Raw genomic sequence first — 113,877 nt, forward strand, 5'->3', positions numbered from 1 at the left:
CGGTACGAATAATGGCATCTGCGACAACGCTGCCCAGGCATCGCCTGCCAGTTCACGCAGATGCTGAAAACCTTGTCCACTGCTGACCACCAGCCCGTTCAAGCGTTCCGCCTGCACTATCCCAGGCAACGCAAAAGCCGGGTATTGCGGCAGAAAGCGACGGTACAACGGGAGGTAATCGACGCTAGCCCCCCGCTCGCGCAAACGATCGGCCAGCCACTCGCGGCCCTCTTCGCCGCGCATGATCAACACTTTGGGGTCGTAAACCGCCGCGAGGGTTTCTTGCAGTTGGGGCAAGTCGAGCAGCGCTTCGCTGTCGTCGCCGCGCTCGGGGAAAAACACTCGCAGGTTGTAGTCATCGAGAATCTGCGCAGTGGCGGCGCCGACGGCAAACCAATGCTGCATCGGCGGCTGCGGCCAGACCTCGTCTACCCATTCCAGACCCAATCGTGCCGCCGGTTTGCTGACGACGATCACGGCACAGTAAGTCGCAAGGTTGTAGACGATGGCGCGCCGTTCTTCGGTCATCGGCAACGGCTCGATTTCCAGCAACGGCAGGCTGGCACTGAACACCCCCGATTCGGCGAGCGTGCGGGCAAGGGCCTGCGACTCATCCGCAGGGCGGGTCAGCAGAAGCCGCCATCCCTTCACGCTTCGTCTGCCTCGCCATAAACCGCTTTCAGGATCTTCGCCGCGCCCTGTTCCAACAGTGCCTCGGCCACCTGAACACCCAACGCCTGAGCGTCGGATTGCGGAGCACGCCCTTCGGCGTGCAATAACAGGCTGCCTGCCGGATCACCGACCAGTCCGCGCAGCCATAGCTGCTCATCCTCGAGCACGGCATAGCAGGCAATCGGTACCTGGCACCCACCGTTCAAATGCTTGTTCAATGCACGTTCGGCAGTGACACGCACCGCAGTCTCCGCGTGATGCAGAGGAGCCAGCAACGCGTGCAGGTCAATGTCCATGCTGCGGCATTCGATGCCGACCGCACCCTGCCCGCCCGCCGGCAGGCTGTGATCGATGCTGATCGCAGACGTAATACGATCTTCGAAACCCAGCCGGATCAGGCCCGCCGCGGCCAGGATGATGGCGTCGTATTCGCCGGCATCGAGCTTGGCCAACCGGGTGTTCACGTTGCCGCGCAAGAAATGGATGGTCAAATCAGGACGGCGCGCCAGCAGTTGGGCCTGACGGCGCAAGCTGGACGTGCCGACGATGCTGCCGGCAGGCAAGTCGTCGAGGCTGGCGTAGGTGTTGGAGACGAATGCATCGCGGGGGTCTTCACGCTCGCAGATACAGAACAGCCCCAGGCCTTGGGGGAAGTCCATGGGCACGTCCTTCATGGAGTGCACGGCGATGTCCGCTTCATTCTCCAGCAACGCAGTTTCCAGCTCTTTGACGAATAATCCCTTGCCACCGATTTTCGAAAGTGGCGAGTCGAGCAGTTTGTCGCCGCGGCTGACCATGGGCACCAGCGTCACGATCAGGCCAGGATGAGCCTGCTCCAGACGAGCCTTGACGTATTCGGCTTGCCACAGCGCCAAAGCGCTTTTGCGGGTAGCGATGCGGATTTCGCGAGGAGACATGGAACGGTCCGTACTGAATGAATGCGCCAGATGATAACAGTTCGGCCCCGTGGGGCCGATGGCTGTCTACGACGCTTCGTGATCTCGGATCGTCCGTGCACTGCCATGGGGTGGCGTGTCGCGCGCTCCGACTGTGGGACTCCCCCGTAGGAGCGCGCTTGCCGGCGATGGCGGCGTGCCTGTGACAAAATTGCTGACTGACACGATGCGTTCGCGGGCAGGCCCGCTCCCGCTGCACTCAGATCCTCACCATCGCTGCCGCCGACAAGCCGCGCTGCTACGGGAGCAGCGCCAAGCCTGTCAGAGCTGCTGCATCATCTTGCGAACGCCCGCCACATGGCGGCGGCTGACGATCAGCGCATCTCCGTTCAGGCCTTTGAGAAACAGTTGGAAGTGGCCCAATGGCGTGCGCTGCAGGCGTTCGATGCGATCACGGGCCACCAGGGCGTTGCGATGAATACGCACGAACCGATCGCCGAATTCGTCTTCCAATGCCTTCAACGGCTCATCGAGCAGCACCTCGCCGTCCTCATGACGCAACGTCACATACTTGTGGTCGGCGATGAAATAGATCACATGGTCCAACGGAATGAGCTCGATGCCCTTACGCGTACGGGCGCTGATGTGGGTGCGCGGGCCGCTGCCGCTCTCGGCAGCCGGACGCGTCATTGCCGCCAGTTGCACCCGATTGGGCCGCTCGGCCTTTTTCAGCGCCTCGAGCAGGTTTTCCGGACGCACTGGCTTGACCAGATAACCCACCGCGCTGACCTGAAAAGCCTCCAGGGCGAACTCGTCATGGGCGGTGCAGAACACCACCGCAGGCGGCGTGTCGCGCTCACACAATTTGGCTGCGACTTGCAGCCCGTCCAGCCCGGGCATGCGGATGTCGAGCAACACCACGTCGGGCTTCAAACTATCGATCAGCGTCAAGGCTTCTTCGCCATTGGTGGCGCTGGGTTCAAGGACCCGGTAGCCCTCCAGGTCGCCGACCAGACGGCTCAGGCGATCGCGGGCTAGGGGTTCGTCATCAACGATCAGGACATTCATATTGCACTGGCTTCCTGCGTGAGTCTCGCACAAGGATAGCGTAGACAGGTGAAGTGACGACCGTCACGGCGTTCCACGCTCAGACTCGCATGGGGCCCAAAAAGTGCCGTGATTCGAGCGCCGATGTTTGCCAAGGCCTGTTGAGTGCCGCTTGAAGTCTGCCGTCGGGCGACTTCGTCATAGGGATTACTGACGCGCAATATGAATACTCCCCGTTCGTAGTCCGCCTCGACTCTGACCACACCGCCTTCGACACGGGGCGCGATGCCATAAATCAACGCGTTCTCAAGTAATGGCTGCAAGGTTAGCTGGGGAATCGGCAAGTCGTCGGGAATTGCGCTGACGTCCCAGTCCAACTGTAGACGCTCGCCAAGTCGATATTGCTCAATCGATAGATATCGTTTAGCCAATTCCAGTTCTTCGCGCCACGTCGTGAGGCCGCCGGGCTTGCCCAGGCTGGCGCGAAACAGGTCCGAGAGGTCCAGCACCGCCTGCTCGGCCTTGGCCGGATCACTGTTGACCAGGCTCGCAATGCTGTTGAGGGTGTTGAACAGAAAGTGCGGCCGGATGCGCGCTTGCAACGATTCGATCCGGGCACGCAGTTCTGCCTGTTGCTGTTTGCGCCACTGACTCTGCAGGTAAAAGTAGCGCAACATCAGCGCCGACATGATCAGCGCGATCAACGAATAGCGCACATAGCGTTCAACTGGGGCATCAAGAGATGTGGCGCCTGCCGGTTGGCAGTAGTCGGTCACGGCCGTGCACATCAGCGTCATGGTCATCACCAGCAGGCAGCCAGCGGCGCCGGCAACACCCGGCCTGAGCCTTGCGAGCCAAGGGCGCAGACCGCAGAGCAAGCCTGCCGAGAGCAAGACGATCCACTGTACGAACAGCGATATGAGTGCCAGACGCACCCAGTCGAACTGCGGGTACATCGGTTCAATCAGCACCAGCACGAGGACCAACAGCTCGGCGAGCACGACCAACACCAGCAGCGCTTGGGGCAGGCACAGTTCCGGAAGGAAGAATTCTTTACCGGGTGAAGCGCTCCGGCCCGGTGGATTGCGCTCGTTCTCCATACATTCACTCTCTGCGTACCACTGCGCGCGAGGATGCTGCCAAGCCTAAAAAACCGGCAATCCTGTTATCATCGCCCGCGCCTTTCAAAATCGGCCTCTCTCCATCCGTACAGTCAACAGTAAAGCAGCGAGCGAATCCATGAGCACCGACAAGACCAACCAGTCCTGGGGCGGCCGCTTCAGTGAACCCGTCGACGCCTTCGTCGCACGCTTCACCGCGTCCGTCACGTTCGATCAGCGTCTCTATCGCCACGACATCATGGGCTCGATCGCCCACGCCACGATGCTGGCCAAGGTGGGCGTTCTGACCGATACCGAGCGCGACACCATCATCGACGGCCTGAAGACCATTCAGGGCGAGATCGAAGCGGGCTCGTTCGACTGGCGCGTGGACTTGGAAGACGTGCACATGAACATCGAAGCGCGCCTGACCGACCGCATCGGTATCACCGGCAAAAAACTGCACACCGGCCGCAGCCGCAACGATCAGGTCGCCACCGACATCCGCTTGTGGCTGCGTGACGAGATCGACCTGATCCTCGCTGAGATCACGCGCTTGCAGGAGGGTCTGCTGGGCCTGGCCGAGCGTGAAGCCGACACCATCATGCCTGGCTTCACGCACTTGCAGACCGCGCAACCGGTAACGTTCGGGCATCACATGCTGGCCTGGTTCGAAATGCTCAGCCGTGACCACGAGCGCCTGGTCGATTGCCGCAAACGCACTAACCGCATGCCGCTGGGCAGCGCTGCGCTGGCGGGCACCACCTACCCGATAGACCGCGAATTGACCTGTCAACTGCTGGGCTTCGAAGCCGTCGGCGGCAACTCGCTGGACAGTGTGTCCGACCGCGATTTCGCCATCGAATTCTGCTCGGCCGCCAGCGTCGCGATGATGCACCTGTCGCGCTTCTCCGAAGAACTGGTCCTGTGGACGAGCGCTCAATTCCAGTTCATCGACCTGCCGGACCGCTTCTGCACCGGCAGCTCGATCATGCCGCAAAAGAAAAACCCCGATGTGCCCGAGCTGGTACGTGGCAAAAGCGGCCGAGTGTTCGGCGCGCTGATGGGCCTGTTGACCTTGATGAAAGGCCAGCCTCTGGCCTACAACAAGGACAATCAGGAGGACAAGGAGCCGCTGTTCGACGCCGCCGACACCTTGCGCGATTCGCTGCGTGCCTTTGCCGACATGATCCCCGCCATCAAGCCAAAGCACACGATCATGCGTGAAGCGGCGCTGCGTGGATTCTCGACCGCCACTGACCTGGCCGATTATCTGGTTCGCCGCGGCCTGCCCTTCCGAGACTGCCACGAGATCGTCGGCCACGCCGTGAAATACGGCGTCGAAACCGGCAAGGACCTTGCCGAGATGACACTCGACGAACTTCGGCAATTCAGCGACCAGATCGAGCAGGACGTGTTTGCGGTGCTGACACTGGAGGGCTCGGTCAACGCTCGGAACCACATTGGCGGTACCGCTCCGGCACAAGTGAAGGCCGCTGTAGCGCGCGGCAAGCAATTGCTCGCCAGCCGCTGAGCGATCGATACGGGGGCCATTCCATCTGAATGGCCCTGATTAAGCTTCAGCACACAGAGAACTGCCATGAGCGATCAAATCGACAACGATGACGAAGCATTTGCCGAGTCGACCCTGATTCAAGCCATTGAGAACCAGATCGAAAGCGGCAACCCACCCGCAGCCAAGGCCACGTTCAACAAACTGACCCTGGTGGGGTACGAGCGTGACGATATCCTCAACATGATGGCCCATGTGTTGGCCGTGGAAATCGACGGCATCCTGGAGGACGATCGCCCCTTCAACACCGAATGGTACGAGCAGGCCCTGCGCGCGCTGCCGGAATTGCCGCCAGGCGTCGCACTGGATGACGAGCAGTAACGCGGTCCATCCGCCTAAAATTCCGCGCGCCAAGGACCATCTGACGACTGGCCAGAGACTTCCTGCAAAACCTCCAGACGCTTACTACACTCCACTTGCCCCGACTGCCAGTCGTTCCACGGGGCGGTCACGCCTGCGATTCCTTCGCCGCGTCTTCCATTACAAAAAGTCTGGAGCACCTATGTCGTTTACCCCTGAATTGGTTGCCGAACTGGAAATCCTGTCGCTGTATAACCTGCGTAATACCCAGGAGGGTCTCAAGGTCCACCATGACGCGACGCCTACCGCGGTGGCCGCTGCCAAGCGGCTGTTCGATAAAGGCCTGACGACCCAGGTCGACGGCGGATACCTCACCAGCCTTGGCCTGGACGCTGCCGAGCATGCCCAATCGCTGCTGATCATTCTGTCCACTCAGCAAGAAGCGGCCTGAGCCCGCTCCATCGCGAAATCTTTATGGACCCCTCGAAATAAAGGTTTCGCGAACCCTACTTTTATAAGATGCTGCGCCGATAGAATTTTGGCGCCAGAAAAAGAAACAGCCGCCTGCAATCGCTGAACCATTCTTGCCTGCGCCTTGCCCGTTACCCAGCAGTGCCGCCACCCGGCTTGAGTCGCGATGATTCGCAGTTTCGAAATCCGCCCCGATCTGGATGAGGGCATAGACCGCAAGGTCCTCAGCCAGCTGCGCAACCGTTTTCTCACCCTCAACGCAGGGCGGCTCTCTCGCGCCATCGAAGGCCTGTCCACACGCCAGCAGTCAGTGTTGGCACTGCTGCCGCTGTTTTTTCATGTCAATCATCCGTTGCTGCCCGGCTACGTATCGGGTGCCACGCCTGCTGGCGTCTCGCACTACGAACCCGATCCCTCGACGCTGGCCGAAGCCCAGCGGCTCACACGGTCGTTTTCCTATAAGCCACGCCGCGGTAATCCACCTCAGCCGATCCACGGCATTTTCTTGATGGGCAGTCTTGGCACGCTGGCTCAGGCCGATCAAAGCGATATGGATGTGTGGATCTGCCATGACAGCCTTCTGTCGGCGGATGAGGTCGCGGAGTTGCGTAGAAAATGTCAGGCATTGGAGGCGTGGGCCGCAACCATGGGGGCCGAAGCGCATTTTTTCCTGATCGACCCCGAACGTTTCGTGCAAGGCGAACGCGATGCGCAACTCAGCGGCGAAGATTGCGGAACCACTCAACACTATCTGCTGCTTGACGAGTTTTATCGCACGGCCATCTGGCTGGCGGGTCGGACACCGATCTGGTGGCTGGTGCCCGTCTACGAAGAGTCCCGCTACGCCGAATACACCCACACGCTGCTCTCCAAGCGTTTCATCCGCGAAGACGAAGTGCTCGACCTGGGTAACCTGTCTCACATTCCGCCCGGAGAATTCCTCGGTGCCGGACTCTGGCAACTGTTCAAAGGGATCGAGTCGCCTTACAAATCGGTGCTCAAGCTGCTGCTGACCGAGGCTTATGCCAGCGAGCATCCGCACGTGCAGTGCCTGAGCTTGCGGATGAAGCAAGAGGTATTCGCCAGTCGAGTGGACCTCGACGAGCTCGACCCTTACATGATGGTTTATCGCCGAATCGAGGAGTATCTGCGGGCCCGTGGCGAACCCGAGCGATTGGAGCTGGTGCGCCGGTGCCTGTACCTCAAAGTGAACAAGAAGCTGACGGGCTCGCTTCGTCAGCGCGCCCCTGGCTGGCAGCGTCTGTTGCTGGAGCGGCTGGCCCAGGAGTGGAAGTGGGACGAGCGTCAATTGGCCCTGCTCGACAGCCGCAGTCAGTGGAAAGTCCGACAGGTTGCCAGTGAACGGCGTGCACTGGTGAGCGAACTCAACTTCAGCTACCGCTTCCTGACGCAGTTCGCACGGACTCAGAACACCGTCAATTCGATCAACAAGCGCGACCTCAATCTGCTGGGGCGTCGCCTCTATGCCGCGTTCGAACGCAAGGCGGGCAAGGTCGAGTTCGTCAACCCGGGCATCGCGCCGGACCTGGCCGAAGACACGCTCACGCTGGTGCAATCACCCAACAAGCGCGAACCGGGCAAATACCAATGGGGTCTGTACAACGGCAACCTGAGTGTCCACGAGTGGGAGTCCTTCGCCCCCATCAAGCGCAGCCGTGAACTCCTGGAATTGCTGACGTGGTGCCATCGGAACAACGTGATCGACATCAGTACGCGCCTTGCCCTGCATCCCGGCAACAGCGACCTGACCGAATTCGAACTGTTCAATCTGCAGGGCGCACTGCAACAAATTCTGCCCATGCCACTGGGTCGGGTGTCCGATGAAGCACTGCTGCGCCCCAGCGTGCCCCGCCAGATGCTGCTGTTGGTCAATGTCGGCGTCGATCCGCTCAAGCATCACAAGGACCTGAACATCCTGATGACCACCGAGCGTACCGACTCGTTGAGCTACGCAGGGGTGAGGGAAAATCTGGTGCTGACGTTCGACCAAATCACGCTCAACAGTTGGAACGAGTTGCTGGTCAATCGCTTCGACGGGCCGCATGCGTTGTTCGACTGCCTGACCGAGTTGCTGAACAGCCTGCCTGACGCCTCTCCCCCGCCCGCCATCCACGTCCGTTGCTTCTGCCATAACCGCGCGCCGGCCATCGCGCAACGGGTCGAGGAACTGGTAAATACCGCCAAGTTGCTGTTGAGCCGACGGCTGAATCATCGCTACCTGATCCAGGTCCAGCATCGTTACCACGTTCTGGAAATGACGCCCGGCCAAGTGGGGCACGTCGCGTTGGACGATCTGGCCGAACTGTATGACTACTTGGCCGAGGAGCTACCGGCCTACAGCCCGATACATCTGGACCCTCAGGCGCTGGATGACAGTGACTTATCGTTGGTGATTCCCCACGGCCAGCCTGAATGCATTCAAGTGTTTTATCGAATCAGCGAGCCCAATGCCGACCTCTACGTACTGGACGAGCATAACGCGCTCTGGCATCAGCGGCTGCCGTACCATGACGAGCCGAGCTTGCTCACGCCGTTGCAGCGTTTCCTGCAATCATTGATGTACCGACGGGGTGCCCTGTTGCCGCTGGATAACCCCCTCGACCCTTCCGCGCTGGAAACCCTGTATTACCGAATCACGCCGGACGGCGCGGGTCGAGCGCGACGGATCGAGCAACGGCTCGGACCGGTCACACCTACCGACAAGCCCTTCTACGACGTGCAAGCCATCGTCGAAGAAGCGGCCCCAGGGCAAGTCAGCGTTACGCTGTATTGCGACGGAAGAGAGTTTTCGGAGCTTGAATACGGTGAACAGCTTTACAGCGTCGTCGCGCGGCAGATCCTCGACCAGCGCCGCGAACCCCAGCGCTATCGGTGCTACATCACTGACCTGGATCTGTCGGGGTTGCTGGCGGACACACGCGGCGAAACCATCTTGTTCCTGCGCTATAAGGCCGAGCTGGAAAAGTCGCTGAATGCGGCCATGGACGAGGCTTGACGGCGCAACTCACGGGCTGCGGCCAAGCTCCAAAAGATTCGCCAATCGCACAACCTCAGGATTGCACTCGGCGCTGATCGGCCTGATGCACGATTTCGCGACGCCGCTCATCCGTTGCCGCCCGCCACTCGCGGATGTCTTCGACATGGCGGAAACAGCCGGTGCAAATTCGCTGCTCATCCAACCTGCAGACACTGATACAGGGTGACGGCACCGCCGGGCTGACGTTGCTGAACAGAGGTTTCGGCGGCCGCGCCGACGTCGTGCTCGCCGTCACGATCAGTTGCCGTCGATTGCATCGAAATCCAGTTCGACGCCGGCCTGCGCCTGCGCCAGACGCGTCAGCATTTCACCCAGCAATTCTTCGGTCTTGTCGCAAACCCAGCGCTTTTCCTCTTCGTCGTAATCGAAGTGGAAACCACCGGCGACTGCTGCAAGCCAAAGCTGGCGCAACGGCTCCTGACGGCTGAAGATGAATTGAGTACCGTTTTCGAATTTCACGGTCAGAACACCGGCCGAACTCTCGAGGTCCAGATCCAGGTCACTCTCGTCGAAGATGTCCTCAAGTTTTTCTTGCGTGGCATCGACCAGATCGTGAAAGCGGGCTTCGGTCAAACTCATTGCGGGAACCTCGAAAGTGTCTACGAATGGCGCAGCGACGCAAGATACGGTCGCTTCCGGTCAATTGCAAAGCTTACCCGCCCATTAGCACGTAGCCGCGCCAAAAAACGCCCGTCGAGCCCTTCCCTGCCGCACGATCCGTCAAACCCCCGCCGGACGGGAGCCGTAGCGCATAGGCAATCTGTCGGGTGGTCGGTATACTCGGGCGCAATTAATGCTTATACAAAGGATTTCGCCATGAAGCGCCTGATTTCCTCCCTGGCCGCGCTCCTCGCCGTTGCGTGCCTGGTCTCTGCCTGCGGTCAGAAAGGCCCGCTGTATCTGCCCGACGGCGAAACGTCCAGTGCACCTGGCGCCGAAAATTCTTCGCACTCGCACAAGCACCAGACCTCGACTTACTAGGGATTGACCATGGACGCCTTCAACTACCGCGGCGGTGAGCTGTTCGCGGAGGGAGTTGCATTGTCTGCCATCGCCGAGCGTTTCGGCACGCCGACCTATGTTTATTCCCGAGCCCATATCGAAGCCCAGTACCGCGCCTACGCCGACGCGCTGGATGGCATGCCGCATCTGGTGTGTTTCGCTGTCAAGGCCAACTCGAACCTGGGCGTGCTCAACGTCCTGGCCCGTCTGGGCGCCGGTTTCGATATCGTGTCCCGAGGCGAACTGGAGCGCGTTCTGGCCGCGGGCGGTCAAGCCGACCGCATCGTATTTTCCGGTGTCGGCAAGACCCGTGACGACATGCGTCGCGCCCTTGAAGTCGGCGTGCATTGCTTCAACGTAGAGTCCACCGACGAGCTGGAGCGCCTGCAAGTCGTGGCCGCCGAAATGGGCGTGCGCGCGCCGGTGTCCCTGCGGGTGAACCCGGACGTGGATGCCGGCACTCACCCTTACATTTCCACCGGTCTGAAAGAAAACAAGTTCGGCATCGCGATCGCCGACGCCGAAGACGTATACGTGCGCGCCTCACAACTGCCCAACCTGGAAGTCATCGGCGTCGACTGCCACATCGGCTCGCAACTGACCACACTGGCGCCATTCGTCGACGCTCTGGATCGGCTGCTGGACCTCATCGATCGCCTCGGCGATTGCGGCATTCATCTGCGTCACCTGGACCTGGGTGGCGGTCTTGGGGTGCGCTACCGCGATGAAGAACCTCCTCTGGCCGGCGACTACATCAAAGCCGTGCGCGAGCGCCTCGAAGGTCGGGACCTGGCGCTGATGTTCGAACCCGGTCGTTTCATCGTCGCCAACGCGGGCGTACTGCTGACTCGGGTCGAGTACCTCAAGCACACCGAGCACAAGGATTTCGCCATCGTCGACGCCGCGATGAACGACCTGATCCGTCCCGCGTTGTATCAAGCCTGGATGGACGTCAAGGCCGTCAAACCTCGCGACGGCGTAGCACGCACCTACGACGTCGTCGGCCCGATTTGTGAGACCGGTGACTTCCTGGCCAAGGAGCGCGACCTGGCGCTGGCCGAGGGGGATCTGCTGACCGTCCACTCGGCGGGTGCCTATGGCTTTGTCATGAGTTCGAACTACAACACCCGTGGCCGCAGCGCCGAAGTGTTGGTCGACGGCGACCAGGCATTCGAAGTACGCCGTCGCGAAACCCTCACCGAGCTGTTCGCTGGCGAAAGCCTGTTGCCGGAGTAATCCCATGCTGCTGCGTTTTACCAAGATGCACGGCCTGGGCAATGACTTCATGGTGCTGGACCTCGTGAGCCAGCACGCGCACATCCTGCCCAAGCACGCCAAACAGTGGGGCGATCGGCACACCGGCATTGGTTTCGATCAACTGTTGCTGGTCGAAGCGCCCAGCAACCCGGACGTGGACTTTCGCTATCGGATCTTCAATTCGGACGGTTCGGAGGTCGAGCAGTGCGGCAACGGCGCGCGCTGTTTTGCCCGCTTCGTGCTGGACAAGCGGCTGACCGCCAAGAAACAGATCCGCGTCGAAACCAAAGGCGGCATCATCGAGCTGGACATCCGCAGCGACGGCCAGATCAGTGTCGACATGGGCGCGCCACGCCTGGCCCCTGCTGACATCCCTTTCGATGCGCCTCAGCAGGCGCTCAGCTACACGCTTGAGGTGGAGGGCGAACCTGTCGAGCTGGCCGCCGTTTCAATGGGTAATCCCCATGCGGTCCTGCGGGTGTACGACATCAACAACGCACCGGTTCACAGCCTGGGCCCGAAGATTGAACACCATCCGCGCTTCCCGGCCCGAGTGAACGTGGGTTTCCTGCACGTCGTCGATCGCCAGCGCGCGCAGTTGCGGGTGTGGGAGCGGGGTGCGGGAGAAACCCAGGCCTGCGGTACCGGCGCGTGCGCCGCCGCCGTGGCGGCCATCAGTCAAGGCTGGATGGACTCGCCATTGCTGATCGACCTGCCGGGCGGACGCCTGTCCATCGAATGGGCAGGGCCGGGCCACCCGGTAGTGATGACCGGCCCGGCCGTCAGGGTCTACGAAGGCCAAGTTCGTTTATGAGTGAGAGCATGCAATGACCGACAAGCCTCAGACTTCAACCGACACGCCCGGTGAATCGTTCACCGACCAGACAGTGCCTGCCCTTGAAGCCGAGGCTGTCGCGGCTTGGCTGCACAAACATCCGGATTTCTTCGCTGAGCACGATGAGTTGCTCACGACAATGCGCATTCCTCACCAACGCGGCGACACCGTTTCGCTGGTCGAGCGCCAGTTGAAACTGCTGCGTGAGCGCAATATCGAGATGCGCCATCGCCTCTCCCAACTGATGGATGTTGCACGCGACAACGACCGTCTGTTCGAGAAAACCCGTCGCCTGATTCTGGCGCTGATGGATGCCACCAGCCTGGAAGAGATTGTCATGGCCGTCGAAGACAGCCTGCGTCAGGAGTTCCAGGTGCCATTCGTGAGCCTGATTCTGTTCAGCGACAACCCCATGGTCGTGGGCCGCTGGGTCAGCAGCGCAGACGCGCAGAAAGCCATCGGCGGTCTGCTCTCAGGCGGCAAGACCGTCTGCGGAGCCTTGCGGGAGCACGAACTGGAGTTTCTGTTTGGCGCCGATCAGAGCAAGGAAGTGGGCTCCACCGCGATCGTTGCGCTGAATCACCAAGGCCTGCACGGCGTACTGGCCATTGGCAGCCGTGACCCGCAGCATTACAAAAGCTCGGTGGGTACCTTGTTCCTCAGCTACATCGCTGACGTGCTTAGCCGCCTGCTGCCGCGTTTCACCAACGCTTTGCGCTCGGTGCGCTAGCCATGGAACGGCAACTGGACGCCTACTGCACTCACCTTCGCAGTGAGCGTCAAGTGTCGAGCCATACGCTTGAAGCCTATCGTCGCGACCTGAGCAAAGTGCTGAGTTTCTGCGAGAAACAGCACATCGCCGATTGGACAGCACTGGACGCTGCGGCGATGCGCGCGCTGGTGGCGCGGCTGCACCAACAGGGCCAATCCTCACGCAGCATTGCAAGGCTGCTTTCCGCCGTCCGCGGGTTCTATCACCACCTGAACCGCGAAGGCCTGTGCAACCACGATCCTGCGAACGGGCTTTCTCCGCCCAAAGGCGAGCGTCGGCTGCCAAAAACCCTTGATGCCGATCGTACGCTGCAGTTGCTGGAGGGCGGCGTCGAAGACGAGTTTCTCGCGCGTCGTGACCATGCGATTCTTGAACTGTTTTATTCGTCCGGCTTGCGCTTGTCCGAGCTGACCGGCCTGAATTGCGAGCAACTGGATCTGGCCGACGGTCTGGTTCAAGTGCTGGGCAAAGGCAGCAAGACACGCGTGCTCCCTGTGGGTAGAAAAGCCCGAGAAGCGTTGGCAGCCTGGCTGAAACAACGGGCGCTGGCCAACCCTCGCGACGACGCCGTGTTCATCAGCCAGCAGGGGCGCCGTCTCGGACCGCGCTCGATTCAACTTCGGGTCAAGGCAGCGGGTGAGCGCGAATTGGGGCAGAACCTGCACCCCCACATGTTACGGCACTCGTTCGCCAGCCATTTGCTGGAATCGTCCCAAGACCTGCGCGGCGTTCAGGAGTTGCTTGGCCACGCCGATATCACCACGACCCAGATCTACACACACCTGGACTTTCAGCATCTGGCGACCGTGTACGACAGCGCCCACCCGCGGGCCAAACGCAAGGATCCTTCCGAATGAGCGTCAAGCTGATTACCTTCGATCTGGACGACACCCTATGGGAAACGGCGCCCGCCATCGTCAGCGCGGAAGCCATGTTGCGCGACTGGCTGGGTGAGAATGCCCCGAAACTGGGTGCGGTTCCGGTAGAGCATTTGTGGGAAATCCGCTCGCGGCTGGTGGAGGCCGATCCCAGCTTCAAGCATCGGATCAGCGCATTGCGTCGCCGTGTGCTGTTCCACGCGCTGGAGGACGCCGGTTACAGCGCCACCGAGGCGCAGGATCTGGCCGAACAGAGTTTCGAAGTGTTTCTCAAAGGCCGCCACCAGTTGGATATCTTCCCGGAAGTGGTGCCCACGCTGGAAATCCTCACCAAGTCTTACACCTTGGGGGTCGTGACCAACGGCAACGCCGATGTACGTCGACTGGGCTTGGCAGACTATTTCGCCTTTGCGCTGTGCGCGGAAGATCTGGGCATCGGCAAGCCCGATCCAGCGCCTTTCCTCGAAGCCCTCAAGCGAGGCAAGGCAGACGCTGCCCATGCCGTCCACGTGGGGGATCACCCGGGCGATGACATCGCAGGCGCACAGCAGGCCGGATTGCGCGCGATCTGGTACAACCCCGGCGGCAAGGCGTGGGAGGCAGATAAATTGCCGGATGCCGAGATCCGCAGCCTGACGCAGTTGCCAGAGGTGTTGGCGCGGTGGGGGTGAGGGTGTTTGGCGATAAATCGCTAAATTGATGCCCGAAGGGCATAGGTGTTGCGATCTAAAGCCAAAAAAAAGCCCGCAGCGACAGCGGGCTTTTTCTCGGCGGCGCCAGACGTCCTCAGATAGGACGGCTGCCGTACTTGTTGTCAGGCTTTTTGGGAGGGTCGGCAACCACATTGGCTTCGACCTCCTGAATCTTGCCACCGCGGGCAAGGAACTCTTCCATCGCGCGGGCCAGAGCATCGCGCTCTTTGTTCTTGGCTTCCACGCTGGGCAGCTCATCGACCGAGACCGCAGCCTTGGCTTTACCTTTGGCAGGGGCCGCCGGAGCGTCGGGACTGTCTTCTATCTCCGCGCCGTCGTCTTCAGGAGCAGCCGCAAGCTCCTCACCCTCGTCCTCACCTTCCAGATCATCGTCAAGACTCTCGTTATCGATGTCGTCGTCGCTCATGTTCTACCTCATGACTTGCGAAAGCAGATTAGTTATAGCCCAGTTGCGCTTAATTTCTAAGACAGCCGGAAAAAATTCAACTACCGCCGACAATCAGCGGTCGTGCCCCTCTCCCTGAAGGGTGGCGAGGACTTTACGCGCATCGCCTTTATCGCGATGCTCTCCTAAATAGACACCTTGCCAGGTTCCCATCGCCAGTCGCCCGTCCGTAATCGGAATGAGCAACTGGCAGCCCAGTAAACTGGCTTTGAAGTGCGCTGGCAGGTCGTCCGGGCCTTCGTCATCGTGCTCGTAATCGCCGCGTCCTTGTGGGATCAGGCGATTGAAAAAACGTTCGAAGTCGCGTCGCACTGCCGGGTCGGCATTTTCGTTGATGGTCAACGAAGCCGAGGTATGCTGCAGCCACAGATGCAACAAACCGACTCGGCAGTCGCGCAGCTGTGGAAGTTGCGCAACGATTTCATCCGTCACCAGATGGAATCCTCGAGGCCGTGCCCGCAGGGTGATTCTGGTCTGTTGCCACATACGGTTCTCCGCCCTTCGGCGCGCATTCTAACGCGCTGAAAAAAAAAGCAAAGCGCGTAATGAGTGGCGTTTTCTGCAAGCCTGAAACCCGCCCGCGCAAGCTGTCTTGATCGCTCGCACGCCGACTTTCGAACCTGCATTGAACCGGATCGAGATTGCAAATTGGCGTCATCGGCCGAGCGTCCTGCCTATCGACAAACGCCAGACAAAAAAATGCCCGGAAACCCGGGCATTTTTTCGCAACCGCAGTGATTACAAGTTGTAGCCACGCTCGTTGTGTTGCGCAAGGTCCAGGCCAACCGCTTCTTCTTCCTCGGTGACACGCAGACCCATGACAGCGTCCAGCACCTTGAGAATGATGAAGGTCACGATCGCGGTGTAGATGATCGTGAAGCCCACGCCTTTGCACTGAATCCAGACCTGAGCCGCGATGTCGGTCACGGTGCCGAAGCCGCCCAGCGAAGGTGCAGCGAAAACACCGGTCAGGATTGCGCCGAGGATACCGCCGATGCCGTGAACGCCGAAGGCATCCAGCGAGTCGTCGTAGCCCAGTTTGCGTTTCAGACTAGTGGCGCAGAAGAAGCAGACCACGCCGGCCGCAAGACCGATGATCAAGCCGCCCATCGGGCCGACAGTACCGGCCGCAGGGGTGATGGCTACCAGACCGGCAACCACGCCCGAAGCGATGCCCAGCGCGCTTGGCTTACCGTGGGTCAGCCACTCGGCGAACATCCAGCCCAGCGCCGCAGCAGCAGTGGCGATCTGAGTGACCAGCATTGCCATACCGGCAGTGCCGTTGGCCGCAGCGGCGGAACCGGCGTTGAAGCCGAACCAGCCCACCCACAGCATCGCGGCGCCGACCAGGGTGTAACCCAGATTGTGCGGAGCCATTGGGGTGGTCGGGAAGCCTTTACGCTTGCCCAGTACCAGGCACGCCACCAGGCCAGCCACACCAGCGTTGATGTGAACAACGGTGCCGCCTGCGAAATCGAGGACGCCCCAGTCCCACAGCAGACCACCCACGCCACTCCAGACCATGTGCGCGATTGGCGCGTAGACCAGAGTGAACCAGATCGCCATGAAAATCAGCATCGCGGAGAACTTCATGCGTTCCGCGAAAGCACCGACGATCAGGGCGGGGGTGATGATGGCGAATGTCATCTGGAAGGTAACGAATACGGCTTCCGGGAACAGCGCCGCTGCACCCGTGATGCTGGAAGGCGTGATGCCTGCCAGGAACGCCTTCGACAGACCGCCGACGAAGGAGTTGAAATTAACGACGTTGGCTTCCATACCGGTGGTGTCGAACGCCATGCTGTAGCCGTAGATGCACCACAGAATGCTGATCAGGCCAGTGATGGCGAAACATTGCATCATCACCGACAGCACGTTTTTCGAACGAACCATGCCACCGTAGAACAGCGCCAGGCCGGGAACGGTCATGAACAGCACGAGAGCGGTAGAGGTCAGCATCCAGGCAGTATCGCCTGAGTTCAGTACGGGGGCTGCCACTTCGTCTGCCGCCATGGCCAGGCCAGGGGTTACGAGGGACAACAGGGCTCCTAGCCCTGCGATTTGACGCAGAGTCATATTGTTTACTCCTGGGGCGTTGGGTTTGGCGGCTTAGATTGCGTCGGTATCGGTTTCGCCGGTACGGATGCGAATAGCCTGTTCCAGATTGACCACGAAGATCTTCCCGTCACCGATCTTGCCGGTGTTGGCCGCTTTGGTTATCGCTTCGATAACGCGGTCCAGATCCTTGTCGTCAATTGCAACATCGATCTTCACCTTGGGAAGGAAGTCGACTACATATTCCGCACCGCGATACAGCTCGGTGTGGCCTTTCTGACGTCCGAAGCCTTTGACTTCAGTAACCGTGATGCCCTGCACGCCGATTTCAGACAACGACTCGCGTACGTCGTCGAGCTTGAACGGCTTAATGATGGCAGTGACTAGCTTCATGAAACTTTCTCCCGAATTGGTGGACTTGCCCCAGGAAAACAAACCCGACTCAAGTCTAAGCGCAGTGTCTGGCTTTGTAACGCGTCGATGGCCCGAACAGACCTGACCAACTCCAGAAAACCGCTTCTGACGAAACACTTCCCCGCTCCGCCTGCCGCACTGCATTCGTCACAGCGACTGCATCAGTGCATGGGTCATAAGCCACTAAGCAGAAACCTTGCCATATCGGCAAGTGCCTCGAATTCCGCTGCTTTCGGCGGCGAAGGAGGAGGTCAGATCGCCATCACTCAGGGCACTCGCACAACAACAGTGCGTGCGTGCACGGCGTCATGCGCGAAAACCGTGCAACACGAGCCCGATCAAAAGAGGTTGTGCACCCCGTGTTACACTGCGGCCCACCTGATTCAGGAAGACCATCATGCTCGCACCCAAAGCTTTTCTGGACGCCCTGAGCGGCCACGCCTCCCGCCTTTTGGACGGCGAGACCCCACTCCCGCGCAACGAATTCGAAACTCAGTTCAGGGCCCTCCTGCAAAGCGGCTTCAGCAAGCTGGATCTGGTCAGCCGGGAAGAATTCGACAGCCAGATGGTCGTCCTGGCCCGCACCCGTGCCCGCCTTGAAGCACTGGAAGCGAAAATGGCAGAGCTTGAGGCGCAGTTGGCGGGGCCCGCGAAGGATTGAATCGATTGCGTGTAGTTGCCCCATGCAGGAGCAAAACTGCTCATGAATGGGGCCATTGCACGTGATCATTCCGCGGCGACACACCTCGTAGAACTTGTCCCGTCCTCCCCTGCTACCCCATGACTATCCTTGAGCACGCCGCAGGACGCGGTGCCGCTATCAAGGATCTTCATGTCCCTCGCCATCGTTCTCAGCCGCGCTCAAGTGGGCGTCGAAGCCCCCGCCGTCACCGTGGAAACCCATCTGGCCAACGGGCTGCCGAGCCTGACGTTAGTCGGCTTGCCGGAAGGTGCGGTGAAGGAGAGTAAAGATCGGGTACGTAGTGCGATTCTTAACTGTCGGCTCGAATTTCCGGCGCGGCGCATCACGCTGAATCTCGCGCCTGCGGACCTGCCCAAAGACGGCGGACGATTTGACCTGGCAATTGCGCTGGGCTTGCTCGCCGCCAGTGCGCAGATTCCCATGCAGGCACTGGATAATGTGGAGTGCTTGGGCGAGTTGGCATTGTCAGGGTCAATACGGCCCGTGCAGGGCGTTTTACCTGCGGCTCTGGCCGCTCGGGATGCCGGACATACATTGATCGTCCCTGCTGTGAATGCCGAGGAAGCCTGCCTGGCGTCAGGTTTGAAAGTGATCGCGGTCAGTCATCTGCTGGAGTTGGTGTCGCATCTCAACGGCCATACGACGATTGAGCCTTACGCATCCAACGGGCTGATCCTACAGACTCGGCCTTACCCCGATTTAAGCGAGGTACAGGGCCAGACCGCCGCCAAACGTGCGCTGCTGGTGGCCGCAGCCGGAGCCCATAACCTGCTTTTTAGTGGACCGCCGGGCACCGGAAAGACGCTATTGGCCAGCCGTCTGCCAGGTCTTCTACCGCCGCTGGATGAGCGGGAGGCGCTGGAGGTGGCGGCCATTCAGTCGGTCGCCAGCCATGCGCCGCTGACCAGTTGGCCGCAGCGCCCTTTCAGACAACCCCATCACTCCGCGTCGGGCCCCGCATTGGTCGGCGGCGGCAGTCGACCGCAGCCTGGTGAAATCACGTTGGCGCATCACGGCGTTCTGTTTTTAGATGAGCTTCCGGAGTTTGACCGGCGTGTTCTGGAGGTCTTGAGGGAGCCGCTGGAGTCCGGGTATATCGTGATTTCCAGGGCCCGCGACAGGGTACGCTTTCCCGCACGGTTCCAGTTGGTGGCCGCCATGAATCCCTGCCCATGCGGCTACCACGGCGAGCCAACCGGACGCTGCCGATGCTCGACCGACCAGATCCAGCGCTATCGCAACAAACTGTCCGGTCCGCTGCTGGACCGTATTGATCTGCACCTGACCGTCGCCCGGGAAACGACCTCACTGGCGGCACCTACGCATACTGGCGAAACCAGCGCGGATGCTGCGCTTGTGGTCTCCGAGGCCAGAGAACGCCAGCAAAGACGACAAGGTTGCGCCAATGCCTTTCTCGACTTGCCCGCCCTGCGCCAACATTGCGTGTTGCTGCCTGAAGATGAAGCCTGGCTCGAAACGGCGTGTGAGCGTTTGAACCTGTCGTTGCGCGCAGCCCATCGTTTGCTGAAGGTGGCGCGCACGCTGGCGGATCTGGAGCGGGAGCCCGCGATATCGAGAGCGCACATTGCCGAAGCGTTGCAGTACCGGCCGTCCTCGGGGTGATGCGCTCACGCATCTGGCCGCAGCCTGCAGGAGCAGCGTGCTACGCCATTCGCAGAATCAAAAGCGGACTCCTGCCGACACGTCGAGCCCGCGTCACCTGAACCGATCCACTTCCTTGCGCAGGTCCGCCGCCAGCGCGTTCAGTTCCTGCGCCGTCACGGCCAGGTTCGAGACCACTTCCCGTTGTTCGCTGTTGGCCAATGCAATGCTTTGCAGGTTGGCACTGAGCAGCGTCGCAGTATTGCTTTGCTCCTGGGTCGCGGTGGTGATCGAGGCGAACTGGTCGCCTGCCGAGCGGCTTTGCTCGTCAATCTGGGCCAACGCCGCAGCAACTTTGGCGTTACGTGACAAACCCTCCTGCATCAGCGCATTGCCGTGTTCCATGGTGCTGATCGCGTTACTGGTTTCCTGCTGGATGCTGGCGATCATGCCCGAAATTTCATCGGTGGCCTGACGGGTGCGCGACGCCAGGTTACGCACTTCGTCGGCCACCACAGCAAAACCTCGACCCTGCTCGCCTGCGCGCGCCGCCTCGATGGCAGCGTTGAGTGCCAGAAGGTTGGTCTGTTCGGCGATGGACGTAATGACGCTGACAATGCCGCCAATTTCCTGGGAGCGTTGGCCCAGCGTGTTGATCACCGCCGCGGTACTGCCCAAGGAACCGGCGATCTGCTCCAGCGAAGCTGAAGCCTCCTCCATGGAGGTGCGTCCGATACGAGTCTGCTGAGCGTTACCCTGGGCCAGCCGCTCGGTACTGCCCATGTTGTCGGCGATCGTCAGTGCCGTGGCGCTGAACTCTTCGACCGCCCCCGCCATGCTGGTGATTTCCCCGGACTGTTGCTCCATGCCCTCATAAGCCCCACCGGAGAGCCCGGACAACGCTTGCGCACGCCCACTGACCTCCTGGGCCGCGGTGCGAATGTGCGACACCATGAGCTCCAACGCCTGCCCCATTTTGTTGAAGCTGCCGGCCAACTGACCGATTTCGTCATGACTCGTAATGTGCAGACGCACGCTCAAATCGCCGGCGCCCAACGCCTCGGCCTGGTTGACGAGCGCTGACAGAGGCTGCAACTTGCTACGCAGCAGCCAGATTGCCGAGCCCACTGCAATCAGCATCGCCAGCAGGCTGCCAATGGCCAGCTGCATGCCCACTTTCCAGGTCACTGCGCTGATTTCATCTTTCGGCATGATGGCCAGGATCGACCAAGGTCCACCGGTGAACGGCTCGGCCACCGCATAAAAATCCTCCCCTGCGTCCTGCCAGAAACGTCCTACATTGGGCGTCTTGACGAAATCGGCCAGGGTTTTGCGCGCCTGATCCAAATCCTTTACGCCAGCAGGGGGGACCAGCCAATTGTTTTGCTCATCCAGCACGGCGAGAGAACCGGTGTCGCCAATACGAAAGCTCTTGAGGTTTTCGAACTGCGCCTTTTGCGCGTCGGTGTAATCGAAGCCCACGAACAACACCGCAATGACCTTGCCGCTGCTGTCGCGTACCGGGGAGTATTGAGTCATGTACAAGCGATCGAACAGCAAGGCGCGCCCCACATAGCCTTGCCCGGCCAGCAGTTTGTCGTAGGCGGGGTGTTTGTGGTCAAGCGCGGTGCCGATGGCGCGCGAGCCGTCCTGCTTGCTCAGCGAGGTGCTGATGCGGATGAAATCCTCCCCGCTGCGCACGAAAACGGTCGCCACGCCCGCGGTCATCTTTTTGAAGTCGTCGACCTCAGTGAAGTCGTTGTTCAACACAGTGCCGTGCAGCAATAACGCCGGTGTTTGCACGCCCGCTACAGCGATGGACTGATCAGCCTGGATCGTCAGGCCATTGAACCGCTTTTCGAACAGGCCACTCAGGCGTTGGGTGCTGTCGCGCAGCGTACTGTGGAAGGTGTTGAGCTGGTCGGCCAGTAATCGCGCCTCGCTGCCCATGTGCTCCTCGCGAATGGTCAGGTTGGCCGAATCGAGCGAACGCAGGGCGAAAAGCGTACTGCCGCTGATAACGATAGCCAGGATGACGGCCAGGGCAATCCCGAGTTGCGATGCAATGCGGGCACGGGGCTTGGGCATGAAAACTCCTTGCCGAACGACCGGACCATCCTGATCGCGGGCAAACCATTCGGACTGTTTCTAATAGAGGGGATCGATGAGTCGATAGATGCGAACCGACCCTGTACTTAGGAATCGGCTGACAGCCGGAATACTTGAGTCTGACGCCGGGTTTTAGGCTTGGCAGCAGGTGCGTCTGCGAACGGGCTTTGTGCCTATTCAAGGATCGTCACCTGCGGCAATTCCATCGCCTGCACTTCGCTTTTGAGAAAGTCGCTCAATCTGCGCAGCCGCTCGCCTCCGGGTCGGGTCTTGGGCCAGACCAGGTAATAGTTTTCCCCGCTGAACACCGCCGTGCGCCACGGCAGGCTCAAGCGGCCCTGAAGGACGTCTTCGGCAACCATCAGCAAATCACCCATGGAAACCCCATAGCCCCGCGCCGCGGCGATCATGCCCAGCTCGAGCGTATCGAACACCTGACCGCCCTTGAGCGACACCTGATCCGACAACCCCATGCGCTCCAGCCAACTGCGCCAGTCCCGGCGATCAGGTGTGGGATGCAGCAGCTCGGTGCTGGCCAACCGTGCCACATCCCAGGGCCCATCATCGAGCAAATTGGGCGAGCCGACGGGAATGAGTAACTCCGGAAACAGGTAGGTCGCTTCCCAATCAGGAGGAAAGTGACCTCGGCTGAGCAGGACAGCGCAGTCGAACGGCTCCTGGGTGAAATCCACATGGTCGATGTCCATCCAGGCGCTGGTCAGTTGGACCTCGTTTCCCACCTGCAAATGACGAAACCGACTCAGCCGCGCCAACAGCCACCGCATGGTCAGCGTCGATGGCGCTTTCATGCGTAGGATGCCCTCTTCTGCCATCAACGCGCTGCAGGCTCGCTCCAGCGCTGAAAAGCCTTCGCGTACACCCGGCAGCAGTTCGCGCGCCGCCTCGGTCAATTGAAGGTTGCGTCCCTGGCGGCGAAACAGTCGGCAGGCGAAATGCTGTTCCAGTGTATGGATATGGCGACTCACCGCACTTTGAGTGATGGACAGCTCCTCTGCCGCGCGGGTGAACGAGCTGTGCCGTGCGGCGGCTTCGAATGCGCGCAGCGCATACAGCGGCGGGAGACTACGAGGCATGAGGCGCTTCCTGTTTGAGTGGTGGCGACGCAAGAAGCGCTAATGTAAAACAGTCAGGATGAGTTTTACTCATGCCAGTGATCGTATTTATCCCTTTGTGCAATGCGTGCCGAATCACCACAATGGGCTGCTCATCCCTGCCTCTCCCTTCGAGCGCCCGACCATGCAACAGCACGCCTTCAAAGAACTTTGGATCATCCTGCGGCTGGCTGGGCCGCTGATCGCTTCCCAGATGGCACACATGCTGATGGTCTTCACCGACACGGTGATGATGGGCAAACTCGGCCCGGAATCCCTCGCCGGCGGCGGGCTGGGCGCCGCCAGCTACAACTTTGTGTCTTTCTTCTGCGTCGGTGTAATGGCGGCGGTTGGCACGCTGGTGGCCATTCGCAAGGGTGCCAATGATGACGCAGGCGCCACCCGCCTGACTCAGGCGGGGCTATGGCTGGCGTGGGGCATGGCGCTGATCGCCGCGCTCGTTTTGTGGAACCTTGCACCGATTTTGGCGCACTTCGGCCAAGACGAAGCCAACGTGCTCATGGCCAGCCAATTTCTGACCACCTTGCCGCTGGCGCTGCCGGGACTGCTGAGTTTCATGGCATTGCGCGGCTTCACCAGCGCCCTTGGCCGGGCCACTCCCGTCATGGTCATCAGCCTGGCGGGCGTGGTGGCCAACTTCGGTCTGAACTACGCCTTCATCCATGGCCTGTTCGGCCTGCCGCACTGGGGCCTAATGGGCATCGGCCTGGTCACCGCGATTGTCACCAACGGCATGGCGCTGACTCTGTGGCTGCACATTCGTTATCACCGTGCGTATTCGGCGTATCCGATTCACAAAGACCTGATGAGCCTTTCGCGCACCTGTCTCAAGGAACTCTGGCGGCTGGGCCTGCCCATCGGCGGGACTTACGCGGTCGAAGTCGGCCTGTTCACCTTCGCAGCGTTCTGCATGGGCGCGATGGGCAGCACGCAAATGGCGGCGCACCAGATCGCCCTGCAATCGGTGTCGATGGCCTTCATGATTCCCGTCGGGATTTCCTACGCCGTGACCATGCGCATCGGCCTGCATTACGGCGCCGGTAACTTGCTGCTGGCGCGCACGGCGGGACGCATGGGTATCGCGTTCGGCGGCCTGCTGATGCTGACGTTCGGCATTCTGTTCTGGGTGGCGCCGCATGCGGTCATCGGGCTGTTCGTTGACCTGCGAGATCCCACCTACCAAGGCGTCGTCGAGCTGGCGGTGAAGTTGCTGGCGATAGCGGCCTGGTTCGAAATCCTCGATGGCACGCAAACCATTGCGATGGGAGCGATTCGCGGCTTCAAGGACGCCAAGACCACCTTTCTCATTGGTCTGATCAGCTATTGGCTGGTCGGTGCGCCGTTGGCGTGGGGGTTCGGTTTCCTCGGGCACTACGGTGCAGAAGGCGTCTGGTGGGGGCTGGCGCTGGGGCTGTTGTGCTCGGCGGTGGCGTTGACCCTGGCATTCGAGCGCAAGACGACCAAGCTGTTGCGCAAAGAGGCGACGGGTGTCGTTGTGATGGGCTGACGCCGAATATGTGTAGGACCCAGCTTACCCGCGATCGCGTTGTGTCATTCAAGGTATGTGCGACTGACCGAACGCAATCGCGGGCAAGCGCGCTCCTACGAGAGAGGTGTGGTCATATCTCGGCCATCTCCCTGAAAAGAGGCGACTGGCGTTGCTGTGATGGGCTAACGCCGAATATGCGTAGGAGCGCGCTTGCCCGCGACAGCGTTGTGTCAGGCAACATATTTGTCGTAGATACACCGCAATCGCGGGCACGCGCGCTCCTACGAGAGCGGTAGGTTCATATCCGCTGCACCACCCGGCCATCTCCCTGATCGGACATCAGGTGATCGATCAGTTCCGGCAGCGCCAGCGGATGACTGATCAGATACCCCTGTGCCTGGTCGCAATCGAAGCTGCGCAGCAACGCCAGTTGTGCTGGCGTTTCGACGCCTTCGGCCACGACTTCCAGACTGAGGTTGTGCGCCAGGTTGATCATGGCGTGCACCAGCTTGCGGTTTTCTTCACGTTGTTCCATTTCGCCGACAAAGCTTTTGTCGATTTTGAGCAGTGTGATCGGCAAGCTGTTCAGGTGCACGAACGACGAGAACCCGGTACCGAAGTCGTCCAGCGAGAAGCGCACACCCAAGCGCCCCAGGGCGTCCATGGTCTGTTTGACCAAGTCACTGCGCCGCATGACCGCAGTCTCGGTGAGTTCGAATTCCAGCCACTGCGCATCGATGCCACGGTCCACGATCAGCCGGCTCAGGGTTGGCAGCAACTGGTTGTCTTGAAACTGCCGAAAGGACAGGTTGATTGCCATGTGCAGCGGCGGCAGGCCCTTTTGACGCAGGGTTTGCATGTCGCGCAATGCGCGGGAAATGACCCAATAGCCCAACGGTACGATCAAGCCGCTCTGCTCTGCCAGCGGAACGAATTCGCTGGGCGGCAGCAACCCACGCTCGGTATGCCGCCAGCGCACCAAGGCCTCCAACCCGAGAATCTTGCCTGAGTTCAGACACAGGCGCGGCTGGTAATGCAGTTCCAGCTCATCACGACGCAGGGCCCGCCGTAGCTCGCTTTCCAGATCGGCCAGACTGCGGGCATTGCGGTTGATGCGTTCATTGAAGACATGGAAGGTGCAGCCTTGGGTGCTTTTAGCCTGCTGCATGGCGATGTGCGCATGCCACATCAAGGGGTCGGCGCCGGCGTCGGCGCGGGCATGGGCGATGCCCAGGCTGCAACCGATCAACAAGCTCTCACCGTCGATCCAGTAAGGCTCGGATAGCGCCTCGGTGATGCGCTCGGCCATCCATTCGGCCCGCTGGGGCGCGCGCCGCGTGTCGATCAGCAAGGCGAACTCGTCGCTGCCCAGTCGGGCCAGTTGGTCGCACGCCTCAAGCTGACCCTTGAGCCGCGCAACCACCTGCAGGATGAGTCGGTCCCCAGCCTGGTGGCCCAGGGCATCATTGGCGCGCCGGAAGTTGTCCAGGTCCAGATGCCCCAGCGCCAGTCCGCGCCCGTCGAACTCGGCCAGGCGTGCTGCCAGCAACGTCTGGAAACCCTGCCGGTTGGCGATGCCGGTCAGCGGATCTTGCTCGGCCAGGCGCTGTAACGTGGTTTCCAGCAGCCCGCGCTCGCGCACATGGCGCAAGCAACGCCGCAGGCTCTGGGGTGTCAGCGCGTCACGCACCAGCCAGTCGGCGACGCCGATCGGGTCGGCATCAGGCTCGACATCGAACAGCAACACGGTCGGCCAGTTGCATTGGCTTGCTAGGGGTTGCAAGTGCGGGGGTGTAAAGAGAATGAACGTGTGGGCAGGATCGACAGCATCACCCACCGCCTCCCAGCCCGGCGCACAGTCGAGATGCACGGCGCCTCCCAGCAGTGCCAGAGACTCGCGCAATAACGTCGGCCATTCCGGCGTATCCGCCAGCAGCAGCAAACGCAAGGGTTCGACAGGCGTAGACAAGCTAGCTCCCTACACAAACAAAAGGCTTCGGCGCCCACTCGATCGAATGGCGTCAAACGCGGTGATCATCGCGTGATGCGCAAATGTAACAAAACGGGGAAATATAGATAGCGTGACGCATCACAGTGTCGGACGGTCGCTGCACAATCCTCGGACCCTGTTAAAATGCCTGCCCATTTTTCTGGCTATCTCCTTTTTTCCCCATGTCCCGACTCAATCCCCGGCAACAAGAAGCCGTGAACTACGTCGGCGGCCCTCTTTTGGTGCTCGCCGGCGCGGGTTCCGGCAAGACCAGCGTGATCACCCGCAAGATTGCCCACCTCATTCAGAACTGCGGCATCCGTGCGCAGTACATTGTCGCCATGACCTTCACCAACAAGGCGGCGCGGGAAATGAAGGAACGGGTCGGCACTCTGCTGCGCAGCGGCGAAGGGCGTGGCCTGACGGTCTCTACGTTCCACAACCTGGGCTTGAACATCATCCGTAAGGAGCACGTCCGCCTGGGGTACAAGCCGGGGTTCTCGATTTTCGACGAGACAGACGTCAAAGCGCTGATGACCGACATCATGCAGAAGGAATACTCGGGAGACGACGGCGTCGACGAGATCAAGAACATGATCGGCGCCTGGAAGAATGACCTGATTCTGCCGTCCGAAGCGCTGGCCAACGCACGCAACCCCAAGGAGCAGACGGCCGCAATCGTCTACACCCATTATCAGCGCACGCTGAAAGCGTATAACGCGGTGGACTTCGACGACTTGATCCTGCTGCCGGTGAAGCTGTTCGAGGAACACAAGGACATTCTCGAAAAATGGCAGAACAAGGTGCGTTACCTCCTGGTAGACGAATACCAGGACACCAACGCCAGCCAGTACCTGCTGGTGAAAATGCTCATCGGTACGCGCTGCCAGTTCACCGTGGTGGGCGACGATGACCAGTCGATCTACGCCTGGCGCGGCGCGCGGCCAGAGAACCTGATGCTGCTCAAGGAAGATTACCCATCGCTGAAGGTGGTGATGCTCGAGCAGAACTATCGCTCGACCAGCCGCATCCTGCGCTGCGCCAACGTGCTGATCGCCAACAACCCCCATGCCTTCGAAAAGCAGCTGTGGAGTGAAATGGGGCACGGCGACGAAATCCGCGTGATCCGCTGCAAGAACGAAGACGCCGAAGCCGAGCGCGTGGCAGTGGAAATTCTCAGCCTGCACCTGCGCACCGACCGCCCCTACAGTGACTTCGCCATCCTGTACCGCGGCAACTACCAGGCCAAACTGATCGAGCTGAAGCTTCAGCACCATCAGATCCCGTATCGGCTGTCGGGCGGAAGCAGTTTCTTCGGTCGCCAGGAGGTGAAAGACCTCATGGCCTATTTCCGGCTGCTGGTAAACCCGGACGATGACAACGCCTTTCTGCGCGTGATCAACGTGCCGCGTCGGGAAATCGGCTCGACCACGTTGGAAAAGCTAGGCAACTATGCCACGGAGCGCGGCGTCTCGATGTACGCCGCGACCGACGAACTCGGGCTGGGCGAACATCTGGACAGCCGCTTCACCGATCGCCTCAAGCGCTTCAAACACTGGATGGACGGTGTGCGTCAGCAGTGCGCGCTCAATGAGCCGATCGCCGCCCTGCGCAGCATGGTCATGGACATCGACTACGAGAACTGGATTCGTCAGAACAGCTCGAGCGACAAAGCCGCCGACTACCGAATGGGCAACGTGTGGTTCTTGATCGAAGCGTTGAAAAACACGCTGGAGAAGGACGAAGAAGGGGGCATGACCATCGAGGAGGCCATCGGCAAGCTTGTCTTGCGGGACATGCTCGAACGTCAGCAGGAAGAGGAAGACGGCGCCGAAGGCGTGCAGATGATGACCTTGCACGCCTCCAAGGGCCTTGAATTTCCCTACGTCTTCATCATGGGCATGGAAGAAGAGATCCTTCCGCATCGTTCCAGCATCGAAGCCGATACCATCGAGGAAGAACGGCGCCTGGCCTACGTGGGCATTACCCGCGCCCGTCAGACATTGGCGTTTACCTTTGCAGCCAAGCGCAAGCAGTACGGCGAGGTCATCGACTGCTTGCCGAGCCGCTTCCTCGACGAGCTGCCGCCGGACGACCTGGCCTGGGAAGGCAACGACGACACACCGACCGAAGTGAAGGCCGTTCGCGGCAATACGGCATTGGCGGATATCCGCGCCATGCTGAAAAGATAAACCGACATTTCGCGCACTGGCGCACCGAGGAACACCCACGTGGAAGCACTGCACAAGAAAATTCGCGAGGAAGGCATCGTACTTTCCGACCAGGTATTGAAGGTCGACGCGTTTCTCAACCATCAGATCGATCCGGTTCTGATGCAGCAGATCGGAGACGAGTTCGCCACGCTGTTCGCCCACTCGGGTATCACCAAGATCGTCACCATCGAGGCCTCTGGCATCGCACCTGCCGTCATGACCGGTCTGAAACTGGGCATTCCCGTGATTTTCGCGCGCAAGCACCAGTCGCTGACACTGACGGAGAACCTGTTTTCGGCAAACGTTTTCTCGTTCACCAAGCAGACCGAAAGCACGATCGCCATCTCCACACGCCACCTGACCAGCAGCGACCGTGTGCTGATCATCGATGACTTCCTGGCCAACGGTAAGGCCTCCCAGGCGCTGATCTCGATCATCAAGCAGGCCGGTGCCACCGTGGCAGGCCTGGGGATCGTGATCGAGAAGTCATTTCAGGGCGGCCGCGCGGAACTGGACGCGCAAGGCTATCGTGTAGAGTCGTTGGCACGGGTCAAATCGCTGACCGGTGGCGTAGTTACATTCGTCTGACCCATCGACGCACGCTGTAGGAGCGTGGCTTGTCCCGCGATCGGCGACGAAGTCGTCGTAAAATCAAGCGCCGCGATAACCAGGTATACCGCGGAGGCAGGATTTGCTGCCGCTTCGCGCCAGATCGTCCGATTGCCGCCCAGAGACAAGCCAAGCTCCCACAGAGAATGGAGACATCTTATGATCATTGGCGAAAAACTGAGCATCGAAGCCTTCTTCGACTCGCAGACATCGACCATCAGTTATTTGGTCGTAGACCGCTCGACCGCAAAGGCCGCCCTCATCGACAGCGTGCTGGACTACGATCCCAAATCCGGCCGCACCAGGACCGAGTCCGCCGACAAGCTGATCGCCCGAGTCCGCGAGCGGAATGTGTCCGTGGAATGGATTCTGGAAACCCACGTCCATGCCGATCATATCTCCGCCGCGGCGTACCTCAAGGAGCAACTCGGCGGCACGGTCGCCATCGGCAGCCACATCACTCGGGTGCAAAAGGTGTTTGGCACGCTGTTCAATGCCAAAGCCGAGTTCGCGCGCGACGGCAGCCAGTTCGACCGGCTGCTGGACGATGATGCGCACTTCCGGATCGGTTCCCTGAACGCCCGGGCGATGCACACGCCCGGCCACACCCCGGCCTGCATGACGTATCTGATCGAAGGGGGCGACGAGACGGTGGCCTTCGTCGGCGACACCCTGTTCATGCCCGATTATGGAACGGCGCGCTGCGACTTTCCTGGCGCCGATGCGCGTGTGCTCTACCGTTCGATTGGTCGGATTCTCAGCCTGCCGCCGCAAACTCGCCTGTTCATGTGCCATGACTACCTGCCCAATGGTCGGGAGCTGATGTACATGACGACCGTCGCCGAACAGCGCGCCAACAACATCCATATCCGCGAAGGCATCGATGAGGACGCCTTCGTCGAGATGCGTGAAAAGCGCGATGCGACATTGGACATGCCGGTGTTGATCCTGCCGTCGGTGCAGATCAACATGCGCGGCGGGCAGATGCCGGAGCCGGAGGACAACGGTGTGAGCTATCTGAAGGTGCCGATCAACGCCCTATGACAGAACACGAACTGATCGGAGCCGGCCTCGGTACGATCATGGGTGCCGTACTTGCCCTGACAGGCGCAGGCGGCGGGATTCTCGCGGTGCCGCTGCTGATTTTTGGGCTGGGACTTTCGATGGTCGAAGCCGCGCCGGTGGGTCTGCTGGCGGTGGGCCTGGCTGCGGCCGTGGGCGCATTGCTGGGCTTGCGGCAGGGCATCGTGCGTTACCGAGCCGCGCTGTTCATCGCCAGCATCGGCATCTGTTTCACGCCACTGGGCTTGTGGCTGGCGCATCAACTGCCCAATACACCGCTGGCAGTGGGTTTTTCGCTGATGTTGGTCTACGCCTGCACCCGCATCTACCGCAAGGCCGCGCACGAACTGCATCACGGCAAGCCGCCAGCGCGGGCTGACTTTTTGCCGTGCGTGCTCAATCCTTTGGAAGGTCGGCTGCGCTGGACCCTGCCCTGTGCCCGCTCGCTCGCCATTACCGGTGTGCTATCAGGGTTGTTGTCGGGCTTGCTGGGAGTGGGTGGAGGTTTCGTGATCATCCCGGCCCTGACCCGTTACACCGATCTGGACATGAAAAGCATCGTCGCGACGTCACTGGCCGTGATTGCGCTGGTGTCCATGGGCAGCGTCATCAGCGCCAGTGTGAGCGGGCTGATGCACTGGGCTGTGGGCGTGCCGTTTGCGGCAGGTGCGGTGGTGGGGTTGATTGCAGGACGGCAGGTGGCGCGGTTTCTCGCCGGGCCAAGGTTGCAGCAGCTGTTCGCGATGACCGGGTTTGTGGCGGCAGGGCTGTTGATCGTCAAAACCCTGTCCTGACACGAATGCCTTTCCTTGCAGCAGCGCCTTGGTCAAGTGGTCGCGTGCAATCCCGCCAACAACAAGCGCTGATACAACTCCTCGCGCAACCCTTGCGGCTCGCTCAACCCCATACGCTTGAGGTGTTCCGGGAACGCGCCAGGCTCCGGCGCTTCCAGTGTCGCCTTGCCCAAGTCGAGGAGTTCACTGAGCTTGAATTTGCTCTTCAGCCAGTTCAGCGCACGTAGCAGGTCACGCTCTTCGGCAATGAAATCACTGCCTAACGGATACTCCACGAACAGCGATGGAAACTCATCACGGATCACCTTGAGCCGCTCAGGGGTGTTCTGGCTGAACAACGGGTCGAGACGAAAGCTCTTGGGCAATTTGCCCGCTTTCTGCGCCTGGTCGATCAACCCCTGCTGAAAGCGTGAATCGGTGATATTCAGCAGCGCCTCAATCACGCCTGCATCCGTCTTGCCTCGCAAGTCGGCAATGCCGTATTCGGTAATGACAATGTCGCGCAAATGCCGGGGAATCGTCGCATGACCGTATTCCCATACAATGTTCGAACTGACCTCCCCGCCCGACTCACGCCAACTGCGCAAGATCAGAATCGAACGCGCGCCCTCCAGCGCATGGCCTTGCGCGACGAAGTTGTACTGCCCACCCACACCACTGACCACCCGGCCGTCTTCAAGCTGATCCGACACCGCGGCGCCGAGCAACGTGACCGTAAATGCACTGTTGATGAACCGCGCGTCCCGCCGTTGCAGGCGTTTCAACGTTTCATCGCCATACAACTCGTTGATGTAGCTGATCGCCGTCATGTCGATCTGGGCTTTTTGCTCGGAAGAAAGCTCCCGAAGCCGCTCGTAAAAGCTGCGCGGCCCCAGAAAGAACCCGCCATGAATCGAAACGCCATCGCCATGCAGCGACTCGTCCAAGGCTCCGGCATTGGCCAACGTCTGCCGCTCGACGTCAGGGTAAACCTTACGCCGGATAATCCCGGCGTCGAGCAGCACCAACAGACCGTTGACCAGCATTTCGCTGCACCCATACAGGCCTTGCGCAAAAGGCGAGACCCCGCCCTCGCGTTCGATCAGGGGTTTCCAGGTAGAAATCCCGTCCAGCTCAGAAAGGCACGCGCGGTAGCTCTCATTGTTAGCCTGGCGAGCGAGCAATGCGGCGGTCAGCGCATCGCCCATCGAACCGATACCGATCTGCAACGTGCCGCCGTCGCGCACCAACGTACTGGCATACAAGCCGATAAAGTGATCTTGGGTACCCACCGGCATATTGGGTGTCGAGAACAGCGTGCTGCGCTCTTCGAAATCGATCAGCAGGTCGAAGGTGTCGACGCTCACCTCGGCATCGCCCGGCATATAAGGGAGATCGTCATGCACATGACCCAACACCAGGACCGGCTCACCTGCGGCCCTACGCTTTTCCAGCATGGGCAGCAAATCGAGGGTGATATCGGGGTTGCAGCACAGGCTCAAATGATCCGGGCGTTGCGCATCATGGGCCACCAGTTGCGCGATCAGGTTCACGCCATTGGCGTTGATGTCCCGCGCCGCATGGCTGTAGTTACTGCTCACATAGTCCTGTTGCGCCGGTGCGCTGCCCAGTAGGCTGCCGGGCTGCATGAAGAACTGCTCTACATGCACGTGCGGCGGGAGGATGCCTTTGTGCAGGTCAGTGAGGAAGTCGAGCTCGGGGTAGTCGCCAAAAACGCGCTCCAGAAACGGCTCAAGAAAGCGGCCCTGCAAACCATCGCCCGCGTTCGGTCGGCCCAGGCACAGCGCGGTGTAGATCGTCAGTTGTCGGTCAGGCAGGGATTTGATCCGGTTGTACAGCGCATTGGCAAAGCGATTGGGCTTGCCCAGCCCCAACGGCATGCCCATGCGAATGTGCGCAGGCAGTTCGGCCAGTACATGATCGACGGCTTGCTCGATCGAGCAGGAATGCGGCATCCGGCCTCTCCTGGATTGTTATTCGATGGAGGTTGGACCGGGGATGGAGAGGAATTGCTGCACGGCTTTTGATTCTGCCCGTAGGCCACTATGGCGTGCAGATTAGTCCCGCCGAGTAGCGAAAGCCCCGAAAGCATCAGTGATTTTCTGAACATGGCGCCTCGCTTCTGGTCATGGACCCTGAGGCGTTACAGCCCGGACATTTTCTTGATCGCGCCCTTCAAATCGTCGTCCGAACAGTCGGCGCAGGTGCCTTTGGGGGGCATGGAATTGATGCCGGTGATGGCTTTGGCCAGCAGGCCATCAAGGCCGCCCTGTTCCTTGGCGCGTTTGCTCCAATCGGCGCTGTCACCGATCTTGGGCGCCCCAAGCAGGCCCGCACCATGGCAGGCATTGCAGTGCTTACCAATGACATCGTCCGGCGATTTGGCCCCACCCGTGCTGCCCGCTGTCGCGGCGACGTCCATACCTGGGCATTCCTTACCCTGAATACAGACTTGGCCGACCGGTTCGAGTCGCTTGGCGAGATCATCCCTAGAGGAGGCCTGTGCAGCGAATACCCACCAGGCAAGCAGTGCGATGACAGCCAGGATCTTATTATTGAGGTTCACGCTTTCACCCTCACGGTGGCTATGACGCTACCGCGGTCTTGGTCAGCCGCAGGTTGCGAAAGTATAGCGGGTGCCCCGTAGGGTGTCGGTCGTTCAAGGAGCGGGGTTGACCTGGCCCACCCGCAGAATGCGGGCGGGGCGGCTCAGAAGTTTGCAGGCGTGGCGGCGCTGATCAGCCGTGCAGGTGCGTCGAACGGATTGCGGAAGCGATGGGGCCGCGTGCTTTCGAAATAGTAGCTGTCGCCGGCTTCGAGCACGTAGGTGTCGATCCCCACCACCAGTTCGAGCCGGCCTTCGACCAGAATCCCGGTCTCCTCACCTTCATGAACCAACATTTCTTCACCCGTGTCGGCGCCGGGTGGATAGACCTCGGTCAGAAAGGCAATGGCACGGCCCGGATGGGATTTGCCCACCAGTTTCATGGTGACAGCGCCGTCCGAAATATCGATCAGTTCGCTGGCTTTGTAGACGACCTGCGTCGGATTTTCGGGTTCGAGCTCTTCGGAAAAGAACTCCACCATGGACATCGGAATGCCACCCAGCACCTTGCGCAACGAGCTGATCGACGGGCTCACGCTGTTTTTCTCGATCATGGAAATGGTGCTGTTGGTCACGCCCGCTCGTTTGGCGAGTTCACGTTGAGACAGACCTTTTAATTTGCGAATGGATTGCAGTCGCTCACCGACGTCCAATGCGGGGGTCCTCCTGATAGTCAAGCACGGTCACGTGGCCGCCATCATGGCAACAGCGTTCAGTATTTACAACACTTGAGCAGATCGGGAATCGACCAGAAGACTGGCGGCCGCGAACAGCCGCGCACTACGCGTTGACATGCAGCGGTCAGGCCTCGGAATAGAGCCTTGGCACCCGCTTCAGGTTGCAGAATATCTGATAAGGGATGGTGCCCGCGCTCGCCGCGACATCGCTGGCAAGCACCTGCTTACCCCACAATTCGACACGGCTGCCTACGCCTGCCGTCGGTACGTCGGTCAGGTCGACGCACAGCATGTCCATCGAGACCCGACCCAGCAACTGACTGCGCTGGCCCTCAACCGCGACCGGCGTGCCGGTAGGCGCCTGGCGGGGATAACCGTCCGCGTACCCCATCGCCACGACGCCGATGCGCATGGCGCGATCGGTCACGAATGCCCCGCCGTAGCCCACCGGCTCGCCTGCGGGCAGCTCGCGCACGCAGATGACACGAGACTCCAGGGTCATGACTGGCTGCAGACGGTCCGCTACCGATTGCGCTTGGTCGAAGGGCGTAGCGCCGTACAGCATGATCCCGGGGCGCACCCAATCGCTCGGTACGGTTGGCCAGCCCATCACCCCCGGCGAATTGCGCAGACTGACCTGGGCCGCCAACCCTTCCCGAGCCGACTGGAAAATCGCCACTTGTTCGTCGGTGCGCCCGCTGCCCAGCTCATCGGCACGGGCGAAGTGAGTCATCAGTACGACGCTGGCAACCTTGCCCGTGGCCAGCAGCCGGTGGTAAGCCGATTGATACTCGTCGGGGTGCACGCCGACTCTGTGCATGCCTGAATCCATCTTCAACCAGATGTTCAGTGGCTTGCCGACAGGAGCGTGCTCGATGGCCTCCACTTGCCACATCGAGTGTACGACGCACCAGAACTCATGCTCGACGATCAGCGCCAGCTCGTCGGCCTCGAAAAAACCCTCCAACAACAGGATGGGCGCACGAATGCCGGCTTGGCGCAGCTCCAGCGCTTCCTCGATACACGCGACGGCAAAACCATCGGCCTCGCTTTGCAGCGCCTGAGCGACGCGCACCGCACCATGTCCGTACGCATCGGCCTTGATCACGGCAAGAGCCTTGGCACCAGCGGTTTCGCGGGCCAACTGATAGTTGTGGCGTAACGCCTGGAGGTCGATAAGGGCGCGGGCTGGACGCATGGTGGGGCTTCTAGTCTGAGAGTTTTTGAACGGTAGGAGCGCGCTTGCCCGCGATGCGTCCTGTCAGTCAACGCCGATACGGCAGGCATGACGTCATCGCGGGCAAGCGCGCTCCTACAGGTAAGGCGTTAAGGCAGTGCAGCGATCACCGAGATCTCGATCAGCACGTTCGGGGCAGCCATCTTCGCCTCAACGGTTGCACGCGCAGGTGCAACGCCCTTTGGCAGCCAGGTATCCCACACGCTGTTCATCGCGGCGAAATGCGCGTCGATGTCCTTCAGATAAATCGTCACCGATAACAACCGGGTAGTGTCGGTCCCGGCCAGGTCAAGCAGACGCTCGATATTGCCGAGCGTCTCACGGATCTGCTGTTCGATTCCCGCATTCAGATCGTTAGCCACTTGCCCGGCGAGGTACAGGGTGCCGTTGTGGGCGACGATCTGGCTCATGCGCTCATTGGTGAGCTGGCGTTGTACTGACATGTCGGGCGATCTCCTTGGAGCTTCCGTAGCGGGAAATATCGAGGCCTTCGGCACTGATCTGCGGCTTTCTGCGGGCGATCAGATCAGCGAGCAAACGACCGGAGCCGCACGCCATGGTCCAGCCCAGCGTGCCGTGGCCGGTGTTCAGAAAAAGGTTGCGATAGGGCGTGGCGCCGACGATAGGCGTGCCATCCGGGGTGGTCGGACGCAAGCCGGTCCAGAAACTGGCCTCGCTCAGATCGCCGCCCTGAGGATAGAGGTCGTTGACGATCATCTCCAGCGTTTCCCGCCGACGCGGATTCAACGAGAGATCGAAACCCGCGATTTCTGCCATACCGCCGACCCGGATGCGGTTGTCGAAACGGGTGATGGCAACTTTGTAAGTTTCGTCAAGGATGGTGGAAGTCGGCGCCATGTCAGGGCGGGTGATCGGCACCGTCAACGAATAACCCTTGAGCGGATAAACCGGGGCTTTGATGCCCAGCGGCTTGAGCAGTTGTGGCGAGTAGCTGCCCAGCGCCAAGACGTAGCGATCGGCGGTTTCCAATTGACCGTTGACCCGCACGCCATTGATTCGATCGCCCGCGAAATCGATCGACTCGATGGACTGGCCGAAACGGAATTCAACGCCTAACTTCACACACATCTCGGCGAGACGCGTCGTGAACAGTTGGCAATCGCCGGTCTGATCGTTAGGCAAGCGCAGCGCGCCACTGAGGATATGGCTAACGCTCGCCAGCGCCGGTTCGACACGCGCGATGCCCTCACGGTCGAGCACCTCGTAGGGCACACCGGCCTGCTCTAGCACGGCGATGTCTTTGGCGGCGTTATCCAATTGTTCCTGGGTTCGGAACAGCTGGGTGGTACCCAGAGTGCGGCCCTCGTAGGCGATGCCGGTCTCGGCACGCAGTTCGTCAAGGCAGTCACGGCTGTATTCGGACAGCCTGACCATGCGCTCTTTGTTCACTGCGTAACGACTCTGCGTGCAGTTACGCAGCATTTGCGCCATCCACAGGTACTGGTTCACATCACCAGTGGCCTTGATGGCCAGTGGCGCATGGCGCTGCAGCAACCATTTGATGGCCTTGAGCGGCACGCCCGGCGCCGCCCAAGGCGATGCATAGCCCGGCGAGACTTGCCCGGCGTTGGCGAAACTGGTCTCCATGGCAGCGGCAGGTTGACGGTCGACGACCGTCACCTCGAAACCCGCCCGGGCCAGGTAGTAAGCACTGGTAACACCGATTACGCCACTTCCAAGGACCAGCACGCGCATGTGAATTCCCTCATCGCGGATATCCGCTGACGTTTTGAAGTTTCGAGCCAAGATGTGCGCAGTATAAGCAGCGGCTGGCAGTGCTTTTCACTATATAAACGCCTATATTCGGCGTTAATTCTGGACATCCGACGGTTTAGCAGAGAGAGGCTTGGCCATGCGCACTCAACACCAGTCAAAACGTGAGCTGGACAAGATCGACCGCAACATTCTGCGCATCCTTCAGAACGACGGAAGGATTTCGTTCACCGAGCTGGGCGAACGTGTCGGCCTGTCAACGACGCCGTGTACGGAGCGGGTCCGTCGCCTTGAACGCGAAGGCATCATCATGGGCTACAGCGCTCGCCTCAACCCGCAAAACCTCAAGGCCAGCCTGTTGGTTTTCGTCGAGATCAGCTTGGACTACAAATCCGGGGACACCTTCGAAGAGTTCCGCCGCGCCGTTCTTAAATTACCCCACGTGCTGGAGTGCCACTTGGTGTCGGGAGATTTCGACTATCTGGTGAAGGCCCGGATTTCCGAAATGGCCTCCTACCGCAAGCTATTGGGCGACATCTTGCTCAAGCTGCCCCACGTGCGGGAATCCAAGAGCTATATCGTGATGGAAGAAGTGAAGGAGAGTCTGAGTCTGCCGATCCCGGAATGATGGAAGCCATTGGGCTCGTCAGACCAATACCTGACGCGTGGAGGCGATGAACGCATGCACCTGCTTTTCCACGCGAGGATGGATCAGGACCTCAGGACGGCGACCATTGGGGCATGGCAGCGTGGGCGTGGTACCGAACAGGCGGCAGATCAGCGGACGCTCATCGTAAACGGTGCAGCCGTCAGGCCCCAGGTGCACGCAATTCAAGGCGTTCAGCGCGGCCTCCTGCTCGGCCGGGCTTTTGCGCGGCAACCGCGCCATCTCCTCGGAGGACGTGGTTACTGGCCCACAGCAGTCATGGCAACCCGGTATACAAGCAAACGATGGAATCTGTCGCCGCAGGTCGCGAATCCTCTGGCTATTGCAGCTCATTACGGCAGTTTTCCCTGTGAAAGGCATGATTGTGCCTTAACGAGGGAATGGCTGACAGCGTTCTGGACGCGTGCGCGTCCAGCGCAAGGGCTCAGAGAGCCAGCACCTGGTACGCCTTGCCGCCTTCAAATCACCTCGTTACCCTCCTAAGCACTTTCCGACAGCCAGCCGAGATTCCGTATGACCGTCTCTCCCCATGCCGCTTCTTATTACGCGGCCAGTAGCCACGAACAGCCGGACTACCCAACGCTCAAAGGCGAAGTCTCGGTAGACGTCTGCGTGGTCGGCGGCGGTTTTACCGGGCTCAACACCGCCATTGAACTGGCCGAGCGCGGCCTCAGCGTCGCACTGCTAGAGGCGCACCGCGTTGGCTGGGGCGCGAGCGGGCGCAACGGCGGGCAGTTGATTCGGGGCGTCGGCCACCATGTCGAACGGTTTCGCCGCGACATCGGCGACGAAGGCGTACGTCAGCTCAAGCTCATGGGTCTGGAAGCCGTGGACATCGTGCGTGAGCGCATCGAGAAGTATCAGATCGCGTGTGATCTGACCTGGGGCTACTGCGATCTGGCCAACAAACCCAAGGAATTCGAAGGATTCGCTGAGGATGTGGAAGAACTGCGCGGCCTGGGCTACACGCGCGAGTTGCGATTGGTCCCAGCCAACGAGATGCAGACGGTGATTGACTCCGGTCGCTACGCTGGCGGCCTGCTGGACATGGGATCCGGGCATCTGCACCCACTGAATCTGGCGTTGGGCGAAGCCCGCGTTGCGCAGTCGTTGGGCGTGCAGGTCTATGAGCGTTCTGCCGTGACCCGCCTGGAATACGGCACTGAGGTGAAAGTCCATACGACGCAGGGGGTGGTCCGCGCGAGCTCTCTGGTCCTGGGTTGCAATGCCTACCTCAACGGGCTGGACACTACCCTCAGCGGCAAAGTCTTGCCCGCAGGCAGCTATATCATTGCCACCGAACCGCTGAGCGAAGCGCTTGCCCAGCAATTGCTGCCGCTCAACACCGCCATGTGCGACCAGCGTGTCGCCGTGGATTATTTCCGGTTATCGGCGGATCGTCGCCTGTTGTTTGGCGGCGCCTGCCACTATTCGGGTCGCGACCCTCAGGACATCGGCGCTTACATGCAGCCGAAGATGCTCAAAGTGTTTGCACAACTCAAGGATGTAAAAATCGATTTTCAGTGGGGCGGCATGATCGGCATCGGCGCCAATCGCCTGCCGCAGATCGGGCGTCTCAAGGATCACCCCAATGTGTTTTACGCGCAGGCCTATTCAGGTCACGGCCTGAATGCCACGCATTTGGCGGGCAAATTGCTGGGCCAAGCCATAAGCGGCCAACACAGCGGCGGCTTCGAGCTGTTCGCGCAAATTCCGCACATCACCTTCCCTGGCGGCAAGCATTTGCGCTCGCCCTTGCTGGCGTTGGGGATGTTATGGCATCGAATGAAAGAGTTGGTTTGATCAATGAATCGCTGTGGCAGCACAGTTGGGCTGCCACAGCGAGACGTCGCGCGACATGACACCAGGGAAACTTACGCGCCGCGCGCATCATTCCCTCCAAAACGGCTTGAGCCCTTCATGACGAGCCTGCTCGTAAGTCAGACCGATGTCCCGCAGTTGCTCCTCAGTGAGCGCAAGCAATGCGCGGCGAGTGCTTTGCCGTTGCCGGAAAAGCCCCAACAAGCTCAGCCCTTCAAGCCCGCGGCTGCGGACAGTGGTTTTTTGACCATCCAGCAATTCCCTACCATACAGCGATAAACGAACGTCACTTATCCCAGCCATTTCCAGACACCTCATCATGGGTTTCAAGTGATTCCATGATGCGTCTGTATGGAAAACCAATACAGATTCAAATAATTCTTATTTTTTGCATACAGATCATCCTCAGCGGATCCTGAATGCTGTATTTTCCCGTCATCTGTATCGGTCCGCCGATGCGCCACGATGCGAGAGTACGCCATGACCCTCTACGTTAACCTTGCCGAATTAATCGGCACCCGCATTGAAAACGGCTTCTACCGGCCCGGCGATCGGTTGCCTTCGGTCAGAGCCTTGAGCGTCGAGCATGGCGTCAGCCTTAGCACGGTCCAGCAGGCCTATCGGTTGCTCGAAGACAATGGCCTGGCGTCACCGCGCCCCAAATCAGGTTATTTCGTGCCCGCCCACCGCAGAGCGCCTGCGTTGCCTGCAATCGGCCGCCCCGCACAAAGGCCCGTCGATATTTCCCAATGGGAGCTAGTGCTGGAACTGGCCAGGGCCACACCTAGCCCAGACGTGGTGCAACTCGCCCGCGGGATGCCGGATGTGACCAGCCCCACCCTTCGGCCCTTGACTCAGGCGCTGGGCAAGATCAGCCGCCGCCAGGACATGCCGGGTCTGCATTACGACAACATCCATGGCACCCAATGCCTGCGCGAGCAGGTAGCGCGCCTGCTTCTGGATTCGGGCACGCGGGTGGCACCTGACGACTTGATGATTACCACCGGCGCGCAGGAGGCGCTGGCCGTGAGTATCCGCTCGATCTGCCAGCCCGGAGATATCGTCGCCGTCGACTCCCCCAGCTTCCATGGCGCGATGCAGGCGCTCAAAGGGCTGGGCATGAAGGCCCTGGAAATCCCCACCGATCCGCTGACAGGTATCAGCCTGGATGCACTGGAGCTGGCGCTGGAGCAGTGGCCGATCAAGGCCATACAACTGACTCCCAACTGCAACAATCCGCTGGGCTACAACATGCCCGAAGACCGTAAACGGGCGCTGTTGACCCTTGCCCAGCGCTTTGACGTCGCGATCATCGAAGACGATGTGTATGGCGACTTGTCCTACACCTACCCACGCCCTCGCACAATTAAATCCTTCGACGAAGACGGGCGCGTTTTGCTGTGCAGTTCCTTCTCAAAAACACTGGCCCCCGGACTGCGAGTGGGGTGGATCGCGCCGGGGCGGTACCTTGACCGCGCGCTGCACATGAAATACATCAGCACCGGATCGACGGCGACCCAACCGCAGTTGGCCATTGCCGAATTTCTTCAGGCCGGGCATTACGAGCCGCATCTGCGCCGCATGCGCACTCAATACCAGCGCAGCCGCGACCTGATGACCGATTGGGTGATGCGGTATTTCCCGGAGGGTACCCGCGCCAGCCGCCCGCAAGGCGGCTTCATGCTATGGGTCGAGTTTGACGAAGACTTTGACTCGTTGCGCCTGAACAGAGCTTTGCAGGGCCAGGGCGTACAGATCGCGGTGGGTAGCATTTTTTCGGCCTCGGGCAAGTATCGAAACTGCCTGAGGATGAATTTTGCCGCCAAGCCTACACCGCAAATCGAAGCTGCCGTCAAAAAGGTGGGCGAAACTGCCGCGCGGCTCATGGCTGAATCCTGATGGGTCAGGGTTAACCTTTTGCTGAACGTGCGGTCATACCGCCATGACGTAACTTCTGGATGACAGCGTTGACGAACCACTGGGCAGTCTCTTTTCTTCTGACCTTGGCCTTTGGCATCAGCGGCTGCGCGACCAAGCCTGCGCAACAGGACGGGCCGAGCCAGGCGATTCCAGCCTCGGTCTCACCCTTCGGGCGCTCGATCCTGGCAGAAGCAGCACCCCATGGCGGCCGCTCCGGCTTTCGCCTGCTGCCTAACAGCACCGATGCGTTCACGGCTCGCGCCGAACTGATTCGAAATGCCAAGACCAGCCTCGACCTGCAGTACTACATCGTTCATGACGGCCTGAGCACGCGCGCGCTGATCGACGAACTGCTCAAGGCCGCGGACCGCGGGGTGCGCGTTCGCATCTTGCTGGACGACACCACCAGCGACGGGCTGGATGAAGTCATCGCTACCCTGGCCGCCCACCCCAATATCCAGATCAGGTTGTTCAATCCGCTCAACCTCGGACGCAGCACCGGCGCGACGCGCTCGCTGGGGCGCCTGTTCAACCTGTCCCAGCAACATCGGCGCATGCACAACAAACTATGGTTGGCCGACAGTGCGGTGGCCATCGTGGGCGGGCGCAATCTGGGCGACGAGTACTTCGACGCCGAGCCAAATCTCAATTTCACCGACATCGACATGCTCGGCGTAGGGCCCGTTGCCGAGCAACTGAGCCATAGCTTCGATCAGTACTGGAACAGTACCTTGAGCAAGTCGGTTGACGATTTCGTCTACTGGCCACCAGACATGAAAGACCTGACGGAGGCGCGTAAGCGCTTGGCCGCCTCGCTGGACCAGGCTCATGTGGAGAAAAAAGCCCTTTATGAGCGGCTGATGGCCTACAAGACTCAACCGCGCCTGAAGACCTGGCTCAACGAGCTGATCTGGGCCTATAACCAGGCATTGTGGGATGCGCCGACCAAGGTGTTGTCCCGAGGCGAGCCCGATCCCCATCTGCTGCTGACCACGCAGTTGAGTCCCGACCTGCTGAGCGTGCATCAGGAATTGATGATGATCTCGGCCTACTTTGTGCCCGGACAGGAGGGCCTGACCTATCTCACCGGCCTGGCAGACAAGGGGGTGTCCGTCAATCTGCTGACCAATTCCCTGGAAGCCACGGACGTTCCTGCCGTGCACGGGGGTTACGCGCCCTATCGCAAGGCTCTGCTCGCTCACGGGGTCAAATTGTTCGAGCTGCGCCGCCAGCCTGGAGACCCCAGCAACTCGCGGGGAAGCGGCCCCAGTTTTCTACGCACCAAAACCTTCAAGGGCGGCTCTGAATCGAGTCTGCACAGCAAGGCCATGATTTTTGACCGGCAGAAAATTTTCGTGGGCTCGTTCAACTTCGACCCCCGCTCGGTGCTCTGGAACACCGAGGTGGGCGTGCTGGTCGACAGCCCGGAGCTCACGGAACACCTGCGTGAACTCGCCCTTCAGGGTATGGCCCCGGCCGTCAGCTACCAGGCCGAGCTGGAAAACGGCCAGGTGGTCTGGGTCACCGAGGACAACGGCAAGATTCACACGCTGTACAAAGAGCCGGGAGATTGGTGGCGCCGCCTGAACGCGTGGTTCAGCAGCGCCGTCGGCCTGGAAAGAATGCTCTAGGCCGCAACCGGCTGCGGACCGAAAGCACGCGCACGGCGCGCCAGGATGACCAGCCCGAACGCACCTGCCGCCATGAGTAGCGGCAACGCCTGGCCGCTGATCCACTGCCCCCCTGCTCCAGCCGCCAGCGGCCCGAGCAAGCAGCCCACACCCCACAGTTGCGCGACGTGGGCATTGGCCCGCACCAACGCATCGTCACGGTACCGCTCGCCGATCAAGATCAACGACAGGGTGAACAGTCCGCCTGCGCTGGCACCGAACAACACCCAGAGCGGCCACACCGCGACCGTGTGAACGAATAATGGAATCGCCAGGCTCGCCAGCATCAACACCGCGGCGCAGCCTAAAAACAGCCCACGACGGGAGATTCTGTCCGCCAATGCCCCGATGGGCAGTTGCAGTAAGGCGTCGCCGACGACTACCGTGCTGACCATCATCAGGGCCACTTCCGGGGTAAAGCCTTGCTGCAGGCAATAGACCGGAAGCAGCGTCAAAATCATCGCCTCAAAGCCTGCGAACAATGCAATCGCCCAGGCAATGGCCGGTAGCTGCTGACAGAAGCCCGCGAGGTCCCGGAAGCTGACGTGACCTGACTCGGCACTTGGCGCGCCAGTGCGACCCAACAGCAGCAGTGGCGAAGTGGCCAGCAACGCTGCGCCGACCCAGAAGCCATAATCGTGCTCGGTGCCCAGCGCGCCCAGCAAAAGCGGCCCACCCAGCTGGCTCAGGGCATAAGTACTGCCGTAGAGCGCCACCAATTTGCCCCGTAAACGCTCGATCACCAATTGGTTGATCCAGCTTTCGCCCAGAATGAACACCATGGTCAGGATCACTCCGAGCATCAGGCGCAGCACCAGCCAGATCCAGTAATGGGGTAGCAAGGCGAGCAACCCAACCGAGAGCGACCCGCCCCACAGGCAAAGGCGCATGACGTTGGCGGTGCCAAGCGTCGAAGCCAGACGACTGGCCAGGCTGGCGCCGAGTAGCACGCCAATCGCCGGCATGGCCGCCATTACACCAATGGCGAAAGCGCCATAGCCCCAAGCTTCCAGACGCAACGACACCAGCGGCATGCTGACGCCAAGCGCCAGGCCGACGCTCAGTACGGACGACAGCACTGCGAAATAAGTCCCCCACCGCATTACCACGCTCCTGTGGCTCAAGAAATCAAAAACAAAACAGCCAGGCTGTTGGGACAAGCCTGGCTGCTCGACGCTCCATTCGATCTCCCCGAAAAGATCACAACCGAGCCCAGGCCGGCGAGATGCGCCTACCTGGACAGGACACATGCTTCGGGGTCATTCGCGTTCAGAAAAAAAGCGAAAGGGGTGAGACGACTGCCCCACCTCGCTCACTTCACAACTTGATCCAAGTCGCCTTCAGCTCGGTGTATTTGTCGAACGCATGCAGCGACTTGTCGCGGGCGTTGCCCGATTGCTTGAAGCCTCCGAAGGGCGCCGTCATGTCGCCGCCATCGTACTGATTGACCCAGACACTGCCCGCACGCAATGCACGCGCAGTGAGGTGGGCCTTGGACAGGTCGGACGTCCAGACCGCTGCTGCCAGACCGTAGGGTGTGTCGTTGGCGATCTGCACGGCTTCCTCGGCCGTATCGAAGGTCAGGACCGACAGAACGGGCCCGAAGATCTCCTCTTGAGCGATCTTCATCGCGTTGGTCACACCATCGAAGATGGTCGGTTCGACATAGGTGCCGCCCGTTTCCTGCAGAATACGGTTGCCGCCCACTACAAGCTTGGCACCATCGGTATGCCCGGCCTCGATGTACGACAGCACGGTGTTCATCTGCTGGGTGTCCACCAAAGCGCCGACGGTGGTTGCCGGGTCGAGCGGATGTCCGGGTTTCCAGGCTTTCAATGCCTCGATCACCATCGGCAGGAACGTGTCCTTGATGGAGCGCTCCACCAGCAGTCGCGAGCCTGCGGTGCAAACCTCACCCTGGTTGAACGCAATGGCGCTGGCGGCAGATTCAGCGGCCGCCTGCAGATCCGGCGCGTCGGCGAAGACGATGTTCGGGCTTTTACCGCCTGCCTCGAGCCAGATGCGTTTCATGTTCGATTCGCCTGCGTAAATCAGCAATTGTTTGGCGATCTTGGTCGAGCCGGTGAACACGGCGGTGTCCACGTCCATGTGCAGAGCGAGCGCCTTGCCGACGGTATGACCGTAGCCCGGCAGCACATTGAGCACGCCAGCGGGAATACCTGCCTCCACGGCCAACTGCGCGACGCGGATCGCGGTCAGTGGCGACTTTTCCGACGGCTTGAGGATGACCGAGTTGCCGCTGGACAATGCAGGGCCGAGTTTCCAGCACGCCATCAGCAGCGGGAAATTCCACGGTACGATGGCCGCCACTACGCCGACCGGCTCGCGGGTCACGAGACCCAGCTGGTCATGGGGCGTGGCCGCCACTTCGTCATAAAGCTTGTCGATGGCCTCGCCACTCCAACTCAACGCATTGGCCGAGCCCGGAATGTCGATGCCATAGGAGTCGCTGATCGGCTTGCCCATGTCGAGGGTTTCGAGCAGGGCCAGTTCTTCGACGTGTTCTTTGATCAGGGCAGCAAAACGCAGCATCGCGGCCTTGCGTTTGGCCGGCGCCAGGCGCGACCAGACCCCGGAAGTGAATGTTGCGCGAGCACTCTCGACCGCGCGCTGGGCGTCGGCGGCATCACAACTGGCGACTTTGGCGAGGAATCGGCCATCGACGGGGCTGATGCAATCGAACGTGGCACCCGATGCAGCTTGGGTGTATTCGCCATTGATGAAGGCGCGGCCTTCGATCTTCAACGCCTGGGCTCGTTGTTCCCAGTCAGCATGAGTCAGAGTGGTCATCGAATGTCCTCCTATGAAATTTGCACGCCCTGACGCTCATCAACCGCGCAACAGGACACCGCCTGACAGGCCGACGGTCAGCCAAAGGCATCCGTCACCCTAAACCAGCACCGAAGGAATTTCCAATATATTGGACAAAAATACGAGAAACGAGGTGTTATCGTGCATTTTATTCAACAGAGGCGTGTGAAGCAGGCCAATGGGAGCAATGACTCCCTCCTGCCCTCTAACGTCGTCCAGGCAGCAAGACTCAGGAGCTAACAACATGACTGTCGAAAGCATCGTCGATTTCAGCGAAGCCACCACTGGGGCGGAACGCTTCAAACCCGCCGCGGAAAAGGTCCTCAAGGGAGACCCGGAACAAACGATCTATAACCACTACAACAGCCCGTGCGGGCAAATGAGTGCTGGCGTTTGGGAAGGTGAGGTCGGGCAATGGAAGGTTAACTATACCGAGCACGAATACTGCGAGATTGTGCAGGGCGTGTCAGTGATCCGGGACGAGGACGGCCATGCAAAAACACTGCGGGCAGGCGACCGCTTCGTGATCCCCGCTGGATTCATGGGCACTTGGGAAGTCTTGGAGACATGCCGCAAGATTTACGTGGTGTTCGAACAGAAACCCTGATTCCCTTCGTCCGAGCTCTCAGGATGTAGCCAAAAACCACGCCCACAAAAAAGCCCGCATCGCTGCGGGCTCTTTTGCAAAAGAGAAAACCAATTACTTGATTTTGCCTTCTTTGTAGATCACGTGCTTACGAACAACCGGATCGTATTTCTTGATCTCGATTTTGTCCGGGGTAGTGCGCTTGTTCTTGTCAGTGGTGTAGAAGTGACCAGTGCCAGCGCTCGAAATCAAACGGATCAGTTCACGCATGATGCTCTCCTTAAACCTTTGCGCCGTCGCGGCGAATTTCGGCCAGAACGACATCAATGCCGCGCTTGTCGATGATGCGCATGCCTTTGGCAGATACGCGCAGACGTACGAAGCGTTTCTCGCTCTCAACCCAGAAGCGGTGATGCTGCAGGTTTGGCAGGAAACGACGACGGGTTTTGTTGTTTGCGTGGGAAATGTTATTCCCGGTTACCGGACCCTTACCGGTAACTTGACAGACTCTCGACATGCCTCAGCCCTCTAAAACCACATGCCCAACCCGGCATGGGTTGGCCGCTTAATCTCTCAGTCATTTGGCGCCAGGCGCCGCGTTTCTTCAGGGGTCTTACCGGCCACACCGACGGTGAAGGCAGCGGGCCCCTAGAAAAGAGCGCTGCTTTATACCAGAAAGGCTTGGGGGCAACAACACAAACGACGAATTACCTGAAAGAAAATCAGGCCATTTCCCTGCGCAGGGCCGCCGCCCAAGGGGATGAGCGGCACTCTACCATTCGTCGCGTTAAATAGAGCGCCTGGCTCGGATGCAAGGTCCATGGGGCTGGTGGCCGTGGCGGCTTGCAAAGGAGGGTCGACAGCCCCTAGGGTAGACCTCTTGCCAGACTGCACCGGCAGATGGGCCATTCTAGAAAGGAAAATCGCCATGCGCCTAGCCGCTTTACCCCTTTTGTTCGCCTCTCTGTCCCTGCCGCTGATGGCTCAGGCCGCAACGAGCCTGAGCGTCTGCACGGAAGCCAGCCCCGAGGGCTTCGACGTAGTGCAATACAACTCGCTGACCACCACCAATGCATCGGCCGATGTGTTGATGAACCGCCTGGTGGACTACGACGCACAGACCGGCAAGCTCGTCCCTAGCCTGGCGGAAAGCTGGAGCGTCTGGCCCGACGGCTTGACCTACGACTTCAAACTGCGCACCGGGGTGAAATTCCATCACACCGACTACTTTACCCCGACCCGCGACTTCAACTCGGCGGACGTGGTGTTCAGCTTCCAGCGCATGCTAGACCCGGCCAATCCGTGGAACAAAGTCGCCGTGCAGGGCTTCCCCCACGCCCAGTCGATGCAATGGCCCTCGCTGATCAAGAAAATCGAGGCGCCGGATGCCAATACCGTACGCATCACGCTGGATCATCCGGACGCAACCTTCCTCGCGACGCTGAGCATGGGCTTTGCCTCCATCTATTCGGCCGAGTACACGGCGCAGTTGCTGAAGGCAGGCACCCCTGAAAAGCTCAACGCCGAACCCATTGGCACCGGCCCCTTCATCTTCAAGCGTTTCCAGAAGGATTCCGTGGTGCGCTACGTCGCCAACCCTGACTATTTCGCCGGCAAGCCGAGCGTCGACACGCTGATCTATGCGATCACGCCCGATGCCAATGTGCGCTTGCAGCGGATCAAGCAGAACGAGTGTCAGATCGCGCTTTCTCCCAAACCGCTGGACGTGACCGAGGCGGGCAAGGATTCCAACCTGAAAGTCGAAAAGACCGACGCTTTCATGACCGCATTCCTGGCCATCAACAGCCAGCATCCACCGCTCGACAAGCCGGAAGTGCGTCAGGCGATCAACCTTGCCTTCGACAAGGACACCTACCTCAAAGCCGTATTCGAGGGCTCGGCACGCGCGGCCAATGGCCCGTACCCACCCAACACCTGGGGCTACGCCAGCGACTTGCCGGGCTACAAGCATGATGTCGCCAAAGCGAAGCAGCTTCTGGCCAAAGCCGGATTGAAGGACGGCTTCAAGACCACGCTGTGGACGCGTCCTTCCGGCAGCCTGCTGAACCCAAATCCGAGCGCGGGCGCGCAACTGCTGCAAAATGATCTGGCGGCCATCGGCATCAAGGCAGAGATCAAGGTGATTGAATGGGGTGAACTGATTCGTCGCGCTAAAACAGGGGAGCATGACCTGCTTTTCATGGGTTGGGCAGGCGATAACGGCGACCCGGACAATTTCCTGACACCGCAATTCTCCTGCGCTGCGGTCAAGTCCGGGACCAACTTCGCGCGGTATTGCGATGAAGGCCTGGACAAGCTGATCAGCCAAGGCAAGGCCGTGACCGATCAAGCCCAGCGCGCCAAGCTCTACCATCAGGCTCAAGCACAGATTCAACAACAAGCGCTGTGGCTGCCATTGGCTCATCCCACTGCCTTTGCACTGACCCGCAAGGACGTTGTGGGATACAGCGTCAGCCCATTCGGACGGCAGGAATTTTCGAAGGTGATGGTGAAGTAAAGGCGCCCGACCCGGACCGGCAGCGCTGTGGCGACGAATGCGTTCGCTGCCACAGCCATGCCACCCGCGAGCCCCTTACATGACGCCGTGCTCCACCATCGACAATGGATCGCCGTCGCCCACGATCAGGTGGTCCAGCACCCTGACATCGACCATGGCCAGCGCCTCCTTCAAAACCCGGGTCAGCTCGATGTCGGCATCGCTCGGGTCGGTCATGCCGGACGGATGGTTATGGCAAAGAATGACGCCGGCTGCGTTGTGGGCCAGCGCTCGCTTGACCACTTGCCGGGGGTGGACGTGTGCCACGTTGATCGAGCCGTGAAACAGCGACTCGAACGCCAGCACGCGGTTTTTACTGTCCAGAAACAGGCACCCGAACACCTCGTGGGGCTCGTGCCGAAGCAGCGCTTTGAGATAACTGCGCACTTGGGTGGGACTTTTCAGCGCCGAACCGCGCTTCAAACCCTCTCCCAAATGTCGTCGGGCCATTTCCATGACCGCCTGCAACTGCGCGTATTTGGCGGGGCCCAGCCCAAGTTCGTTACTGAACGTGGCGAGGTTGGCTTCCAGCAACGCACGCAGGCTGCCGAATTGACTTAACAAGTGCCGCGCCAGGTCCACTGCGCTTTTTCCGGACACGCCCGTGCGCAGAAAAATGGCAAGGAGTTCGGCATCCGAAAGACTCGCGGCACCTCGCTCCAGCAGCTTCTCCCGGGGCCGTTCCGCCGCGGGCCAATCGCGAATACTCATAGCACCTCCCTGTCAGTGGACGCCGCTGTCTCCGGGCGGTCGCTGTGCTATCTTAGCCATCTTTTTTACGCGTCGATTGGGCCCTGACCGGCCATAAGGTTGCCGCGTGTAACTCGACCTGAAGGCAGGCCTATGCAACGGCTGTATCGGAAACGCATCGTTCTCGGCGTAGGCGGCGGCATCGCGGCCTATAAAAGCGCCGAGCTGGTCCGCCGCTTGCGCGATCATGGAGCTGAAGTCCGCGTTGTGATGACCAAGGGCGGCGCCGAATTCATCACGCCCCTGACCATGCAAGCGCTGTCCGGGCATCCGGTCCACCTGGATCTGCTAGACCCCGCCGCCGAAGCAGCCATGGGCCATATCGAACTGGCCAAATGGGCGGACATGGTGCTCATCGCACCGGCAACTGCTGACTTGATCGCACGTCTGGCCCAAGGCATCGCCAATGATCTGCTGACCACAGTGGTGCTGGCCACCGACGCCATCGTCGCGGTCGCCCCAGCGATGAACCAGGCTATGTGGCGCGACCCATCGGTGCAAGCCAACCTGCAGGTGCTCGAATCCCGGGACTTTCGCCTGTTCGGGCCGGCCAGTGGCAGTCAGGCCTGTGGCGACGTGGGGTATGGCCGAATGCTGGAGCCCAACGACCTCGCCCAGTCCGCCGCCGACTGTTTCCAGCGTCTGAGCCTGACCGGCAAACACGTACTGATCACCGCCGGGCCGACTCAGGAAAACATCGACCCGGTGCGCTACATCACCAACCACAGCTCCGGCAAAATGGGCTTTGCCCTCGCTGAAGCCGCCGCAGAAGCCGGGGCCCGCGTCACGTTGGTGACAGGGCCGGTCAATCTGCAGACGCCAGACCGCGTGTCGCGCATCGATGTGGTCAGTGCGCGGGACATGCTTGCGGCCTGCGAAGCCGCCATGCCATGCGATCTGTTCATTGCTTCGGCAGCGGTCGCAGACTACCGCCCTGAAGTCATTGCCCCCCAAAAACTCAAGAAAGATCCTACGACCGGCGACGGCCTGCTGCTGCAAATGGTCCGTAACCCGGACATTCTTGCCACCATCGCCCAACGGGATGACCGCCCATTCAGTGTTGGTTTCGCCGCCGAGACCGAACATCTGCTCGACTACGCAGCGCGCAAGCTCAAGGACAAAAACCTTGATCTGATCGTCGCCAACGACGTCGCCAATCCCAGCATTGGCTTCAACAGCGAGGAAAACGCCTGCAGCGTAATCGACCGAGCGTTGAAGGAAACGCTCTTCGCCCAGACCAGCAAGGCCAAGATTGCCCGCCAGCTGGTGACTTTTATCGCCGAACGTTTGAACCAGGTTTAATCACGTATGCACGCTCTACAAGCCAAGATCCTCGACCCTCGCCTTGGCAGCGAATTCCCGCTTCCGGCTTACGCCACCACCGGCTCCGCCGGCCTGGACCTGCGCGCCATGCTCGAAGAGGACACCGTGCTGGAACCCGGCCAGACCCTCCTGATCCCCACGGGTCTGTCGATATACATTGCAGACCCCAGCCTCGCTGCGCTGATTCTGCCGCGTTCCGGGCTGGGCCATAAACACGGCATCGTCCTGGGTAATCTGGTGGGGCTGATCGATTCCGACTACCAAGGGCCTCTCATGGTCTCCTGCTGGAACCGTGGTCAGAGCGCGTTCAAGATTTCCGTCGGCGAGCGCTTGGCTCAACTGGTGCTCGTGCCCATCGTTCAGGCGCATTTCGAAGTGGTCGAGGCGTTTGACGAAAGCCAGCGCGGCGCGGGCGGCTTCGGCCATTCGGGCAGCCGCTGAGCCCACCAAGCGTCGATCCGGCGGGCCTTTCGTCGAATCTCCGAACCGGCATGGCAGGATGCTATAAACATACAACGCCCCAGGAAGTAACAGCAGGGAGAGTCAGGTTTGAAAGGCATCAAGCGCACAGCCAAGGCGAGCTCTCGCCCGGAAACGACTGACGCAACGATCAAGGACGCCCCTCTGAGCCTGGCAAGTCCCGGGCTGATTCCTTCACTCATTGGCTGGGTGGCCGCCGGTGTTCTGGTCTGGCTTGGCCTGCTCGGGCAACCCGAGGAAAAAGACCAATTGGCCCAGGCCTGGGGCACCGCCCAGGCAGGGGCGATTGGAAAGGCGCTGCGGCAGATCAACGCGGGAACCCAGGCTGCTGCGCTGGACCCGTCCCTCTCGCAAGCGTTGCAGAGCAACGATCCGGCTGCCATAGACACCGCCCAGGGGTCACTGAAATACCGCGACAGCGTCGTCGGTGCGCGGTTGAGCCCTTTGGGCTTAAACACGCCCGACACGTCCGCCTTGCCGATCAGCTTCGCCACGCTCGACATGCTCGCCAGCGCTGCCAAAGGTGAGGTTCCGCCGCCGGAAGCCCGGAAAGTGGGCGACAGTTGGCTGATCTACAGTGTCGCGCCAGTGCGTGCCACGGCGGATGGGCCGATTTCCGGGACCTTGCTGCTGGCTTACAAGCTGCAAAGGCTGACCAACGCGTTGCCGGACGCTCCAGCCGAAGTCGGCCAGATCGTGCTCAGTCAGCAGTTCGGCGATGCAACGGCGCAAAGCTTTCTTACACGAGGGCAGGCTGAAGGGGGGCGTGCGGTCGACTTCACCACCGGCTACCCCAACTGGAAGCTGACATTCACCCCCGGCCCTGCGCTGCAATCCTCCCCTCCCTCATTGATGCTTGCGCTGGCCGCCCTCGTGGCGCTTGGCAGCCTGCTCTTGGGGTTGTATCTGAACGAGAGTACGTTCAAACGGCGCGTCAAGGCCGATGCCAGACAACTGGAACAGCTGCTGCAAGAACTCTCCAGCGGAAAGGCCGTCAAACCCTTCGGCCTGAGCATGCCCGCCTTGAACGGCCTGGCTCAGAGCCTTGCAAGGCTCTCGCTGCGCCCTGCACCTGCGGCGCCTGCTTCGCCCTCCAGCCATGGCGCGGCAACTCCGAACCTAGATGCAACAGGCAGCTCGATGGACTTTTCATCAGTCGATGCCCCTGAAACGGAGCTGACGGACCCGCTGTTTCAGGACACCGACATTCTCGACATCGACCTGCTCGATGAGCCAAAGGATTTCCAGACGTCGGAGCAACCACCCGCAATGAGCAGTACAGTTTCCTATGCCCCCGAGTTTCCTGACTCGATTTTCCGCGCCTATGACATACGCGGCATCGTCGGCGAAACCCTGACAGGCGAAACGGCCTATTGGATCGGCCGGGCAGTCGGCGCCCAGAGCCTGGCGCAGGGCGAGCCGAACGTCTGCGTGGGGCGTGACGGGCGTCTTTCAGGGCCGGAACTGATCGCGCAATTGGTCAAAGGCTTGTACGACAGCGGCTGCAATGTCAGCGATGTCGGCCTCGTTCCTACTCCGGCTCTCTATTACGCCGCCAGCGTCCTTCAAGGCTGTACGGGCGTGATGCTGACCGGCAGTCACAACCCGAAGGATTACAACGGGTTCAAGATCGTCATCGCGGGCGACACCCTCGCGAACGAGCAGATCCAAGCGCTGCACGACCGCATCAAGCGCAACCACCTGCCTGCGGGGAAGGGCAGCGTCAGCAAGGTCGACATCCTCGATCTCTACTCGGGGCAGATCACCAACGACGTGGTCTTGGCGCGCCGCCTCAAGGTGGTGGTCGATTGCGGCAACGGCGCTGCGGGCGTGATCGCTCCGCAATTGCTGTCGGCGCTGAATTGCGAAGTGATCCCGCTATTCTGCGAGGTGGACGGTCATTTTCCGAATCACCATCCGGACCCGGGAAAACTGGAAAACCTTCAGGACTTGATCGCCAAGGTCAAGGAAACCGGCGCCGATGTAGGTTTGGCCTTCGACGGCGATGGTGATCGGGTAGGTGTCGTGACCAACGCGGGGAGCGTCGTATACCCCGATCGGCTGTTGATGCTGTTCGCGCGTGATGTGGTCAAGCGCAACCCGGGCGCCGATATCATCTTCGACGTGAAATGCACGCGCCGTCTGGTCCCGCTGATCCAAGCGTACGGCGGCCGTCCGGTGATGTGGAAAACCGGCCATTCGCTGATCAAGAAAAAGATGAAAGAGAGTGGCGCACTTCTGGCGGGTGAGATGAGCGGCCACATCTTCTTCAAAGAGCGCTGGTTCGGGTTCGACGACGGCATTTACAGCGCAGCACGGCTGCTGGAAATCCTCAGCCAGGAAACGCTCAGCGCCGAAGAACTGTTCCAGACGTTTCCGAATGACTTTTCGACGCCGGAGATCAACATCACGGTTACCGAGACGAGCAAGTTCAGCATCATGGAGGCGCTGGAGCGTGACGCGCAATGGGGCAATGCCAGCTTGACCAGCATTGATGGCGTGCGTGTCGATTATCCAAAAGGCTGGGGCCTGGTCCGCGCTTCCAATACCACGCCGGTGCTGGTATTACGGTTCGAAGCCGAGACCGAGGACGAGCTGCAGCGGATCAAGGACGTGTTCCATACCCAGTTGAAAACCGTAGCACCGGATCTAGAACTACCTTTTTGATCAACTTTTTGAGTGGAGCCCAAATGACCCTCGAACGCGATGCCGCATCCAACGCCGCCAAAGTCCTTTCCGAAGCCTTGCCCTACATTCGACGGTTCGTCGGCAAGACGCTGGTGATCAAGTACGGCGGCAATGCTATGGAAAGCGAAGAGCTGAAAACCGGCTTCGCGCGCGACATCGTGCTGATGAAAGCCGTGGGTATCAACCCGGTCGTGGTCCATGGCGGCGGTCCGCAGATCGGCGACCTGCTCAAGCGCCTGTCCATCGAAAGCCACTTCATCGATGGCATGCGCGTCACCGATGCACAGACCATGGACGTGGTTGAAATGGTTCTGGGCGGCCAAGTCAACAAAGACATCGTCAACTTGATCAACCGCCATGGCGGGAACGCCATCGGCCTGACCGGCAAAGACGCCCACCTGATCCGTGCCAAAAAGATGAACGTCACCCGCCAGACGCCGGAGATGACCAAACCGGAAATCATCGACATCGGCCATGTCGGCGAAGTCGTGGGTATCAACACCGAGCTGCTGAACATGCTGGTCAAAGGGGATTTCATCCCGGTCATCGCCCCGATTGGCGTAGGTGCCGACGGCGAGTCCTACAACATCAATGCCGATCTGGTCGCTGGCAAAGTGGCAGAAGCGCTCAAGGCCGAGAAGCTGATGCTGCTGACCAATATCGCCGGCCTGATGGACAAGGAAGGAAAGGTACTGACCGGCCTCACCACCGAACAGGTCAACGGCCTGATTGCCGATGGCACCATTTATGGCGGCATGCTGCCGAAGATCCGTTGCGCATTGGAAGCCGTGCAAGGCGGTGTGACCACCTCGCACATCATCGACGGTCGCGTGCCCAACGCCGTGTTGCTGGAGATCTTCACCGACACCGGCGTCGGCACGCTGATCAGCAACCGCAAGCGTCACTGACCGAGCCGATTCACCTTGTAGCGGTGCCGTCCAGCCGCACCGCTACAAGCCCGCCCGGTGGATCACTGCGCCAGCAACTGCTGCAATCGCGCCCGGTCCTGGGTGAAGTCAGCGTCCGCCTGCTGCCGGTTGGCCTGATAACGAAGGATATCCACCTTCAGATTCTGCTGTTGATCCCGCAAATCGTTCATCTGATCGAGAAGACCCTGCTGCACCGGGTGACCTGCCCGCTCCTGATCGGCGGCCTGCTTTTGCAGGGAAGCCTGCTGATTCGCAAGCGCTTGAATGTTGCCTTGGGCCACCGAAATGAGCGCGTCGATTTCCGCCAGCTTGCGCGCCCGCGCCCGTTCCACATCCGCTACACCGCTGTAGAGGTGCAACAATTGCGCGTCGGCATCGGACTGGATCTTGGCCGCCTGAGCAGCCGCTTGGGCCTTGCGCGCCTGATCGGCCGTGGGCGCAGGCGGGATCACTTGAATCACTCGGCCCCGCTGATTCAGCACTTCGTAGCCCTTGCCGGCGTACTCGGCGGGTACACCCTGGCGATCGAGCACCGTAACGCCGCGACTGTCGACATAGCGATAGAACACAATGCCCGGCCCGTCATCGGCCAGAGCGCCTGCAACGCACCCCATGCCCAACGAGAACCAGAGCCCTGCAGCGCATAGCTTCTTGAGCATAAGAAGGAGAATCCTCTGGCAATCAGACGCCGTATTGAGCCCGGTACGCTTCCACCGCAGGCAAATGCTGCTTGAGCTGCGGATCGTCGGCCAGAAACTCCAGCACCTGATTCAGCGACACGATGCTGACCACCGGAATACCGAAGTCGCGCTCGACTTCCTGAATGGCCGAAAGCTCGCCATTACCCCGTTCTTGACGGTTCAGCGCAATCAGCACGCCTGCTGCAGTGGCGCCCTGCGCCTTGATGATCTGCATGACTTCGCGAATGGCGGTGCCTGCAGTGATCACGTCATCGATGATCAGCACGTTGCCGGTCAACGGCGCGCCCACCAGACTGCCCCCTTCGCCGTGGTCCTTGGCCTCCTTGCGGTTGAAGCACCATGGCAAGTCCAGCGCGTGCTGATCGGCCAACGCCACGGCCGTTGCGGCCGCCAAGGGAATGCCTTTGTAAGCCGGACCGAACAGTACGTCGAAGGAAATGCCGCTTTCAACGACCGCCGCCGCGTAGAACTTACCCAGTTGGGCCAGTGCAGAACCGCTGTTGAAAAGACCGGCATTGAAGAAGTAAGGACTGGTGCGTCCCGACTTCAAAGTGAACTCACCGAAACGCAAAACCCCGCGATCGATGGCAAAACGAATGAATTCGCGCTGATACGCCTGCATGAAAAAAGCCCCGAATACCACGGATTTAGCTAATTAGGTAGAGCTCGGGTATCATACACGCACGTGATTTTTGGGGCCATTTATGCGGATCATCAGTGTGAACGTTAATGGTATTCAGGCTGCAGTCGAGCGTGGTTTGCTCAGTTGGCTGCAAGCCCAGAATGCCGACGTCATCTGCCTTCAGGACACCCGCGCCTCTGCCTTTGAACTGGACGATCCGGCCTACCAGCTGGACGGCTACTTTCTGTATGCCTGCGATGCCGAAGTTCCCGCCCAGGGCGGTGTGGCACTGTATTCGCGGCTGCAGCCAAAGGCGGTGATCAACGGTCTGGGCTTTGAAACAGCCGACCGCTATGGGCGTTACCTGCAGGCCGATTTCGACAAAGTCAGTATTGCGACCTTGCTGCTGCCCTCTGGCATGAACGGCGATGAGGACTTGAACCAGAAGTTCAAGCTCATGGACGACTTCGGCAAATACCTGGACAAGCAACGCCGCAAACGTCGTGAGTACATTTATTGCGGCTCGCTTTACGTTGCGCAGCAGAAGCTGGACATCAAGAACTGGCGCGACAGCCAGCAGTCGCCAGGCTTCCTTGCGCCGGAACGCGCCTGGATGGATGAGATCGTCGGTAACATGGGTTATGTCGATGCCCTGCGCGAAGTCAGCCGGGAAGGCGACCAGTACAGCTGGTGGCCGGATAACGAACAGGCCGAAATGCTCAACCTGGGCTGGCGGTTCGACTACCAATTGCTGACCCCGGGCCTGCGCCGTTTCGTACGCAGCGCACGCCTGCCACGCCAGCCGCGCTTCTCGCAGCACGCACCGCTGATCGTGGACTACGACTGGACGTTGACCATCTGACGTCCCGCTCGCCCAAAAGAAAGCCGACGTGAAGTCGGCTTTTGTTTGCCTGGCGTCTGGTCCGGGAAGGCTGACGACAGCATTGTTTGGCGATTATTTGATCAACCGCCAGGTAAACGGATACCGATAGGCGATTCCGTCATTGACCTTGATGCCGGCGATAATGGTCAGCACCAGCGCACCTACGCCAACCAACATCAGCAGTGGAAAGCCAATCACGACGATCATCAGCAGAAAGCAGATCATCGCCGCAATGGCCACGGTGATCTGAAAGTTGAGCGCTTCCTTGCCCTGGGCATCGATGAAAGGATCGGTTTCCTTCTTCAATTGCCAGACGATCAGCGGCCCCAAGAGATTGCCAAAAGGGAAAATCAGCCCGAAAAACGCGGCGAAGTGGCACAGCATGGCCCACTGGCGAACTTCCTTGCTCGGGAGGGGTAAAGGCGTCTGGTCGATCATCGTGCGGGCCCTGTCTGGAGGTAATGGGGTCGGTCAGTCGGCCAGCGCCGCTTTCTGCAAGTCGAAAATCTGACTCATGCCCTGCTGCGCGAGCGCCAGCATGGCATTGAGTTCGTCCGGCTGGAAGGGTGCGCCTTCGGCCGTGCCCTGGACTTCGATGAAGCCACCGGCACTGGTCATGACCACGTTCAAATCCGTCTCGGCGGCGGAGTCCTCCAAGTAGTCCAGGTCCAGCACAGGCTCGCCCTGGTACATGCCGACCGACACCGCTGCGATCATCTGCTTCAGCGGATCGCCGCCCTTCAGGCCGCCGCGCTTCTTGATCGCTTTCAAGGCGTCGACCAGCGCAACCATGGCACCCGTAATCGATGCGGTGCGGGTACCGCCATCGGCTTGGATCACGTCGCAATCGACATACAAGGTGATATCGCCCAGCTTGGACATATCCAGCGCAGCGCGCAGCGAACGCCCGATCAAACGCTGGATTTCCAACGTCCGGCCGCCCTGCTTGCCCTTGCTCGCTTCGCGCTGGTTACGCTCGCCGGTCGAACGCGGCAACATGCCGTATTCCGCGGTCAGCCAGCCTTGGCCCTGACCTTTGAGGAAACGTGGAACGCCATTCTCGACGCTGACGGTGCAGATCACCTTGGTGTCGCCGAACTCGACCAGGACAGAACCCTCGGCGTGCTTGGTGTAGTTGCGGGTGATGCGGATCGAGCGAAGCTGATCGGCAACGCGACCACTTGGACGTTTCATCTGGGATACCTGTACTGAGACGGAAAACTGACCTGCATTATAGAGGTGCAAGCTCACGCTTGGGGCATCAAATCATTGCACAGCGATCGTCGGGACCAGGACACGGCCACCCAAATGGCTGTCCTCGCCAGGCGCAAGGCATCGCCGATCGTATGCGATAACGCCACATTTGGGCGCACACCTTGCTCTGAGCTACAATCTTGCGCCTTTACAGCCGGTCGCTTCTTTACGACTTCATCAGGTGCGGGTTGCTCGCCCTTTTTAGGCTGATCCTGACTTTTACAGAGGTACTTCCCATGGTGCACAGCATGACGGCTTTCGCCCGTGCCGAACGAGCGGGCTCACAAGGCACGCTGAGCTGGGAACTGCGCTCGGTCAACCATCGCTACCTCGAACCCCACCTGCGCCTGCCCGAGTCTTTCCGCGATTTGGAGGGCGCTGTCCGTGAGGCCCTGCGGCAGGGCCTGTCCCGGGGCAAGGTCGAATGCACCTTGCGCTTCACTGAGGAAAACGCGGGCAAACCGCTGCAAGTGGACCGTGAGCGCGCCGGCCAACTGGTGGCTGCCGCTGAAGTCGTCGCGGGCCTGATCAAACAGCCTGCGGCGCTCAATCCACTTGAAGTGCTGGCCTGGCCAGGCGTACTGGTCGCCGATGCCGCCGACCCCCAAGCCCTGAATAACGATGCAATGGCCCTGTTCAACGAAGCCCTTGACGAGTTGAAGGCCGGCAGAGCGCGCGAAGGCGCGGACTTGGCCAAACTTCTCGACGAACGGCTTTCGTCGATCAAAGCGGAAGTGGCCACACTGCGCACCCTCGTGCCCCAGATGCTGGCTGCCCAACGTCAGAAAATTCTCGACCGTTTCACCGACATGAAGGCCGAACTCGACCCGCAGCGCCTGGAACAGGAAATGGTCCTGCTGGCACAGAAAAGCGATGTAGCCGAAGAGCTCGACCGCTTGAGCACGCATGTGACTGAAGTGCGGCGCGTGCTCAAGGCCGGCGGACAGGCTGGGCGGCGGCTGGATTTCCTGATGCAGGAACTCAACCGCGAAGCGAACACCCTGGGCTCCAAAGCCTTCGACCCTCGCAGCACTCAGGCTGCGGTCAACCTGAAAGTGCTGATCGAGCAGATGCGCGAACAAGTGCAGAACATTGAGTAAGGCCCGACACGACATGACCCATAGCACCGGCACGCTGTACATCATTTCTGCCCCATCGGGTGCAGGCAAGACCAGTCTGGTCAAAGCCCTGATCGATGCCCAGCCGCAGATCCGCGTCTCTGTTTCCCACACCACTCGCGCCATGCGCCCCGGCGAAGTGGACGGCGTGAACTATCACTTCGTCGACCGTGCCGAATTCGTGCGCATGATCGAGCACGGCGATTTTCTCGAACAGGCGGAAGTCTTCGGCAACCTGTACGGCACATCGCAGAGCCGTCTGCAGCAGACATTGGACGAGGGGCACGACCTGATTCTCGAGATCGACTGGCAGGGCGCCGAGCAGGTCCGTCGGTTGATGCCCCATGCCCGGTCGATCTTCATTCTGCCGCCGACCCAGCAAGCGCTGCGCCAGCGCCTGACCAACCGCGGACAGGACAGCGACGACATCATCGAGGGGCGCATGCGCGAAGCTGTCAGTGAGATGAGTCATTACGTCGAGTACGACTACATCGTCATCAACGATGATTTCGCGACAGCCCTCGAAGATTTGAAAGCCATTTTCCGCGCCAACCTGCTGAGTCAGGAACATCAGCAGCAGCGCCACGCCGAGCTGCTGGCCCAACTGTTGGCATGAGCTTGCAGGAGCGCGCTTGCCCGCGATAGCGTCAGACCAGAAACCAGCCTGTCTCTGACGTATAGCTATCGCGGGCAAACGCGCTTTTACAGGAGACGTGTACGGCACGCTGTAGCGCGTGAAAACCGACCGCTCGTGGCGTGCCGCTTGAAGCTTGTGGCTGACCACTTGTAAACTACCGAGTCCGCTCGCCCATCCGGGCACCGCGCATCCGCATTTGCTACGAGGAATACCCATGGCCCGCGTGACCGTTGAAGACTGCCTGGAACATGTAGATAACCGCTTCGAGCTGGTCATGCTCGCCACCAAACGCTCGCGTCAACTGGCGACTGGCGGCAAGGAGCCGAAGCTGGCCTGGGAAAACGACAAGCCCACCGTTGTTGCCCTGCGTGAAATCGCAGCGGGTCTGATGGACTACTCCGTCATTGCAGAAGCTGAAATCGTTGAAGATGAACCACTGTTCGCTGCGTTCGAGGACGAGTCCAACGAGGCCGTCTAAGCCTATGCCTGGTCGACGTAGCAAGGCGCAGGGTCACAGTCTTCGGCAAGGAGTTCCATCTTGCCGAGCATAGACGCCCTCGCCGATCGCCTCTCGACCTACCTCGGCGCCGACCAGGTCAACCTGGTTCGCCGGGCGTATTTCTACGCCGAACAAGCCCACGACGGCCAACGCCGTCGCAGCGGCGAAGCCTACGTCACCCATCCGCTGGCGGTGGCCAATATCCTTGCCGATATGCACATGGACCATCAGAGCCTGATGGCCGCGATGCTGCATGACGTGATCGAAGACACCGGCATCGCCAAGGAAGCGCTCAGTGCGCAATTCGGCGAAACCGTGGCCGAACTGGTCGACGGGGTCAGCAAACTGACCCAGATGAACTTCGAAACGAAGGCCGAAGCCCAAGCGGAAAACTTCCAGAAGATGGCCATGGCCATGGCGCGGGACATCCGCGTGATCCTGGTCAAGCTCGCCGACCGTCTGCACAACATGCGCACGCTGGAAGTACTCTCGGGCGAAAAACGGCGTCGCATTGCCAAGGAAACCCTCGAAATCTATGCGCCCATCGCCAATCGTCTTGGCATGCACAACGTGCGCATCGAATTCGAAGACCTGGGCTTCAAGGCCATGTACCCCATGCGCTCCTCGCGCATCGGTCAAGCGGTCAAGCGCGCTCGCGGCAATCGCAAGGAACTGGTCAACAAGATCGAAGAATCCCTCGCCCATTGCCTGGTGGTAGATGGCATACAAGGCGATGTCAGCGGGCGGCAGAAACATTTGTACGGCATCTACAAGAAGATGCGCGGCAAGCGCCGGGCTTTCACCGAAATCATGGACGTCTATGCGTTCAGGATCATCGTCGACAAGGTCGATACCTGCTATCGCGTACTTGGCGCTGTACATAATTTGTACAAACCGCTACCCGGCCGCTTCAAGGACTACATCGCAATCCCTAAGGCCAACGGCTATCAGTCGCTGCATACCACCCTGTTCGGCATGCATGGAGTTCCCATCGAGATCCAGATTCGCACCCGCGAGATGGAAGAGATGGCCAACAACGGCATCGCCGCCCACTGGCTGTACAAATCTTCCGGCGACGAGCAACCCAAAGGTACCCATGCCCGTGCCCGTCAGTGGGTCAAGGGCGTGCTGGAGATGCAGCAGCGGGCGGGCAACTCGCTGGAATTCATCGAGAGCGTAAAGATCGACCTGTTCCCCGACGAGGTCTACGTATTCACGCCCAAGGGCCGAATCATGGAGCTGCCGAAAGGCTCCACGGCCGTTGACTTCGCGTATGCCGTGCATACCGATGTGGGCAACAGCTGCATCGCCTGTCGGATCAATCGGCGACTGGCGCCGCTGTCAGAGCCCCTGCAGAGCGGTTCGACCGTCGAGATCGTCAGCGCGCCTGGCGCACGCCCCAACCCGGCATGGCTCAATTTCGTGGTGACCGGCAAGGCGCGCACCCACATTCGCCATGCATTGAAACTTCAGCGCCGGTCTGAATCCATCAGCCTGGGCGAGCGCCTGCTCAATAAGGTGCTGAACGGTTTCGACAGCAGCCTGGAGAAGGTTCCGCACGAACGCCTTCAGGCAATCCTCGCCGAATACCGGGTGGAGGTCATCGAAGACCTGCTCGAGGACATCGGCCTTGGCAATCGCATGGCCTACGTGGTGGCACGTCGACTGCTGGCCAGCGAAACCGAAGAGTTGCCGACCGCGGAAGGTCCGCTGGCGATTCGCGGCACTGAAGGCCTGGTGCTCAGTTACGCCAAATGCTGCACGCCGATCCCGGGTGACCCGATCGTCGGCCATTTGTCGGCTGGCAAGGGGATGGTCGTGCACTTGGACAATTGCCGAAACATCAGTGAAATCCGCCACAACCCGGAAAAATGCATCCAGCTTTCCTGGGCCAAGGACGTCACCGGTGAATTCAACGTCGAGCTGCGGGTGGAGCTGGAACACCAGCGCGGCCTGATCGCCTTGCTGGCCAGCAGCGTCAACGCGGCCGACGGCAACATCGAGAAAATCAGCATGGACGAGCGCGACGGTCGTATCAGCGTGGTCCAACTGGTGGTCAGCGTGCACGACCGTGTGCACCTGGCCCGCGTGATCAAGAAACTGCGCGCCCTGGCCGGGGTGATCCGCATCACCCGCATGCGCGCGTAGCCCACCGCCCACAGGAGTTTTTCATGAGCAAGACCGTTATCTCCAGCGACAAAGCCCCTGCCGCCATCGGCACGTACTCTCAGGCGATCAAAGCTGGCAATACTGTCTATATGTCCGGCCAGATCCCGCTGGACCCGAAAACCATGGAGTTGGTCGAAGGTTTCGAAGCCCAGACCGTTCAAGTCTTCGAAAACCTCAAGGCAGTCGCCGAAGCGGCAGGCGGCTCGTTCAAGGACATCGTCAAGTTAAACATTTTCCTGACCGACCTGAGCCACTTCGCCAAGGTCAACGAAATCATGGGCAAGTATTTCGAACAACCTTACCCGGCGCGTGCAGCCATCGGCGTCGCTGCGCTGCCACGCGGTGCGCAAGTCGAAATGGATGCTGTGCTGGTCATCGACTGATCCTCTCGCGGAGCGTGCCCGCGCTCCGCTATCCCCTTAACTCAGGAAGGACTCCGCCATGCCGATGCGCGTCGCGTTCGCCCTCTCGCTGTTGGCCGCGCTGCTGAGCGGCTGCGCCAGCCACTCCAACAAAACTCCCGACGGTGTCTGGATCAACCAGGCGGCTATCGATGCGGCGGCCGAGGGCGGAAATCTTCGCCAGTCGCTGCTGGCTTACGGCCCGACCCTGGAATGGAACATCAATACTGCCGCAGGCCAGGCCACCGCGTATAACGGCTTCGAGCTGACCGAAGGCAAGATTGCCAAAGATCCACAAGGGGCGTGGAAGGTCAATGTCTACGGCAGCGCCTCTGACGAATTGAAACTCAAAGGTGACGAACTGGTGCAAAGCGCCACCGATTCAGGACCTGAGCAGCATTTCCGCACGCCAAAAGAGCCAGCCCAGGCGGGTGCACAGCCCGGAAGCAGTTTCGAGCGTGCGCTGTACTCGGCCTATCTGGGTGGTAAATGGACCATCGTCAATGGCGAGGGGCAAGGCAGCGTGGTCGAGTTCGCTCCGGACGGCAGCGTCACTGGCCTGCCAGGGAATGACCGGTATGCACTGTGCCTTGCGGGCGACTGCGCGGCCATGAGTGGCGAATACGACAGCATGTGGCTGGAAAGAAACGAGCGTGGCAATCCCTGGGTGTTTGTGCGCCAAGGCAAGCAACTGGAGATTTTCCAAGCGGTGAACAACGCTCAACCCACCGAAATGCCTGACCTGCGCCCTGGCGAACGGCATTGGGTGCTGGAAAAGAACTGAACGGCGCAAACGGGTTGTCGATGGGAGAGAATGCGCTCCCATCGATGAATCGCCATCCACCGATCAGATAGGGTCGGCCGCCAGCATGGCCTCGTACCCCTCTTTGTAGCTCGCGTACCGAGGCGCCCAACCCAAGGCTTTCGCCCGAGCATTGCTGCAGCGCTTGCTCCCCGCTCGCCTCACGCTGTTCTCATCAGACCAGCGCGTGACGCCCAGCCGCTGCCGCATCCAGTCCACCACCTCCGCCAACGGAGCGGGAGCGTCGTCCACACCCAGGTAGCAGTCATCCAGCGCCACGCCTCGCGCATCCGCCTGAAGCAAGAACGCCAAAAGTCCCGCCGCATCGTCTGCGTGAATACGGTTGCCGTATAACGGCGGGTCGACGGCGACGCTGTACCCCTGACGCACCCGGTTCATCAAATCGCTGCGGCCAGGACCATAGATACCCGTCAGTCGGACAACACTCGCAGGCCACCCGCTGGCCAGCGCCACCTGTTCCGCCTCCCGCATGATGCGTCCCGAAAAACCGTCAGCCTCGGCCGGCGAAGCCTCGTCGACCCACTCGCCACCCTGCTGTCCGTACACGCTACTGCTGGAGACGAAGACCACCCGTCTGGGCTTCTGTCCGCTTCGCTGGATCCAGCCCAGCACATGATGCAGCCCCTGTACGTAAGCGGCACGATAGCCTGCCTCGTCCCGCTCGCTGGGGGTGGCGCAGTACACGAGGTAGTCGATTCGACCGTCGGGCCACTGGTCGGGCATACGCGCGTCGAACAAGTCGGCTGTCACCCCCTGCACGCCTCTCGGCAGCTTTGCAGTGGTTCTGCGCAGCCCGTATACCGTCCACCCCGAAGCAAGCACCTGCGTCGCAAGACGGCTCCCGATATCGCCACATCCTGCAATCAAAACCGATGGCCCAGCCATGCCTCGCTCTCCACATCAAAAATCGTTCGAACCCGTAAATAAAGGGCGTCATGCGACCATCGGGACGCATTCACGTTAAAAAAAGATACTCTATTACTTTTGTTAACAAGAATTACTTGCAATAATGACGGCCCTTTGTTCTTCTCCGCTCGCCTCGCGCAGCGTGACGCATTCAGAACGGATACACCTTTCACATCAGGTCGGGCCAGCATGACATTCACTCAATCCCCCGCTTCCTCAATCACGTCTTCGGGTCTGCCACGCGCAGCGCGCGTCATCGCGGCGCTGCTGTTCAGCCTGATGCTCTCGCCTCTTGCACTCGCCGACTCTTCCGCTCCGGCGCCGACGCCTGCCACACAATCTTCAACGCCAGCGCCTGCCGCTCCAGTGGACACTGCCGCGGCACCTGCCGTTCAGGATCTTGCATCGCCCGCTCCTTCGGAGTCCGAAGCTGCCGCCGAAGATAACACTCTGGGCATGTCTCACGACCTGTCGCCATGGGGCATGTACAAGAATGCAGACGTGGTCGTCAAAGCGGTCATGATCGGCCTGGCGATCGCCTCGATCGTCACCTGGACCATCTGGATCGCCAAAGGCCTGGAATTGCTGGGCGCCAAGCGCCGCCTGAAGGCCGAAATTGCCGCCCTCAAACGCGCGCGCACACTCGACGAAGCCAGCGCCGGCGCCAAGAAGGAAGGGACATTGGCCCACCTGCTGGTTCACGATGCGTTGGAAGAGATGCACCTGTCGACCAACAGCCGGGAACGCGAAGGCATCAAGGAGCGCGTCAGTTTCCGTCTGGAGCGGCTCGTCGCAGCCTGCGGTCGCAACATGAGCATGGGCACTGGTGTTCTCGCGACCATCGGCTCGACCGCACCGTTCGTTGGTCTGTTCGGCACCGTGTGGGGCATCATGAACAGCTTCATCGGCATCGCCAAGACCCAGACCACCAACCTCGCCGTGGTCGCGCCGGGTATTGCCGAAGCCCTGCTGGCCACGGCACTGGGGCTGGTGGCCGCCATTCCTGCCGTCGTCATCTATAACGTCTTCGCCCGCTCCATCGCCGGCTACAAAGCCCAGGTGTCGGATGCGTCGGCTCAGGTCCTGCTGCTGGTCAGCCGAGACTTGGATCACCAGCCGACCGCCGAGCGTAGCCCGGCACCGCACATGGTCAAGATGGGGTAAACCATGGGCCTGCATCTCAACGAAGGTGGCGATGACCTCGCCGAGAACCACGAAATCAACGTGACGCCGTTCATCGACGTCATGTTGGTGCTGCTGATCATCTTCATGGTAGCCGCGCCGCTGGCGACGGTGGACATCAAAGTCGACCTGCCTGCCTCCACGGCGAAGCCTGCACCAAGGCCCGAGAAGCCTGTATTCCTGAGCGTCAAAGCCGATCAGAGCCTGTACCTGGGTGACGAAAAAGTCGCGCGCGAGCAGATCGGCCCCGTGCTGGACGTCAAGACCAAGGGCAAGAAAGACACGACTATTTTCTTCCAGGCCGATAAGGGCGTGGATTACGGCGACCTGATGGAGGTCATGAATCTGCTGCGCGGTGCCGGTTACCTGAAGGTCGGTCTCGTGGGTCTCGAGACGGTTGGTAAGAAATGATCAATACGCGCCAAAAACTGACGCGCTATAGCGGTAGTCTGTTGTTGGTGCTGGCGGTCCATGCTGTGGCGATTTTCGTTGCGCTGCACTGGTCCGCGCCGCAGGCCATCGAACTGCCTCCGGCGGCGATGATGATCGAGCTGGCACCCGTTCCGGAGCCCGCGCCGCCGCCACCGCCGAAAGTGGTTCAACCACCGCAGCCGCCTGCGCCGGAAGAGCCTCCGCCGATTCCGCCTGTTGCCGAAGCGCCGAAGCCTGAAATCGCGGTTCCAAAGCCGGTCAAGCCAAAGCCGAAACCCCAACCACCCAAGCCGGTGAAAAAGGTCGAGCCGCCGAAGGAAGAGAAGCCTGCCGATGAGAAGCCGGTAGACACGCCTCCCTCCAACGCCAAGCCGGAAAAATCGGCAGCCCCCGAGCAAGCGCCTCCCGCGCCGCCGAGTACTGCGCTGCCGACGTGGCAGGGCGATTTGCTGCGCCATCTGGCCAAGTACAAGCGCTATCCGGAAGATGCGCGTCGTCGTGGCATGCAAGGCATCAACCGTCTGCGCTTCGTGGTGGATGGGGAAGGCCGCGTTCTGTCGTATGAAATCGCAGGCGGTTCGGGCAGTGCGTCGCTGGACAGGGCCACGCTGGAAATGATCCGCCGCGCCCAGCCGCTGCCCAAGCCACCGGCCGAATTGCTCAACAACGGCACTCTGGAAGTCGTCGCACCCTTCGTTTATTCGCTGGATAAACGTTGAAACGTTGATTTTGCGACGACAGAGGGTTTGATAACGTGCGTCTATCGATTGCACCCGCTATGCTGGGGCCGCAACTTCATGGACGCACGCTATGACCCTCACAGAATTGCGCTATATCGTTACCCTCGCCCAAGAGCAGCACTTCGGCCATGCCGCCGAGCGCTGCCATGTCAGCCAGCCGACCCTGTCGGTGGGCGTGAAGAAGCTGGAAGATGAACTCGGTGTGCTGATTTTCGAGCGCAGCAAGAGTGCAGTACGTCTGACGCCGGTTGGCGAGGGCATCGTCGCTCAAGCGCAGAAAGTGCTCGAACAGGCCCAAGGCATTCGTGAACTTGCCCAGACGGGCAAGAACCAGTTGACCGCTCCGCTGAAAGTCGGCGCGATCTACACCGTCGGGCCTTATCTGTTCCCACACCTGATCCCGCAGTTGCATCGGGTCGCGCCGCAGATGCCGCTGTACATCGAAGAAAACTTCACCCACGTATTGCGCGACAAGCTGCGCAACGGCGAACTGGACGCGATCATCATCGCGCTGCCATTCAACGAAGCCGACGTCCTGACCATGTCGCTTTACGATGAGCCGTTCTACGTGCTCATGCCGGCAGAACACCCCTGGACCCAGAAACAGACCATCGATGCCTCGGCCCTCAATGACAAGAGCCTGCTACTGCTCGGGGAAGGTCACTGCTTCCGCGATCAGGTGCTGGAAGCCTGTCCGACGCTGGTCAAGGGGGGCGATAGCAGCAAGCACACCACGGTGGAATCCAGCTCCTTGGAAACCATCCGCCACATGGTCGCCTCTGGCCTGGGGGTTTCGATCCTGCCGATGTCGGCCGTCGACAGCCACCACTATGCCCCAGGCGTGATCGAGGTTCGTCCACTGTCGGCGCCGGTGCCGTTCCGCACGGTCGCCATCGCATGGCGGGCAAGCTTCCCGCGCCCCAAAGCCATTGAAATCCTCGCCGATTCGATCCGTCTGTGTTCCGTTGCTCGCCCCAAAGCGCAGGCACAAGCGAGCTAAGTGGCGGTATGACAGAGCTGTCCCACGTCTCGGTCACGGCGCTCAAGGGCGTCGGTGAGGCCATGGCGGAAAAGCTGGCGAAAGTCGGCCTGGAAAACATCCAGGACGTCCTTTTCCATTTGCCGCTGCGCTATCAGGATCGCACCCGCGTGGTGCCCATCGGCGCGCTGCGGCCCGGTCAGGACGCCGTGATCGAGGGCGTGGTCAGCGGCGCCGATGTGGTGATGGGCAAGCGCCGCAGCCTGTTGGTCAGGCTGGGCGACGGTACGGGTGTGCTGAGCTTGCGCTTTTACCATTTCAGCAACGCCCAGAAAGATGGCCTGAAACGGGGTACGCACCTGCGCTGCTATGGAGAGGCGAGGCCGGGCGCCTCGGGATTGGAGATCTATCACCCTGAGTACCGCGCGATAACGGGTGATGAGCCCATCCCCGTTGACCAGACACTAACGCCGATCTACCCGACGACCGAGGGATTGACGCAACAACGGTTGCGGCAGTTGTGCCAACAAAGCCTCGGCATGCTTGGCCCTCGAAGCTTGCCGGACTGGCTGCCGGAGGAGTTGGCACGAGACTACCAGTTGGCTGCGCTGAGCGACGCGATTCGCTATCTGCACCACCCGCCGGCAGATGCAGACGTCGAGGAGTTGGCGCTGGGGCATCACTGGGCACAGCACCGGCTGGCCTTCGAAGAGTTACTGACCCATCAACTGTCACAGCAGCGCCTGCGCGAAAGCTTGCGCTCGCAGCGAGCACCTGCACTGCCTGTCGCCCGCAACCTGCCGAAGCAATTTCTGGCCAACCTGGGCTTCCCCCCGACCGGTGCTCAACAGCGGGTCGGCAAGGAAATCGCGTACGACTTGAGTCAGCAGGAGCCCATGCTGCGGCTGATCCAGGGCGATGTGGGCGCGGGCAAAACCGTGGTTGCCGCGCTCGCGGCCCTACAGGCGCTCGAAGCCGGCTATCAGGTCGCGCTGATGGCCCCTACCGAAATTCTCGCTGAACAGCACTACATCAACTTCACCCGCTGGCTCGAACCTCTGGGCATCGAGACGGCCTGGCTGGCGGGCAAACTGAAAGGCAAGGCGCGTGCTGCGTCGCTCCAGCAGATCGCCAACGGCGCGCCGATGGTGGTGGGCACTCACGCTCTGTTTCAGGACGAGGTGCAATTCAGAAACCTGGCCCTGGTGATCATCGACGAGCAACATCGCTTCGGCGTCCAGCAACGGCTGGCCCTGCGTAAAAAAGGCGTGGGGGGCCAGATGTGCCCGCACCAATTGATCATGACCGCCACGCCCATCCCCCGGACGTTGGCCATGAGTGCCTATGCGGATCTGGACACATCGATTCTCGACGAGCTTCCGCCCGGCCGCACCCCGGTCAACACGGTGCTGGTTGCCGATAGCCGCCGCATCGAGGTGGTGGAAAGGGTGCGCAATGCCTGCGCCGAAGGCCGTCAGGCGTATTGGGTGTGCACGCTGATCGAAGAATCCGAGGAGCTGACGTGCCAGGCCGCCGAGACCACCTTCGAGGAGCTGACCAGCGCGCTGGGCGAGCTCAAGGTCGGGCTGATTCACGGTCGCATGAAGCCGGCAGAGAAAGCCGCCGTCATGGCTGACTTCAAATCAGGCCTCCTGCAGTTGTTGGTAGCGACTACAGTCATCGAGGTGGGTGTGGACGTGCCCAACGCCAGCCTGATGATCATCGAGAACCCGGAAAGGCTCGGGCTGGCTCAGCTTCACCAGTTGCGGGGCCGCGTCGGACGCGGCAGCGCGGTCAGCCACTGTGTGCTGCTGTATCACCCGCCGCTGTCGCAAATCGGCAAACAACGGTTGGGCATCATGCGCGAAACCAACGACGGCTTCGTGATCGCCGAAAAAGACCTGGAATTGCGCGGCCCAGGAGAAATGCTGGGAACCCGACAAACGGGCTTGCTGCAGTTCAAGGTTGCCGATCTGATGCGCGACGCAGACCTGCTGCCCGCTGTCAGGGACGCCGCCCAGGCATTGCTGGAGCGTTGGCCCCATCACGTTAGTCCACTGCTGGAACGCTGGTTGCGACACGGCCAGCAATATGGCCAAGTGTGAAGTGGTCGGCATTAGAGACGTGTCTCACCTATAGAACGACCAAGCTGGTTATACTTCAGCAATTGTAGGAATTTGGATACAGGCCATGACAGAAGTTGCCCAAATCGACGCAACCCAACACGCCCCGTCTGTCATCCGGCAGTTGCTTGGCAAAGCGGCCATCAGCTACCGGGAAGTCACGGACGACGAGAAACTGCCGACCTCGCAGAAAGTGCAGGCCATTCTGGTCCACGACACGGTGGGTGCGTTACTGGTTCTGTTCTCGCAAAACCAACTGCTGGATCTGAACCGCATCACCGAACTGACCGGACGCAAGCTGACTGCCGTGTCGCAGGATCATCTCGATCAGATGCTGGGCAAGCACAGCTTGCGTGTCTTGCCTGCCCTGCCCGCACTGACCAGTTCGCCCTGTTTATATGACGAGCGCCTGCTGTTGGAGCCGACCGTGCTGATCGACTCGGGCGAACCGGGGCTGCTGTTGGAAATCGACAGTGATGACTTCAAGACGCTGCTGAGCAAAGCCAGCGCGGCCGCCTTTGGCGAGCCCATCGCGTCGGTCCAACCGAACCTCACCCGCCCTGACGACGACCGCGACGAAATCACCAAGGCCGTGCAGCACTTCACCGCCCGCCGTATTCAGCAGCGCCTGGAAGCAACGGTGGAGATTCCGCCACTGGCTGACACCGCGCAGAAGATCATCAAGCTGCGCGTCGACCCTGACGCTACCATCGATGACATCACCGGCGTCGTCGAGACCGATCCGGCACTGGCCGCCCAAGTGGTGAGCTGGGCAGCATCGCCTTACTACGGCTCGGCGGGCAAGATTCGCTCGGTCGAAGACGCCATTGTCCGTGTGCTTGGCTTCGATCTGGTCATCAACCTGGCGCTGGGCCTGGCGCTGGGCAAAACGCTGGCGCTGCCGAAAGATCAGCCGCAACATGCAACGCCCTATTGGCAGCAGTCCATCTACACCGCAGCGGTCATCGAGGGCCTGACCCGCGCCATGCCGCGCGCCAAGCGCCCCGAAAGCGGCCTGACCTACCTGGCGGGCCTGCTGCACAACTTCGGTTACTTGCTGCTGGCTCACGTATTCCCGCCGCACTTCTCCCTGATTTGCCGTCAGATAGAAGTCAACCCGCACCTGCACCACAGTTTCGTCGAGCAGCACTTGCTGGGTATCACGCGGGAGCAGATTGGTGCCTGGTTGATGCGCAATTGGGACATGCCCGAAGAGCTGGCCACTGCGCTGCGCTTCCAGCACGACCCGCACTACGCGGGCGAGCACCACGAATATGCCAACCTGGTATGCCTGGCCGTGCGTTTGCTGCGCAAGGAAGGGATCGGCTCTGGCCCCCAGGAAAGCATTCCGGACGAGCTCTTCCAGCGCCTGGACCTGCCGCGCGAAAAAGCCGAAGACGTCGTGCAGAAAGTGTTGGAGGCCGAAGTGCTGCTGCGCGAGTTGGCGTCGCAGTTTCATTAAGCCGAATACTTGCCGCGCCCTACATACTGTAGGAGCGCGGCTTGTCCCGCGATCTGTCGGGTACCGACAGTAAAACCTGCAGACTCTGACCGCCTGAGAGACCGCATCAGCTGATTCACGGCGACTGCGTCCCCGATCGCCGGACAAGCCACGCTCCTACAGAATTACGCCTTCTTCTTCCTCGGCTTCAAATACTTCGTCAGGCCCTGAAACCACATCACCAATCCGGTGTTGCCGGTGACCTGAATGTCCTTGTCCTGAATCCCCTGCATGAACGCCAATTGCTTGTTTTTTGCCTGCAACGTGGCGAAGCCGTAAGCCGCATCCCGGAACGAAATCGCAAAGGCAGGTGCGGCCACCTCGCCACCCCGGCTGCTGACCCGCTGATCGCGCACGACAAAATGCCGCGACACTTTTCCATCGCGGGTCTGCAACTGGAACGTCAGGTCCTTACCGGCCAGTTGTTGCTGAAAGGCCGGGTTGCGACGACTTGCACGGGCCATCATCAAGCCCAGCATCCAGAGAAGAAAACGAAACTTCATACCCAAGACCTCCACCCGAGCGATGCGAAATCAGCATCCGGTGGCAGTGTACCCAGCCTTTCGTGGGCATGAGCGAGCAGAACCCGTCAGTCGCGAAGTGGCGCAGCAGACACCGTCGGGCGCAATGGCGCGTCGCCCAACAGTGGCGGCACCCCGCGCAAAAACCAGCCATAAAAAATGGGCATCCCGGTTTCAGGTATGCCCACTTGCGCACCGTTCGCCTTCCGCAAGGCGTCCGGTCCCAGATTATGGGTTGACGCTGTCTTTCAGAAATTTGCCGGGTTTGAAGGCGACGGTGTTGCTGGCCTTGATCTTGACCGGTTCACCCGTCTGGGGGTTTTTCCCGGTGCGGGCGCCGCGATGGCGTTGCAGAAACGTACCGAAACCAACCAAGGTTACGCTGTCCTTTTTGTGCAGCGCATTGGTGATTTCGTCGAGGAGAGTGTTGAGAACGCGGTTGGCTTGTTCTTTGGTGAGATCTGCTTTTTCAGCGATGGCGGCTGCGAGTTCTGGTTTACGCATATGAAGCCTCTTTACGGTTTTTGTTTTTATGTCCCGCGCAGCCAGCAATAGGCTGCAAGCAGGTGCCGCGACGGCTCTACGTAGCGGCAGACCGGAATGAGGATGGCATGCCACCGAGCACGACGCCAGTGCAGGAGCGACGTTTATATCAACAAAAACGTGGCTTATCCGACAGAACGACATGCATTTACGCCAACAGCGGCGGCAGCACCTTGTTCAGCGCGAGTTTGTCCATCACAGCCGCGCCGGTGAGGGCGTATCCGAGCAGGTTTCCGTCCGCATCGCGACACAGCGCCTTGATGTCGGCCCCCTGCCCTTCGACACTCCAGGCGCCCTCGCGGCCTTTTGGCACGGGCGAAACCACCAATGGGCAAACCGGGGTCTTTACGGTTACGGGCATCGGCCCGTACTTCACCGCTGTCGGGGTGCCAGTGAGCGTTTGCGCCAGCGCGCGGGCGCAACTCATCAGCGGCATGACGTACAGCAAATTGAGACCATCCACCTCGGCGCAATCACCTAGCGCATAGATGTTGGCGTGCGATGTTTTCAAATAACGGTCCACCACGACGCCTCGCGACGTTTCAAGGCCGGCGGCGGCTGCAAGGTCTACGCGCGGACGCAAGCCAACTGCCGAGACCACCAAATCGCAGCGCAGCACTTGGCCATCAGACAAGTGCGCCTCTAATCCTTCCTCGGTTCGTAACAGCCGACTCAACACCGGACCGAGGTGAAATCGCCCGCCGATGCTTTCCAGCCCGGCCTGAACCGCGGCCGCGGCTGCCGGGTGCAACAGGGTCGGCATGACCTGTTCGCAGGGGGCGACAAGGTCCACCTGATAACCGCCAAGCATCAGGTCATTGGCGAACTCGCAACCGATCAATCCAACGCCGAGGATCAAGACCCGGCGCTTGCCCAGTGCAGCTAGACGGAAACGGGCGTAATCCTCAAGATCGTTGATCGGAAAAATCGCATCACTTGCATCGCCCTCCACCGGCACGCGCACGGTTTCAGCGCCCCAAGCCAGCACCAGGTCGCGGTAATAAACGGCCTCTTCACCGATCCACAGTCGCTTGTGCCCTGGGTCGATCCCGCTCACTCGGGTGTGAGTCCGCACTTCAGCCTTCAGTTGATCGGCCATTGCCCCGGGCTCGGCCATGCTAAGGCCGTCGGCGTCCTTGCTCTTCCCGAAACCGGTGGACAACATGGGTTTGGAGTACGAACGACCATCATCGGCGGTGATCAGCAACAGCGGCGTCTCGCTGTCGAGTTTGCGAAATTCACGGGCCAGGTTGTATCCCGCCAGGCCAGTGCCAATGATCACCACAGGTGCGCTCATGCCGCTCTCCAGAGTCAGTAGGTCAATGAAATCAAACGATTTCGATCATCTCGAAATCCATTTTTCCGACGCCACAGTCCGGGCATAGCCAGTCCTCGGGAACGTCTTCCCAGCGGGTTCCGGGGGCGATGCCGTCATCCGGCCAACCGTCGGCTTCGTTGTAAATCAGGCCACAGACAATGCATTGCCACTTTTTCATGGGTCGGTTCTCTCGGTTTCAGGCTATACGTGCCCAGCCGCACGGCTGTGACTCCTGGACAGAGCCCCGTATTTTTGACGACTGGGTCAGGGCGTTTTACTGACCGGCGGGCGTCTATGCAAGTTTCATCGACGCCGATGACCGTACCCGGTCGTCGGACCGCTTCGCCAATCGTGCTAAGCTCGCTGCCTCGATTGCCGCCGATATCTGCTCACTGTGATCCCGCGAAATCCTGCACCTACTTCGCCCGAATGGCTGTTGCGTGAGCAACTGATCGCCCCTCCCGCGCCAGCCGTGCTCGAATGGCTTTTCCATGAAGACTCCCTCACGCGCCGGCTGACGCGGCTTTCCAACGAGAGCTTCAGCGTCATGCCCTTGTTCGAGGGCTGGCAGCGCCTGCGTGCTGACGAATGCGCCGCCTTGCAATTGCCCACAGGCAGCGAGGGTTGGGTCCGCGAGGTGTACCTGTTGGGGTGCGGCGAGAAATGGGTGTTCGCCCGCAGCGTCGCCGGGCGCGCCGCGTTGGCGCAGGATGGCCTGCACATGGACCAGCTCGGCACACGCTCGCTGGGCGAATGGCTGTTCAGTGACCGAGCTTTCGTGCGGGGGCCGTTGCAAGTCTGCCAATACCCCACGCGCTGGCTGCCCGATGCAGACGCTGGTGAGGAGCTGTGGGGGCGCCGTTCGTGTTTCCGCCGTGGGCCGCTGAGCATCCTGGTGGCCGAAGTGTTTTTGCCGACCGTCTGGCAGGTTATCGACCAGACGCCTGATGCTGCCAGGGAGCGCCGCTGATGTATCTGTCGCTGCTCAAATCCTTCAATCGCCTGCACCCTCGGGCGTGGGATTTTATTCAGTTGATGCGCCTCGAAAAGCCCATTGGCATCTACCTGCTGCTGTGGCCGACGCTCTGGGCATTGTGGATCGCAGGCAAGGGCTCGCCTTCGCTGGGCAATGTGCTGATTTTCGTGATCGGTGTCTTCCTGATGCGCGCCGCAGGCTGCGTGATCAACGATTTCGCCGACCGCAAGGTCGACGGTCATGTCAAACGCACCGAACAGCGCCCGCTGGTCAGCGGCAAGGTGACATCGAAAGAAGCGCTGATTCTGTTTGCGCTGCTGGTAGGGCTGAGTTTCGGGCTGGTCCTGCTGACAAACGCGACCACGGTGTGGCTGTCGTTCGGCGGCCTCACGTTGGCCGCGACCTATCCCTTCATGAAGCGCTACACCTATTACCCGCAAGTGGTGCTGGGCGCCGCGTTTTCCTGGGGCATGCCGATGGCGTTCACCGCGCAGGACGGCAACCTCCCTGCCGCAGCCTGGTTGTTGTACATCGCCAATTTGCTGTGGACCGTGGGTTACGACACGTACTATGCGATGACCGACCGCGAGGACGACCTCAAGATTGGCGTAAAGTCCACGGCGGTACTGTTCGGCGACGCTGACCGGGTGATCATTCTCACGCTGCAGGGATTGGCGCTGTTCTGCCTGATGCTGGCGGGTTCGCGGTTTGAACTGGGACTGTATTTCTTTCTCGGACTGGTGGTCGCTGCGGCCTGTTTCGTCTGGGAGTTCTGGTCAACCCGCGACAGGGACCCACACGCCTGCTTCCGGGCTTTCCTGCACAACCACTGGGCCGGCCTGGCGATTTTCGTCGGGATCGTCGTGGATTACGCGATGCGCTGACCCGTGAGGGCCAGCGCAGACGGCTCGAAGTGGATCAGGGTTTGGCAACGTGCCAGACATCGCCTTTGCCATCGCCGGACTTTTCTCCCGCAGCCTTGTCATTCTTGAAGGTGTACAGCGGCTTGCCTTTGTAGACCCACTGCGAGGCGCCGTCGTCACGCTTGATAATGGTCCAGTCTCCCTTGGCCTTGTCGCTGGCCTCAGCCACCAGCGGCGGCCAGTTCACCGCGCATTGGTCGTTGCAGACCGATTTACCGGCAGACGTATCCTTGTCGAAGGTGTAAAGCGTCATGCCTTTGCTGTCGACCAGCACGCCGTCTTTCGTTTCAGCTGGAGACGCGAACGCCATGCCGGATGAGGCCAGCGCAGCCGCCGTCAACAGGCCCAGGAGTGCAGTGGAAAGTTTTGCCATCGGTAGATCCTCTTTTGTTCGTCGTTGCTTCGACATTTCTTGTAGGACAGGGCCGATAGTCTAGCTGGAGCCCAGACTTCTCGCCTCATTCGCATTAACCTGTCACACGACTGCAATAATTCCGTTATCTAATGCGGCCCAAGACAGTTAAATGACATGAGGTTCGAGGCATGGTTGGCAGGAGCATTCTGATCGTCGACGACGAAGCGCCGATTCGCGAAATGATCGCCGTCGCACTGGAAATGGCCGGCTATGACTGCATGGAGGCGGAAAACTCTCAGCAAGCGCACGCCGTCATTGTCGACCGTAAACCCGACCTTATCCTGCTCGACTGGATGCTGCCCGGCACCTCCGGCATCGAGCTGGCGCGCCGACTCAAGCGTGACGAACTGACCGGCGACATCCCAATCATCATGCTGACGGCCAAGGGCGAAGAGGACAACAAGATCCAAGGCCTGGAAGTTGGCGCCGACGATTACATCACCAAACCCTTTTCCCCTCGCGAATTGGTCGCGCGCCTCAAGGCTGTGTTGCGGCGCGCAGGCCCCAACGACGGTGAGTCACCCATCGAAGTCGGTGGCCTGCTGCTCGACCCGATCAGCCATCGCGTCACCATCGACGGCAAGCCTGCGGAAATGGGCCCCACCGAGTATCGCCTGCTGCAGTTCTTCATGACCCACCAGGAACGCGCCTATACCCGCGGGCAATTGCTGGATCAGGTCTGGGGCGGCAACGTTTACGTCGAAGAGCGCACCGTCGATGTGCACATTCGTCGCCTGCGCAAAGCCCTCGGTGATGCCTACGAAAATCTGGTACAAACCGTCCGCGGTACTGGTTACCGTTTCTCCACCAAAAGCTGAACAGGCTTTTGGCGAAGGTCAGCATGACGCTGAAAAACAAGGACGCGTTAATTGAATCAAAACTGGCATGGCACCCTGATACGCCACCTGCTGCTGTTGGTCAGCGCCTCGCTGCTGGCCGGGCTTGTCAGCGGGCATTACGGCGGGTGCCTGGCGATCGGTCTGGGGCTGTACCTGGCCTGGACACTCAAGCAGCTGCTACGCCTGCATGAGTGGTTACGCCACCACACGCCCGATGAGCCACCGCCGGACGGCTATGGACTGTGGGGCGACGTTTTCGACAGCATCTACCATTTGCAACGGCGCGACCAACGCGTGCGCGGGCGCTTGCAGGCGGTCATTGATCGCGTTCAGGAATCGACCGCCGCACTCAGGGACGCTGTCATCATGCTCGACAGCGAAGGCAACCTCGAATGGTGGAACCGCGCCGCTGAAACGCTGCTGGGCCTGAAGACGCCACAAGACAGCGGCCAACCCGTGACCAATCTGGTGCGGCATCCACGCTTCAAAGAGTATTTCGAACAGGCCAATTACGCCGAGCCACTTGAAATTCCCTCACCTGCCAGCGACCGCATGCGCATTCAAATGCTGATCACGCGTTATGGCAACAACGAGCATCTCATGCTCGTGCGTGATGTGACGCGCTTGCATCAACTCGAACAGATGCGCAAAGACTTCGTCGCCAATGTCTCCCACGAGCTCCGCACCCCGCTGACGGTCATCTGCGGCTACCTGGAGACGCTGCTGGACAACGTCGAAGAGGTGAACCCCCGCTGGAGTCGGGCGTTGCAACAGATGCAACAACAGGGTGAGCGCATGCAAACGTTGCTCAACGACTTGTTGCTGCTGGCCAAGCTCGAAGCCACTGACTACCCCTCCGACAACCACCCCGTTGCCATCGCCCCCCTGCTAAAGAGCATCACCCATGACGCTCAGGCGCTGTCAGGCAGCAAGAATCAGCAGATCACGCTGGCCATCGAAGATGAGGTGAGCCTCAAAGGCAGCGAGGCGGAATTGCGCAGTGCCTTCTCCAATCTGATCTTCAACGCGGTGAAGTACACCCCCGCCGACGGCACGATCCGCATCCGCTGGTGGGCGGACGGGCGCGGAGCGCATTTGAGTGTGCAGGATTCAGGCATCGGCATCGACACCAAACACATACCTCGCTTGACCGAGCGCTTTTACCGGGTCGACTCCAGCCGCGCGTCCAACACTGGTGGCACCGGGTTGGGCCTGGCGATCGTCAAACACGTTCTGCTTCGTCATCGCGGCGCGCTGGAGATCAACAGCGTGCTCGGCAAAGGCAGCCTGTTTATCTGCAACTTCGCCCCTGCACAGATGACCAAACCCTAGCAATGGCGCTAGATACCCGCTAGATTGCGCTGCTTGGGCCCTCCATCCGTGAGGGCTCATTTCATCCTTATTTTGAAACGGAACCAGCAAAACTCCATCATGGACCCTTCCCCTGGTATTAACCTGGCTTCACTTTTTGCCGACTTCGGCATGATTCTCTTCGCAATGATTCTGGTCCTGCTCAACGGATTTTTCGTTGCCGCAGAGTTCGCCATGGTCAAACTGCGCTCCACCCGCGTGGAAGCCATCGCCGAGCAAAACGGCTGGCGGGGCCGCATTCTCCGGACGGTACACAACCAACTCGATGCCTATCTGTCGGCGTGTCAATTGGGTATCACCCTCGCGTCGCTGGGGCTTGGCTGGGTCGGTGAGCCCGCTTTCGCGCACCTGCTGGCACCGTTGCTGGAAGCCGCGGGCGTCAGCTCGCCTGAAGTGATCAAAGGCGTATCGTTCTTCACAGCGTTCTTCGTCATCTCTTATCTGCACATCGTGGTCGGCGAGTTGGCTCCCAAATCCTGGGCGATCCGCAAGCCCGAGCTGCTGTCGCTGTGGACCGCTGTGCCGCTCTACCTGTTCTACTGGATCATGTACCCCGCCATTTACCTGCTCAACGCGAGTGCCAACGGCATTCTGCGCATCGCCGGCCAGGGTGAACCGGGGCCTCATCATGAGCACCACTACAGCCGCGAAGAGCTCAAGCTGATTCTGCACTCCAGCCGCGGCCAGGACCCCAGCGACCAAGGCATGCGTGTTCTGGCCTCCGCCGTGGAAATGGGCGAGCTGGAAGTGGTCGACTGGGCCAACTCTCGCGAAGACATGGTCATTCTTTATGCCGATGCGCCGCTCAAAGACATCTTGGCCATGTTCCGCCGCCATAAATTCAGCCGCTACCCCGTGTATGACTCGGAACGCGAGGAGTTCGTTGGGCTGTTGCATATCAAGGACTTGCTCCTCGAACTGGCGGCGCTCGATCACCTTCCCGAGTCGTTCAACCTGTCGGAACTGACCCGTCCGCTGGAACGCGTGTCCAAACACATGCCGCTGTCCCGCCTTCTGGAACAATTCCGCCAAGGCAGTGCGCACTTCGCGCTGGTGGAAGAAGCGGACGGCAAAGTGATCGGCTACCTGACCATGGAAGACGTGCTCGAGGTGCTGGTCGGCGACATTCAGGACGAACACCGCAAGGCCGAGCGCGGCATCCTGGCCTATCAGCCTGGCAAACTGCTGGTGCGCGGCGACACCCCGCTGTTCAAGGTCGAACGGTTGCTGGGCATCGACCTGGACCACGTCGAAGCCGAGACATTGGCGGGCCTGATCTACGACAGCCTCAAGCGTGTGCCTGAGGAAGAAGAAGTGATGGAAGTCGAAGGCCTGCGCATCATCATCAAAAAGATGAAAGGGCCGAAGATCGTGCTGGCGAAGGTGTTGAAGCTGGATTGAGGCAAGGCTTGTTGAAAATCTTTGCCTGTAGCCTTGCGATACGAGTAGCCATGCTCTCCAGCTGTTCGCCACCCCGGCCTTGATCGGGCCGCGGGTGAGGTCGGTGACGACGGCGGTCAGGAGCAATGACACCAACTGCTCTTGGCCGCCAGCCAGTTTGCGGGCTGCTCGTTCGGTTCATTCCTGAATCTTTGCTGCGAAGCCGCCGCAGAGGGGGCAGCCCCACCGGTTTCACACCAAAAGAAAGGTCGGATCAAATCAGGGCGGATTGCTGGGAAGAATGACTCATGCGAATACGTACAGCCTCGCCTCAATTCCCACCCACCGCAAAATTCGGCAGGCTCTGCACCGGCTGAGCGAATTCATACGGAATCGACTCCAGCGCAAGCCCCACGTTGCGCTGTACCACGAAGTGCAGATGCGGGCCGGTGCTGTTGCCGGTATTTCCCGAGCGGCCCAACGGCGTGCCTACTACCACCCGGTCTCCTTCCTTGACGCTGACAGAGCCCTGTTTCAGGTGCAGATAGACGCCCATCGTCCCGTCATCGTGAAGAATCCGCACGAAGTTGCCGGACGGGTTGGCCCCTCGGCCTGACTGGTTGTTCTCCGTTTTGATCACAGTCCCGCTGCGCGCGGCGATGATGGGCGTGCCCTCTGGCATGGCGATATCGATGGCGTAGCGGCTCTTGGCGCCCACATGGCTGTAGGCGCCGTTGGGGCCTTGGCTTATACGAAACGGCCCGCCAATCCAGGGCAGCGGATACCGATATCCCCCGCTGCTGTTCGCGATGCCCCGCACCGGATCTCCCATCGTCGAGCGCAGGCTGGGTTTGTAGGCCATGGCCTTGCTCGGGATCTGCGGGCTGAGGGCAATCAGGCGTTCGTTGCTGCGCGCAGGGAGGGTACGCCGGATGACTTGATCGGTGACACCTATGACGTTCTTGACGCCCGAGAGCCTGAGTTCCACCTCGACCGGCGCGTACAGATCGTTGCGCACGTAAAGGCTGTCCGTGCCCTTGGCCTTCCGGACACTCAAGCGCACTTGGCTGTCGATGCGCTCGACCATGCGCTCACGCAGCTTCATCACCTGCGCGCCGGGCACGGGATGGTCGGTAAACGAAACCACCCCATTGGCGTCGGTATATCGATAGATGGTGACGGCGGCGGCCGATTGCGCAGCCAGCAGGAATGCACACACCACCAGCAAGCGCTCTAACATCTGGATAGGCCTGGCGTTGGAGAACAATGGTCGCCAGCCTAACAGCGATACCGATGAAACGGGACTCAACCGTATCAATCGGTAATAGACGAAGCGTCAAGGAAATCGCGTCAGGGGCGGGCGCCAGGGGTTGTGCAAATTCTATGCAACGCAAAGGGGCGTCTGTCGCGGCAGTCACCCTCGACAGTCCAGCCCCCTATGGATTCAGGCGCTTACGCGCCCGGAACGAAATGCTTCTGCGCAGTACCACGGGCAATCAGACGCGACAAATAATCGAGCTTCTGAGTGTCTTGATCGACAAAGCGGAATGTCAGTTGCAACCAGTCGCTGTCCGGCTTCTGCTCAAACGCTGCAATCGCATGGAGGTAGCCGTTCAGGCGGGCCACTTCAGCGTTCTCTCCTTGCTCAAGATCCAGCACCGCGCCATCGAGGATCTGTGGCAGGACTTCACCGCGACGCACGATGAGTAACGCCTCCTTGAGCGTCAGGGCCTTGATCACGCATTGCTGAGCGCCGCTGGGCAGGCGCAACTGACCTTGCCCTCTGCCAGTCGGGGCAGGGGCAGCTGCAGCGGGCGCAGGCGTGGGTTGGGGCTTGACCAAAGGCTGGGCAGCAGCGGCTGGAGTAGCGGACACCACTTCAGGACGATTACCGGTGAGCGCACCCAACGAATCGTTGGCAAATGCCGCACTGGGGCGGGGCGCACTGCTCATCAGGGCGTCAAGTTTGCCGACTTTGTGCAGCGCTTTTTTCACCTTGGTCAGCAATTGTTCGTTGGTGAACGGCTTGCCAATGAAGTCGGAAACACCCGCCTGAATCGCTTGAATCACGTTTTCTTTGTCGCCACGACTGGTCACCATGATGAACGGCATGGTTTTCAGGCTTTCCTGCTGACGGCACCAAGTCAACAACTCGAGCCCGGACATCTCGGGCATTTCCCAATCGCAGAGCACCAGATCGAACGCTTCCTTGGTCAGCAGTATCTGAGCTTTGCGGCCATTGACCGCATCTTCCAAAGTGATGCCGGGAAAAGCGTTGCGCAGACCTTTCTTGACCAGATCGCGAATGAACGGCGCATCATCCACGACCAACACACTGACTTTACTCATCGACGCTCCTGATGGCGTGTTCACCGCAAATGGCGAGCATATCGCTGGCTGGTGGCCAACTGCCAAATTGTTTGACGACACCGGGACATTGTATTCGCGGGTGACTGAAAAATAGGGAGGCCAGACCGGCTGGCTGCCCAAAAAAAAGCCCGGCGTTCGCCAGGCGTTTTTTCTCAGGCAATATTACTTATCGTCAGGCGAGTCTGGAACATTAGGCATTTCTGCAGACAGCCCTTTGACTTCTTCCTGCATGCGCTTGAGGCCCAGGTGGCGCACATCGGTACCCCGCACCAAATAGATCACGAGCTCAGCGATGTTGCGCGCATGGTCGCCGATACGTTCCAGCGAACGCAGTGCCCAGATCACATTCAGCACGCGTGAAATCGAACGGGGATCTTCCATCATGTACGTGACCAGTTCACGCAGGGCTGTCTTGTACTCGCGGTCGATGTTTTTGTCATACTGCGCCACCGCCAGGGCCAGGTCTGCGTCGAAGCGAGCGAACGAGTCAAGCGCGTCACGCACCATCTTGCTGACCTGATCACTGATGTGGCGGACCTCCACGTACCCTCGCGGCGATTCACCTTCCTCGCACAATTGAATGGCGCGACGGGCGATCTTGGTGGATTCGTCTCCGATGCGCTCCAGATCGATGACCGACTTGGAAATGCTGATGATCAGGCGCAGATCCGAGGCCGCGGGTTGGCGGCGAGCCAGAATGCGCAAGCACTCTTCATCGATGTTACGTTCCATCTGGTTGATGCGATCGTCGACTTCACGAACCCGCTGGGCCAACCCCGAGTCGGCTTCGATCAGTGCGGTCACGGCATCGTTGACCTGCTTCTCGACCAGCCCCCCCATTTCCAGCAGGTGGCTGCGAACGTCTTCCAGCTCAGCGTTGAACTGCTGGGAGATGTGATGTGTATGGCTGTCTTTGATCATGCTGGGTGTCCGTCCGATTGATTGCGCGGTGGTTCAGGGCTGACGAAGCACGTGCTAGCCGTAACGACCGGTTATGTAGTCTTCAGTCTGCTTTTTGGTCGGATTGGTGAACAGCGTATCGGTGTCCCCAAACTCGACTACCTTGCCCATGTGCATGAAAGCGGTGTAATCCGATACACGCGCCGCCTGCTGCATGTTGTGGGTAACGATCACAATGGTGTATCTGGATTTCAGTTCGTAGATCAGCTCTTCGACTTTTAACGTCGAGATCGGGTCGAGCGCGGAGCACGGCTCATCCAACAGCAGGACTTCAGGCTCGACGGCGATGGTGCGTGCGATCACCAGGCGTTGCTGCTGACCACCGGAAAGTCCAAGGGCCGACTCGTGGAGGCGGTCTTTGACCTCCTCCCAAAGGGCCGCGCCCTTCAACGCCCACTCGACCGCTTCATCCAAAGGGCGCTTTTTGTTGATGCCCTGAATGCGCAAGCCATAGACGACGTTTTCATAAATCGTTTTTGGAAAGGGGTTCGGCTTCTGGAACACCATGCCCACGCGACGACGCAACTCGGCAACATCTTCGCCCTTGGTGTTGATGTCACGTCCTTCCAAGCGAATTTCGCCTTGCACACGGCAACCGTCCACCAGATCGTTCATGCGGTTGAAGGTGCGCAGCAAGGTTGATTTGCCGCAGCCAGAGGGGCCGATGAACGAGGTCACGCGCCGTTTCGGAATGTTCATCCGAATATCGAAGAGTGCCTGCTTGTCGCCGTAGAACAGGTCAAGGCCGGGCACTTCCAACGCGATGTCCTCGCCGGCGAAGGCCTGTCCCTGACGCTTGCGCCCCATGGCCGATAGGTTCACGCCGTGCGTCTGTGGATCTTTCTGCATCTCTATCTCGCTTCGGTCTTTGCGGCACGTTTCAAGCCGCAAGCTGCACGTTCGGAAAAGCACGGAGCGGCGTTGAGCCTGCCGCCTGAAGTTTGTCGCTCGCCGCTGCTTCTAGCCGTCCAGCGCACGGTATTTTTCACGGAGCCGGTTGCGAAGCGTCACCGCCGACAGGTTCAGCAGGGCGATCACCAGCACCAACAACAGCGCAGTGGCATACACCAGCGGCCGCGCGGCTTCGACGTTGGGGCTCTGGAAGCCCACGTCGTAGATATGAAAGCCCAAGTGCATGATCTTTTGGTCGAGGTGCAAGTAAGGATAATGACCATCCACTGGAAGGGATGGCGCCAGCTTGACCACCCCTACCAGCATCAGCGGCGCCACTTCACCGGCGGCGCGGGCAACCGCCAGAATCAAGCCGGTCATCATGGCGGGGCTGGCCATGGGCAGCACGATTTTCCAAAGCGTTTCAGCCTGGGTTGCGCCGAGGGCCAGCGAACCTTCACGCAAGGACAAGGGAATACGGGCCAAGCCCTCTTCGGTGGCCACGATCACCACCGGCACCGCGAGCAAGGCCAAGGTCAGCGACGCCCACAGCAGGCCGGGCGTGCCGAAGGTCGGTGCCGGCAGCGCTTCAGGGAAGAACAGCCGATCCAGCGAGCCGCCGAGTACGTAGACAAAAAAGCCCAGGCCGAAGACGCCGTAGACGATGGCCGGCACGCCCGCGAGGTTGTTCACGGCGATGCGGATCAGCCGCGTCACCGGCCCTTGCCGCGCATACTCACGCAGGTAGACTGCCGCCAGCACGCCGAACGGAGTGACGACCACGGCCATGATCAACGTCATCATGACGGTCCCGAAGATCGCCGGGAAAATGCCACCCTCGGTGTTGGCCTCGCGCGGATCGTCGCTGAGGAACTCCCCCAACTTCATGAAATAGAAGCCTAGCTTCGATGTCACGCTCATCGCGTTGGGTCGATAGGCGTGAACGACTTTGCCAAGGTTGATTTCGACTTCCCTGCCGCTGGCATCCCGCGCCGTCAGGCTGTCGCGCCCGACCTCGGCGCGCAATGCGCTCAAGCGGGACTCGACCTGCTTGTAGTGCGCCTCGTATTCGGCGCGCTCGGCCGCCATGTCAGCTTGTGCTTCGGGTCCTAGCTGGCCGTCGAGCTCCAGCTTGCGCGCTCGCAGGCGCAGCCGTTCGATACCGTGGTTGATGGCACCGATGTCCGTCTTCTCGAGACTGCCGAGTTCCTCGGAAATGCGCTGTGCACGTTGAAGACGCGCCTGAAGTTGCGGCCATGCGGCGTCACCGTCGGCGACCACGTGGCCATTTTCTTTTACGTTGACCAGGTAGCCGTAGAAATTGCCCCATTCGCGCCGTTCGAGTGTCATCACGTCGGCAGGCGTGCTTTGCTCCGTCAGCCACTCCCCCACGACCCAGTTGAAATCGCTGGGATTGAGATCGCGGTTACCGACTTTGAACAAGTCTCGTGTCATGAACTCCGGGCCCTGGTCAGGCACGGGCAGCCCGGCACTCTTCAAGCGTGCGCGCGGCACCTCTTCGGTCTGCACCCACTCCCCCACCAGCTTCTGAGGTGCCTGACCCGGCACCGCATAGGTGGCGGAGAGTACGTCCGCCGGCCAAAAGTGCCCAAGCCCCCGCACGGCAATGATGGCCAGCAAACCGATCGTCATGATGACCGCGATCGATACGGCACCCGCGCTGATCCACACACCGGGGGCGCCACTTTTGAACCAGGTCTTGAGGGAGGTCTTTTTCATTTGTACCTGCCCTAGAAAGACGAATACTGCTTGCGCAAGCGCTGACGAATCAGCTCTGCCAAGGTGTTCATGACAAAGGTAAACGTCAGCAGGACCAGCGCAGCGAGGAACAACACCCGATAATGGCTGCCGCCGACTTCCGATTCCGGCATCTCCACCGCGACGTTGGCCGCTAGAGTGCGCATGCCTTCGAACAGGCTCATGTCCATGATCGGGGTGTTGCCCGTGGCCATGAGCACAATCATGGTTTCGCCCACGGCGCGGCCCATACCGATCATCAGCGCCGAAAAAATACCCGGGCTGGCGGTGAGGATCACCACCCGCATCAGCGTCTGCCAAGGTGTCGCACCCAACGCCAGCGAGCCATGGGTCAAACTGCGTGGCACGCTGAATACGGCATCTTCGGCAATCGAATAGATGTTGGGGATGACAGCAAAACCCATGGCAAGACCGACCACCAGGGCGTTGCGCTGGTCATAAGGGATGTCCAGGTAGTGCGTGATCCACGAGCGCATGTCGCCATCGAAGAACCAGTTCTCCAAGTGCGAACTCATGCTCAGTGACAACCAGCCCACCAGCAGAATGACCGGGATCAGAATCGCACTTTCCCACCCATCGGGGACACGCAGGCGAATTGAATCGGGCAAACGCGACCAGAGAAACCCCGCCACCACGATACCGATGGGCGTGAAGATCAAAAGGCTGAAGATGCCCGGCAGATGCCCTTCGATGTAGGGCGCCAGGAACAAGCCGGCGAAGAAGCCAAGGATGACCGTCGGCATGGCTTCCATCAGTTCGATTACCGGTTTGACTTTGCGACGCATGCCCGGCGCCATGAAATACGCCGTGTAGATCGCCGCCGCCACGGCCAGCGGAGCCGCGACCAGCATGGCGTAGAGCGCAGCTTTCAGCGTGCCATAGGTCAGCGGTGCGAGGCTGAGTTTGGGCTCGAAGTCACTGCTCGAAGCCGTGGATTGCCAGATGTACTTGGGCTCGTCGTAATTCTCGTACCAGACCTTGTCCCACAACGCACTCCAAGAGATTTCCGGATGTGGGTTTTTCAGGGTCAGAGGCAGCAACTTGCCGCCGTCTTCGACCAAGACGCGGTCTGCACGAGGGGACAGCGCCATGATCGCCGGGCCGCTTGCTACCGGCTCGATCAACAGCGTGCGGTGGGCAGTACTGTGAAACACGCCGAGCCCGCCAGCGGTGTCCATGGCGATAAAGCCCTTGCGACGCTGTTCAGCGACGATCTGCGCGATCGGCGCGCCGCTCATCTTGAAATCCCGGATGTGTTGCAGGCGCATTTCGCCGTCCACATCACGCGCCATGAACCACTGAGCAATGTTGCCTCTGGAATTGCCGATCATCAGCGAGATACCACCGACCAACTGGGCGCTGGCCGTGGTCTCGGCACTGGCATCCTCGAGCAGCTTGTAGCGCCCGTTGAGGGTACGGTCCTCGAGGCTGAAGACATCGGCTTGAGCGCGCCCATTGATGACATACAGCCATTGCTGACGCGCATCGATGTAGATCGCCTTGACCGTTGACGAGAGTTGCGGAAGGTCGATTCGGCTTTGACGATGGGCCACTTCACCGGTCAGGGGATTTTCGGTCTGTGTCAGCGACCGCACGTGCAGTTCGGCACCGGTCGCGCCTGCGAGCATCAGCGTGGTGTCGCTCGCGTTGAGGCTGACGTGTTCCAGCGCACGCCCCTGCGCGTCGAGCGTGATCGGGGTTTCGCCATACGGGAAGGTCACAGCCGGGGTGATGGTTTTCTTGTTCTCGGGGTAGCTGATCGGGTAACCGTGCTTGAACACGAGCACTCGGCCATCGGACAGCCCAACCGCCACCAATGCCTTGCCCGGCTGATCCTGGGCCACAGAGGTTGCGTGTACCCCGGTCGGGATCGGCAATCGCACGCGGGAAAGCTCACTGCCATCCCGGGTGTCGAAGAACAGGACCTCACCCTGGTCAGAGACTCGCATGCCGACCAGATTCTGCTCCTCGAGCGTCAGAAGCATCGCTGCGCCGGCGCCCTGTTCCCAAGCTGGGCTTTGCGCCGTCGATGCAGTCAGTGTCGCGCCCTGGAAAAGCGGCAGCACCACGTAGGCCAGATAAAAGAAGATCAACGTGATCGCCGCAAGAACGGCCAGGCCACCCAGCAAGACGTACCAGCGCGTCAGACGGTCCTTGAGCGCACGGATACGACGCCTGCGTTGCATCTGCGGCGTATTGAAATCAATACGCTCAGGTGGGGACTTCTCGATCATCGATGAATTGGCCAAATCATTCATGCGCACACCCTAGCGGCAATGTATGACAGATACATGACAGCATGGTGACGCAAACAAGCCCGTCGCCCCGGAACCGTGGCAACGGACTGCTCATATTTCGCAAGCCTCGATCCGTAAGGCCCTCTACTCCATGCAGGACGAACCTCTCGCCCTGCATCCGGGTTGTCCAGGCAGCGATGCGCGCTACCGTTTTTGTAGCCCCAGATCAGCCAGCGTCTTGTCGACAACCTTGGCTGGTAAAGGAATGTACCCGTCTTTCATGACAACTTCCTGACCTTGTCGGGACAAGACCAGTTTGACGAACTCCGCTTCCAGCGGGTTCAGCGGTAAGTTAGGGGCCTTGTTGACGTAGACATAAAGAAAGCGCGCCAGCGGATAAGTCCCATTGAGCGCATTGGCTTCGTTGTCCTCGATGTAGGTATCGCCTTGCTTGCGCGCCAGCGGTACGGTTCGCACGCTGGAGGTTTTGTACCCGATACCGGCGTAACCGATCCCGTTCAACGAGTTGCTGATCGAACTGACCACCGAGGCGGAGCCTGGCTGCTCGTTGACATTGGGTTTGAAATCGCCCTTACACAGCGCAGCCTCCTTGAAGTACCCATAGGTACCCGACACTGAGTTACGGCCAAACAGCTGAATCGACTTGCCTGCCAGGTCGCCGGTCACTCCCACGTCTGCCCACGTCTTGGCCTCGGCCTTGGCGCCGCACAGGCGCGTGGCCGAGAAGATGGCGTCCACTTGCTGCAACGTGAGGCCTTTGATGGGGTTGTCCTTGTGTACGAAGATCGCCAATGCATCCACTGCCACAGGAATGGCCGTGGGTTTGTAGCCGTATTTCTGCTCGAAGGCCGATACTTCGCCATCTTTCATTTTGCGACTCATGGGCCCGAGCGTCGCGGTTCCCTCGGTCAGCGCGGGGGGTGCAGTCGATGAGCCGGCGGCTTGAATCTGAATATTCACCGCGGGATATTCCTGCTTATAAGCTTCAGCCCACATCGTCATCAGGTTGGCCAATGTGTCGGAACCGACGCTGGACAGGTTGCCCGACACTCCGGAGGCTCTTTTATAGGAACTGATCGCGGGATCCACTGCGGCGCTCGTATGAACGGCTGCCAAACTGGCTGCAAGGAGGCTGATTGCAGCCATCATACGTTTGAGTCTCATGCCGGCTCCTGGCGAAGTTTCAGGTGGGCCCGATGGAGGGCCATGTGACCACTCTATGACCAGATTGTGACAGGCATATGAATGAGCCGTCAGGCGCGCTCGCCATCCACTCTGACCCTGCAGTCAGTCAGCGATGGCTATTCAGCGCACGTTTGCTCGACGCTTCTTACGAATGAAGCTCAATGACGACAAAAAAAGGCAAGCCCTGAACGTTTCGCTGCGGCACCCAGCACGGGGAGTAACGGGACCCGTTTCATCATCGCGGGTCACCGCCAAATGCTGGCGCGGCCTCGCGGGCAGGGGCTGCCCGCGAACCGTCGTCTTTTTACTGAATCCGCTTGCTCTTCAGCAGGTACAGCCCAATCACCATTCCCAACCCGCACAGGATCGCCACGTACCACGCGGGGCCCATGGGGTTGGCTTTGAGCATCAGCGTGACCACCATCGGCGTCAGCCCGCCGAAGATGGCGTATGCCAGGTTGTAAGAGAACGACAACCCTGAGAAACGCACGACAGGCGGAAAGGCCTTGACCATCACGAACGGCACCGCGCCGATGGTGCCGACGAACAGCCCGGTCAACGCGTAAAGCGGGTACAGCCAGTCGGGGTAGGCCCCGACGGTGTGGTAGAAGGTCCAAGACGTGACCAGCAGCCCGAGTGAGCCAAGGAGAAAGACCAGCCCCGCGCCGAAACGATCCGCCAGAGCGCCTGCGCCGATGCAGCCCAGGCTGAGCATGACGATGGCCAGGCTGTTGGCTTTCAATGTTACCGCAGGCGCGAAGCCATGCAGGGTTTGAAGGAGGGTGGGCGTCATGAGGATGACGACGACAACGCCTGCCGAGAGCAGCCAGGTCAATGCCATCGAAAGTACGACCGCGCCGCGATGATCACGCAGCACGGCTTTGAGTGGGACTTCTTCAGCCAGTTGCTTGCGCAATTGCAGTTCGGCGAACACCGGCGTCTCGTGGAGCCAGCGGCGCAGGTAAACCGACATCAGACCAAACACGCCACCGAGAAGGAAAGGAATGCGCCAGGCGTAGTCCGAAACCTCAGCAGGCGTGTACAGGCTATTGATCCAAGTGGCTACCAACGAGCCGAGCAGAATGCCGGCCGTCAAACCGGACGTCAGGGTGCCACAGGCGTAACCGACGTTACGTGAAGGAACGTGCTCGGAAACGAATACCCACGCCCCGGGCACTTCGCCACCAATCGCCGCGCCCTGAATGACGCGCATCAGCAACAGCAGCATCGGCGCCCAGATGCCAATTTGAGCGTACGTCGGCAGCAGGCCCATGATGAGCGTAGGGAGCGCCATCAGAAAGATGCTCAGAGTGAACATTTTCTTGCGGCCAAGCAGGTCGCCAAAGTGGGCCATGACGATCCCACCTAACGGACGGGCCAGATAGCCGGCTGCAAAAATGCCAAACGTTTGCATCAAACGCAGCCATTCCGGCATGTCCACAGGAAAAAACAGCTTGCCGACGACGGCGGCGAAGAAGACGAAAATGATGAAGTCGTAAAACTCCAGCGCGCCGCCCAAGGCGGAAAGCGACAGCGTTTTATAATCGTTGCGAGTCAGCGGGCGCGACGGCGCGACACTGGAAGACACAGAGGACATGACAATGGCTTCTCTTTTGAGGCTCTCTTGGGCGAATGATCAACAGTCAGGCAGCCGCGGATAACAGCTGTGCACGCTATTTATCGTCTCGAAGAGGTAATCGGGCATCAAAATTGCGTGCCAATGTCGGCGCAGTACGCCAAATCGGTTCGGCACGATAGCAAATTGCGCGCTGATGCACATGGATTGCAACGCACACCGGGCAAAATGGGCACCCAGCGGTCGTTTCGTGAAACATCGATCGATATACTGGCCAGCCGCGACTCAGTCGGTCTTTGAAGGAAATTGTGCGAAGCCATTTAACCAAGTCGTCTTCGCAGAGTTTCCCTGACAATGAATTGAAGACTTGGGTTCTTTACGAACCCGGCGCGTTATGGGTCCGAGGCCCCTCGACAATGAATGAACTTGAACAAGAAGATCCTATTCCGCAGGGCGATCTGGCGCTGCAAATCACTGCACTTCCGCGTGAAACCAATGGCTTTGGCGATATCTATGGCGGCTGGCTCGTCGCGCAGATGGACCTGGCAGGCACGGCCATGGCCAGCAAGGTGGCGGGTGGCCGGGTCGCCACAGTTGCCATCGACCGCATGGCCTTTCTGGTGCCAGTGGCCGTAGGGGCGCAGTTGTCGTTCTACACCCAGACCCTCGAAATCGGCCGTAGCTCGATTCAGATGATGGTCGAGGTCTGGAGCGACGACCCATTGTCCAGTGAGTGGCGCAAAGTGACCGAGGCGGTCTTCGTCTTCGTGGCCATCGACGGCAGCGGTCGTACCCGATCGGTCCCGGCCCGGCGCTGACCTACAAACGGGAACGGAACCGTCGCACTTGGCAGCACGCAGTAAACTCATCAAGCTTGGCACAGTCTGATTCAGTCACTGTCCTTTGAGTGAGTATTCCTCTATGCCTACGCCAGAAGTCGAATCCATCCAGCTCGGCGAGCTCAACTGCTGGCGTATTCGCCACGGCCAGGCCGAATTGGTGGTGGCCCAACAGGGCGCGCACATCGTCAGCTATCAGGTCGACGGCGACGAACCGCTGATCTGGTCCAACCCGAACGCGGTGTACAAGCACGGCAAGGCGATTCGCGGCGGCATGCCCATCTGCTGGCCATGGTTCGGCAACTTCCAGCGCAACCCGCAGAGCGTCCAGGCGATGCGACGCAGCAGCGAGCCTGCGAACGCCCATGGTGAAGTCCGTGCGATTGACTGGGAACTGATGGGCATGGGTGAAGACGGCGAGGCCCTGATCATCGAATTCATCCAGCCCAAAGCCGAGGGTCATCTACCGGGCTGGCCACACGTGGTCGGCGTGAAGCTGCAGATTCGCATGGATATCGCCCTGAACGTCAGTCTGGCCAGCTTCAACGCAGGCGACCATGACGTCACGCTGAGCCAGGCACTGCACACCTACTTTGCCGTCAGCGACGTGCATCAGATCAGCATTCAGGGTCTGGATGGCGTCAGCTACCTCAACACGCTGGAAAGCTGGGAAAAGCAGAATGTCCAAGCGGGTGACATCAGGTTCACTGGCGAAACGGACCGTATCTATCAAGACACACCCGCCCGGGTATCGATCATCGACCCCGCCTGGAAACGTCGTATCGAAATCCAGACTCAGGGTTCTAAGTCGTCGGTGGTCTGGAATCCCTGGGTCGAGAAGACGAAAACCTTCAGCGACATGGGCGCCGATGATTGGACGGGCATGGTCTGTGTCGAAACCGCGAATGTCATGACCGACGTGGTGACACTCAAGCCGGGCAACATGCATGTGATGGGTGTGAGCCTGTGGGCCGAGCCCCTGACTGACGATTGATAGCGAGTTTGCGACGCTCTGTGGGCGTGAGCCTTTCACCCCCACAGCCGCGTGGATCCTGACCGTGTTCCTGACTGAACGGGTGTTCTACAGGTCGGCCTCGGTCACCACCCGCACCTTCGACGCATCCAGCGCATAGGCCGCATCGGCCAAATCGTTGCTGACCTTCTCGATTTTCAATGTGCCAACGACCCAAAGCGGCGTGTAGATGTCCTCGATCTTCAAGCCTTTCGGATAGCGCACCAGCACCAACTGATTGGGCGGGGGTGGGGGCACGTGGATGCAGGCGCCCGGATATGGGACGAGGAAAAACAGGGTGCTGTGCCCCTTCGCGTCGGCCTCCAACGGCACTGGATAGCCGCCCAGCCGGATGGTTTTACCATCCATCGCAGCCACGGTCTTGGTTGAATACATCACGGCGGGCAAGCCTTTGCTCTGCTTCAATCCCCCCTTGCTGTTGAACGTGCCTTGGGCTTCGGGCGAGTTGTGATCGATCTCAGGCATGGCTTCGAGAGCTTTTTGATCCGACTTGGGCATCAGTTCGAGCCAGTCGGTTTCAGGGAGCTCGGCCGCGTGGGCCAGTCCGCAAACCAGCAGGAAGGAGAGGAGGAGAAGACGACGCATTGATGTGCTCGGCAGGGGAAAGATGCCGCGCATTCTAGCCCCCCGCGCGCCGATCGCGCAGAGGGCCGGAACGGATTTCATCTCTTTTTGATCAGGCCGTAAATCACCAGCAGGACAATCGCGCCGACCAGCGCGCCAAGGAAGCCTGCGCCTTCGCCCGCCTGATAGATCCCCAGTGCCTGACCACCATAGGTTGCCACCAGAGAACCGGCGATACCCAGAATGATGGTCATGATCCAGCCCATCCTGTCGTCGCCCGGCTTCAGAAAGCGCGCCAGCAGCCCCACGATCAAGCCGATGAAAATGGTTCCGATGATGCCCATGCCATGTCCCTCTGTTCAGTGAATAAGCCAAAGCCTAGACGGCAATTGGCAACACGCTATCTGAGGGGTGTGGGAGATGAATGGTTCAACACGATTCCACACACGAACCTGTAGGACCGCACTTATCCCCCGACTGCGGTGTAGCTGTACCCCTTGCGGGGACTGACACACTGCAGTCGCGGGCAAGTGCGCTCCTACAGGCGGCTCGCGGGGTGATCAGTTTTTGATCAGCGCTTCGACAAGCTTCACCTGACGATCCAGCGTCGCACGGTCCTGGCTGCGCACGGTGGCATGCCCTACCTTGCGACCGGCCTTGAACGCCTTTCCGTAGTGGTGCAAATGGCAGTCATCGACCGCGATGACGCTTTGCACTGCAGGCACTTCACCAATGAAGTTGATCATCGCGCTCTCTCCCACTTTGGCCGTCGAACCCAATGGCAGACCGGCCACAGCCCGCAGGTGGTTTTCGAACTGACTGCACTCGGAGCCTTCAATGGTCCAATGGCCGGAGTTGTGGACGCGCGGCGCGATTTCGTTGGCTTTCAGGCCACCGTCGACTTCAAAGAACTCGAAGGCCAGTACGCCGACGTAATCCAGTTGATTGAGCACGCGACCGGCATAATCTTCGGCCAGCGCCTGCAACGGGTGATCGGTGCTGGCGATCGACAGGCGCAAGATGCCACTGTCGTGGGTGTTGTGCACCAGCGGGTAAAAGCGGGTTTCGCCATCACGGGCGCGCACGGCGATGAGCGAGACCTCACCGGTGAACGGCACGAAACCTTCCAGCAGGCACGGCACGCTGCCCAGTTCGGCAAAGGTGCCGACCACATCCTCGGGCGTGCGCAGGACCTTCTGGCCCTTGCCGTCATAGCCCAAGGTCCGGGTTTTGAGGACCGCAGGCAGGCCGAGAGCGGCGACGGCATTGTCCAGATCTACCTGAGACTGAATATCGGCGAACGCAGGCGTTGGAATGCCCAGGTCCTTGAACATGCTCTTTTCGAACCAGCGGTCGCGAGCGATGCGCAGCGCTTCAGCGCTCGGGTAAACGGGCACGAACTGCGAGAGAAAGGCCACGGTTTCGGCAGGAACGCTTTCGAATTCGAAGGTCACCAGATCCACTTCGTCAGCCAGCTGGCGCAGGTGGTCCTGATCGCCGTAATCGGCACGCAGGTGCTCGCCGAGAGCGGCTGCACAGGCATCCGGCGCCGGGTCGAGAAACGCGAAGTCCATTCCCAGCGGTGTACCCGCCAAGGCCAACATGCGGCCTAACTGGCCGCCACCGATTACGCCGATTTTCATGAAAACCTCAGGCCTCGCGTGGGTCTGGATTGTCCAGAACGCTGTCTGTCTGCTCAGTGCGGAATTTTTTCAGCACTGCATGGAATTGCGGGTGCTTGGCGCCCAGGATGCTGGCGGACAGCAACGCGGCGTTGATCGCCCCTGCCTTGCCAATCGCCAGCGTCGCAACCGGGATGCCCGCAGGCATCTGCACAATGGACAACAGGGAGTCCACGCCCGAAAGCATCGAGGACTGAACCGGAACGCCCAATACCGGCAAGTGGGTCTTGGCCGCGCACATGCCCGGCAAGTGCGCAGCGCCGCCGGCACCCGCGATGATCACCTCGATGCCACGGGCCTCGGCCTCTTCGGCGTACTGGAACAGCAGATCCGGCGTGCGGTGAGCCGAAACCACTTTGACTTCGTACGGAATGCCGAGCTTTTCCAGCATGTCGGCGGTGTGGCTAAGGGTGGACCAATCGGACTTGGAGCCCATGATCACGCCAACCAGTGCGCTCATCGTCGTGCCTCTTCATCGGGCGCCCGTAGGCGCGTCTAAAAACAACAAGCCACGCGGGAGGACCGGCGTGGCTTGTTGTACGAATGCTGACCAGTGCAACCGGCCAAAGGCCGCGCAGTATACCGCAATGAAACGGGTTTGAAAGATGGCCGGCGACCACCCGTCAACTGCACGGCCCGTTTGCCATTTCCAGCTCAGGTTGTGGAAAAAACCGACCGGCTCTTAGGCATTGGCTGACCGACACCGCCTTTGGCAGATGTTGAGCTTAAGACGCTTCAACCCCAACCCTTCTCAAGGACGAGAACCTACTATGCAGAATTTCATCGCAACCCTCACCGCAACCCTGCTCGTCTGGGCCTCGGCCCATATGGCTGTGGCAGCCGAAAACCATGACGAACCGGAAAAGCTGCCGATCGTCTTGACGCTGTTCCTGCACGACGAACTGACGGACCAGGCGCTCAAGGCACTCAATAACGAGTATCTGGACTGGTTCACTGACGATCTGGAATACATCACCGGCAGGAAGGTCGACATCGTTACGGTTGCTCGCAAGCCCGGCTATACGGACTTCGACTATCGCCTGGGCGATGCGGACAAGTCGATTCAGGAGTGGGATCAACGTGTCATCGATTATGTCGTCTCTGAGCAGAAGCCTCGTGACAAGCGCCACAAATACCTGCTCATCACCCGTGACAAGCTGACACTCTTCACGCAAGGCATCGCAAGATTTGGCGGACGCTCCGCCATCGCGTCGATGACAGCCTATCGCACCATTGCGCATGAAGTCGGACATACGCTCGGCGCCTCACACAGCGACGGCGAATTCCTCGCCACCGCAGCCCCAGCACCCTGCATCACCAACATGTTCATCGAGGACGTATTCTTCCTCAAAAACTGCTACCGGTACGGTGACCGTTCCGCACAGGCCATCAGAAACTACCTGCGCGAAACCCCATGATGCTCGGTTCGGGTGTCCTGATCATTGAACCGTTTCGCTGGTCAGGGCCGCCGTTTCCAACTTGCGCCACAGCAACCGCACGTTGGCCTTGCGTACCAATGCACAGCGGTACAAGCGAATCTCCAGCGGTACATGCCATTGCGGCCCCCCACAGACCACCAACTCGCCCCGCTCCAGTTCGGCAGCGATGGAAAGTCGCGGCACCCATGCGATGCCTAAGCCTTGAAGTGCCATGCCCTTTAGGCTGTCGGCCATGGCCGTTTCGTAAACGGTGGTGAAGCGCAGCGCCCGCTGACGCAACAGCAAGTTCACCGAACGCCCGAGAAATGCGCCCGCGCTGTACGCCAGCAGCGGGACGCTCTGGTCGCCTTCCAGGTCGAACAGGGGCTTGCCGTCGGCATCCGCCGAGCAAACGGGGAGCATTTCGGTCATGCCCAGGTGCAGCGAAGGGAAGATTTCGGCGTCCATTTGCAGCGCCGCGTCCGGATCGTAAAACGCCAGCATCAGGTCACAGCCTCCTTCGCGCAAGGCATGCACCGCGTCGCCCACGTTAGTGGCGACCAGCCGCGTGGCGATGTTCAAGCCCTCGTTGCGCAACTGGGCGATCCAACGAGGGAAAAAACTCAACGCCAGCGAGTGCGCGGCGGCAATCTGCATCACCTCCCCCTGCCCACTTTCCAGATGATGCAGATGGCGCAACACCTCCCCGAGTTGATCGACCACCGTCCGTGCCGTGACCAGGAAGAGTTGCCCCGCTGCCGTCAGCTCGATGGGCGTGCGGGAGCGGTTGACCAGCGTCAGGCCGAGGGCGGCTTCCAGGCTGCGAATTCTTCGGCTGAACGCCGGTTGCGTAACGAACCGGCGCTCCGCCGCCTGCGAAAAGCTCCGGGTCGCTGCCAACGCACTGAAGTCTTCCAGCCATTTGCTTTCAAGGTTCATGGTCATCTCCAGAGCACGACGACGCGGGAGCATGTCCAGCGTCGGCGGATAAGCCATCCGGGGCAGAAATAGGTTCGGTACATGCCTGACGCACGCGCTTCATGCCTCACGCGTCACATCAGCATTATGCCGTTTGTGCATAGGCTAGCGCGCAACAGCATTGGTTCGCAATCGCTCACAGGCCTAGTATTCAAGGCGTTCCGGCTTAGTCCGTGTCTCTCCTGAGAGTTTCTCTATCATGTCCTGCGCTGCATCGTTCCGCATCGAAAAAGACCTGCTTGGCACCCTCGAAGTCCCTGCCGATGCTTATTTCGGCATCCAGACCCTGCGCGCAGTGAACAACTTCCACTTGTCGGGCGTACCGCTCTCGCACTACCCGAAACTGGTGGTCGGCCTGGCAATGGTCAAGCAGGCAGCTGCGGATGCGAACCACCGTCTGGGCCACTTGAGCGACGAGAAACACGCCGCGATCAGCGAAGCCTGCGCTCGCATCATCCGCGGGGATTTTCACGATCAGTTCGTGGTGGACATGATCCAGGGTGGCGCGGGCACGTCCACCAACATGAATGCCAACGAAGTGATCGCCAACATCGCCCTCGAAGCGATGGGCCGAGCCAAGGGCGAATACAAATACCTGCACCCAAACAACGACGTAAACATGGCGCAGTCGACCAACGACGCTTACCCGACCGCCATTCGCCTGGGTCTGCTGCTGGGCCACGATGCCTTGCTCGCCAGCCTCGACAGCCTGATTCAGGCATTCGCCGCCAAAGGGCAGGAGTTCGCCCATGTGCTGAAAATGGGCCGCACCCAGCTGCAAGACGCCGTACCGATGACCTTGGGTCAGGAATTCCGTGCCTTCGCGACTACCCTGACCGAGGACCTCAACCGCCTGCGCAGCCTGGCACCCGAGTTGCTGACCGAAGTGAACCTGGGCGGTACCGCCATCGGCACCGGCATCAACGCCGACCCTGGCTATCAGCACCTGGCGGTCGAGCGCCTGGCGATCATCAGCGGCCAGCCGCTGGTGCCGGCGGCGGACCTGATCGAAGCGACCTCCGACATGGGTGCGTTCGTGCTGTTCTCCGGGATGCTCAAGCGCACTGCGGTCAAGCTGTCGAAGATCTGTAACGACTTGCGCCTGCTGTCCAGCGGGCCACGCACCGGCATCAACGAGATCAACCTGCCAGCGCGCCAACCGGGCAGCTCGATCATGCCGGGCAAGGTCAACCCGGTGATTCCCGAAGCGGTGAACATGTGCGCCTTCGAAATCATGGGCAACGACCTGGCGCTGACTGTGGCGGCCGAAGGTGGCCAGTTGCAGTTGAACGTGATGGAACCGTTGATCGCTTACAAAATCTTCGACTCCATCCGCCTGTTGCAACGCGCCATGGACATGCTGCGCGAACATTGCATCGTCGGCATCACGGCCAATGAGCAACGGTGCCGTGAACTGGTCGAACACTCGATCGGGCTGGTCACCGCACTGAACCCTTACATCGGTTACGAGAACGCGACCCGTATCGCCCGCGTCGCGCTGGAAACAGGCCGCGGAGTGCTCGAACTGGTGCGCGAAGAAGGCCTGCTGGACGAGGCAATGCTTGCCGACATTCTGCGCCCCGAGAACATGATTGCTCCGCGACTCGTGCCACTGAAGGCTTGATCGCGAGGTGACCGCAATGTCTGCAACACGATCACCAGGCTGAGGGTCTAGACACCCCTCACCCTTTTGAGGGCCGGAAGAACATGCTTCCAGGCCCTTTTTTTTACCTGCCGATTTTTCGGACCAGCACCACCAGACAGCCATACGCCGGGGTAGACCGTCCGTCCCCCGCCGAACGAAATGGGTTCAAAAGCAGAAACGTTTTACAGACTCCAATAACGCGCATCGGTATAGTGCGCCCCCTCTAAAAAAGCGAGGAAACATCAATGCTTGAAGTCATCAACGACTTCCTTTCGGGAAAACTGCTGATCGTGCTCATTGTCGGGCTCGGTGGATATTTCACGATTCGCTCGCGTTTCGTTCAATTACGTCATTTTGCGCACATGTTCGCGGTTTTTAGGGAAAGCTTGCGTAGCAGCTCAGGCCAATTGAGTTCCTTTCAGGCACTGATGCTGAGCCTCGCCGGACGCGTGGGCGCGGGCAATATCGCGGGTGTGGGTATCGCCGTGACCCTCGGCGGACCTGGCGCGGTGTTCTGGATGTGGGTGACCGCCCTCGTCGGCATGGCCAGCAGCTTTTTCGAGTGCGCGCTCGGTCAGCTCTACAAACGTTGCGATTCCGAAGGCCAGTATCGAGGCGGCCCGTCGTTCTACATCCAGCACGGCCTGGGCAAGCGCTGGCTCGGAATGGTCATGGCGGTCCTGCTGCTGGTGACCTTCGGCTTTGCATTCAACGGCCTGCAATCCCACGCGGTGACGCATTCGCTGAACAGTGCATTTGGAGTTTCGCCCGGTTACGCGGGTATCGCACTGGCCGTGTTGCTGGGCCTGGTGTTCATCGGCGGCATCAAACGAATCGCCGCGGTTGCTGACCTGCTGGTACCTGTCAAGACGCTGGTTTACATCGGTGTGACGCTGTACGTGATCGGCGTGCAGTTCGAACACGTCCCACACATGCTGATGACCATCGTCAAAAGTGCATTCGGTATGGATGAGGTGTTCGGCGGCCTGGTGGGCAGCGCTATCGTCATGGGCGTGAAACGTGGCGTGTTCGCCAACGAGGCGGGCCTCGGCAGCGCCCCGAACGTCGCTGCGGTGGCAGAGGTTCAGCACCCGGTGGCGCAAGGCGTGGTTCAGGCGTTCAGCGTTTTCCTCGACACCTTCGTCATCTGCACCTGCACCGCGTTGCTCATTCTGCTTTCCGGTTTCTACACACCGGGCTTCGAAGGCGACGGTATCGCGTTGACGCAAAACTCGCTGGCAGCCGTCGTGGGCGACTGGGGCAAGTTGTTCATCAGCGTTGCCCTGGCCCTGTTCGTGTTCACCTCGATTCTCTACAACTACTACCTGGGCGAAAACAGCCTGCGCTTCCTGGTTGGAGAGAGCAAAAAGGCTCTGATCAGCTATCGCGCATTGGTGTTGGCATTGATTCTGTGGGGCGCGGTGGAAGACCTCGGTACCGTGTTCGCCTTTGCCGACATCACCATGACCCTGCTGGCGTTCGTGAACCTGATCGCGTTGGCAATGCTGTTCAAGATCGGTTTGCGTATCCTGAACGACTACGATGCGCAGCGTAAGGCCGGCGTCAAAACGCCCGTGTTCGACTCCAGCCAGTTCCCGGATCTCGACCTGGACCTGAACGCCTGGCCCAAGCCTGGTCATCAGAAGCCTGCTGGCCAATCCGCGTCGGCCACTGGCGAAGCCGCCGCCAACGCACGCTAATCATCTGAAGTCAGCCCAGGGAGACATCCATGAATCGCGAAAACGCCACACCGGCCCGGCACGTGATGGTGCTCTACACCGGTGGCACCATCGGGATGCAAGCCAGCGAGAACGGCTTGGCGCCCGCCTCCGGTTTCGAAGCAAGGATGGCTGAACAACTGGCCGCCTTGTCCGGCGAAGTGTTCGCGCAATGGCAGTTTCACGAGATGTCCCCTTTGATCGACAGCGCCAACATGACGCCCGCCTACTGGCAGCGTCTGCATGAAGCGGTGGTCGATGCCGTCGATGCCAAAGGCTGCGACGCGGTGCTGGTGCTGCACGGCACCGATACCCTGGCCTACAGCGCGGCGGCTATGAGCTTCCAACTGCTCGGCTTGAATGCGCCAGTGGTATTCACCGGCTCGATGCTGCCCGCCGGCGTACCGCAGAGCGATGCCTGGGAGAACGTCACCGGCGCTCTGCAGGCGCTGGGGGACGGGCTACCTCACGGCGTGCATCTGTATTTTCACGGCGCCCTCATGCAACCGACGCGTTGCGCGAAAATCCGCAGTTTCGGCCGTCATCCTTTTGCCGCGCTGAACCGCTCCCGCGGCGGTCAACCGGTCGGCTTACTGCCCGGAGCGCTGGACTATCGCAACAGGAAAAAACTGGCCAACGTGGCGGTACTGCCGCTGTTTCCCGGTATCGGCGCCGCGCAACTGGATGGAATGCTCGACAGTGGCATTCAGGGGCTCGTCCTCGAATGTTTCGGCAGCGGCACAGGCCCCAGCGATGACCCTGCCTTCCTCGACAGCCTTCAACGCGCCCATCGGCAAGGCATCTGCGTGATTGCGATCACCCAGTGCCATGAGGGCGGCGTCGAACTGGACGTTTACGAGGCAGGCAGCCGCCTGCGAAGCGTGGGCGTGCTGTCCGGCGGTGGCATGACCCGTGAGGCGGCGCTCGGCAAACTGCATGCACTGCTGGGTTCCGATCTGCCTGCACAGGAGGTGAGGCGGTTGGTCGAACTGGATATGTGTGGGGAGTTGCTGTAACCCTCGAAACTTCATTGCGGTACGCCGGGTGCGGGTTGTGACATAGGCGGCTGAACAGGGACACGCCGCGCAGAAGGCACAGCTTTTGCTCCTCCTTTCCGGTCGGACAGTCATCGGAAAACCCGCCATGCTTCACTCTCATCTCACGACCCTCAATGCCGTTTCGCTGGTACTGGAAACGTTTTGTGCTGAGGGCTGGAGCAGCGAGGCGCTGCTGGCCGGAAGCGGCATCACGGAAGCAGACCTTCGTCGCCCGGACATTCGCATCACCACGTTTCAGGAAATGCAGGTCTGCGCCAATGCAGTGGCACTGCGAAGGGACATCGGCTTGCCCCTCGGCCGACGCATGCATGTGTCGTCCTATGGGATTCTCGGTTACGCGCTGCTCACCAGTGCCACATTGGGTGACGCTTTGCGGCTGGCACTCGCATATCCGGCGTTGCTGGGCACGCTGTTCGAGCTTGAGTTGGTCGACGAGGGGGAATGCATCTGGTTCTGTGCCAGCGACTACCGCGATGAGGAAGGGTTGCGGGTTTTCAACGCCGAGCTGTGCATGGCGTCGTTGAAAGTGATCTGCGATGACCTGTTGGGTGTCACACTGCCGTTGCTCGCGGCGCGCTTTACCCATTCGGCGCCCGAGTACCAGGCCAGCTACCGCGAGAGCTTTGCCTGCGATTTGCGTTTCGATGCGCACGACAACGCGTTTGCGTTTGACCGAAGCTGGCTCGATCGACCGCTTCCCTTGGCTGATCCCGTCACACACCGTGACATGCGCGAGCGTTGCCGCCGACAGAACATCGAGTTCACCGGGCGCCAGGCGTGGCTAGGCCGCATCCGCCATCTGCTCGCCGCCCAACTTGCGCAAACGCCGAGCCTGGCCATCCTCTCGCAACAGATGAATTGCTCCGAGCGCACATTACGCCGCCACTTGCAGGCCACCGGCAGCAGCTACCAGCAACTGCTCGATGAGCTGCGGTTCGAGCGGGCGAAACAGCTGTTGCAGGAGGATCAGATGCCAATTCACCGTATCGCCGAGGCGCTGGGCTTCAGCGAGACGGCAAGCTTCCGCCATGCGTTCATCCGCTGGAGCGGTGTGGCGCCGAGTCAATTCAGAGGCTGAAACGCCTTAAAACGAGTCGCTCCGCTCTGCTCAGGGGCGATTTTCGGACAGATTTTATGGCCGTCATTATCCTCTTTTGACCGTTTCCGTCGTTCTCCTGAAGACTGAGCGCCTCAAGAATGTGGGGCAAACAAGCCCACTGGAGAACAAGAATGCTGACGATCTATTCGGACGATCATCATCTGCATCACGGCCGCTGCGAGTTGATTGACGGCAAACTGATGCCCTGCTTCGAGATGCCCTCTCGGGCTGACCATGTGCTGCAGCGGGTACTGGACCGCGACATCGGGGCCGTGGAAGGCCCCGGTGATTTCGGCATCGAACCGATCAAGCGCATTCACACCGATGCGTTTCTGGCCTTTTTCAAAGGCGCATGGGACCGCTGGGCAGCCACCGGCCCGGAAGGCGACTTACTCCCTTACACCTGGCCTGCGCGCACATTGCGATCGGTCATTCCGACCAGCCTTCACGGCCAGTTGGGTTACTACACGTTCGATGCCGGCGCGCCGATTACCGCAGGGACCTGGCAGGCGGCCTACAGCGCCGCGCAGGTCGCACTCACTGCGCAAGCGGCAATCCAGCAAGGCGCCCGGAGTGCCTTCGCACTGTGCCGGCCGCCGGGACATCACGCCGCCAGCGACGTCATGGGCGGTTATTGCTACCTGAACAACGCCGCGATAGCCGCGCAGGCCTTTCTCGATCAGGGCCGTCGACAGGTTGCGATTCTGGATGTGGACTATCACCACGGCAACGGCACCCAGTCGATTTTCTACGACCGCAGCGACGTGCTGTTCGCTTCGATACACGGCCATCCGGACTTCGAATTTCCTTTCTTCCTCGGTTACGAAGATGAACGGGGCGAGGGTGCTGGCGAAGGTTTCAACTTCAATTACCCGTTGGCCGCTGGCAGCGACTGGCCTATCTGGAGCGCTGCGCTGGAAAAGGCCTGCGCGCAAATCGACCGCTTCGGCGCCGACATCCTGATCGTTTCCTTGGGCGTGGACACTTTCAAAGACGACCCGATCTCGCAATTCAAGCTGGACAGCCCGGATTACCTGCGCATGGGTGAACGTATTGCGCGGTTGGGCCTACCCACACTGTTCGTGATGGAGGGCGGCTACGCAGTCGAAGAGATCGGCATCAACGCCGTAAACGTGCTGGAAGGCTTTGAAAGCGTCTGACCCCTCCAATCTGCCCCTCCGAGACACGAAGAGAGAAAACGATGAACAGACTCAAGCGCCTCATTCTTCCCGCTGTCTGCGCGGCCATCTTCAGCAGCGCGACGTACGCCGACGAGCCCAAAACCCTGCGCGTTTATAACTGGTTCGACTACATCACCCCGCAGGCCCTGGAAAATTTCAAAAAGGAGACCAAGGTCCCCCTGATTTACGACATCTTCGACACCAATGAGGCACTGGAAGCGAAATTGCTCACAGGTAACTCGGGGTACGACGTTGTTGTGCCTTCCAACGTGTTTCTGGCCAAACAAATCCAAGCCGGTGTATTCCAGCCGCTGGACAAAAGCAAACTGACCCACTACTCGCACCTTGATCCCAGCCTGATGAAACTGCTGGAGGCGAACGATCCCGGCAACAAGTTTGCCGTCCCCTACATGTACGGGACCATATTGATCGGCTTCAACCCGGACAAGGTCAAAGCCGCGCTGGGCGACAACGCCCCCGTGAACAGCTGGGATTTGATCTTCAAGGAAGAGAACATCAGCAAACTGAAAGCCTGCGGCGTGACGCTGCTGGACTCACCTTCGGAAATTCTGCCATTGGCCTTGCAGCACCTGGGGCTCGATCCGAACAGCAAGAATCCGAAGGACTATGACAAGGCAGAAGCCTTACTGATGAAGATCCGCTCCTACATCACCTACTTCCATTCGTCCAAATACATGGCCGACATCGCGAATGGGGACATTTGCGTGGCGGTAGGTTATTCCGGCAGTTTCTCGCAGGCGGCGAACCGGGCCAAGGAAGCGAAGAACGGCGTCGTCGTGGACATGCGTCTGCCGAAGGAAGGCGCGCCGATCTGGTTCGACATGCTCGCCATTCCGAAGGGCGCCAAGGACGTCGAAGACGCCCACACCTTCATCAATTACTTGCTGCAACCGGATGTGATCGCACCGATCAGCGATTTCGTCGGCTACCCGAACCCGAACAAGGATGCGACCCCACTGGTTGACCCCGCGATCCGCAACAATCCGAACCTCTATCCAACCCCTGAGGCAATGAAGACGCTGTACACCCTCACCCCGCTGCCCCGTGATGCGGAGCGCGCCAGGACGCGGGTATGGACCAAGATCAAATCCGGCACCTAGTCGCAGCGGCCATTCTTCAGGCGAGCGACACGGCGAGGCAGACGACCTTCCCTGTCGCTCAACGCTGCATTTCCGTTGCATCTCGCAACATCGAGTTCAAATTGCCTGAAATATTCGCGCACAGCGCCTTCATCTGAATTTCATGCTCTGAAGCCTTGAACGGGCTCTGCAGATCGCTGCCGATCTTTTCGATGGCCAGCAGCATGAAACCTACGACGGTCGAGGCCAGTGGGGTGAACCAACCCAAGGTCTCGACCAGCCCGATCGGGACGATGATGCAGAACAGGGTAATGAACAGGCGCGGAAAGACCACGTAAGGGTATGGCAGCGGCGTATTGGCGATCCGCTCCATGCCCCCCTGGCAGTTGGAGATTTCCACCAGCGTCGCTTCTAGCCGTTCGAAACGAATACTGTCCAGGCGGCCTGCCTTGTATTCGTCCGCGAGTATCGCTGCAGATACGTTGAGGATGTCGTTGGGAAAGTTATTGGTGCGCTTGCGCCGTTCGTATTCTTCACGGGGAATCATGGCTGTCACATCTTCGGCGCAGTCTTCGCCCTTGAGATGCGAGGACAAACACTCGACGTACGCCACATGCCGGCGCAGCAGTACGGCCTTGACCGGGTTAAGTTGGCCTTCGTCGTCGATCAAGGTCAGCACCTGCCGCGCATAGCTGCGGGAATTGTTGACCAACGCCCCCCAGAGCGTGCGCGCTTCCCACCAGCGATTGTAGGCGCTTGAGTTTCTGAAACTGGTCAGCACCACCAGAGCCGACCCGAGCAGCGTCAGGGGCATGGACGGCAGCGTGATCTTGGGGTCCAGAAAAAGCATGAAATCCACCGTCACGATCACGTCCCAGATCAATAGCCAGAACAGCGACCATCCGATGTAGGTAAAGGTTTTGATCGTGGCCCGGTACTTCTTGATGATCGTTTCCTGCAATGGCGACCCCCTGGCTTTATGACGACCCGGCAACTGGCCCGGGATCCAAGGTGTTCGAATGCAGAGGGGATGATTCGTTCGCTGCTGGAAAACTCTGAAACATTCTTCGCACCGGCCCCCCCTTTGATATTTCATGGAACGAACCCGCCTCGCCCGTGCTCAACCCTGTCTGAACGTTTCAGCTACACGTCATGAGGAGAACGCCATGGGCTCGCCTGCTACGTCGAATGCCAATGAACACGATCAACTGACCATCAATACGATCCGCACGCTGGCTATGGATGCGGTGCAAAAGGCCAACTCAGGCCACCCCGGCACCCCTATGGCGCTCGCACCGGTGGGCTACACGCTGTGGAAAGAGTTCCTGCGCTATCACCCGGAACATCCCGACTGGCCCAATCGCGACCGGTTTGTGCTCTCGGTCGGCCACGCCTCCATGCTTTTGTACTCATTGCTGCACCTGGCAGGCGTGGTCGAGATCGACGAGCACGGCACTCCATCCGGCAAACCGGCGGTCAGCCTCGAGGACATCAAGCAGTTCCGTCAGATGAGCTCGAAGACGCCGGGTCACCCTGAATACCGAATGACCACAGGCGTGGAGACCACCACTGGCCCGCTGGGCCAAGGCTGCGCGAATAGCGTTGGGATGGCGATGGCCGAGCGTTGGCTGGGCGCGCATTTCAATCAGCCCGATGCGAAGTTGTTCGACTACAACGTGTACGTCCTGTGCGGGGATGGCGACATGATGGAAGGCGTTGCCGCCGAAGCCGCATCGATTGCCGGCCACCTGAAGCTGTCGAACCTGTGTTGGATCTATGACAACAACACGATCAGCATCGAAGGTCATACGGAGCTGGCTTACAGCGACGACGTGCAGAAACGCTTTGAGGGTTACGGGTGGAAAACCTTGCATGTGAAGGACGCCAACGATACGGCGGCCTTGGCCGAGGCAATCCGCGCTTTTCAGAGCACCACCGATGCGCCGACGTTGATCGTGGTCGACAGCGTGATCGGCTACGGCTCGCCGAACAAGCACAACACCGCGTCCGCCCACGGTGAGCCTCTGGGCGAGGACGAGATCAAACTGACCAAAAAAGCCTACGGCTGGGATGAAAACAGCAGTTTCTCGGTCCCTGAGGAGGCACGTCATCACTTGCGCGACGCGATGCTGAGCCGCAGTGCGAGCGAGTACGACGAATGGCAGAAGACCTTCGCGCAATTCGAAAAGGAACAACCTGCTCTCGCAGATGAGCTGCAACGGATGCGTGCGGGTGAGATGCCGGAAGGCTGGCGCAATACCGCCATGAGCTTCGATGCAGACCCCAAGGGCCTTGCCACACGGGCCTCAGGCGGCAAGGTGCTGAACGGCTTCGCGCAACAGATCCCCTGGCTGCTGGGTGGCTCGGCCGACCTGTCGCCATCGACCAAAACCAACCTGACGTTCGACGGCGCTGGCAGTTTCGCAGCCGGAAGCTATGGTGGCCGCAATCTGCATTTCGGGGTCAGGGAGCACGCCATGGGGGCTATCGCCAACGGGCTGGCGTTGTCCTACCTGCGACCTTACACCTCAACCTTTCTCGTCTTCAGCGACTACATGAAGCCGCCAATCCGTCTGGCGGCGATCATGGAACTGCCGGTGGTGTTCGTCTTCACCCACGACTCCATCGGCGTCGGTGAGGACGGTCCCACCCACCAGCCTATCGAGCACTTGACGCAATTGCGCGCCACACCTGGCCTGTTGACCCTGCGTCCAGGCGACGCCAACGAAACCGAGGAAGCCTGGAAAGTCGCGCTGGCGCAGACCCATAAACCCAGCTGCATCGTGCTGTCACGCCAGCCCATGCCGACGTTGGATCGCTCGGTGTACGCGAGCGCGGAGGGGGTCGCCAAAGGCGCGTACGTGTTGGCTGACGCCGTGGAAGGCAAGGTGGAGGTGATTCTGATCGCGACCGGCAGTGAAGTCGGCATGACCGTCGAAGCCTTCGAGCAACTCAAGGCAGCAGGGGTTGCCGCCCGCGTGGTGTCGATGCCAAGTTGGGAGCTGTTCGAGCACCAGGGCAAGGCCTACCGCGATAGCGTATTGCCCCCCGAGGTGAAGGCACGTGTGGTGGTGGAACAGGCTGGCCCGCTGGGATGGGACCGGTACGTGGGCCAGACGGGCGCGAAAATCGTCATGAACACCTTCGGCGCTTCGGCACCCATCGACAAGCTTCAGGCGAAGTTCGGGTTCTCTGTGGACAACATCGTCAAGGTCGCGAAAGCGCAGATCGGAAAATAATCAGCGCCAGCCACTGATCGTTCCAGATACGCCCCGCCGTGCCGTGAAAGTGCATTTGAAAAGGAAGCTTTCAAACACGCAATCGACTCACGTCGGCGGGGAGTCTCCCGGGAGCGTCAGTCCTTGATCAACATCCGCTCATTACTGTTGGGTGTCGCTCGCCTTCGAAGAAGAACGGGCGTAGGCGCACGCCCACGGCGTTACCTGCAAATGCTGCGATCAACCACAACCAGCCATGCAAGCTGCCTGATGCGATGCCGCTGAAATAGGCGCCGATGTTGCAGCCGTAGGCCAGACGCGAGCCATATCCCAACATCAGTCCGCCCAAGACCGCCGCGATCAGTGAACGCAGCGGAATGTTCAGGCTGGGCGCGAAACGCCCCGCCATGCCTGCAGCCACAGCTGCACCCAACATGATCCCGATGTCCATTACGGTGGTGATGTCTTCCCACACCGGCGCGGCCAGTGCTTTCGCATTGGCGGGCATTTGCCAAAACACCCAACTGCTCACATCGATGCCCAGCCCGCTGGCGACTTTCGCGCCCCACAATGCGAAGGCCGAGGTGATGCCCCAAGGTCGACCGGCCAGCGCTAACGTTGCGTAATTGAGCAGGGCTAGCGCGACCGCGCCCCACACCAGCGGCCACGGGCCTCGAAAAAAGCGGCGCACGCCGACATGTTCACTGGTCACGGCCGTTTCCAGTGCGCCGTGACGGCGTTTTTCCAGTTTCACGGTGATCAGGGCAATGAGAGCGAACAGCGCAAGGCTCATGACCAGGGCAGGCAGGACGCCGAAGGTCTTGACGATCGACGTCGCCGGGAAGGACGGCAACGAGAACCACCAGTCGGCGTGATGGGTGGCCACTACTGAACCGATGATGAAGAACAGAAGAGTCACCAGCATTCGAGCGTTGCCGCCCCCCACGGTAAACAGCGTGCCCGACGCACAGCCACCTCCCATTTGCATGCCGATACCGAACACGAACGCACCAAAGACCACCGACACGCCTGCCGGTGCGACGAGTCCGGTCACTGGCGAGCCAAATAAGGTGCCAGCACCGAGTGCCGGGAAAAACAGCACGACGGCGATCGATAGCATGATCATTTGCGCACGCAGGCCTGCACCCCGGCGTTCATTGATGAACACTCGCCAGGCCGAGGTAAAGCCGAAGGCGGCGTGGTAAAGGGTCAGTCCCAAGGCGGCGCCAACGAGCAGCAATGCCACTTGCTTGCCACCGACGGTGGTTTGAAGGAATAAAGCACCGATCACCAGCAGAGCGACGGCGAACAGCGGCGCGCCGAGCTTGCGCTCAGGCGTCGCAGAGAGAGGGAGGCTCATGAATGTGTCTCAGAACAGGTTAGCGATGAGGCGAGTATAACCCTCTAAGGGTGTCAGCTAGAAACGCAACGCGTGCACGCTGCAGGCAATTCAATGGCCCGCTCACCACACTTGGCGCAGCCGCTTCAGGGCGCAGGCAATATCGGTCTCTGGAACAGCGGCGAAACCCAATACCAAACCTGCCCGGCTATCCACGGGTATCTCTGAGTCGGGTAGCCAATAGTCGCTGAGCGGCGAAAACTCGACGTCCACGCTCGCGGCTGCGGCAATCAACTCCCGCTCTCGCTCGAGGCTATCCACTCCCACGCAAACATGCAGGCCGGCCAGTGGCTTGGGCATCGGGCGACAGCCCGCGATCTGATCGGGCCAGGCCGCCAGTAAGGCGTCGCGCCTATTCAGCGCAGCCCGGCGCATGCGCCGGATATGTCGTTGAAAGTGGCCTCCCGCGATGAAGTCGGCCATCACCCTCTGTGTCCCGACTTCAGAATGGCGCATGTCCACAGCCCGCCGCTGGCTGAACACGTCGACCAGATGGTGAGGCAGCACCAGATAACCCAATCGCAGTGCCGGGAACGCGACCTTGCCGAAGGTGCCGACGTAAATCACTCGACCGTGTCGGTCCAATGCGGCCAACGGCGCCAACGGTGCGCCGCTGTAACGGTACTCACCGTCATAATCGTCCTCCACGATCCAGCCCTGACTGCGCGCGGCCCATTCCAGCAATTCAAGGCGCCGCGCCAGGCTCATGGTGACACCCAGTGGGTATTGGTGGGACGGGGTGACGTAAGCCAATTTGCAACCGCCCCCTGCAGGACAGCGCATGCCCTCGCCGTCAACGGGCAGCCCCTCAAGCTTGGCACCCGCGATGGCGAAGGCATGTCCTGCGGCCCGATAGCCGGGATTCTCGATAGCGACGGCGTCTCCCTCGTTCAATAACAACTGTGCACAAAGTGAGATTGCCTGCTGTGCACCGGAGGTGATCACAATTTGTTCAGCGCTGCAGTGAAGGTCGCGGGATGTCTTGAGATAGACAGCGATCAACTCACGTAGCCGCCATTCCCCTGCCGGATCCCCGTAGCCCAAGTGATGCAAGCCCGGCTTTCGCCAGAAAGCCGCATGGAGCTTGCCCCACACGTCAAAGGGGAACAGATCGAAGGCGGGAATACCCACCCGAAAAGCCTTTGGAGCGCCGGTTTTGGGAGGGCTGAGATGATGCTCAGCAAGCACCCCAGCGGCGGTACTGTGGATAACTTCAAGCACCCCGTCACCCCGCTTACGGAAGGGATCTGTGGATAAACCTGTCGATAACCTTGGTGATAAGCCTGTGGATATTTTTGTGGATAATTGAGGCGGTGAAAGCTGCGCGATGTAAGTGCCGTCCCCAACACGCCCCTCTGTGAAGCCTTCTGCATACAGCTGGTCGTAGGCCCTCAGCACACTGTTTCGTGAGATCGCTAGCGCTGCGGCCAGATCACGAGTGGCGGGTAGACGGGTCCCCCCGCTCAGACGCCCGTCCAGGATCCGCAGGCGCAGCGCCTGGAATAACTGACGGCTCAAGCCTTGACGGCGGTCCAGCTCGATTCCGGCAAAATCGAATGTCATCGACGGCGTAGGAGGTGGCATGAATTGGCCCTATGAGATAGATCCCAAATGGTGCTTACGAAAGACCAATAGCCTGCCTAGGATAAGGCCAATCGCCAAGGACTATCTCATGTACATACCCAGCCATTTCAAAGACGACGACCTCGCGAGCCTGCACCGGGCTATGGAAGGCTCACGCCTGGCAACGGTAGTGACTGCGGATGCGGCCGGCCTCCAGGCGATTCACGTGCCGCTGCTGCTGGACCGTACACAGGGCCCCAACGGCATCCTCTTCGGTCACTTGGCCAAAGCCAATCCGCAGTGGAAGGCACTGGCATCGGGTGAGGCACTGGTGATTTTTCAGGGGGCTGATGCGTATGTAAGCCCTTCTTGGTACGCGGCAAAAACCGAGCACGGCAAGGTCGTACCCACTTGGAATTACACCGCCGTTCATGCCTATGGCCGAGCCGAGGTCTTCACCGATCCTGTGCGGCTGCTGCGGCTCGTCAGCGATCTGACCGATAAACACGAAGCGAACCGCGCTGAGCCCTGGGCCGTCAGTGATGCCCCGGCCGATTACATCACCAACATGCTGAGCGGCATCGTCGGCTTCGCCATTGCCATCGAGCGGCTGGAAGGCAAACGCAAGCTCAATCAGAACCGCAGCGCAGAAGACATCGCTGGCGTAAGTAGAGGATTGGCTAATAGCCAACACCCACGTGATCAGGAAATCGCTCGATTGATGAGCCAAGGAGAAAACTGTGCCTGACGTACAAATTCGCCCTGTCACCGCCGATGACCGCTCGGCATGGCTGCCGTTGTGGAAGGCCTACCTGACTTTCTACAAGACCGAATTGCCGGATGCGGTCACCGACAGCACGTGGAAGCGTTTCCTTGACAGCAATGAGCCGACCAACGCCGCCCTCGCCTGGCAGAACGGCAAAGCAGTGGGCTTGGTGCATTTCATCTATCACCGCTCGAACTGGAGCATCAATGTGTCCTGCTATCTTCAGGACCTGCTGGTGACGCCCGAGCAACGCGGCACAGGCATGGGGCGCAAGTTGATCGAACACGTTTACGCCACGGCGAAGAAAGCCGGTGCCGACAAGGTCCACTGGCTGACCCACGAAACGAATACGACCGCCATCCAACTGTACGAACGCATCGCTGAACGCCCCGGCTTCATCCAATTTCGCAAACCGCTCTGAGCGCTGGAACTCTGAACATGTCGAACCTTGAACACTGGCAAGCAGCAAAGCTGCCTGACAACCGTACGTTGAACGGGCACTTCATTCGTCTGGAAAAACTCGATGCCGCGCGCCACGGCGATGGTCTGTGGGCGGCATTGGAAGGCCCGGATTCCGATCCAAAGCTGTGGGACTACCTGGCCGTCGGGCCATTTACAGAGCGCGCAACGTTCGATGACTATCTGGCCAGCCTGCAAGACTCGACCGATCCGT

110 protein-coding genes and 1 pseudogene (2 of these 111 only partly in view) are annotated in these 113,877 nt (G+C 60.3%); 58 read left to right on the forward strand and 53 right to left on the reverse strand.

Annotation, left to right across the window (positions count from 1 at the left end; all coding sequences use genetic code 11):
- From N5D61_RS05985 to N5D61_RS06000, 4 genes are all read right to left on the reverse strand, one after another.
- Nucleotides 1-651, reverse strand: the 5' portion of a protein-coding gene (locus N5D61_RS05985; RefSeq protein ID WP_279891387.1) for a uroporphyrinogen-III synthase. It extends 129 nt beyond the left edge of the window; only the first 651 of its 780 coding nucleotides appear in the window; its start codon is at nt 649-651; its stop codon lies off the left edge, out of view.
- Complete coding sequence (gene hemC / locus N5D61_RS05990) at nt 648-1,589, reverse strand: hydroxymethylbilane synthase (RefSeq protein WP_279891389.1); 942 nt, start codon at nt 1,587-1,589, stop codon at nt 648-650. The genes N5D61_RS05985 and hemC overlap by 4 nt, the downstream gene beginning before the upstream one ends.
- Nucleotides 1,590-1,889: 300 nt before the next feature.
- Entirely contained in the window at nt 1,890-2,636 is a 747-nt protein-coding gene (locus N5D61_RS05995; RefSeq protein ID WP_108236153.1) for a LytTR family DNA-binding domain-containing protein, read from the reverse strand.
- Nucleotides 2,633-3,715, reverse strand: a complete 1,083-nt coding sequence (locus tag N5D61_RS06000) for a sensor histidine kinase (RefSeq protein WP_279891392.1) — start codon at nt 3,713-3,715, stop codon at nt 2,633-2,635. The genes N5D61_RS05995 and N5D61_RS06000 overlap by 4 nt, the downstream gene beginning before the upstream one ends.
- A 139-nt stretch (nt 3,716-3,854) precedes the next feature.
- Between N5D61_RS06000 and argH the strand changes: the two genes are divergently transcribed.
- The 4 genes from argH (at nt 3,855) to N5D61_RS06020 (ending at nt 9,075) form a co-directional block, all read left to right on the forward strand.
- Complete coding sequence (argH, locus tag N5D61_RS06005) at nt 3,855-5,249, forward strand: argininosuccinate lyase (RefSeq protein ID WP_279891394.1); 1,395 nt, start codon at nt 3,855-3,857, stop codon at nt 5,247-5,249.
- Nucleotides 5,250-5,315: 66 nt separating this feature from the next.
- On the forward strand, nt 5,316-5,609 hold the full coding sequence (locus N5D61_RS06010) for a hypothetical protein (RefSeq protein WP_108236156.1): 294 nt from the start codon (nt 5,316-5,318) through the stop codon (nt 5,607-5,609).
- A gap of 181 nt (nt 5,610-5,790) precedes the next feature.
- On the forward strand, nt 5,791-6,039 hold the full coding sequence (locus tag N5D61_RS06015) for a TIGR02647 family protein (protein WP_108236157.1): 249 nt from the start codon (nt 5,791-5,793) through the stop codon (nt 6,037-6,039).
- 186 nt (nt 6,040-6,225) lie between these two features.
- On the forward strand, nt 6,226-9,075 hold the full coding sequence (locus tag N5D61_RS06020; RefSeq protein ID WP_279891395.1) for a class I adenylate cyclase: 2,850 nt from the start codon (nt 6,226-6,228) through the stop codon (nt 9,073-9,075).
- Nucleotides 9,076-9,130: 55 nt separating this feature from the next.
- Here the strand turns inward: N5D61_RS06020 and N5D61_RS06025 are convergent, their stop codons facing one another.
- Nucleotides 9,131-9,352: a DUF1289 domain-containing protein gene (locus N5D61_RS06025; RefSeq protein WP_108236159.1), complete on the reverse strand. Its 222-nt coding sequence runs from the start codon at nt 9,350-9,352 to the stop codon at nt 9,131-9,133.
- 2 nt (nt 9,353-9,354) lie between these two features.
- A complete protein-coding gene (cyaY, locus tag N5D61_RS06030) occupies nt 9,355-9,696 on the reverse strand; it encodes an iron donor protein CyaY (protein WP_108236160.1) in 342 nt (113 codons plus the stop codon).
- Between the two features lie 237 nt (nt 9,697-9,933).
- Here cyaY and N5D61_RS06035 point away from each other — a divergent pair, with 237 nt between their 5' ends.
- Genes N5D61_RS06035 through N5D61_RS06060 form a run of 6 tightly spaced genes read left to right on the forward strand, consistent with a single transcriptional unit; the run spans nt 9,934 to nt 14,532 of the window.
- Complete coding sequence (locus N5D61_RS06035) at nt 9,934-10,098, forward strand: lipoprotein (protein ID WP_108236161.1); 165 nt, start codon at nt 9,934-9,936, stop codon at nt 10,096-10,098.
- 9 nt (nt 10,099-10,107) lie between these two features.
- Nucleotides 10,108-11,355 (forward strand): diaminopimelate decarboxylase, encoded by a 1,248-nt coding sequence (gene lysA / locus N5D61_RS06040; protein WP_279891399.1) that lies wholly within the window; start codon nt 10,108-10,110, stop codon nt 11,353-11,355.
- 4 nt (nt 11,356-11,359) lie between these two features.
- On the forward strand, nt 11,360-12,190 hold the full coding sequence (gene dapF / locus N5D61_RS06045; RefSeq protein ID WP_279891400.1) for a diaminopimelate epimerase: 831 nt from the start codon (nt 11,360-11,362) through the stop codon (nt 12,188-12,190).
- Between the two features lie 13 nt (nt 12,191-12,203).
- A complete protein-coding gene (locus N5D61_RS06050) occupies nt 12,204-12,941 on the forward strand; it encodes a DUF484 family protein (RefSeq protein ID WP_279891401.1) in 738 nt (245 codons plus the stop codon).
- 2 nt (nt 12,942-12,943) lie between these two features.
- Nucleotides 12,944-13,840 carry a tyrosine recombinase XerC gene (gene xerC / locus N5D61_RS06055; protein ID WP_279891403.1) on the forward strand — a complete coding sequence of 299 codons (897 nt, stop codon included), beginning with the start codon at nt 12,944-12,946 and terminating at the stop codon, nt 13,838-13,840.
- Entirely contained in the window at nt 13,837-14,532 is a 696-nt protein-coding gene (locus N5D61_RS06060; RefSeq protein ID WP_108236166.1) for an HAD family hydrolase, read from the forward strand. The genes xerC and N5D61_RS06060 overlap by 4 nt, the downstream gene beginning before the upstream one ends.
- Nucleotides 14,533-14,647: 115 nt before the next feature.
- On the opposite strand, the gene sutA is transcribed toward N5D61_RS06060, so the two are convergent.
- The 4 genes from sutA to glnK all read right to left on the reverse strand — a co-directional run bounded on the left by sutA (nt 14,648) and on the right by glnK (nt 17,467).
- Complete coding sequence (gene sutA, locus N5D61_RS06065; RefSeq protein WP_108236167.1) at nt 14,648-14,980, reverse strand: transcriptional regulator SutA; 333 nt, start codon at nt 14,978-14,980, stop codon at nt 14,648-14,650.
- A 93-nt stretch (nt 14,981-15,073) separates the two neighbouring features.
- The gene (locus tag N5D61_RS06070; RefSeq protein WP_279891406.1) at nt 15,074-15,505 is read right to left on the reverse strand and encodes a secondary thiamine-phosphate synthase enzyme YjbQ; all 432 of its coding nucleotides are present in this window, start codon (nt 15,503-15,505) and stop codon (nt 15,074-15,076) included.
- A gap of 252 nt (nt 15,506-15,757) precedes the next feature.
- On the reverse strand, nt 15,758-17,095 hold the full coding sequence (locus N5D61_RS06075) for an ammonium transporter (RefSeq protein WP_108236169.1): 1,338 nt from the start codon (nt 17,093-17,095) through the stop codon (nt 15,758-15,760).
- Nucleotides 17,096-17,128: 33 nt separating this feature from the next.
- Nucleotides 17,129-17,467, reverse strand: coding sequence for a P-II family nitrogen regulator (gene glnK, locus N5D61_RS06080; protein ID WP_002555808.1), 339 nt, complete (start codon nt 17,465-17,467; stop codon nt 17,129-17,131).
- Between the two features lie 418 nt (nt 17,468-17,885).
- Between glnK and N5D61_RS06085 the strand changes: the two genes are divergently transcribed.
- Together N5D61_RS06085 and N5D61_RS06090 are read left to right on the forward strand one after the other, a co-directional pair.
- Complete coding sequence (locus N5D61_RS06085) at nt 17,886-18,149, forward strand: accessory factor UbiK family protein (protein ID WP_108236170.1); 264 nt, start codon at nt 17,886-17,888, stop codon at nt 18,147-18,149.
- A 171-nt stretch (nt 18,150-18,320) separates the two neighbouring features.
- Nucleotides 18,321-19,814: a YifB family Mg chelatase-like AAA ATPase gene (locus N5D61_RS06090; RefSeq protein ID WP_279891410.1), complete on the forward strand. Its 1,494-nt coding sequence runs from the start codon at nt 18,321-18,323 to the stop codon at nt 19,812-19,814.
- 93 nt (nt 19,815-19,907) lie between these two features.
- On the opposite strand, the gene N5D61_RS06095 is transcribed toward N5D61_RS06090, so the two are convergent.
- On the reverse strand, nt 19,908-21,881 hold the full coding sequence (locus tag N5D61_RS06095) for a methyl-accepting chemotaxis protein (RefSeq protein WP_279891412.1): 1,974 nt from the start codon (nt 21,879-21,881) through the stop codon (nt 19,908-19,910).
- A gap of 194 nt (nt 21,882-22,075) precedes the next feature.
- Nucleotides 22,076-22,996, reverse strand: a complete 921-nt coding sequence (locus tag N5D61_RS06100; RefSeq protein WP_108236173.1) for a LysR substrate-binding domain-containing protein — start codon at nt 22,994-22,996, stop codon at nt 22,076-22,078.
- A 163-nt stretch (nt 22,997-23,159) separates the two neighbouring features.
- Here N5D61_RS06100 and N5D61_RS06105 point away from each other — a divergent pair, with 163 nt between their 5' ends.
- Nucleotides 23,160-24,542 carry a NorM family multidrug efflux MATE transporter gene (locus N5D61_RS06105; RefSeq protein ID WP_279891414.1) on the forward strand — a complete coding sequence of 461 codons (1,383 nt, stop codon included), beginning with the start codon at nt 23,160-23,162 and terminating at the stop codon, nt 24,540-24,542.
- 280 nt (nt 24,543-24,822) lie between these two features.
- On the opposite strand, the gene N5D61_RS06110 is transcribed toward N5D61_RS06105, so the two are convergent.
- Nucleotides 24,823-26,493, reverse strand: coding sequence for a bifunctional diguanylate cyclase/phosphodiesterase (locus N5D61_RS06110; RefSeq protein WP_279891416.1), 1,671 nt, complete (start codon nt 26,491-26,493; stop codon nt 24,823-24,825).
- Between the two features lie 203 nt (nt 26,494-26,696).
- On the opposite strand from N5D61_RS06110, the gene rep reads away from it, so the two are divergent.
- From rep to N5D61_RS06130, 4 genes are all read left to right on the forward strand, one after another.
- A complete protein-coding gene (rep, locus tag N5D61_RS06115) occupies nt 26,697-28,706 on the forward strand; it encodes a DNA helicase Rep (protein ID WP_279891418.1) in 2,010 nt (669 codons plus the stop codon).
- A 39-nt stretch (nt 28,707-28,745) separates the two neighbouring features.
- Nucleotides 28,746-29,315: a xanthine phosphoribosyltransferase gene (locus N5D61_RS06120; protein ID WP_108236177.1), complete on the forward strand. Its 570-nt coding sequence runs from the start codon at nt 28,746-28,748 to the stop codon at nt 29,313-29,315.
- A 180-nt stretch (nt 29,316-29,495) separates the two neighbouring features.
- On the forward strand, nt 29,496-30,380 hold the full coding sequence (locus tag N5D61_RS06125) for an MBL fold metallo-hydrolase (RefSeq protein ID WP_279891420.1): 885 nt from the start codon (nt 29,496-29,498) through the stop codon (nt 30,378-30,380).
- Nucleotides 30,377-31,192, forward strand: a complete 816-nt coding sequence (locus N5D61_RS06130) for a sulfite exporter TauE/SafE family protein (RefSeq protein ID WP_279891422.1) — start codon at nt 30,377-30,379, stop codon at nt 31,190-31,192. Before N5D61_RS06125 ends, N5D61_RS06130 begins: the two co-directional genes overlap by 4 nt.
- Nucleotides 31,193-31,224: 32 nt before the next feature.
- On the opposite strand, the gene N5D61_RS06135 is transcribed toward N5D61_RS06130, so the two are convergent.
- The 6 genes from N5D61_RS06135 to dadA form a co-directional block, all read right to left on the reverse strand.
- Nucleotides 31,225-33,147, reverse strand: a complete 1,923-nt coding sequence (locus tag N5D61_RS06135; RefSeq protein ID WP_279891424.1) for an acetyl-CoA hydrolase/transferase C-terminal domain-containing protein — start codon at nt 33,145-33,147, stop codon at nt 31,225-31,227.
- Nucleotides 33,148-33,335: 188 nt separating this feature from the next.
- On the reverse strand, nt 33,336-33,758 hold the full coding sequence (locus N5D61_RS06140; RefSeq protein ID WP_108236182.1) for a c-type cytochrome: 423 nt from the start codon (nt 33,756-33,758) through the stop codon (nt 33,336-33,338).
- Between the two features lie 143 nt (nt 33,759-33,901).
- The gene (locus tag N5D61_RS06145; protein ID WP_108236183.1) at nt 33,902-34,450 is read right to left on the reverse strand and encodes a cupin domain-containing protein; all 549 of its coding nucleotides are present in this window, start codon (nt 34,448-34,450) and stop codon (nt 33,902-33,904) included.
- A gap of 148 nt (nt 34,451-34,598) precedes the next feature.
- A complete protein-coding gene (alr, locus tag N5D61_RS06150) occupies nt 34,599-35,672 on the reverse strand; it encodes an alanine racemase (protein WP_279891425.1) in 1,074 nt (357 codons plus the stop codon).
- Nucleotides 35,673-35,800: 128 nt separating this feature from the next.
- Nucleotides 35,801-36,154, reverse strand: coding sequence for a RidA family protein (locus tag N5D61_RS06155; RefSeq protein WP_279891427.1), 354 nt, complete (start codon nt 36,152-36,154; stop codon nt 35,801-35,803).
- Nucleotides 36,126-37,427, reverse strand: a complete 1,302-nt coding sequence (dadA, locus tag N5D61_RS06160) for a D-amino acid dehydrogenase (RefSeq protein ID WP_279891428.1) — start codon at nt 37,425-37,427, stop codon at nt 36,126-36,128. The genes N5D61_RS06155 and dadA overlap by 29 nt, the downstream gene beginning before the upstream one ends.
- A gap of 157 nt (nt 37,428-37,584) precedes the next feature.
- Between dadA and dadR the strand changes: the two genes are divergently transcribed.
- Nucleotides 37,585-38,073, forward strand: a complete 489-nt coding sequence (gene dadR / locus N5D61_RS06165) for a transcriptional regulator DadR (RefSeq protein WP_108236187.1) — start codon at nt 37,585-37,587, stop codon at nt 38,071-38,073.
- A gap of 18 nt (nt 38,074-38,091) precedes the next feature.
- Here dadR and N5D61_RS06170 read toward each other — a convergent pair whose 3' ends face one another.
- Nucleotides 38,092-38,445 (reverse strand): YkgJ family cysteine cluster protein, encoded by a 354-nt coding sequence (locus N5D61_RS06170; RefSeq protein WP_108236188.1) that lies wholly within the window; start codon nt 38,443-38,445, stop codon nt 38,092-38,094.
- Nucleotides 38,446-38,625: 180 nt separating this feature from the next.
- On the opposite strand from N5D61_RS06170, the gene N5D61_RS06175 reads away from it, so the two are divergent.
- Nucleotides 38,626-39,915 carry an FAD-binding oxidoreductase gene (locus N5D61_RS06175; protein WP_279891430.1) on the forward strand — a complete coding sequence of 430 codons (1,290 nt, stop codon included), beginning with the start codon at nt 38,626-38,628 and terminating at the stop codon, nt 39,913-39,915.
- Nucleotides 39,916-40,002: 87 nt separating this feature from the next.
- Here the strand turns inward: N5D61_RS06175 and N5D61_RS06180 are convergent, their stop codons facing one another.
- The gene (locus N5D61_RS06180; protein ID WP_279891616.1) at nt 40,003-40,236 is read right to left on the reverse strand and encodes a DUF1127 domain-containing protein; all 234 of its coding nucleotides are present in this window, start codon (nt 40,234-40,236) and stop codon (nt 40,003-40,005) included.
- 177 nt (nt 40,237-40,413) lie between these two features.
- Between N5D61_RS06180 and N5D61_RS06185 the strand changes: the two genes are divergently transcribed.
- Nucleotides 40,414-41,832 (forward strand): PLP-dependent aminotransferase family protein, encoded by a 1,419-nt coding sequence (locus tag N5D61_RS06185; protein ID WP_279891431.1) that lies wholly within the window; start codon nt 40,414-40,416, stop codon nt 41,830-41,832.
- A 68-nt stretch (nt 41,833-41,900) separates the two neighbouring features.
- Nucleotides 41,901-43,484, forward strand: a complete 1,584-nt coding sequence (locus tag N5D61_RS06190) for a phospholipase D family protein (protein WP_108236423.1) — start codon at nt 41,901-41,903, stop codon at nt 43,482-43,484.
- On the opposite strand, the gene N5D61_RS06195 is transcribed toward N5D61_RS06190, so the two are convergent.
- Together N5D61_RS06195 and N5D61_RS06200 are read right to left on the reverse strand one after the other, a co-directional pair.
- Nucleotides 43,481-44,626 (reverse strand): MFS transporter, encoded by a 1,146-nt coding sequence (locus tag N5D61_RS06195; RefSeq protein ID WP_108236191.1) that lies wholly within the window; start codon nt 44,624-44,626, stop codon nt 43,481-43,483. The genes N5D61_RS06190 and N5D61_RS06195 overlap by 4 nt on opposite strands.
- A gap of 214 nt (nt 44,627-44,840) precedes the next feature.
- Nucleotides 44,841-46,334: an aldehyde dehydrogenase gene (locus tag N5D61_RS06200; RefSeq protein ID WP_279891432.1), complete on the reverse strand. Its 1,494-nt coding sequence runs from the start codon at nt 46,332-46,334 to the stop codon at nt 44,841-44,843.
- A gap of 265 nt (nt 46,335-46,599) precedes the next feature.
- On the opposite strand from N5D61_RS06200, the gene N5D61_RS06205 reads away from it, so the two are divergent.
- On the forward strand, nt 46,600-46,962 hold the full coding sequence (locus N5D61_RS06205; protein WP_279891433.1) for a cupin domain-containing protein: 363 nt from the start codon (nt 46,600-46,602) through the stop codon (nt 46,960-46,962).
- A 93-nt stretch (nt 46,963-47,055) separates the two neighbouring features.
- Here the strand turns inward: N5D61_RS06205 and rpmG are convergent, their stop codons facing one another.
- Nucleotides 47,056-47,211 (reverse strand): 50S ribosomal protein L33, encoded by a 156-nt coding sequence (rpmG, locus tag N5D61_RS06210; protein ID WP_003177274.1) that lies wholly within the window; start codon nt 47,209-47,211, stop codon nt 47,056-47,058.
- Between the two features lie 10 nt (nt 47,212-47,221).
- Nucleotides 47,222-47,458, reverse strand: coding sequence for a 50S ribosomal protein L28 (gene rpmB, locus N5D61_RS06215; RefSeq protein ID WP_108236194.1), 237 nt, complete (start codon nt 47,456-47,458; stop codon nt 47,222-47,224).
- 411 nt (nt 47,459-47,869) lie between these two features.
- Between rpmB and N5D61_RS06220 the strand changes: the two genes are divergently transcribed.
- Nucleotides 47,870-49,459 carry an ABC transporter substrate-binding protein gene (locus tag N5D61_RS06220; RefSeq protein ID WP_279891435.1) on the forward strand — a complete coding sequence of 530 codons (1,590 nt, stop codon included), beginning with the start codon at nt 47,870-47,872 and terminating at the stop codon, nt 49,457-49,459.
- Between the two features lie 75 nt (nt 49,460-49,534).
- Here the strand turns inward: N5D61_RS06220 and radC are convergent, their stop codons facing one another.
- A complete protein-coding gene (gene radC, locus N5D61_RS06225; protein ID WP_108236196.1) occupies nt 49,535-50,209 on the reverse strand; it encodes a DNA repair protein RadC in 675 nt (224 codons plus the stop codon).
- Between the two features lie 132 nt (nt 50,210-50,341).
- On the opposite strand from radC, the gene coaBC reads away from it, so the two are divergent.
- The 4 genes from coaBC (at nt 50,342) to argB (ending at nt 55,647) form a co-directional block, all read left to right on the forward strand.
- The gene (gene coaBC / locus N5D61_RS06230) at nt 50,342-51,550 is read left to right on the forward strand and encodes a bifunctional phosphopantothenoylcysteine decarboxylase/phosphopantothenate--cysteine ligase CoaBC (RefSeq protein WP_108236197.1); all 1,209 of its coding nucleotides are present in this window, start codon (nt 50,342-50,344) and stop codon (nt 51,548-51,550) included.
- 6 nt (nt 51,551-51,556) lie between these two features.
- Nucleotides 51,557-52,012 (forward strand): dUTP diphosphatase, encoded by a 456-nt coding sequence (gene dut / locus N5D61_RS06235; protein WP_108236198.1) that lies wholly within the window; start codon nt 51,557-51,559, stop codon nt 52,010-52,012.
- Nucleotides 52,013-53,320: 1,308 nt separating this feature from the next.
- A complete protein-coding gene (locus tag N5D61_RS06240; protein WP_279891618.1) occupies nt 53,321-54,718 on the forward strand; it encodes a phosphomannomutase/phosphoglucomutase in 1,398 nt (465 codons plus the stop codon).
- Nucleotides 54,719-54,741: 23 nt separating this feature from the next.
- Nucleotides 54,742-55,647, forward strand: coding sequence for an acetylglutamate kinase (argB, locus tag N5D61_RS06245; protein WP_279891438.1), 906 nt, complete (start codon nt 54,742-54,744; stop codon nt 55,645-55,647).
- A gap of 62 nt (nt 55,648-55,709) precedes the next feature.
- Here argB and N5D61_RS06250 read toward each other — a convergent pair whose 3' ends face one another.
- Entirely contained in the window at nt 55,710-56,282 is a 573-nt protein-coding gene (locus N5D61_RS06250) for a DUF4124 domain-containing protein (protein WP_279891620.1), read from the reverse strand.
- Nucleotides 56,283-56,349: 67 nt separating this feature from the next.
- Nucleotides 56,350-56,991: an orotate phosphoribosyltransferase gene (pyrE, locus tag N5D61_RS06255; protein ID WP_108236424.1), complete on the reverse strand. Its 642-nt coding sequence runs from the start codon at nt 56,989-56,991 to the stop codon at nt 56,350-56,352.
- Nucleotides 56,992-57,073: 82 nt separating this feature from the next.
- On the opposite strand from pyrE, the gene N5D61_RS06260 reads away from it, so the two are divergent.
- Complete coding sequence (locus N5D61_RS06260; RefSeq protein WP_062379788.1) at nt 57,074-57,853, forward strand: exodeoxyribonuclease III; 780 nt, start codon at nt 57,074-57,076, stop codon at nt 57,851-57,853.
- A 93-nt stretch (nt 57,854-57,946) separates the two neighbouring features.
- Here N5D61_RS06260 and N5D61_RS06265 read toward each other — a convergent pair whose 3' ends face one another.
- Together N5D61_RS06265 and rph are read right to left on the reverse strand one after the other, a co-directional pair.
- Nucleotides 57,947-58,312: a DUF4870 domain-containing protein gene (locus N5D61_RS06265; RefSeq protein WP_279891440.1), complete on the reverse strand. Its 366-nt coding sequence runs from the start codon at nt 58,310-58,312 to the stop codon at nt 57,947-57,949.
- Between the two features lie 33 nt (nt 58,313-58,345).
- Complete coding sequence (gene rph / locus N5D61_RS06270) at nt 58,346-59,068, reverse strand: ribonuclease PH (protein ID WP_108236203.1); 723 nt, start codon at nt 59,066-59,068, stop codon at nt 58,346-58,348.
- 296 nt (nt 59,069-59,364) lie between these two features.
- Here rph and N5D61_RS06275 point away from each other — a divergent pair, with 296 nt between their 5' ends.
- The 6 genes from N5D61_RS06275 to N5D61_RS06300 all read left to right on the forward strand — a co-directional run bounded on the left by N5D61_RS06275 (nt 59,365) and on the right by N5D61_RS06300 (nt 64,736).
- The gene (locus N5D61_RS06275) at nt 59,365-60,228 is read left to right on the forward strand and encodes a YicC/YloC family endoribonuclease (protein ID WP_108236204.1); all 864 of its coding nucleotides are present in this window, start codon (nt 59,365-59,367) and stop codon (nt 60,226-60,228) included.
- A 13-nt stretch (nt 60,229-60,241) separates the two neighbouring features.
- Nucleotides 60,242-60,862, forward strand: a complete 621-nt coding sequence (gene gmk / locus N5D61_RS06280; RefSeq protein WP_108236205.1) for a guanylate kinase — start codon at nt 60,242-60,244, stop codon at nt 60,860-60,862.
- A gap of 235 nt (nt 60,863-61,097) precedes the next feature.
- Entirely contained in the window at nt 61,098-61,361 is a 264-nt protein-coding gene (rpoZ, locus tag N5D61_RS06285; RefSeq protein ID WP_108236206.1) for a DNA-directed RNA polymerase subunit omega, read from the forward strand.
- A gap of 60 nt (nt 61,362-61,421) precedes the next feature.
- Entirely contained in the window at nt 61,422-63,530 is a 2,109-nt protein-coding gene (spoT, locus tag N5D61_RS06290; protein ID WP_279891444.1) for a bifunctional GTP diphosphokinase/guanosine-3',5'-bis pyrophosphate 3'-pyrophosphohydrolase, read from the forward strand.
- 23 nt (nt 63,531-63,553) lie between these two features.
- A complete protein-coding gene (locus N5D61_RS06295) occupies nt 63,554-63,934 on the forward strand; it encodes a RidA family protein (RefSeq protein ID WP_108236208.1) in 381 nt (126 codons plus the stop codon).
- Between the two features lie 64 nt (nt 63,935-63,998).
- Nucleotides 63,999-64,736, forward strand: a complete 738-nt coding sequence (locus N5D61_RS06300) for a hypothetical protein (protein WP_108236425.1) — start codon at nt 63,999-64,001, stop codon at nt 64,734-64,736.
- Nucleotides 64,737-64,799: 63 nt separating this feature from the next.
- Here the strand turns inward: N5D61_RS06300 and N5D61_RS06305 are convergent, their stop codons facing one another.
- Entirely contained in the window at nt 64,800-65,660 is an 861-nt protein-coding gene (locus N5D61_RS06305; protein WP_279891447.1) for an NAD-dependent epimerase/dehydratase family protein, read from the reverse strand.
- Nucleotides 65,661-65,870: 210 nt separating this feature from the next.
- Here N5D61_RS06305 and exbB point away from each other — a divergent pair, with 210 nt between their 5' ends.
- The 6 genes from exbB to N5D61_RS06335 all read left to right on the forward strand — a co-directional run bounded on the left by exbB (nt 65,871) and on the right by N5D61_RS06335 (nt 72,599).
- Nucleotides 65,871-66,845, forward strand: a complete 975-nt coding sequence (gene exbB, locus N5D61_RS06310) for a tonB-system energizer ExbB (RefSeq protein ID WP_108236210.1) — start codon at nt 65,871-65,873, stop codon at nt 66,843-66,845.
- Between the two features lie 3 nt (nt 66,846-66,848).
- Nucleotides 66,849-67,274 carry a TonB system transport protein ExbD gene (gene exbD / locus N5D61_RS06315; RefSeq protein WP_279891450.1) on the forward strand — a complete coding sequence of 142 codons (426 nt, stop codon included), beginning with the start codon at nt 66,849-66,851 and terminating at the stop codon, nt 67,272-67,274.
- Nucleotides 67,271-68,014, forward strand: a complete 744-nt coding sequence (locus N5D61_RS06320; protein WP_279891451.1) for an energy transducer TonB — start codon at nt 67,271-67,273, stop codon at nt 68,012-68,014. The genes exbD and N5D61_RS06320 overlap by 4 nt, the downstream gene beginning before the upstream one ends.
- Before the next feature lie 91 nt (nt 68,015-68,105).
- Nucleotides 68,106-69,035 (forward strand): hydrogen peroxide-inducible genes activator, encoded by a 930-nt coding sequence (locus N5D61_RS06325; protein ID WP_108236213.1) that lies wholly within the window; start codon nt 68,106-68,108, stop codon nt 69,033-69,035.
- Between the two features lie 8 nt (nt 69,036-69,043).
- The gene (recG, locus tag N5D61_RS06330) at nt 69,044-71,119 is read left to right on the forward strand and encodes an ATP-dependent DNA helicase RecG (RefSeq protein WP_279891454.1); all 2,076 of its coding nucleotides are present in this window, start codon (nt 69,044-69,046) and stop codon (nt 71,117-71,119) included.
- Between the two features lie 85 nt (nt 71,120-71,204).
- Nucleotides 71,205-72,599, forward strand: coding sequence for an aminoacyl-tRNA deacylase and HDOD domain-containing protein (locus N5D61_RS06335; RefSeq protein ID WP_279891456.1), 1,395 nt, complete (start codon nt 71,205-71,207; stop codon nt 72,597-72,599).
- A gap of 164 nt (nt 72,600-72,763) precedes the next feature.
- On the opposite strand, the gene N5D61_RS06340 is transcribed toward N5D61_RS06335, so the two are convergent.
- From N5D61_RS06340 to N5D61_RS06355, 4 genes are all read right to left on the reverse strand, one after another.
- Nucleotides 72,764-73,141, reverse strand: coding sequence for a helicase (locus N5D61_RS06340; protein ID WP_279891458.1), 378 nt, complete (start codon nt 73,139-73,141; stop codon nt 72,764-72,766).
- 246 nt (nt 73,142-73,387) lie between these two features.
- Nucleotides 73,388-73,663, reverse strand: coding sequence for an HU family DNA-binding protein (locus N5D61_RS06345; RefSeq protein ID WP_108236217.1), 276 nt, complete (start codon nt 73,661-73,663; stop codon nt 73,388-73,390).
- A gap of 187 nt (nt 73,664-73,850) precedes the next feature.
- On the reverse strand, nt 73,851-74,999 hold the full coding sequence (locus tag N5D61_RS06350) for an FAD-dependent oxidoreductase (RefSeq protein ID WP_279891460.1): 1,149 nt from the start codon (nt 74,997-74,999) through the stop codon (nt 73,851-73,853).
- Nucleotides 75,000-75,030: 31 nt separating this feature from the next.
- Nucleotides 75,031-75,198 carry a rubredoxin gene (locus N5D61_RS06355; RefSeq protein WP_279891461.1) on the reverse strand — a complete coding sequence of 56 codons (168 nt, stop codon included), beginning with the start codon at nt 75,196-75,198 and terminating at the stop codon, nt 75,031-75,033.
- Nucleotides 75,199-75,414: 216 nt separating this feature from the next.
- On the opposite strand from N5D61_RS06355, the gene N5D61_RS06360 reads away from it, so the two are divergent.
- Together N5D61_RS06360 and ubiA are read left to right on the forward strand one after the other, a co-directional pair.
- Nucleotides 75,415-75,990, forward strand: a complete 576-nt coding sequence (locus N5D61_RS06360) for a chorismate lyase (RefSeq protein ID WP_279891463.1) — start codon at nt 75,415-75,417, stop codon at nt 75,988-75,990.
- On the forward strand, nt 75,990-76,880 hold the full coding sequence (ubiA, locus tag N5D61_RS06365) for a 4-hydroxybenzoate octaprenyltransferase (protein WP_279891466.1): 891 nt from the start codon (nt 75,990-75,992) through the stop codon (nt 76,878-76,880). The genes N5D61_RS06360 and ubiA overlap by 1 nt, the downstream gene beginning before the upstream one ends.
- A 34-nt stretch (nt 76,881-76,914) precedes the next feature.
- Here the strand turns inward: ubiA and N5D61_RS06370 are convergent, their stop codons facing one another.
- Entirely contained in the window at nt 76,915-77,292 is a 378-nt protein-coding gene (locus N5D61_RS06370; RefSeq protein WP_108236221.1) for a hypothetical protein, read from the reverse strand.
- A gap of 170 nt (nt 77,293-77,462) precedes the next feature.
- On the opposite strand from N5D61_RS06370, the gene phoB reads away from it, so the two are divergent.
- The 3 genes from phoB to N5D61_RS06385 all read left to right on the forward strand — a co-directional run bounded on the left by phoB (nt 77,463) and on the right by N5D61_RS06385 (nt 80,945).
- Nucleotides 77,463-78,152 (forward strand): phosphate regulon transcriptional regulator PhoB, encoded by a 690-nt coding sequence (gene phoB, locus N5D61_RS06375; RefSeq protein WP_062379821.1) that lies wholly within the window; start codon nt 77,463-77,465, stop codon nt 78,150-78,152.
- Between the two features lie 51 nt (nt 78,153-78,203).
- Nucleotides 78,204-79,505, forward strand: a complete 1,302-nt coding sequence (gene phoR / locus N5D61_RS06380; RefSeq protein ID WP_108236222.1) for a phosphate regulon sensor histidine kinase PhoR — start codon at nt 78,204-78,206, stop codon at nt 79,503-79,505.
- Nucleotides 79,506-79,604: 99 nt separating this feature from the next.
- Nucleotides 79,605-80,945 (forward strand): hemolysin family protein, encoded by a 1,341-nt coding sequence (locus N5D61_RS06385; protein ID WP_279891470.1) that lies wholly within the window; start codon nt 79,605-79,607, stop codon nt 80,943-80,945.
- Between the two features lie 7 nt (nt 80,946-80,952).
- On the opposite strand, the pseudogene N5D61_RS26465 reads toward N5D61_RS06385, so the two are convergent.
- From N5D61_RS26465 to N5D61_RS06425, 9 genes and pseudogenes are all read right to left on the reverse strand, one after another.
- A pseudogene (locus tag N5D61_RS26465) lies at nt 80,953-81,183 on the reverse strand (DUF6861 domain-containing protein); the annotation flags it as partial.
- A 72-nt stretch (nt 81,184-81,255) separates the two neighbouring features.
- Nucleotides 81,256-82,164, reverse strand: coding sequence for a M23 family metallopeptidase (locus tag N5D61_RS06390; protein WP_279891472.1), 909 nt, complete (start codon nt 82,162-82,164; stop codon nt 81,256-81,258).
- A 212-nt stretch (nt 82,165-82,376) separates the two neighbouring features.
- Nucleotides 82,377-83,273 (reverse strand): response regulator, encoded by an 897-nt coding sequence (locus tag N5D61_RS06395; RefSeq protein ID WP_279891474.1) that lies wholly within the window; start codon nt 83,271-83,273, stop codon nt 82,377-82,379.
- A gap of 183 nt (nt 83,274-83,456) precedes the next feature.
- Nucleotides 83,457-84,215 carry a phosphate signaling complex protein PhoU gene (gene phoU, locus N5D61_RS06400; RefSeq protein WP_108236226.1) on the reverse strand — a complete coding sequence of 253 codons (759 nt, stop codon included), beginning with the start codon at nt 84,213-84,215 and terminating at the stop codon, nt 83,457-83,459.
- Between the two features lie 54 nt (nt 84,216-84,269).
- Entirely contained in the window at nt 84,270-85,103 is an 834-nt protein-coding gene (pstB, locus tag N5D61_RS06405) for a phosphate ABC transporter ATP-binding protein PstB (protein ID WP_279891476.1), read from the reverse strand.
- Between the two features lie 111 nt (nt 85,104-85,214).
- Nucleotides 85,215-86,885: a phosphate ABC transporter permease PstA gene (gene pstA / locus N5D61_RS06410; protein WP_279891477.1), complete on the reverse strand. Its 1,671-nt coding sequence runs from the start codon at nt 86,883-86,885 to the stop codon at nt 85,215-85,217.
- 11 nt (nt 86,886-86,896) lie between these two features.
- A complete protein-coding gene (locus N5D61_RS06415) occupies nt 86,897-89,182 on the reverse strand; it encodes an ABC transporter permease subunit (protein ID WP_279891478.1) in 2,286 nt (761 codons plus the stop codon).
- 183 nt (nt 89,183-89,365) lie between these two features.
- A complete protein-coding gene (locus N5D61_RS06420) occupies nt 89,366-90,346 on the reverse strand; it encodes a phosphate ABC transporter substrate-binding protein PstS family protein (RefSeq protein ID WP_108236229.1) in 981 nt (326 codons plus the stop codon).
- Nucleotides 90,347-90,671: 325 nt separating this feature from the next.
- A complete protein-coding gene (locus N5D61_RS06425; protein ID WP_108236230.1) occupies nt 90,672-91,964 on the reverse strand; it encodes an MFS transporter in 1,293 nt (430 codons plus the stop codon).
- Between the two features lie 395 nt (nt 91,965-92,359).
- Between N5D61_RS06425 and N5D61_RS06430 the strand changes: the two genes are divergently transcribed.
- Together N5D61_RS06430 and N5D61_RS06435 are read left to right on the forward strand one after the other, a co-directional pair.
- Entirely contained in the window at nt 92,360-92,761 is a 402-nt protein-coding gene (locus N5D61_RS06430; protein WP_108236231.1) for an acyl-CoA thioesterase, read from the forward strand.
- Between the two features lie 103 nt (nt 92,762-92,864).
- On the forward strand, nt 92,865-93,776 hold the full coding sequence (locus N5D61_RS06435) for a D-hexose-6-phosphate mutarotase (protein WP_279891479.1): 912 nt from the start codon (nt 92,865-92,867) through the stop codon (nt 93,774-93,776).
- A gap of 87 nt (nt 93,777-93,863) precedes the next feature.
- Here the strand turns inward: N5D61_RS06435 and N5D61_RS06440 are convergent, their stop codons facing one another.
- The 4 genes from N5D61_RS06440 to purE form a co-directional block, all read right to left on the reverse strand.
- The gene (locus tag N5D61_RS06440) at nt 93,864-94,400 is read right to left on the reverse strand and encodes a DUF3299 domain-containing protein (RefSeq protein WP_279891623.1); all 537 of its coding nucleotides are present in this window, start codon (nt 94,398-94,400) and stop codon (nt 93,864-93,866) included.
- A gap of 77 nt (nt 94,401-94,477) precedes the next feature.
- Nucleotides 94,478-94,723: a GlsB/YeaQ/YmgE family stress response membrane protein gene (locus N5D61_RS06445; RefSeq protein ID WP_279891480.1), complete on the reverse strand. Its 246-nt coding sequence runs from the start codon at nt 94,721-94,723 to the stop codon at nt 94,478-94,480.
- A 216-nt stretch (nt 94,724-94,939) separates the two neighbouring features.
- Nucleotides 94,940-96,022, reverse strand: coding sequence for a 5-(carboxyamino)imidazole ribonucleotide synthase (locus N5D61_RS06450; protein ID WP_279891481.1), 1,083 nt, complete (start codon nt 96,020-96,022; stop codon nt 94,940-94,942).
- A 7-nt stretch (nt 96,023-96,029) separates the two neighbouring features.
- Nucleotides 96,030-96,521 (reverse strand): 5-(carboxyamino)imidazole ribonucleotide mutase, encoded by a 492-nt coding sequence (gene purE / locus N5D61_RS06455; protein ID WP_108236235.1) that lies wholly within the window; start codon nt 96,519-96,521, stop codon nt 96,030-96,032.
- A 310-nt stretch (nt 96,522-96,831) separates the two neighbouring features.
- Between purE and N5D61_RS06460 the strand changes: the two genes are divergently transcribed.
- Nucleotides 96,832-97,479, forward strand: coding sequence for a reprolysin-like metallopeptidase (locus N5D61_RS06460; RefSeq protein WP_279891482.1), 648 nt, complete (start codon nt 96,832-96,834; stop codon nt 97,477-97,479).
- 21 nt (nt 97,480-97,500) lie between these two features.
- Here N5D61_RS06460 and N5D61_RS06465 read toward each other — a convergent pair whose 3' ends face one another.
- A complete protein-coding gene (locus N5D61_RS06465; protein ID WP_108236237.1) occupies nt 97,501-98,418 on the reverse strand; it encodes a LysR substrate-binding domain-containing protein in 918 nt (305 codons plus the stop codon).
- A 238-nt stretch (nt 98,419-98,656) separates the two neighbouring features.
- On the opposite strand from N5D61_RS06465, the gene N5D61_RS06470 reads away from it, so the two are divergent.
- The 6 genes from N5D61_RS06470 (at nt 98,657) to N5D61_RS06495 (ending at nt 106,279) form a co-directional block, all read left to right on the forward strand.
- Entirely contained in the window at nt 98,657-100,081 is a 1,425-nt protein-coding gene (locus tag N5D61_RS06470; protein WP_108236238.1) for an aspartate ammonia-lyase, read from the forward strand.
- Between the two features lie 266 nt (nt 100,082-100,347).
- On the forward strand, nt 100,348-101,802 hold the full coding sequence (locus tag N5D61_RS06475) for an alanine/glycine:cation symporter family protein (RefSeq protein ID WP_279891483.1): 1,455 nt from the start codon (nt 100,348-100,350) through the stop codon (nt 101,800-101,802).
- A gap of 29 nt (nt 101,803-101,831) precedes the next feature.
- The gene (locus N5D61_RS06480; RefSeq protein ID WP_279891484.1) at nt 101,832-102,836 is read left to right on the forward strand and encodes an asparaginase; all 1,005 of its coding nucleotides are present in this window, start codon (nt 101,832-101,834) and stop codon (nt 102,834-102,836) included.
- Nucleotides 102,837-102,963: 127 nt separating this feature from the next.
- Nucleotides 102,964-103,956 carry an AraC family transcriptional regulator gene (locus N5D61_RS06485; protein ID WP_279891485.1) on the forward strand — a complete coding sequence of 331 codons (993 nt, stop codon included), beginning with the start codon at nt 102,964-102,966 and terminating at the stop codon, nt 103,954-103,956.
- A gap of 152 nt (nt 103,957-104,108) precedes the next feature.
- Nucleotides 104,109-105,137 carry a histone deacetylase family protein gene (locus N5D61_RS06490; protein WP_279891486.1) on the forward strand — a complete coding sequence of 343 codons (1,029 nt, stop codon included), beginning with the start codon at nt 104,109-104,111 and terminating at the stop codon, nt 105,135-105,137.
- 41 nt (nt 105,138-105,178) lie between these two features.
- The gene (locus N5D61_RS06495) at nt 105,179-106,279 is read left to right on the forward strand and encodes a polyamine ABC transporter substrate-binding protein (RefSeq protein WP_279891487.1); all 1,101 of its coding nucleotides are present in this window, start codon (nt 105,179-105,181) and stop codon (nt 106,277-106,279) included.
- Between the two features lie 58 nt (nt 106,280-106,337).
- Here the strand turns inward: N5D61_RS06495 and N5D61_RS06500 are convergent, their stop codons facing one another.
- On the reverse strand, nt 106,338-107,219 hold the full coding sequence (locus N5D61_RS06500; protein WP_108236244.1) for a bestrophin family ion channel: 882 nt from the start codon (nt 107,217-107,219) through the stop codon (nt 106,338-106,340).
- 205 nt (nt 107,220-107,424) lie between these two features.
- Here N5D61_RS06500 and tkt point away from each other — a divergent pair, with 205 nt between their 5' ends.
- Complete coding sequence (gene tkt, locus N5D61_RS06505; RefSeq protein WP_279891488.1) at nt 107,425-109,497, forward strand: transketolase; 2,073 nt, start codon at nt 107,425-107,427, stop codon at nt 109,495-109,497.
- 127 nt (nt 109,498-109,624) lie between these two features.
- On the opposite strand, the gene N5D61_RS06510 is transcribed toward tkt, so the two are convergent.
- Both N5D61_RS06510 and N5D61_RS06515 read right to left on the reverse strand, forming a co-directional pair.
- Nucleotides 109,625-110,836: a YeeE/YedE family protein gene (locus tag N5D61_RS06510; RefSeq protein WP_279891489.1), complete on the reverse strand. Its 1,212-nt coding sequence runs from the start codon at nt 110,834-110,836 to the stop codon at nt 109,625-109,627.
- 102 nt (nt 110,837-110,938) lie between these two features.
- A complete protein-coding gene (locus tag N5D61_RS06515; protein WP_279891490.1) occupies nt 110,939-112,459 on the reverse strand; it encodes a PLP-dependent aminotransferase family protein in 1,521 nt (506 codons plus the stop codon).
- 88 nt (nt 112,460-112,547) lie between these two features.
- Here N5D61_RS06515 and N5D61_RS06520 point away from each other — a divergent pair, with 88 nt between their 5' ends.
- The 3 genes in view from N5D61_RS06520 to N5D61_RS06530 are tightly spaced (at most 17 nt apart) and all read left to right on the forward strand, a layout consistent with a single transcriptional unit that may run on beyond the window.
- Nucleotides 112,548-113,186, forward strand: coding sequence for an FMN-binding negative transcriptional regulator (locus N5D61_RS06520; protein ID WP_279891492.1), 639 nt, complete (start codon nt 112,548-112,550; stop codon nt 113,184-113,186).
- Nucleotides 113,179-113,625: a GNAT family N-acetyltransferase gene (locus N5D61_RS06525; protein ID WP_279891494.1), complete on the forward strand. Its 447-nt coding sequence runs from the start codon at nt 113,179-113,181 to the stop codon at nt 113,623-113,625. Before N5D61_RS06520 ends, N5D61_RS06525 begins: the two co-directional genes overlap by 8 nt.
- 17 nt (nt 113,626-113,642) lie before the next feature.
- Nucleotides 113,643-113,877: the 5' end (the start) of a GNAT family protein gene (locus tag N5D61_RS06530; protein WP_108236250.1), read on the forward strand. Its footprint extends 437 nt past the window's final position; the window shows 235 of its 672 coding nt (coding positions 1-235); the start codon lies at nt 113,643-113,645; its stop codon lies beyond the right edge, outside the window.

Origin of the sequence: Pseudomonas sp. GD03842, from assembly GCF_029841165.1 — a bacterium.
Classification (GTDB): domain Bacteria; phylum Pseudomonadota; class Gammaproteobacteria; order Pseudomonadales; family Pseudomonadaceae; genus Aquipseudomonas.

Bases quoted from the DNA above. Each gene is read 5' to 3' on its own strand.
- N5D61_RS06460 (WP_279891482.1), top strand. From the start codon at position 96,832: ATGCAGAATTTCATCGCAACCCTCACCGCAACCCTGCTCGTCTGGGCC.
- N5D61_RS06370 (WP_108236221.1), bottom strand. From the start codon at position 77,292: ATGGCAAAACTTTCCACTGCACTCCTGGGCCTGTTGACGGCGGCTGCG.
- purE (WP_108236235.1), bottom strand. From the start codon at position 96,521: ATGAGCGCACTGGTTGGCGTGATCATGGGCTCCAAGTCCGATTGGTCC.
- N5D61_RS06355 (WP_279891461.1), bottom strand. From the start codon at position 75,198: ATGAAAAAGTGGCAATGCATTGTCTGTGGCCTGATTTACAACGAAGCC.
- xerC (WP_279891403.1), top strand. From the start codon at position 12,944: ATGGAACGGCAACTGGACGCCTACTGCACTCACCTTCGCAGTGAGCGT.
- dadR (WP_108236187.1), top strand. From the start codon at position 37,585: ATGCGCACTCAACACCAGTCAAAACGTGAGCTGGACAAGATCGACCGC.
- pstA (WP_279891477.1), bottom strand. From the start codon at position 86,885: ATGAAAAAGACCTCCCTCAAGACCTGGTTCAAAAGTGGCGCCCCCGGT.
- N5D61_RS06480 (WP_279891484.1), top strand. From the start codon at position 101,832: ATGAATCGCGAAAACGCCACACCGGCCCGGCACGTGATGGTGCTCTAC.
- N5D61_RS06495 (WP_279891487.1), top strand. From the start codon at position 105,179: ATGAACAGACTCAAGCGCCTCATTCTTCCCGCTGTCTGCGCGGCCATC.
- N5D61_RS06430 (WP_108236231.1), top strand. From the start codon at position 92,360: ATGAATGAACTTGAACAAGAAGATCCTATTCCGCAGGGCGATCTGGCG.
- N5D61_RS06035 (WP_108236161.1), top strand. From the start codon at position 9,934: ATGAAGCGCCTGATTTCCTCCCTGGCCGCGCTCCTCGCCGTTGCGTGC.
- N5D61_RS06185 (WP_279891431.1), top strand. From the start codon at position 40,414: ATGACCCTCTACGTTAACCTTGCCGAATTAATCGGCACCCGCATTGAA.
- N5D61_RS06130 (WP_279891422.1), top strand. From the start codon at position 30,377: ATGACAGAACACGAACTGATCGGAGCCGGCCTCGGTACGATCATGGGT.
- N5D61_RS06010 (WP_108236156.1), top strand. From the start codon at position 5,316: ATGAGCGATCAAATCGACAACGATGACGAAGCATTTGCCGAGTCGACC.
- N5D61_RS06515 (WP_279891490.1), bottom strand. From the start codon at position 112,459: ATGCCACCTCCTACGCCGTCGATGACATTCGATTTTGCCGGAATCGAG.
- N5D61_RS06240 (WP_279891618.1), top strand. From the start codon at position 53,321: ATGAGCAGTACAGTTTCCTATGCCCCCGAGTTTCCTGACTCGATTTTC.
- N5D61_RS06090 (WP_279891410.1), top strand. From the start codon at position 18,321: ATGTCCCTCGCCATCGTTCTCAGCCGCGCTCAAGTGGGCGTCGAAGCC.
- ubiA (WP_279891466.1), top strand. From the start codon at position 75,990: ATGTATCTGTCGCTGCTCAAATCCTTCAATCGCCTGCACCCTCGGGCG.
- N5D61_RS06395 (WP_279891474.1), bottom strand. From the start codon at position 83,273: ATGAGTAAAGTCAGTGTGTTGGTCGTGGATGATGCGCCGTTCATTCGC.
- radC (WP_108236196.1), bottom strand. From the start codon at position 50,209: ATGAGTATTCGCGATTGGCCCGCGGCGGAACGGCCCCGGGAGAAGCTG.
- tkt (WP_279891488.1), top strand. From the start codon at position 107,425: ATGGGCTCGCCTGCTACGTCGAATGCCAATGAACACGATCAACTGACC.
- N5D61_RS06095 (WP_279891412.1), bottom strand. From the start codon at position 21,881: ATGCCCAAGCCCCGTGCCCGCATTGCATCGCAACTCGGGATTGCCCTG.
- N5D61_RS06105 (WP_279891414.1), top strand. From the start codon at position 23,160: ATGCAACAGCACGCCTTCAAAGAACTTTGGATCATCCTGCGGCTGGCT.
- pstB (WP_279891476.1), bottom strand. From the start codon at position 85,103: ATGCAGAAAGATCCACAGACGCACGGCGTGAACCTATCGGCCATGGGG.
- N5D61_RS06470 (WP_108236238.1), top strand. From the start codon at position 98,657: ATGTCCTGCGCTGCATCGTTCCGCATCGAAAAAGACCTGCTTGGCACC.
- alr (WP_279891425.1), bottom strand. From the start codon at position 35,672: ATGCGTCCAGCCCGCGCCCTTATCGACCTCCAGGCGTTACGCCACAAC.
- N5D61_RS06490 (WP_279891486.1), top strand. From the start codon at position 104,109: ATGCTGACGATCTATTCGGACGATCATCATCTGCATCACGGCCGCTGC.
- N5D61_RS06135 (WP_279891424.1), bottom strand. From the start codon at position 33,147: ATGCCGCATTCCTGCTCGATCGAGCAAGCCGTCGATCATGTACTGGCC.
- N5D61_RS06350 (WP_279891460.1), bottom strand. From the start codon at position 74,999: ATGAGCGCACCTGTGGTGATCATTGGCACTGGCCTGGCGGGATACAAC.
- rpoZ (WP_108236206.1), top strand. From the start codon at position 61,098: ATGGCCCGCGTGACCGTTGAAGACTGCCTGGAACATGTAGATAACCGC.
- lysA (WP_279891399.1), top strand. From the start codon at position 10,108: ATGGACGCCTTCAACTACCGCGGCGGTGAGCTGTTCGCGGAGGGAGTT.
- N5D61_RS06450 (WP_279891481.1), bottom strand. From the start codon at position 96,022: ATGAAAATCGGCGTAATCGGTGGCGGCCAGTTAGGCCGCATGTTGGCC.
- N5D61_RS06385 (WP_279891470.1), top strand. From the start codon at position 79,605: ATGGACCCTTCCCCTGGTATTAACCTGGCTTCACTTTTTGCCGACTTC.
- N5D61_RS06510 (WP_279891489.1), bottom strand. From the start codon at position 110,836: ATGAGCCTCCCTCTCTCTGCGACGCCTGAGCGCAAGCTCGGCGCGCCG.
- N5D61_RS06520 (WP_279891492.1), top strand. From the start codon at position 112,548: ATGTACATACCCAGCCATTTCAAAGACGACGACCTCGCGAGCCTGCAC.
- dapF (WP_279891400.1), top strand. From the start codon at position 11,360: ATGCTGCTGCGTTTTACCAAGATGCACGGCCTGGGCAATGACTTCATG.
- N5D61_RS06000 (WP_279891392.1), bottom strand. From the start codon at position 3,715: ATGGAGAACGAGCGCAATCCACCGGGCCGGAGCGCTTCACCCGGTAAA.
- hemC (WP_279891389.1), bottom strand. From the start codon at position 1,589: ATGTCTCCTCGCGAAATCCGCATCGCTACCCGCAAAAGCGCTTTGGCG.
- exbD (WP_279891450.1), top strand. From the start codon at position 66,849: ATGGGCCTGCATCTCAACGAAGGTGGCGATGACCTCGCCGAGAACCAC.
- N5D61_RS06485 (WP_279891485.1), top strand. From the start codon at position 102,964: ATGCTTCACTCTCATCTCACGACCCTCAATGCCGTTTCGCTGGTACTG.
- N5D61_RS06085 (WP_108236170.1), top strand. From the start codon at position 17,886: ATGCTCGCACCCAAAGCTTTTCTGGACGCCCTGAGCGGCCACGCCTCC.
- N5D61_RS06440 (WP_279891623.1), bottom strand. From the start codon at position 94,400: ATGCGTCGTCTTCTCCTCCTCTCCTTCCTGCTGGTTTGCGGACTGGCC.
- sutA (WP_108236167.1), bottom strand. From the start codon at position 14,980: ATGAGCGACGACGACATCGATAACGAGAGTCTTGACGATGATCTGGAA.
- N5D61_RS06345 (WP_108236217.1), bottom strand. From the start codon at position 73,663: ATGCGTAAACCAGAACTCGCAGCCGCCATCGCTGAAAAAGCAGATCTC.
- N5D61_RS06070 (WP_279891406.1), bottom strand. From the start codon at position 15,505: ATGTGGCAACAGACCAGAATCACCCTGCGGGCACGGCCTCGAGGATTC.
- N5D61_RS06075 (WP_108236169.1), bottom strand. From the start codon at position 17,095: ATGACTCTGCGTCAAATCGCAGGGCTAGGAGCCCTGTTGTCCCTCGTA.
- dadA (WP_279891428.1), bottom strand. From the start codon at position 37,427: ATGCGCGTGCTGGTCCTTGGAAGTGGCGTAATCGGTGTTACCAGTGCT.
- N5D61_RS06260 (WP_062379788.1), top strand. From the start codon at position 57,074: ATGCGGATCATCAGTGTGAACGTTAATGGTATTCAGGCTGCAGTCGAG.
- dut (WP_108236198.1), top strand. From the start codon at position 51,557: ATGCACGCTCTACAAGCCAAGATCCTCGACCCTCGCCTTGGCAGCGAA.
- N5D61_RS06390 (WP_279891472.1), bottom strand. From the start codon at position 82,164: ATGTTAGAGCGCTTGCTGGTGGTGTGTGCATTCCTGCTGGCTGCGCAA.
- N5D61_RS06275 (WP_108236204.1), top strand. From the start codon at position 59,365: ATGGTGCACAGCATGACGGCTTTCGCCCGTGCCGAACGAGCGGGCTCA.
- phoU (WP_108236226.1), bottom strand. From the start codon at position 84,215: ATGATCAAAGACAGCCATACACATCACATCTCCCAGCAGTTCAACGCT.
- N5D61_RS06200 (WP_279891432.1), bottom strand. From the start codon at position 46,334: ATGACCACTCTGACTCATGCTGACTGGGAACAACGAGCCCAGGCGTTG.
- coaBC (WP_108236197.1), top strand. From the start codon at position 50,342: ATGCAACGGCTGTATCGGAAACGCATCGTTCTCGGCGTAGGCGGCGGC.
- N5D61_RS06325 (WP_108236213.1), top strand. From the start codon at position 68,106: ATGACCCTCACAGAATTGCGCTATATCGTTACCCTCGCCCAAGAGCAG.
- N5D61_RS06050 (WP_279891401.1), top strand. From the start codon at position 12,204: ATGACCGACAAGCCTCAGACTTCAACCGACACGCCCGGTGAATCGTTC.
- N5D61_RS06155 (WP_279891427.1), bottom strand. From the start codon at position 36,154: ATGTCAGTACAACGCCAGCTCACCAATGAGCGCATGAGCCAGATCGTC.
- rph (WP_108236203.1), bottom strand. From the start codon at position 59,068: ATGAAACGTCCAAGTGGTCGCGTTGCCGATCAGCTTCGCTCGATCCGC.
- N5D61_RS06170 (WP_108236188.1), bottom strand. From the start codon at position 38,445: ATGAGCTGCAATAGCCAGAGGATTCGCGACCTGCGGCGACAGATTCCA.
- N5D61_RS06340 (WP_279891458.1), bottom strand. From the start codon at position 73,141: ATGAAGTTTCGTTTTCTTCTCTGGATGCTGGGCTTGATGATGGCCCGT.
- exbB (WP_108236210.1), top strand. From the start codon at position 65,871: ATGACATTCACTCAATCCCCCGCTTCCTCAATCACGTCTTCGGGTCTG.
- N5D61_RS06060 (WP_108236166.1), top strand. From the start codon at position 13,837: ATGAGCGTCAAGCTGATTACCTTCGATCTGGACGACACCCTATGGGAA.
- N5D61_RS06175 (WP_279891430.1), top strand. From the start codon at position 38,626: ATGACCGTCTCTCCCCATGCCGCTTCTTATTACGCGGCCAGTAGCCAC.
- N5D61_RS06465 (WP_108236237.1), bottom strand. From the start codon at position 98,418: ATGAACCTTGAAAGCAAATGGCTGGAAGACTTCAGTGCGTTGGCAGCG.
- N5D61_RS06295 (WP_108236208.1), top strand. From the start codon at position 63,554: ATGAGCAAGACCGTTATCTCCAGCGACAAAGCCCCTGCCGCCATCGGC.
- recG (WP_279891454.1), top strand. From the start codon at position 69,044: ATGACAGAGCTGTCCCACGTCTCGGTCACGGCGCTCAAGGGCGTCGGT.
- N5D61_RS06250 (WP_279891620.1), bottom strand. From the start codon at position 56,282: ATGGGGTGCGTTGCAGGCGCTCTGGCCGATGACGGGCCGGGCATTGTG.
- N5D61_RS06320 (WP_279891451.1), top strand. From the start codon at position 67,271: ATGATCAATACGCGCCAAAAACTGACGCGCTATAGCGGTAGTCTGTTG.
- N5D61_RS06020 (WP_279891395.1), top strand. From the start codon at position 6,226: ATGATTCGCAGTTTCGAAATCCGCCCCGATCTGGATGAGGGCATAGAC.
- N5D61_RS06195 (WP_108236191.1), bottom strand. From the start codon at position 44,626: ATGCGGTGGGGGACTTATTTCGCAGTGCTGTCGTCCGTACTGAGCGTC.
- N5D61_RS06300 (WP_108236425.1), top strand. From the start codon at position 63,999: ATGCGCGTCGCGTTCGCCCTCTCGCTGTTGGCCGCGCTGCTGAGCGGC.
- N5D61_RS06180 (WP_279891616.1), bottom strand. From the start codon at position 40,236: ATGGCTGGGATAAGTGACGTTCGTTTATCGCTGTATGGTAGGGAATTG.
- argH (WP_279891394.1), top strand. From the start codon at position 3,855: ATGAGCACCGACAAGACCAACCAGTCCTGGGGCGGCCGCTTCAGTGAA.
- pyrE (WP_108236424.1), bottom strand. From the start codon at position 56,991: ATGCAGGCGTATCAGCGCGAATTCATTCGTTTTGCCATCGATCGCGGG.
- N5D61_RS06305 (WP_279891447.1), bottom strand. From the start codon at position 65,660: ATGGCTGGGCCATCGGTTTTGATTGCAGGATGTGGCGATATCGGGAGC.
- rpmG (WP_003177274.1), bottom strand. From the start codon at position 47,211: ATGCGTGAACTGATCCGTTTGATTTCGAGCGCTGGCACTGGTCACTTC.
- N5D61_RS06335 (WP_279891456.1), top strand. From the start codon at position 71,205: ATGACAGAAGTTGCCCAAATCGACGCAACCCAACACGCCCCGTCTGTC.
- rpmB (WP_108236194.1), bottom strand. From the start codon at position 47,458: ATGTCGAGAGTCTGTCAAGTTACCGGTAAGGGTCCGGTAACCGGGAAT.
- glnK (WP_002555808.1), bottom strand. From the start codon at position 17,467: ATGAAGCTAGTCACTGCCATCATTAAGCCGTTCAAGCTCGACGACGTA.
- argB (WP_279891438.1), top strand. From the start codon at position 54,742: ATGACCCTCGAACGCGATGCCGCATCCAACGCCGCCAAAGTCCTTTCC.
- N5D61_RS06445 (WP_279891480.1), bottom strand. From the start codon at position 94,723: ATGGGCATCATCGGAACCATTTTCATCGGCTTGATCGTGGGGCTGCTG.
- N5D61_RS06415 (WP_279891478.1), bottom strand. From the start codon at position 89,182: ATGAATGATTTGGCCAATTCATCGATGATCGAGAAGTCCCCACCTGAG.
- N5D61_RS06435 (WP_279891479.1), top strand. From the start codon at position 92,865: ATGCCTACGCCAGAAGTCGAATCCATCCAGCTCGGCGAGCTCAACTGC.
- N5D61_RS06015 (WP_108236157.1), top strand. From the start codon at position 5,791: ATGTCGTTTACCCCTGAATTGGTTGCCGAACTGGAAATCCTGTCGCTG.
- N5D61_RS06100 (WP_108236173.1), bottom strand. From the start codon at position 22,996: ATGCCTCGTAGTCTCCCGCCGCTGTATGCGCTGCGCGCATTCGAAGCC.
- gmk (WP_108236205.1), top strand. From the start codon at position 60,242: ATGACCCATAGCACCGGCACGCTGTACATCATTTCTGCCCCATCGGGT.
- N5D61_RS06420 (WP_108236229.1), bottom strand. From the start codon at position 90,346: ATGAGACTCAAACGTATGATGGCTGCAATCAGCCTCCTTGCAGCCAGT.
- N5D61_RS05995 (WP_108236153.1), bottom strand. From the start codon at position 2,636: ATGAATGTCCTGATCGTTGATGACGAACCCCTAGCCCGCGATCGCCTG.
- rep (WP_279891418.1), top strand. From the start codon at position 26,697: ATGTCCCGACTCAATCCCCGGCAACAAGAAGCCGTGAACTACGTCGGC.
- N5D61_RS06425 (WP_108236230.1), bottom strand. From the start codon at position 91,964: ATGTCCTCTGTGTCTTCCAGTGTCGCGCCGTCGCGCCCGCTGACTCGC.
- cyaY (WP_108236160.1), bottom strand. From the start codon at position 9,696: ATGAGTTTGACCGAAGCCCGCTTTCACGATCTGGTCGATGCCACGCAA.
- N5D61_RS06205 (WP_279891433.1), top strand. From the start codon at position 46,600: ATGACTGTCGAAAGCATCGTCGATTTCAGCGAAGCCACCACTGGGGCG.
- N5D61_RS06125 (WP_279891420.1), top strand. From the start codon at position 29,496: ATGATCATTGGCGAAAAACTGAGCATCGAAGCCTTCTTCGACTCGCAG.
- N5D61_RS06220 (WP_279891435.1), top strand. From the start codon at position 47,870: ATGCGCCTAGCCGCTTTACCCCTTTTGTTCGCCTCTCTGTCCCTGCCG.
- N5D61_RS06475 (WP_279891483.1), top strand. From the start codon at position 100,348: ATGCTTGAAGTCATCAACGACTTCCTTTCGGGAAAACTGCTGATCGTG.
- phoB (WP_062379821.1), top strand. From the start codon at position 77,463: ATGGTTGGCAGGAGCATTCTGATCGTCGACGACGAAGCGCCGATTCGC.
- N5D61_RS06265 (WP_279891440.1), bottom strand. From the start codon at position 58,312: ATGATCGACCAGACGCCTTTACCCCTCCCGAGCAAGGAAGTTCGCCAG.